The 115,343-nt window shown below is 64.5% G+C and carries 107 protein-coding genes and 1 pseudogene (2 of these 108 cut by a window edge); 68 read left to right on the forward strand and 40 right to left on the reverse strand.

What is annotated here, in order from left to right; genetic code table 11:
• The 3 genes from Y900_RS28935 to Y900_RS28945 form a co-directional block, all read right to left on the reverse strand.
• Positions 1-4,324 carry the 5' portion of a helicase-like domain-containing protein gene (locus Y900_RS28935; RefSeq protein ID WP_051660582.1) on the reverse strand. Its footprint begins 1,094 nt before the window's first position, so only the first 4,324 of its 5,418 coding nucleotides appear in the window; it begins with the start codon at positions 4,322-4,324; the stop codon falls past the left edge of the window.
• A gap of 230 nt (positions 4,325-4,554) precedes the next feature.
• Positions 4,555-5,157: a hypothetical protein gene (locus Y900_RS28940; protein WP_237752804.1), complete on the reverse strand. Its 603-nt coding sequence runs from the start codon at positions 5,155-5,157 to the stop codon at positions 4,555-4,557.
• A gap of 205 nt (positions 5,158-5,362) precedes the next feature.
• Positions 5,363-6,313 (reverse strand): hypothetical protein, encoded by a 951-nt coding sequence (locus Y900_RS28945; protein WP_192827628.1) that lies wholly within the window; start codon positions 6,311-6,313, stop codon positions 5,363-5,365.
• Between the two features lie 340 nt (positions 6,314-6,653).
• On the opposite strand from Y900_RS28945, the gene Y900_RS31455 reads away from it, so the two are divergent.
• A complete protein-coding gene (locus Y900_RS31455) occupies positions 6,654-7,490 on the forward strand; it encodes an MPT63 family protein (RefSeq protein ID WP_081845467.1) in 837 nt (278 codons plus the stop codon).
• Positions 7,491-8,562: 1,072 nt separating this feature from the next.
• Here the strand turns inward: Y900_RS31455 and Y900_RS28950 are convergent.
• A complete protein-coding gene (locus Y900_RS28950; RefSeq protein ID WP_036349270.1) occupies positions 8,563-9,468 on the reverse strand; it encodes a ParB/RepB/Spo0J family partition protein in 906 nt (301 codons plus the stop codon).
• Entirely contained in the window at positions 9,465-10,184 is a 720-nt protein-coding gene (locus Y900_RS28955; RefSeq protein ID WP_036349273.1) for a ParA family protein, read from the reverse strand. The genes Y900_RS28950 and Y900_RS28955 overlap by 4 nt, the downstream gene beginning before the upstream one ends.
• 4,004 nt (positions 10,185-14,188) lie before the next feature.
• Here Y900_RS28955 and Y900_RS32595 point away from each other — a divergent pair.
• From Y900_RS32595 to Y900_RS29075, 23 genes are all read left to right on the forward strand, one after another.
• A complete protein-coding gene (locus tag Y900_RS32595; protein WP_051660584.1) occupies positions 14,189-14,503 on the forward strand; it encodes a hypothetical protein in 315 nt (104 codons plus the stop codon).
• A 214-nt stretch (positions 14,504-14,717) separates the two neighbouring features.
• A complete protein-coding gene (locus Y900_RS30645; protein WP_051660585.1) occupies positions 14,718-16,205 on the forward strand; it encodes a PPE domain-containing protein in 1,488 nt (495 codons plus the stop codon).
• 62 nt (positions 16,206-16,267) lie between these two features.
• The gene (locus tag Y900_RS28980; RefSeq protein ID WP_036349285.1) at positions 16,268-16,633 is read left to right on the forward strand and encodes a hypothetical protein; all 366 of its coding nucleotides are present in this window, start codon (positions 16,268-16,270) and stop codon (positions 16,631-16,633) included.
• Positions 16,634-16,711: 78 nt separating this feature from the next.
• The gene (locus tag Y900_RS28985; protein ID WP_036349290.1) at positions 16,712-16,999 is read left to right on the forward strand and encodes a hypothetical protein; all 288 of its coding nucleotides are present in this window, start codon (positions 16,712-16,714) and stop codon (positions 16,997-16,999) included.
• Between the two features lie 5 nt (positions 17,000-17,004).
• Positions 17,005-17,595, forward strand: a complete 591-nt coding sequence (locus Y900_RS30650; RefSeq protein WP_131536374.1) for a hypothetical protein — start codon at positions 17,005-17,007, stop codon at positions 17,593-17,595.
• 1,632 nt (positions 17,596-19,227) lie between these two features.
• The gene (locus Y900_RS28990; RefSeq protein ID WP_036349292.1) at positions 19,228-20,184 is read left to right on the forward strand and encodes an EspK C-terminal domain-containing protein; all 957 of its coding nucleotides are present in this window, start codon (positions 19,228-19,230) and stop codon (positions 20,182-20,184) included.
• Positions 20,185-20,316: 132 nt separating this feature from the next.
• Positions 20,317-20,607, forward strand: coding sequence for a hypothetical protein (locus Y900_RS28995; protein ID WP_237752805.1), 291 nt, complete (start codon positions 20,317-20,319; stop codon positions 20,605-20,607).
• A gap of 49 nt (positions 20,608-20,656) precedes the next feature.
• Positions 20,657-22,174: a DUF4226 domain-containing protein gene (locus Y900_RS29000; RefSeq protein WP_051660589.1), complete on the forward strand. Its 1,518-nt coding sequence runs from the start codon at positions 20,657-20,659 to the stop codon at positions 22,172-22,174.
• 123 nt (positions 22,175-22,297) lie between these two features.
• Positions 22,298-23,452: a transglycosylase SLT domain-containing protein gene (locus Y900_RS33340; protein ID WP_237752806.1), complete on the forward strand. Its 1,155-nt coding sequence runs from the start codon at positions 22,298-22,300 to the stop codon at positions 23,450-23,452.
• Between the two features lie 39 nt (positions 23,453-23,491).
• Positions 23,492-24,556 carry a C40 family peptidase gene (locus Y900_RS30655; RefSeq protein WP_131536376.1) on the forward strand — a complete coding sequence of 355 codons (1,065 nt, stop codon included), beginning with the start codon at positions 23,492-23,494 and terminating at the stop codon, positions 24,554-24,556.
• A gap of 24 nt (positions 24,557-24,580) precedes the next feature.
• The gene (gene eccB / locus Y900_RS29015; RefSeq protein ID WP_036349295.1) at positions 24,581-26,098 is read left to right on the forward strand and encodes a type VII secretion protein EccB; all 1,518 of its coding nucleotides are present in this window, start codon (positions 24,581-24,583) and stop codon (positions 26,096-26,098) included.
• The gene (locus Y900_RS29020; protein WP_036349298.1) at positions 26,095-27,261 is read left to right on the forward strand and encodes a hypothetical protein; all 1,167 of its coding nucleotides are present in this window, start codon (positions 26,095-26,097) and stop codon (positions 27,259-27,261) included. The genes eccB and Y900_RS29020 overlap by 4 nt, the downstream gene beginning before the upstream one ends.
• Positions 27,262-30,216 carry a type VII secretion protein EccCb gene (gene eccCb / locus Y900_RS29025; protein ID WP_036349301.1) on the forward strand — a complete coding sequence of 985 codons (2,955 nt, stop codon included), beginning with the start codon at positions 27,262-27,264 and terminating at the stop codon, positions 30,214-30,216.
• Positions 30,217-30,413: 197 nt separating this feature from the next.
• The gene (locus Y900_RS29030) at positions 30,414-30,722 is read left to right on the forward strand and encodes a PE domain-containing protein (protein WP_051660591.1); all 309 of its coding nucleotides are present in this window, start codon (positions 30,414-30,416) and stop codon (positions 30,720-30,722) included.
• A gap of 39 nt (positions 30,723-30,761) precedes the next feature.
• Entirely contained in the window at positions 30,762-31,799 is a 1,038-nt protein-coding gene (locus Y900_RS29035; protein ID WP_051660592.1) for a PPE family protein, read from the forward strand.
• A 262-nt stretch (positions 31,800-32,061) separates the two neighbouring features.
• The gene (locus tag Y900_RS29040; RefSeq protein ID WP_051660593.1) at positions 32,062-32,373 is read left to right on the forward strand and encodes a WXG100 family type VII secretion target; all 312 of its coding nucleotides are present in this window, start codon (positions 32,062-32,064) and stop codon (positions 32,371-32,373) included.
• Between the two features lie 46 nt (positions 32,374-32,419).
• On the forward strand, positions 32,420-32,707 hold the full coding sequence (locus Y900_RS29045) for a WXG100 family type VII secretion target (protein ID WP_036349304.1): 288 nt from the start codon (positions 32,420-32,422) through the stop codon (positions 32,705-32,707).
• A gap of 141 nt (positions 32,708-32,848) precedes the next feature.
• Positions 32,849-33,742: an ESX secretion-associated protein EspG gene (locus Y900_RS29050; RefSeq protein ID WP_036349306.1), complete on the forward strand. Its 894-nt coding sequence runs from the start codon at positions 32,849-32,851 to the stop codon at positions 33,740-33,742.
• Positions 33,743-33,857: 115 nt separating this feature from the next.
• Entirely contained in the window at positions 33,858-35,534 is a 1,677-nt protein-coding gene (locus Y900_RS33345) for a MinD/ParA family ATP-binding protein (protein WP_237752807.1), read from the forward strand.
• A 5-nt stretch (positions 35,535-35,539) separates the two neighbouring features.
• Complete coding sequence (gene eccD, locus Y900_RS29060) at positions 35,540-37,045, forward strand: type VII secretion integral membrane protein EccD (protein WP_237752817.1); 1,506 nt, start codon at positions 35,540-35,542, stop codon at positions 37,043-37,045.
• Complete coding sequence (gene mycP / locus Y900_RS29065) at positions 37,042-38,478, forward strand: type VII secretion-associated serine protease mycosin (RefSeq protein WP_036349308.1); 1,437 nt, start codon at positions 37,042-37,044, stop codon at positions 38,476-38,478. The genes eccD and mycP overlap by 4 nt, the downstream gene beginning before the upstream one ends.
• A complete protein-coding gene (gene eccE, locus Y900_RS29070; RefSeq protein WP_036349310.1) occupies positions 38,475-40,172 on the forward strand; it encodes a type VII secretion protein EccE in 1,698 nt (565 codons plus the stop codon). Before mycP ends, eccE begins: the two co-directional genes overlap by 4 nt.
• The gene (locus Y900_RS29075) at positions 40,169-41,968 is read left to right on the forward strand and encodes an AAA family ATPase (RefSeq protein ID WP_051660595.1); all 1,800 of its coding nucleotides are present in this window, start codon (positions 40,169-40,171) and stop codon (positions 41,966-41,968) included. Before eccE ends, Y900_RS29075 begins: the two co-directional genes overlap by 4 nt.
• Positions 41,969-42,076: 108 nt before the next feature.
• Here Y900_RS29075 and Y900_RS29080 read toward each other — a convergent pair whose 3' ends face one another.
• Complete coding sequence (locus Y900_RS29080) at positions 42,077-43,576, reverse strand: DUF3892 domain-containing protein (protein WP_036349312.1); 1,500 nt, start codon at positions 43,574-43,576, stop codon at positions 42,077-42,079.
• 82 nt (positions 43,577-43,658) lie between these two features.
• Complete coding sequence (locus Y900_RS29085; RefSeq protein ID WP_036349314.1) at positions 43,659-44,030, reverse strand: hypothetical protein; 372 nt, start codon at positions 44,028-44,030, stop codon at positions 43,659-43,661.
• 83 nt (positions 44,031-44,113) lie between these two features.
• Here Y900_RS29085 and Y900_RS29090 point away from each other — a divergent pair, with 83 nt between their 5' ends.
• The 4 genes from Y900_RS29090 (at position 44,114) to Y900_RS29105 (ending at position 48,423) form a co-directional block, all read left to right on the forward strand.
• Positions 44,114-44,677 (forward strand): hypothetical protein, encoded by a 564-nt coding sequence (locus Y900_RS29090; protein WP_237752808.1) that lies wholly within the window; start codon positions 44,114-44,116, stop codon positions 44,675-44,677.
• A 61-nt stretch (positions 44,678-44,738) separates the two neighbouring features.
• On the forward strand, positions 44,739-46,130 hold the full coding sequence (locus Y900_RS29095; RefSeq protein ID WP_051660596.1) for a type IV secretory system conjugative DNA transfer family protein: 1,392 nt from the start codon (positions 44,739-44,741) through the stop codon (positions 46,128-46,130).
• A gap of 46 nt (positions 46,131-46,176) precedes the next feature.
• A complete protein-coding gene (locus tag Y900_RS29100) occupies positions 46,177-47,211 on the forward strand; it encodes a phospholipase D-like domain-containing protein (RefSeq protein ID WP_036349316.1) in 1,035 nt (344 codons plus the stop codon).
• 15 nt (positions 47,212-47,226) lie between these two features.
• A complete protein-coding gene (locus Y900_RS29105) occupies positions 47,227-48,423 on the forward strand; it encodes a DUF1173 family protein (RefSeq protein WP_036349318.1) in 1,197 nt (398 codons plus the stop codon).
• Positions 48,424-48,551: 128 nt separating this feature from the next.
• Here Y900_RS29105 and Y900_RS30660 read toward each other — a convergent pair whose 3' ends face one another.
• The gene (locus Y900_RS30660; RefSeq protein WP_192827629.1) at positions 48,552-49,199 is read right to left on the reverse strand and encodes a TetR/AcrR family transcriptional regulator; all 648 of its coding nucleotides are present in this window, start codon (positions 49,197-49,199) and stop codon (positions 48,552-48,554) included.
• Positions 49,200-49,295: 96 nt separating this feature from the next.
• Between Y900_RS30660 and Y900_RS29115 the strand changes: the two genes are divergently transcribed.
• A complete protein-coding gene (locus Y900_RS29115) occupies positions 49,296-50,747 on the forward strand; it encodes an FAD-dependent monooxygenase (RefSeq protein ID WP_036349322.1) in 1,452 nt (483 codons plus the stop codon).
• A 159-nt stretch (positions 50,748-50,906) separates the two neighbouring features.
• Here Y900_RS29115 and Y900_RS29120 read toward each other — a convergent pair whose 3' ends face one another.
• Both Y900_RS29120 and Y900_RS29125 read right to left on the reverse strand, forming a co-directional pair.
• Positions 50,907-51,419, reverse strand: coding sequence for a DinB family protein (locus Y900_RS29120; RefSeq protein WP_036349324.1), 513 nt, complete (start codon positions 51,417-51,419; stop codon positions 50,907-50,909).
• Positions 51,420-51,967: 548 nt separating this feature from the next.
• On the reverse strand, positions 51,968-52,765 hold the full coding sequence (locus tag Y900_RS29125; protein ID WP_131536378.1) for a hypothetical protein: 798 nt from the start codon (positions 52,763-52,765) through the stop codon (positions 51,968-51,970).
• Between the two features lie 466 nt (positions 52,766-53,231).
• Here Y900_RS29125 and Y900_RS29135 point away from each other — a divergent pair, with 466 nt between their 5' ends.
• The 14 genes from Y900_RS29135 to Y900_RS33625 all read left to right on the forward strand — a co-directional run bounded on the left by Y900_RS29135 (position 53,232) and on the right by Y900_RS33625 (position 68,038).
• Entirely contained in the window at positions 53,232-54,221 is a 990-nt protein-coding gene (locus tag Y900_RS29135; RefSeq protein ID WP_051660598.1) for a hypothetical protein, read from the forward strand.
• 5 nt (positions 54,222-54,226) lie between these two features.
• Entirely contained in the window at positions 54,227-54,922 is a 696-nt protein-coding gene (locus Y900_RS29140; RefSeq protein ID WP_131536380.1) for a hypothetical protein, read from the forward strand.
• A complete protein-coding gene (locus Y900_RS29145; protein ID WP_036349333.1) occupies positions 54,919-55,884 on the forward strand; it encodes a conjugal transfer protein in 966 nt (321 codons plus the stop codon). Before Y900_RS29140 ends, Y900_RS29145 begins: the two co-directional genes overlap by 4 nt.
• 35 nt (positions 55,885-55,919) lie before the next feature.
• A complete protein-coding gene (locus tag Y900_RS29150) occupies positions 55,920-56,195 on the forward strand; it encodes a hypothetical protein (protein WP_036349336.1) in 276 nt (91 codons plus the stop codon).
• A gap of 44 nt (positions 56,196-56,239) precedes the next feature.
• Positions 56,240-59,053, forward strand: a complete 2,814-nt coding sequence (locus Y900_RS29155) for an ATP-binding protein (RefSeq protein ID WP_036349590.1) — start codon at positions 56,240-56,242, stop codon at positions 59,051-59,053.
• The gene (locus tag Y900_RS29160) at positions 59,050-61,044 is read left to right on the forward strand and encodes a hypothetical protein (protein WP_036349339.1); all 1,995 of its coding nucleotides are present in this window, start codon (positions 59,050-59,052) and stop codon (positions 61,042-61,044) included. Before Y900_RS29155 ends, Y900_RS29160 begins: the two co-directional genes overlap by 4 nt.
• 48 nt (positions 61,045-61,092) lie before the next feature.
• Positions 61,093-61,890: a DUF4326 domain-containing protein gene (locus tag Y900_RS32065; protein WP_122963552.1), complete on the forward strand. Its 798-nt coding sequence runs from the start codon at positions 61,093-61,095 to the stop codon at positions 61,888-61,890.
• A gap of 2 nt (positions 61,891-61,892) precedes the next feature.
• Positions 61,893-62,693: a glutathione S-transferase family protein gene (locus Y900_RS29170; protein ID WP_051660600.1), complete on the forward strand. Its 801-nt coding sequence runs from the start codon at positions 61,893-61,895 to the stop codon at positions 62,691-62,693.
• Complete coding sequence (locus Y900_RS29175) at positions 62,690-63,145, forward strand: hypothetical protein (protein WP_051660601.1); 456 nt, start codon at positions 62,690-62,692, stop codon at positions 63,143-63,145. Before Y900_RS29170 ends, Y900_RS29175 begins: the two co-directional genes overlap by 4 nt.
• A gap of 72 nt (positions 63,146-63,217) precedes the next feature.
• Positions 63,218-64,072: a DUF2637 domain-containing protein gene (locus Y900_RS30665; protein ID WP_051660602.1), complete on the forward strand. Its 855-nt coding sequence runs from the start codon at positions 63,218-63,220 to the stop codon at positions 64,070-64,072.
• 160 nt (positions 64,073-64,232) lie between these two features.
• Complete coding sequence (locus Y900_RS29185) at positions 64,233-65,588, forward strand: PPE domain-containing protein (RefSeq protein ID WP_081845453.1); 1,356 nt, start codon at positions 64,233-64,235, stop codon at positions 65,586-65,588.
• Between the two features lie 227 nt (positions 65,589-65,815).
• Positions 65,816-66,025 (forward strand): hypothetical protein, encoded by a 210-nt coding sequence (locus tag Y900_RS32600; RefSeq protein ID WP_036349344.1) that lies wholly within the window; start codon positions 65,816-65,818, stop codon positions 66,023-66,025.
• 89 nt (positions 66,026-66,114) lie between these two features.
• Complete coding sequence (locus Y900_RS29195; RefSeq protein ID WP_013472279.1) at positions 66,115-67,434, forward strand: IS256 family transposase; 1,320 nt, start codon at positions 66,115-66,117, stop codon at positions 67,432-67,434.
• A gap of 34 nt (positions 67,435-67,468) precedes the next feature.
• Entirely contained in the window at positions 67,469-68,038 is a 570-nt protein-coding gene (locus Y900_RS33625) for an ANTAR domain-containing protein (RefSeq protein WP_420329856.1), read from the forward strand.
• A gap of 131 nt (positions 68,039-68,169) precedes the next feature.
• Here Y900_RS33625 and Y900_RS29205 read toward each other — a convergent pair whose 3' ends face one another.
• The gene (locus tag Y900_RS29205; protein WP_036349346.1) at positions 68,170-68,361 is read right to left on the reverse strand and encodes a hypothetical protein; all 192 of its coding nucleotides are present in this window, start codon (positions 68,359-68,361) and stop codon (positions 68,170-68,172) included.
• A 145-nt stretch (positions 68,362-68,506) separates the two neighbouring features.
• Between Y900_RS29205 and Y900_RS29210 the strand changes: the two genes are divergently transcribed.
• Positions 68,507-68,908, forward strand: a complete 402-nt coding sequence (locus Y900_RS29210) for a hypothetical protein (protein WP_036349350.1) — start codon at positions 68,507-68,509, stop codon at positions 68,906-68,908.
• 56 nt (positions 68,909-68,964) lie between these two features.
• Complete coding sequence (locus Y900_RS29215) at positions 68,965-69,294, forward strand: hypothetical protein (RefSeq protein ID WP_036349358.1); 330 nt, start codon at positions 68,965-68,967, stop codon at positions 69,292-69,294.
• Positions 69,295-69,394: 100 nt separating this feature from the next.
• Here the strand turns inward: Y900_RS29215 and Y900_RS29220 are convergent.
• Positions 69,395-70,623 (reverse strand): IS3 family transposase gene (locus Y900_RS29220; RefSeq protein ID WP_085977995.1). Its coding sequence is split into 2 segments (ribosomal slippage): positions 69,395-70,311 and positions 70,311-70,623, totalling 1,230 coding nucleotides; the frame shifts between segments, so codons are not numbered across the junction.
• Positions 70,624-70,848: 225 nt separating this feature from the next.
• Between Y900_RS29220 and Y900_RS29230 the strand changes: the two genes are divergently transcribed.
• The 6 genes from Y900_RS29230 to Y900_RS29255 all read left to right on the forward strand — a co-directional run bounded on the left by Y900_RS29230 (position 70,849) and on the right by Y900_RS29255 (position 75,197).
• Positions 70,849-71,439, forward strand: a complete 591-nt coding sequence (locus tag Y900_RS29230) for a GNAT family N-acetyltransferase (protein WP_051660604.1) — start codon at positions 70,849-70,851, stop codon at positions 71,437-71,439.
• A gap of 63 nt (positions 71,440-71,502) precedes the next feature.
• On the forward strand, positions 71,503-72,024 hold the full coding sequence (locus Y900_RS29235) for an ATP-binding protein (RefSeq protein ID WP_272945589.1): 522 nt from the start codon (positions 71,503-71,505) through the stop codon (positions 72,022-72,024).
• Between the two features lie 45 nt (positions 72,025-72,069).
• On the forward strand, positions 72,070-73,053 hold the full coding sequence (pip, locus tag Y900_RS29240) for a prolyl aminopeptidase (protein WP_036349616.1): 984 nt from the start codon (positions 72,070-72,072) through the stop codon (positions 73,051-73,053).
• A 103-nt stretch (positions 73,054-73,156) separates the two neighbouring features.
• A complete protein-coding gene (locus Y900_RS31475) occupies positions 73,157-73,720 on the forward strand; it encodes a chloramphenicol phosphotransferase CPT family protein (RefSeq protein WP_202807798.1) in 564 nt (187 codons plus the stop codon).
• Between the two features lie 429 nt (positions 73,721-74,149).
• Positions 74,150-74,773 (forward strand): hypothetical protein, encoded by a 624-nt coding sequence (locus tag Y900_RS29250; protein ID WP_131536382.1) that lies wholly within the window; start codon positions 74,150-74,152, stop codon positions 74,771-74,773.
• 97 nt (positions 74,774-74,870) lie between these two features.
• Entirely contained in the window at positions 74,871-75,197 is a 327-nt protein-coding gene (locus tag Y900_RS29255; protein ID WP_036349619.1) for a hypothetical protein, read from the forward strand.
• 148 nt (positions 75,198-75,345) lie between these two features.
• Here Y900_RS29255 and Y900_RS33630 read toward each other — a convergent pair whose 3' ends face one another.
• Positions 75,346-76,287 (reverse strand): DUF5710 domain-containing protein, encoded by a 942-nt coding sequence (locus Y900_RS33630; protein ID WP_081845456.1) that lies wholly within the window; start codon positions 76,285-76,287, stop codon positions 75,346-75,348.
• Between the two features lie 90 nt (positions 76,288-76,377).
• The gene (gene mobF, locus Y900_RS29260) at positions 76,378-82,323 is read right to left on the reverse strand and encodes a MobF family relaxase (protein ID WP_036349622.1); all 5,946 of its coding nucleotides are present in this window, start codon (positions 82,321-82,323) and stop codon (positions 76,378-76,380) included.
• 367 nt (positions 82,324-82,690) lie between these two features.
• On the opposite strand from mobF, the gene Y900_RS30675 reads away from it, so the two are divergent.
• Entirely contained in the window at positions 82,691-83,149 is a 459-nt protein-coding gene (locus Y900_RS30675; protein WP_051660607.1) for a hypothetical protein, read from the forward strand.
• A gap of 18 nt (positions 83,150-83,167) precedes the next feature.
• Positions 83,168-83,737, forward strand: a complete 570-nt coding sequence (locus Y900_RS29270) for a hypothetical protein (protein ID WP_237752811.1) — start codon at positions 83,168-83,170, stop codon at positions 83,735-83,737.
• A gap of 75 nt (positions 83,738-83,812) precedes the next feature.
• On the opposite strand, the gene Y900_RS29275 is transcribed toward Y900_RS29270, so the two are convergent.
• From Y900_RS29275 to Y900_RS29335, 13 genes are all read right to left on the reverse strand, one after another.
• On the reverse strand, positions 83,813-84,145 hold the full coding sequence (locus Y900_RS29275; protein ID WP_036349367.1) for a hypothetical protein: 333 nt from the start codon (positions 84,143-84,145) through the stop codon (positions 83,813-83,815).
• Positions 84,142-84,570, reverse strand: a complete 429-nt coding sequence (locus Y900_RS29280; RefSeq protein WP_036349370.1) for a hypothetical protein — start codon at positions 84,568-84,570, stop codon at positions 84,142-84,144. Before Y900_RS29280 ends, Y900_RS29275 begins: the two co-directional genes overlap by 4 nt.
• Positions 84,567-84,959, reverse strand: coding sequence for a hypothetical protein (locus Y900_RS29285; RefSeq protein ID WP_036349380.1), 393 nt, complete (start codon positions 84,957-84,959; stop codon positions 84,567-84,569). The genes Y900_RS29280 and Y900_RS29285 overlap by 4 nt, the downstream gene beginning before the upstream one ends.
• 16 nt (positions 84,960-84,975) lie before the next feature.
• On the reverse strand, positions 84,976-85,836 hold the full coding sequence (locus tag Y900_RS29290) for a phosphoadenosine phosphosulfate reductase domain-containing protein (RefSeq protein WP_036349383.1): 861 nt from the start codon (positions 85,834-85,836) through the stop codon (positions 84,976-84,978).
• Positions 85,837-85,878: 42 nt separating this feature from the next.
• Positions 85,879-86,118 (reverse strand): hypothetical protein, encoded by a 240-nt coding sequence (locus Y900_RS29295; RefSeq protein ID WP_036349386.1) that lies wholly within the window; start codon positions 86,116-86,118, stop codon positions 85,879-85,881.
• Between the two features lie 101 nt (positions 86,119-86,219).
• Positions 86,220-86,888: a hypothetical protein gene (locus Y900_RS29300; protein WP_036339434.1), complete on the reverse strand. Its 669-nt coding sequence runs from the start codon at positions 86,886-86,888 to the stop codon at positions 86,220-86,222.
• Positions 86,881-88,509 (reverse strand): site-specific integrase, encoded by a 1,629-nt coding sequence (locus tag Y900_RS29305; RefSeq protein ID WP_131536084.1) that lies wholly within the window; start codon positions 88,507-88,509, stop codon positions 86,881-86,883. Before Y900_RS29305 ends, Y900_RS29300 begins: the two co-directional genes overlap by 8 nt.
• Positions 88,510-88,760: 251 nt before the next feature.
• Positions 88,761-89,096: a helix-turn-helix domain-containing protein gene (locus Y900_RS29310; RefSeq protein ID WP_036339440.1), complete on the reverse strand. Its 336-nt coding sequence runs from the start codon at positions 89,094-89,096 to the stop codon at positions 88,761-88,763.
• Complete coding sequence (locus Y900_RS29315; RefSeq protein WP_051659878.1) at positions 89,093-90,178, reverse strand: tyrosine-type recombinase/integrase; 1,086 nt, start codon at positions 90,176-90,178, stop codon at positions 89,093-89,095. The genes Y900_RS29310 and Y900_RS29315 overlap by 4 nt, the downstream gene beginning before the upstream one ends.
• A 152-nt stretch (positions 90,179-90,330) precedes the next feature.
• Positions 90,331-90,597: a glutaredoxin-like protein NrdH gene (nrdH, locus tag Y900_RS29320; protein WP_036349390.1), complete on the reverse strand. Its 267-nt coding sequence runs from the start codon at positions 90,595-90,597 to the stop codon at positions 90,331-90,333.
• 534 nt (positions 90,598-91,131) lie between these two features.
• Positions 91,132-92,763 carry a ParB/RepB/Spo0J family partition protein gene (locus Y900_RS29325; protein ID WP_036349392.1) on the reverse strand — a complete coding sequence of 544 codons (1,632 nt, stop codon included), beginning with the start codon at positions 92,761-92,763 and terminating at the stop codon, positions 91,132-91,134.
• A 506-nt stretch (positions 92,764-93,269) separates the two neighbouring features.
• On the reverse strand, positions 93,270-93,836 hold the full coding sequence (locus Y900_RS29330; protein ID WP_081845457.1) for a thermonuclease family protein: 567 nt from the start codon (positions 93,834-93,836) through the stop codon (positions 93,270-93,272).
• Entirely contained in the window at positions 93,833-94,147 is a 315-nt protein-coding gene (locus Y900_RS29335) for a hypothetical protein (protein WP_036349395.1), read from the reverse strand. Before Y900_RS29335 ends, Y900_RS29330 begins: the two co-directional genes overlap by 4 nt.
• Before the next feature lie 250 nt (positions 94,148-94,397).
• On the opposite strand from Y900_RS29335, the gene Y900_RS33355 reads away from it, so the two are divergent.
• A complete protein-coding gene (locus tag Y900_RS33355; RefSeq protein ID WP_262871819.1) occupies positions 94,398-94,835 on the forward strand; it encodes an Imm61 family immunity protein in 438 nt (145 codons plus the stop codon).
• A 432-nt stretch (positions 94,836-95,267) separates the two neighbouring features.
• On the opposite strand, the gene Y900_RS32260 is transcribed toward Y900_RS33355, so the two are convergent.
• Positions 95,268-95,588, reverse strand: a complete 321-nt coding sequence (locus Y900_RS32260; protein ID WP_131536384.1) for a hypothetical protein — start codon at positions 95,586-95,588, stop codon at positions 95,268-95,270.
• Between the two features lie 242 nt (positions 95,589-95,830).
• On the opposite strand from Y900_RS32260, the gene Y900_RS32605 reads away from it, so the two are divergent.
• Positions 95,831-95,977 carry a hypothetical protein gene (locus tag Y900_RS32605; RefSeq protein ID WP_157838303.1) on the forward strand — a complete coding sequence of 49 codons (147 nt, stop codon included), beginning with the start codon at positions 95,831-95,833 and terminating at the stop codon, positions 95,975-95,977.
• A gap of 587 nt (positions 95,978-96,564) precedes the next feature.
• Positions 96,565-97,620, forward strand: coding sequence for an IS110 family RNA-guided transposase (locus tag Y900_RS29345; RefSeq protein WP_051660616.1), 1,056 nt, complete (start codon positions 96,565-96,567; stop codon positions 97,618-97,620).
• A 56-nt stretch (positions 97,621-97,676) separates the two neighbouring features.
• Here Y900_RS29345 and Y900_RS31485 read toward each other — a convergent pair whose 3' ends face one another.
• Positions 97,677-97,829 (reverse strand): Imm61 family immunity protein, encoded by a 153-nt coding sequence (locus tag Y900_RS31485; RefSeq protein ID WP_081845458.1) that lies wholly within the window; start codon positions 97,827-97,829, stop codon positions 97,677-97,679.
• Between the two features lie 264 nt (positions 97,830-98,093).
• On the opposite strand from Y900_RS31485, the gene Y900_RS29350 reads away from it, so the two are divergent.
• From Y900_RS29350 to Y900_RS29360, 3 genes are all read left to right on the forward strand, one after another.
• On the forward strand, positions 98,094-99,323 hold the full coding sequence (locus Y900_RS29350) for a hypothetical protein (protein WP_036349407.1): 1,230 nt from the start codon (positions 98,094-98,096) through the stop codon (positions 99,321-99,323).
• A 176-nt stretch (positions 99,324-99,499) separates the two neighbouring features.
• Positions 99,500-100,030: a DinB family protein gene (locus tag Y900_RS29355; protein WP_036349409.1), complete on the forward strand. Its 531-nt coding sequence runs from the start codon at positions 99,500-99,502 to the stop codon at positions 100,028-100,030.
• 162 nt (positions 100,031-100,192) lie between these two features.
• Positions 100,193-100,483, forward strand: coding sequence for a hypothetical protein (locus tag Y900_RS29360; protein WP_051660609.1), 291 nt, complete (start codon positions 100,193-100,195; stop codon positions 100,481-100,483).
• A gap of 12 nt (positions 100,484-100,495) precedes the next feature.
• Here Y900_RS29360 and Y900_RS29365 read toward each other — a convergent pair whose 3' ends face one another.
• The 4 genes from Y900_RS29365 to Y900_RS29380 form a co-directional block, all read right to left on the reverse strand.
• Positions 100,496-101,920 (reverse strand): FAD-dependent oxidoreductase, encoded by a 1,425-nt coding sequence (locus tag Y900_RS29365; RefSeq protein WP_036349411.1) that lies wholly within the window; start codon positions 101,918-101,920, stop codon positions 100,496-100,498.
• Positions 101,921-101,988: 68 nt separating this feature from the next.
• Positions 101,989-102,738 (reverse strand): aquaporin, encoded by a 750-nt coding sequence (locus Y900_RS29370; protein WP_036349644.1) that lies wholly within the window; start codon positions 102,736-102,738, stop codon positions 101,989-101,991.
• Positions 102,738-103,094, reverse strand: coding sequence for an ArsR/SmtB family transcription factor (locus Y900_RS29375; protein ID WP_036349414.1), 357 nt, complete (start codon positions 103,092-103,094; stop codon positions 102,738-102,740). Before Y900_RS29375 ends, Y900_RS29370 begins: the two co-directional genes overlap by 1 nt.
• Positions 103,095-103,215: 121 nt before the next feature.
• Positions 103,216-103,689, reverse strand: coding sequence for an ArsI/CadI family heavy metal resistance metalloenzyme (locus tag Y900_RS29380; protein ID WP_036349417.1), 474 nt, complete (start codon positions 103,687-103,689; stop codon positions 103,216-103,218).
• A 103-nt stretch (positions 103,690-103,792) separates the two neighbouring features.
• Here Y900_RS29380 and Y900_RS29385 point away from each other — a divergent pair, with 103 nt between their 5' ends.
• A complete protein-coding gene (locus Y900_RS29385) occupies positions 103,793-104,152 on the forward strand; it encodes an Rv2640c family ArsR-like transcriptional regulator (protein WP_036349420.1) in 360 nt (119 codons plus the stop codon).
• Here the strand turns inward: Y900_RS29385 and Y900_RS29390 are convergent.
• The gene (locus tag Y900_RS29390; RefSeq protein WP_036349422.1) at positions 104,149-104,577 is read right to left on the reverse strand and encodes an arsenate reductase ArsC; all 429 of its coding nucleotides are present in this window, start codon (positions 104,575-104,577) and stop codon (positions 104,149-104,151) included. The genes Y900_RS29385 and Y900_RS29390 overlap by 4 nt on opposite strands.
• Positions 104,574-104,963, reverse strand: coding sequence for an ArsR/SmtB family transcription factor (locus Y900_RS29395; RefSeq protein ID WP_081845459.1), 390 nt, complete (start codon positions 104,961-104,963; stop codon positions 104,574-104,576). The genes Y900_RS29390 and Y900_RS29395 overlap by 4 nt, the downstream gene beginning before the upstream one ends.
• Before the next feature lie 54 nt (positions 104,964-105,017).
• On the opposite strand from Y900_RS29395, the gene arsD reads away from it, so the two are divergent.
• Positions 105,018-105,416, forward strand: a complete 399-nt coding sequence (gene arsD, locus Y900_RS29400; protein ID WP_036349426.1) for an arsenite efflux transporter metallochaperone ArsD — start codon at positions 105,018-105,020, stop codon at positions 105,414-105,416.
• A 39-nt stretch (positions 105,417-105,455) separates the two neighbouring features.
• Positions 105,456-107,234: an arsenical pump-driving ATPase gene (gene arsA / locus Y900_RS29405; RefSeq protein WP_036349429.1), complete on the forward strand. Its 1,779-nt coding sequence runs from the start codon at positions 105,456-105,458 to the stop codon at positions 107,232-107,234.
• Positions 107,235-107,248: 14 nt separating this feature from the next.
• On the opposite strand, the gene pstS is transcribed toward arsA, so the two are convergent.
• Together pstS and Y900_RS29415 are read right to left on the reverse strand one after the other, a co-directional pair.
• Positions 107,249-108,352, reverse strand: a complete 1,104-nt coding sequence (gene pstS, locus Y900_RS29410; protein WP_036349646.1) for a phosphate ABC transporter substrate-binding protein PstS — start codon at positions 108,350-108,352, stop codon at positions 107,249-107,251.
• A gap of 82 nt (positions 108,353-108,434) precedes the next feature.
• Positions 108,435-109,127, reverse strand: coding sequence for an arsenate reductase/protein-tyrosine-phosphatase family protein (locus tag Y900_RS29415; RefSeq protein WP_036349432.1), 693 nt, complete (start codon positions 109,125-109,127; stop codon positions 108,435-108,437).
• 196 nt (positions 109,128-109,323) lie between these two features.
• On the opposite strand from Y900_RS29415, the pseudogene Y900_RS31490 reads away from it, so the two are divergent.
• Together Y900_RS31490 and Y900_RS29425 are read left to right on the forward strand one after the other, a co-directional pair.
• A pseudogene (locus tag Y900_RS31490) lies at positions 109,324-109,458 on the forward strand (helix-turn-helix domain-containing protein); the annotation flags it as partial.
• A 57-nt stretch (positions 109,459-109,515) separates the two neighbouring features.
• A complete protein-coding gene (locus Y900_RS29425; RefSeq protein WP_051660610.1) occupies positions 109,516-109,761 on the forward strand; it encodes a three-helix bundle dimerization domain-containing protein in 246 nt (81 codons plus the stop codon).
• Positions 109,762-109,855: 94 nt separating this feature from the next.
• Here Y900_RS29425 and Y900_RS29430 read toward each other — a convergent pair.
• A protein-coding gene (locus tag Y900_RS29430; RefSeq protein ID WP_096311544.1) for an IS3 family transposase occupies positions 109,856-111,117 on the reverse strand; the annotation gives its coding sequence in 2 pieces (ribosomal slippage) (positions 109,856-110,829 and positions 110,829-111,117; 1,263 coding nt in all).
• 666 nt (positions 111,118-111,783) lie between these two features.
• Between Y900_RS29430 and Y900_RS33545 the strand changes: the two genes are divergently transcribed.
• Positions 111,784-111,915 (forward strand): hypothetical protein, encoded by a 132-nt coding sequence (locus Y900_RS33545; protein WP_262871813.1) that lies wholly within the window; start codon positions 111,784-111,786, stop codon positions 111,913-111,915.
• A 15-nt stretch (positions 111,916-111,930) separates the two neighbouring features.
• Here Y900_RS33545 and Y900_RS29445 read toward each other — a convergent pair whose 3' ends face one another.
• Positions 111,931-112,701, reverse strand: a complete 771-nt coding sequence (locus tag Y900_RS29445) for a sulfocyanin-like copper-binding protein (RefSeq protein WP_036349457.1) — start codon at positions 112,699-112,701, stop codon at positions 111,931-111,933.
• Between the two features lie 5 nt (positions 112,702-112,706).
• Positions 112,707-112,982 (reverse strand): SHOCT domain-containing protein, encoded by a 276-nt coding sequence (locus tag Y900_RS29450; RefSeq protein ID WP_036349462.1) that lies wholly within the window; start codon positions 112,980-112,982, stop codon positions 112,707-112,709.
• 120 nt (positions 112,983-113,102) lie between these two features.
• Here Y900_RS29450 and Y900_RS29455 point away from each other — a divergent pair, with 120 nt between their 5' ends.
• The 3 genes from Y900_RS29455 to Y900_RS29465 form a co-directional block, all read left to right on the forward strand.
• A complete protein-coding gene (locus Y900_RS29455; RefSeq protein ID WP_192827630.1) occupies positions 113,103-113,474 on the forward strand; it encodes an ArsR/SmtB family transcription factor in 372 nt (123 codons plus the stop codon).
• On the forward strand, positions 113,471-114,115 hold the full coding sequence (locus Y900_RS29460; RefSeq protein WP_036349152.1) for a cation efflux transmembrane domain-containing protein: 645 nt from the start codon (positions 113,471-113,473) through the stop codon (positions 114,113-114,115). The genes Y900_RS29455 and Y900_RS29460 overlap by 4 nt, the downstream gene beginning before the upstream one ends.
• Positions 114,116-114,318: 203 nt before the next feature.
• Positions 114,319-115,343: the 5' portion of an IS256 family transposase gene (locus Y900_RS29465; RefSeq protein ID WP_036348825.1), read on the forward strand. 256 nt of this gene lie beyond the right edge of the window; only the first 1,025 of its 1,281 coding nucleotides appear in the window; the start codon lies at positions 114,319-114,321; its stop codon lies off the right edge, out of view.

Below are 115,343 nucleotides of genomic sequence, written 5' to 3' on the forward strand. Positions count from 1 at the left end.
CGTAGGACCCTTCGGTGACGTAGTTGACGATGTCGACCTCGGGGTTCTGGTTGCCTTGCCGAATGATGCGCCCCTCGCGTTGTTCTAGGTCGGCGGGCCGCCAGGGAACATCGACGTGGTGCAGCGCGCGCAGCCGGGTTTGGACGTTGGTGCCGGTTCCCATTTTCTCGGTGGACCCGATCAACACCGAGATCTCCCCGGTGCGGCACCGTTGCGCCAAGTTCAGCTTGTCCGCCGGTTTGACCGCGTCATGGATGAACGCGATGGATTCTTTGGGCATGCCACGCGCGACGAGCTCGTCGCGGATCGCGGCGTAGATGGTGAATTGGCGGGGGTCCTTCGACGGGGTGCCGCGGTCGCAGAACACGATCTGGAAGGCCCCGCGGATCGGCATCTCTTGCCCGGTTTCGGGGTCGCGGTAGACGTTGTCGATGTTGGCGCGGTGCAGCGCCATGATGTTGTCAGCGACTTCGGTGGCGCGGGAGACCGCTGGCGCGTCCAGGTGCGCAAGCCGCGGGTCCAGGGAGACGTTGCGGCCGTCGTTGGCGATCTTGAGCTGGTTGTCGACGTCGGGCCGCTTGGGGTCGAGGTGATCGAGGCGCCAGCCCAAGTCGGTGATGAAGTCTTTGACCTCCTGGGACGGGGTGATGCTCACGACTCGTCGGCGATCCCCGGCCAGGTGTGGCAGTTCCACGGGCACTTGGTCGCGGGTGACGACGTCGGTGAAGATCGACGACAGGGCCAGCAGTTCGGGGAGGTTGCAGAACTTTCCGACTCTGGTCACGGTCCGCAGGCTGGTGCCGGTGGCGTTGACTTCCACGGTGCTCACTGGGGCGGTGAAGGTGGCACCCCAGTCGTTGATGTCGGCGACACCGGCGGCGGCGAGTAGGTCCGGGCGCAGGTAGTTCTGCATGACCCAGAGCTCACCGAGGGAGTTGGCTACGGGTGTTCCGGTGGCGAAGGTGGCGACGCGCTCGACGACCTGGTCGGGTCGCAGGCCGGCGGCGCGGCCCTCGTCGTGGCGTCGTCGCCGCAGTACTTCCAGTTTCATGGCGAGGTCTTCGGCGCGCTGCGCGGCCGCCGCGCAGGACAATTCCTCGATGTTGCTCAGGCGCCCTTTGTTTTTGTACATGTGAGCTTCGTCGATAAACAGGTAATCGCCACCGGATTCTTCGAACCTGAGCCCGGTGTCTTTGCGCTCCTGCTTGGTCAGCTCGCTCAGGCGCGTGGCGAGCCGTTTCTTCTGCTGCTCGACGCGCTTTTTGCTCACTGAGGTTTCTGCGCGTTCAGCATGCTTCTCTAGCTCATCGAGCTGGCGTTGCACGTAGTCGATGTGGGTGTCTTCGCTGACACCGATTGCGGTGAACAGGCTTTGGGGCATGATGACCATGTCCCAGTCAGTGGTCGCTGATTGGGCAACGAAGCGGCGACGGCCGTCGGGGTCGGTGCCGGCGTTGCCGAGCAGGATGCGCGCCGCCGGGTACCACTGGGCGGCTTCGCGGCCGACTTGTTCCACGATGTGGTTGGGAACCACGATCCATGGCTGCTTGCACAAGCCTAAACGCTTGAGCTCCATCGCACCCATCAAAGTCGACCCAGTCTTGCCGGCGCCCACGGTGTGGCTTAAAAGCGTTGTGGGCTCAGCGATTATCCTCGCAACGGCATCGCGTTGGTAGTAGTGCGGTTCGAACCGGTCTGACAGTCCCGGCAGGGTGAGCTTGTCGCCGCGGTGTTTCGGGGCGACAAGGCTGTTGAACCGCTTGTTGAACTCGGCGACGAGTTCCTCGCGGCGGGCCTCGTCATCGAAGATCCATTTCTGGAATTCCTCGGTGATCTTGGTGGCTTTGGCTTGGGCGGCGAAGGTGGCCTCGAAGTCGATGCTGGGGCCGCCGGTTTCAGCGACTTCCTCCGCGGGGCGGTGGACGGTGATCGACTTGGAGTTGCACAGCGCATCGAGCAGCTCGATGGCGTCTTTGTGTGCGGTGCCCCAGGTTTCGGTCATCATGACCGATCCCCGTTGATAGCGTGCACATTCCACCGACCAGGTACCGCCGACGTGGTCGGCGACCACGGTGTCGGCGCCGAAGGTTTCGCGGGCGAATTGGGCGACGTATTTGGCGTCGATCCACGGCGCTCCCGGTCGGGTCTTGATCTGGGAGGCTTCTTTGTCGCGCGGAACGACGTCGCGCAGTGCCGTCACGTAGTCCTGGTAGGCGGGATCGCGTTCGGCCGCGGCGGTGGCCGCAGCGAGCTTCTCGCGGACGTTGCCTGACAGCGCGGTGGCTGCTGGGACGAGTTCGTCGGGATCATCAAGGGATGGGTAGGCCAGTCCGCGTAGTTGTTCTGCGGCGGCGGCCTGGTCGGTGCCCAATAGTTCTGCGATGTAGGCGATGTCGATGCGCTGGTACTGGTCGATGCTGATCGCGAGGGCATCTTCGACGGTGGCAGCGGTGTCCGGGACGGCTCGCACGTTGAGGACGTCGACGGAGAAGATCGGCGCTTTGACTGCTTCGCCGGTTTGTTCGTTGAAGATCTCCAGCGCGGCGACGTTGGCCCACCGCGGATCGTATTTCATGCCGCCGTCGAGATGGGGGCGACGCTTGTAGGGGCTGCCGGGTTCCCATGCTTTGTGTGACCACTCCTCGAGCAGGTGCTCGGGGACGGGGCCGCGGTAGGGCACCCCGTCAGTGCCGCGGGATTTGCGCCAGGCTTCTTCGGCCTTGGCCACTTTGCGGTCGTGGGACTCCTGGGTCGGGGGCGTCGGGTAAATCCATTTGAACCGGTTGACGGGGCCGTGTTTGGCGACGTAGCCGTCGTAGAGCTTGTTGAGGTGTGCGCGCAGCTGCTCGCGCACCTCGCGGGGCTGATCATCGCGTTGGGACGCGATGACTGCGGTCGCGGCGTCACGGAGTTCGATCAGCGTACGGGTCTCGCGTAAGCGGCTTTTCGGGGTGCGTTGTTCTTCCCAGCTGTGGCCGCTCCAGCGCTGAACACTGTCGGTGGGTGCGTGGTAGCGCAGGGTGTCCATGGGTGGCTGCTCGGCGCGTTCGGCGGCGGTGAACAGTCCGGCATCGAAGACACTGTCGTCGACCTCGATGAGGGAGTCGGCGGTGGCGGTCAAACCCTTGTCGAGGCTTAGCGCGTTGTCGACGATGTCGGATAAGCGCTGGCGGATCTGTTCGGCCAGCGCTTCACGAGTGGACTGCTCCCCCACCACCTTGAGCGTGGCGGAGCCGTGGATCCCTTGGCCGAGGGCGTAGGCGCCCAGCACGTGGTCGGGGTGGTTGAGGAAGTACTCGTTGACGTGGAAGGCGTCGCCGGACTTCTCCGGGTCGAAGACGTCGCGATCGACGAGGTGCTCGATGCCCTCGAACGGGATGTCTTCGGTGCCGATCCACCGGATCAGGTCCTCGTCGGCGGCCTGGTCGGCGTCTTTGCGGCGTAGCACCACGATGTCGGTGATGACTTCGGTGCCAGCAACCCGCTTGAAGGCGTTCGACGGCAGGCGTACCGCGCCGAGAAGGTCGGCTTTGGCGGCCATGGCTCGGCGGGCCCGGGAGTCGAGGCTGTCGAGGGTGTAGCGGCTGGTCAAGACGGTGACGTAGCCGCCGGGGGCGGTCAGGCTGATGGCCTTATTGATGAAGTGGTTGTGGATGCTGAATCGGCCTGGGTTATGTGCAGGGTCGATCAGGGTGAAGTTGCCGAATGGGACGTTGCCGATCGTGGCTACGAAGGAGTCGGCGGGCACGCGCGTGGTTTCGAAGCCTTCGGCACGGATCTGCGCGTGTGGGTAGAGGGCGGCGGCGATGGCGGCGGTGACGGTGTCGTTGTCGACGCCGACCATGACAGCGTCTTTAGGGGCCAGACCGATGAATGTTCCTGCCCCGCAGCCAGGTTCGAGGACGCGCCCATTGTGCAGGCCGGCCTGACGCAATGCGTCCCACATGGCCGCTGCAATCAGCGGGTCGGTGTAGTGGGCGTTGAGGATGCTGGCCTCGGCGGCGCGGTAGGCATCGGGGCCCACGGTTTGGCGTAGCTGTTCCCGCTCGGTGGCGTAGGTGTCGTTGCGGCGATCGAAGAGTTCGGCGCAGGCCCCCCATCCTGACCAGGTCGACAGCACCTCCTTCTCAGCCGTGGTGGCGGTGCGGCCGCCCTCGCGGTTGAGCCGCTCGAGGATGTCGATCGCGGCGAGGTTGGCGTGGATGCGTGCTTTGGTGCCCGAAGGGACTCGAATGTCGGTGGTCAGGGCGAAGGGCTGTGCCGAGGCCTCGACGACGGGTAATGCGGGAGCAGCGCTGTCCTGCGCGGCCGCTGGGGCGGGCACCGCTACTGCCGGGGTCGGTTCGGCCGGCGAGGAGGGATTGTCGATGCTGGTCTCGGCGGCCTGATCAGCCGAAGCGCTCGGTGGTGGCGGCGCAACGGCAGGCGAGGGCGGCGGCGCCGGGACCGTCGGGGGTCGCGCGGGCGGTAACGGGGTGCCGCCTGGATCGATCGTGGCGGGGTCTGTCGGTTGGTCGAAATCCTCGAACAGCGACAGCTGAGGCTTGGGCTCGGTTACTCCACGGGGTAGCCGTCGAGCCGCAGATCCTCGTACACCAGGGGCGCCAGGTCGCTGGCCAGGGGATGCTGGGGGCCGTCGGGAATTGGGAGGGCGTCCTCCAAGCGGGCGCTGAGCAGGTAGGCCGCCTTGATGCGGAACATCACCGAAAACTGCGGGGCCGGCCACACCATCTCGGTCAGCGCCTCGATCCGCTCCCCCGGCTCGCTCCGATACCGCACGTCGTTCCACCGTTGATTCCACGGCACTTGACTCGGCGGCAGCGGCTGCTGCAGAGGCGGATCGAAGTCGACCGTCTGCTCCGGCGGCTCCGGAATCTGGTCGTAGAGTTCCTGGCGTACCACCGCTTCCCGGGCGTTCTGCAACGCCGTCTGGCGCAGCTTCACGGTCGTGAGGTAGTCCGGGTGCTGCCCCTGGCGTGCGGTCCATTCCTGAATCGACGATGCTGCCAGGTCGTCGGCCATCTGCGCCGCCAGTCGGTCCAGCCGGGCGGTCTCCTCGCGCAGGAACCGATCCCTCTGCTGCGGCGTCCAGTCCTGAGGCAGGTCCAGCCACCGGCTGTACACCTCGTTGACCGCCTGGCCCATCCACTCGGTCACTGGTGTCGTCAGTCTCCTCGAAGCTGAACAGATCTGGCTGGTCGTCGCCGGTGTGGCGGGCCATAGTGTTCTCCCGATGCCGCTCGTCATGAGTAGTTCTCCTGATCTGCGGCATCGGCGGAAGCCGTGCCCGTGCCCGGTGAGCGTGCCGGCAGGACTACCCCGTCGGCTGGCCACCTGAAATGCCCCTTACGGGGCGCCGACGTCATGTTGACGCCGGGAAACTTGCGCGATGTTGCGGTGGAGTCAAGTCTTCGATTACCAGGCGCGCCTGTGCCAGCGCCTGGTCGATGTCCCTCGACTGCTGGTTAAGAGTCTCCTGCTGGCGCTCTACTCGGGTCTTCAGCAGCTTGAGCCGGTCCACGATCGCGTGGATCGGGACAACCGCCGGGTGGGGTTTCACCTCGATGCGCCGATTGACGGGTTTGCCGCCTTTGAGCGCAGCCAGCGCCGATCCGGGCTCCCACATCAGGTGGGTGTCGATGCGTTCCAATGTTTCAGCGTTGGGGCTGTATCCCCGCTTACCCATCGTCGCCAGAGTTGTACGACCCGGCCCTCCGACGGCGGCCAGGCGGCTCTTGCTCATCTGTAGTTCGAGCAGCCGCTTCTCGATCCACATACGGAGGTTGTCGTAGTCGTCCTCGGCGTCGCGGTCAACGACAGGCCCGAGCCGCTTGCCGACGCTGGCCTCACGGGTCTTAGGTTCCGAGCCGTACATCGTGGCGTGGGCCGAACCGGGTAGCCAGGATAAAAGTTCGTCCAGTTTGGACAACGTGCTGCGGCCTGGCACCCGGTCGTCTTTGCCGAGGAGGTTCAGTGTCGAGCGCGACACCAGGCCGAGTTTGCTCGCCTCCAGCTGGCTCATTCCAAGCTCGGCGAGACGCGCGTTCATGTACTTGGCCAGGCGTTTCACGTCAGGTTCCACGGTGCTGCTGGCGAGCATCTCGACGTGGTTTTCCGATAGCCCGGTCTCGGCCACCACGTCGGCAACGGGATGGCCGGCGCTGAGCAAGGACCGTGCCATGTCGGCGGCGGCGTCCTCGTCTAACGGCGCAGCGGTAATGATCGCCCTCCTGGTGTGCCCGTGGCCAAGCCCCCGGTGTCCGGGAATCGTACATCTTCCAGTATGACACTGGTAGAACAACAACGGCATCACCGCAACACAGGAGTGTTTACGTCATTTAAGCAATTATCGGAGGCGTTGGCCTCAAGAATCCTCGTGGCGCGTGTCCCAACATGCCATCGACGCATTCGCCACAAGTCTAACGCGGTCGCAGCTGAATGCACCTGCGATGGGCGCGCCGCGTCGCCCTCGTTAAGCGCGACGCCGGCTGTGGGGACCTCCGGGAGGGCGACGAAACGTCGCCCGTGACGCCAAAGCTGTTAGCTTTTGGTAATAGCTGCATCTGGTGCCGAGCGAAGGAGACGAACCGTTGAGTGCTGCATCTAAAGCTGTGATTGCCGTGGCGGCGTCGGTGTACGTCGGGACGATCTCCATGCCCGTCGCGTTTGCCGACGAACCGGTAATTCACTACTTGGGCAGCCCCGCCCAACTTGTGAACGGCGATGTAGTTCAGGCCTGGACTGTTAGCAGCCTCAAGCCAAGCACGGATTCCATCCCCTATCCGGTGGTCGGAACGCTGTGGGAGGCAGCCGCCACTGATGTTGCCGTGAACGGGACGGTGCAGCCTGTGGTGTCCAATCTCAACGCCCGGGCCCGCAGTGGCCAGACCTACCGAGTGCTATTTGGCGTCGCAACGCCGCAAGGGGTGAACCCGGCTCCGTTAAGCCAAGGACAGCAGACCACCGGAAAAGTGTACTTCGACATCACCGGTGATGTCCCAGACAGCGTGGTGTACAACGCCGGCGGTGCCGATCTCGCCGTCTGGGTCCAGCCGCCGCCTTCGATACCGAAGTCCGGCTCATCACGCTTGGGGGCGCCGTCGGGTACTCCGACCACTGGGGGGCCGGCACCCGCCGCCGCACCTGGGCCCGCAACGCCGGTGCCGGGTGGCACCAGCCCTGCCGCACTACCGGCTGGCAGCGTCGGCACGCCTATGGTTCCGAACGGCCAAGGGACACCTGTGACCCCAGGCAGTACCGGGACCCCCGTCACTCCGGGGAGCGCGGGCACGCCGATCGCTCCGGGTAGCCAAGCGACTCCAGTCCCCGGCAGTAGCACCGGTACTCCGGTCCCGTCGACCGCGGCTAACGCTCCTGCCATACCAGGGTCAACCACAGCCCCCCCGGCAGATGCTCCAGCAACGACGCCAGCCGCGGGACAAGCCCCCGTGGCTGCTGCGTCGGCGTTGACGGTCGCCCCGTCCGCCTGAGCAACGGCGGCGTGGACCTCGTTATTGCCATCGCTTCGCGCGGCGGCCTCCGGGCCGCCGACAAACAGCAAGTAGTCCTGCGGCCGAGTGGGTATGGACCGTTAATCGACTGGGTGAGCCACTCCCCCGGCCGGTCTGCCGGGTTCACTGTGGGGTGGGCTTTGCTACCTGTCCCTGACAGGCGGAGTACCCCCGGCCAAGCGTTCATTCAGTAGCAGGGGTGTCGTGAGTTGGCCGGCCATCAAGTGCGGCAAATCGGCAGTCCGGTTGCGGCACTGGGTCGTACACGGTTATCCCACAGGCGCGGCATGTGTAGCTTCGATGCGGGCCCGCACCGCGACCCGCACACGTCGCACATTGTTGAGTGCCAACCAACACCAGTCCGGGACCGCGCAAAGGGTGGCCCCACGGACAGTAGCGCGGAGGCCCCGGCTCGACCCACCCCCGTCTCGTACGCCGCAGCCGGGCCACGCACACACAATACAACGGACAGAACACGTGTTCGAAATGACTGATGCGCGTCCCGCCCTCCAAGCGACACGTCAACCCACCCTCCGACTGAGACTCGGGCTGCGTCACGCGCGTAGTAACTGGGTGCCCTCAGCTATTCATTCAAGGGCGCATCAACGCCGGCCGGCCCTCGGCCCTGCCGCCGGCCCGACCCCTTGGCAGGGCCCTCGCTCTGGGACGGCTCGTTGAGCATGCGTTCCGACGAGAACGCCTACTGGACGAACTGACCATGACCGGGGTACGGCGCCGCTTGATCAACGCGGGACTGCGAGACCAGCCGTAGATCATTCTGCTCGGCCGCGTTCGACGCGCGCCTGCTGCGTGCTGGGCCCCTCGCGGTGGCCAGTTCCGTTGCCAACTCATCTGCAACTGTTCAGCTGGACACCGAGTAAGTGCTGTGGCCGAAAAGTATTGCTGCACAGGCGCACTCACCACCAATAGGGAGCCAGCAGGCCATCTCCTTTCGTAGTTTTCCGCGGAAAACTACGAATTCTCGACAGTTTTCCGCGGAAAACTCGCGACGCCGGCCGCCGCGCATTTTGGCTCGCTGGCCCCCGGACATCTATTGCTTCACAAGTTTCCTGAGCTGGGCTGCCAATACTCGAGATCCGACATCGCCAAGGTGGCTATGGAGGGCAGCTGCAAGTGCATGCGGATCGGCCTCGAAGCGTCGGAGTGCACGGGTAACGGTGCGTATTTGGCTCGCGGAAGCCTCTCCGCGCTCCTCACGCCGATCCGACTGGTTTTCCTCGCTCGTCAAGGCACCCTCACCTGATTTGTCCGCACTGCCGGACTCGGGCTGGCTACTCCTCCACCGGGCGACCTGCTGCTCCAGAGGTACACGCGCCAAGTCACGGGCTTCGCGTATGGCGAGATCACCGCGCCGAGTAGCCTCCTGCAGTTCAGGGGCCAGTTTGAGGAGGGCGCGGCGTTGAGACACCCATGTCTTGCTCTTGTGTAGGTGATCAGCCGCAGCGTCGGCGCTGCCGTACTCCCCCACGAGGCTCTCCACTGCGCGAGCCTCTTCGATGACGTCGAAGCCTGACCGATCGACGTTCTCGGCGATCACCGCTGTCAGCAGAGTGGCCCGATCCTTGGCGAGTTCGTCCTTGATGACGATATCGAGTTCGGGCCGACCAAATTTGTGCGCGGCGGCTAAGCGCCGATTGCCGATGATGACGACCCAACGCGCATCAACAGCGGTATCGGGGTACAGCTGCTGGTAGGCATTCTTAGTCACTACGACAACTGGCTGCAGCTGGTGCTCCGCGATGGACGCCAGTTCCTGAAGATTGCCCAGGGTGTCTCGCGGGTTGTGCGGATTGCCGACAAGGTCCCGGAGAGGGACTGAGCGCGATTGACCGGCTCTAGGGATGATCGAGGATGCTGCTTTTGCCCCGTCTATCGACGACTTCTCACCGACCGCTTCGGCGAGACCGGCGAAGCTCTTCACTCCCCCGCGACTCATCGGCGGACCTCCGTTGACATCAGTTCATCAGCCAGGTTATAGAAATCAGCAGCCGCGGTAGAAGCCTTGCCGGTCTTCTTGTACTGCGTCACGACCAAGCCCTCATTGGACGCATTGGTGTGGATCTTGTAGTGACGGACAACGGTCTCGGCCAGGGGCCACCCACGGCCGCGGACGAAATCTTTCGTCTCGTTCAGCCAGTAGGTCCCGTCGCGGCTGTCGTGGTTGTTTATGAAGACCCGGTAGGGGAGTTGCCTTGGTTCGAGAATTTTCCGGATTGTCCGCGCTGTCGGGTCGAAGCAGAGCGGCTCGGTCAGGATCGGAACGAGTACCTCGTCAGTGACGTCTAGGACGGTCCTGAGGGCGTCGGCCGAGTGGCCAGAGCCGAGTCCGTCCCCAGAGCCATCAGGGTCCAGGTCGAACCAGCCGGCGGTGTCGACGTAGACCTCGGCGATCGTGGGCAGGTTGTTTAACTGAGCAAGCCAGTCAAGTGGATCGTCGTGTGCCTGAATGAGATGGAAGGGAAGGTCGTCAACTTGGTTGGCCCACCAGGTGGCCGAGCCTTGCGGGTCAATCGAGATTGCGGCGACGGGAGACTCCGCGTCCTCGGGCAGCCCCTGGCTGAGATGTTCAGCTCGAACGGCGGCAAGGTTGACGGCGGCAGTACTTTTCCCGACACCGCCCTTTTGATTCAGAAGTGTCACTACACGTGTCATTGCGTTGGGGTCCCTTGAAATGGATCGAAGCCGCGATTGGCGGAATGACTAGGAACAGACGCCACTGAGGTTACGGCGGGTTAGGGAACGTGGCGCGGCGACACGCCCAACGGGAGACGAATCCAGCCAGTTTTCCGCGGAAAACTGGCAATCTGCGGCCATCCCGGCGGTTCCGGGGAAGAGGCCACCACTTCACACCTGCATCAGTGCAGCGGCGCTGTGACCTGCGCGTTTGCGGCAGTTTTCCGCGGAAAACCGCCGAGTCGGGGATTGTGCTTAAGGGATTACTCAGACATATCGGTCTAGATGCGGTTGGCGGGTAGACGCGAAGCGTGCTCACTATTTGATCCATTCACAGCCGAGCAATGTTGGTCGACGCAATTACCGTTCTTCCCAATTTCCGCTGTCCCGGGTTGACACTTTCGGCTTCAACGGAGTGGGGAGCGCGACTCTGAAAGGCGCTTGAAACCGCGCCCGGTGGCCGTCGCGACGCTCTGCGCGCCAAGCGGTCTTGCCTGACTGCCCGACTGGAGTTGCATCACGGAGGGAGGTGCCGACCCGGACCAGAGAACTGGCGCCCACTGGTCGGGAGGCAACTCTTTGGCCATATGCCGCTCGCAACGAACCAGCTGGGGGAGGTGGGTAGTCTGCCGCCTCATGTCGCCGTGGCCGATGGCGTCCGCGGGGAGACTCGTTGTGCGCGATAACCGGGTGCTGGGCTCACTGCGCGATACCACTGCAAACGAAGGCGCTTAATGCACCGAGTCTTCGGCCGCTTCCTCTACTAGGGCTGTACGCAGGAGCTCCAAAGCCGCATCCCAAATCGGGTGGGGATTCCTGCGGTAGTACACCCGCCCCATCCCGTCTTGGCGAGTGATGAGGCCGGCCTCGGTCAGATCCCTAAGCGGTGTTTGCACAGCGCTTTGCGCCGGGTGGCCTAATTCGAGAGCAAGGTCGGTGGGGTTGACGAGTCCATCGCCCTGGGCGATCGCCGCCATAACGGCGAGTCGGTGTTTCTGCCCGAATACAATCGTAGAGAGCTTCTGAACTCTCGGCGATTGGGCGTACGACACGCCTGACATGCTATTACAGGATTCCTGTTACAGACATCATGTTACTGATATTCTATTACTGGATTCCAATAGTGCCAGGTCAGTGACGGCCGGGCTACAGACGAACTGAGCGGAGCGTCCGGTGGTAGACATCAGTGCGGGCGATGAAGTGACTGGTCGGCGGCGCAACTGGCGACACCGAGAAAAGCGCGCCTCGTCGAAGCTGGTTGCCAAACGCGTCAGCGAAGAAGATCACTCTGCCATCACCCGGTACGCAGAGGCTTGCGGCGTAAAGGTCGCAGAGCTTCTGACTCCGGCGGTCGACGACTTGATCCGTCGCGCCCACCAGTTCTGCGACCAAGCTGACGGCCCGGCGCGGGCTGTAAACGCGTCTTAAAAGTCGGAAAGTCTGCCAGCGCAACGCTTGCGGGTTCTTCGCGATGATACGGCCAAGTCATTGGCGGTCGATAGCTGACCGGGCCATCAACGACGAATTGCTCGTGCATCCAGCGCTTTCCGAATGTTCCGGTTTACTGAAGTCGCGAACGTAGGCGTGCACATGCACCAGGCACATCGTTGTGACCAGTGCAATTCGTGCGCCGACAGCGCCCTCATCGACCGCGCCGTGTCCTGATCGCCGCTAACACGGCAGCGACCTCAGCACGCCCTGGCCCCTGAAGGGCTTGCTGCCCAGCCAGTCGCGCCTGGGCGTATGCCTCGCGCTCCTGGATCCTAAGACGGTGTTGTTCAGCCCGTTCGGCGACCGCGGCGGCCTCTGCTGCCTCGGCATGCGCCATGGGTCGCACGGAGAGGGCGTTGTGCGCCGTATAGGCGGCCAAGATTGCTCCCATGAGACCGATCGGGCGCGGCGGCGCGTCGGAGATCCGATGGCCGCCGATCAGCCACTCCGACACCGCCGCATTCAGATCTTCAGCTGTCCACCCTGCGCGGGCAGGCGCAGCCAGCATCGCAGCCCAGGCACCCGGACCGTACCGTCGTGACCATGGCGGTGCCTTTGGATGCTCGCGCCACGCTCGCGCCAGTCGTTGCCCCTGCCTGTCGATGCTTCGGCGGCGCGTAGCGACGCCTTGCCGGGCGCCCTCGGCGCCCGTTCGGGTAGTAATCAGTCTCTTTAAAGGTGAGTTATGTGTTGTAAGTGGGGACCGTCCCAGATGGGGTGTCAGTTTGTGGATAACACGGTTGACCTGCTGATCGTCGTGCAGCGCCCACACTGAGGCCCAACCCCGGGACCGGTCGCCCATGCGCCAGGACGCCATCCGCTCCACATACGTACGCTGGCGGCCCCGAACGACCTCGGTCGCGACGCCAAGGAGCCGTAGACATTCACGCGCCCGCTGGACAGTGCGCTCCGAAAACCCAGTCCGCGCCGCGAGTGTCGCTACGCTGGGGCGGCAGTTCCGCCCCGTACTCCGGTCGGCAAAGCGCGCCATGTCCGCGGCGATGGCAACCACGGCGCGCTTGGAGACCGGTGCCGTCATTTGTGGGCGGAGCTGTGGGTAGCGCTGGTCATACGCGGCCGCCACAGTGACTTGTGCCCAGCGGGTGGGGCCACCGCTCCAGCAAGCAATCCCGGCATGCGCGTCCGGCTCGATTTCCAGGTGTACGAACTGTCTAGGGGAGGGCAACTCTCGGCCAGCCAATCGCCGACCACGGCGGATCGCTATGACGTCGGCTACAGGGGTGGTCCGAATGACGCCGCGGCGGCGCACGCTGGTGCTGCAGCCGCGATACGGCGGCCGTGAGATGCCCGCAATCGGGGCGGACGTACGGAGAAACACGGTGCATACGTCTGGACCAGTGCCAGCGCATGCGCTACCGTGAGAGCTGTCCTGCAAGAGACAGTCCCTTCGGGGAGAGTGGCGATTTCGCCGCGACCAGCCCTCCGGTTGCCGCCGGGGGGCACAGTCGTTTTTGACGGCTATTCAAACGCCTATGAAGATGTGTCCGTTGTGCGCTAAGGCCCTCCTGTCACGAACATCTTTTGGGCTCGAAGCGCTGTGTCTAGTCACATGGCCAGTGGCAGGCCCTCCTGTCCGATCGCGGTAGTAACCGTGGCGGCTGACTCGAGAAGCTCAGCGATGACTCGCGCGTTGAAGACCGCCCGGGGGAGTGCTTGGGTACAAGCACGCGTTACGAGTTCAGCCGCGACGGCAGGATGTACTCGCACGGTGCAGCCTCCGGGAGCGGTATCGACCCGCCGCTGCAGACCGGGCCAGAGCGCTGCGGTGACCACTGTCCGTGGTCCGAGATGCGGACGGCCACGCGGACTCGCCGCTATGGCCCCGCCTGATGCGGTCATCGCACTCACTCCTGTCGCTAGATCGCGCCGGCAGCAGACGGCGTCGCTGTACGCGAATGTCGAGCAGCTGGGGCTCCTGCGCCTCTTGGTGCTGGTGTTTCCAGGCGAAGTTTCGCACGCAGTCGGCGGATTAACCGCCACGACACGCTGGTCACGTGGCGACCGGGCGGACCGTTCGAGCCTGCTGATCTTTATGTACGCCTTTCCAGAGAATTCGCCGACACGCCGAGGGTCGGTGACCCCGGCGCGGTCTTGAACTGTCGGCATCCAGATTGACGGTGGTTGTGGCTGTTGCGGTGACCCCTTCACCGTCGCACTCTGATCGTCCGACGAAAGAACATACTGGGGGCGTGTCTGCCAGCAGCAGCACTCGGTGACGGAGCGAATAAGCCGTCGGGAACCCCGTCGGCAGCGCGCCTGTCCGTCGCGCAACGGCCGAGGTCGTCCTCTGCCGCGTTGAAAGACGTTTTGGTTGACGGCTGGAACGCTCCGTGACAAGCGGCGGCGCTCCGGCGGTGAATGCCCAGCACACCTTGCGCACACACCGGGCGATGCTACACACTAGGCAGTGAGTAAACGCAAGCAACGCAACAGTGCGTGTTGCTGACACCGCTACCGAGAATGGACTGACGATGGCTGATTCGATTTCTTTGGACACCGATGCCGCAGCTCAGGCGGCGGCCGAGTGGGCCGCCTACGGTGATGCGGTGGAGGCTCACGGGCGACAACACCATATGACCCTCGAGCAGCTGCAGGCCACGGTTGGTGACACCTATGCGCCGTTCGTGGCGGCCAAGCATGCCGAGATGCAGGCGCGGGAAGCGGCCTACCAGCGCGTGGCAGAGCACGCTCGCGGTCACGCTCGGCGCCTGGGCAATACCCGAACGATTTTCACCACCACCGACGACGATTCCGCAGCGCGGATCACAAGCGTCGTCGACGCGTAGATTCGCCACTATGGACCTGAGGGTCGATCCGCACGGTTTGCGTGCCGACGCCGGGGCGCTTGATGCTTCCGGGCATCAGAACGCCCCGGCCTCGGCATGTCAGGCCGCTACGGGTGACTCTGTCTCTGCTCACCTGGCCGGCGCGCTGTCGGCGTGGTCGCATTCCCTTCATTTACTGCATCACCATGCAGGACAACAGCGGGCTGTCGGTGGGATGGCCCTCTCTGGGACCGCAGCCGATCTCGCCGGCGCCGACGACGCGAATGCCGCTGCGATCGGCGCCATCATGGATGGGTCCGCGCCGACCGCTGGCGGCGCGCCGACAGCCCCTTCATCTGGGAACTTACCCACGATCCCGACGCCCTCGCTGCCCGCGATTCCCACCATGGTGACACTGCCCCCGGTGTCCCCGGAGCAGATTGCCGCGCAAGTGCATTCCGGGCCAGGTCCCCAGAGTTTGCGCACATTCGCAGCACATATCCGCAACACTCTCGCCCCGAGCGTTCTCAGTGCCGCGGACGAGGCGCGCCGCACCGGCACATCGGTTGCCGAGAATTGGGTCGACGGTCAACAGCAGGCGGCCACCAACATCGCCGGACATGCCGATTGGCTGGAGTCGAGTCTTCACCCGCAGGTCCTCGCGCTGGCCAGCGCCGCTGACGACGTCGCTGCGCACACCGAGACTCTGATCCAGAACACGCCGCGCCCGGAAGAGTTCACCGATCTGCGTCAGCGCCTCCACGTGGCCCTGGCCAACTACAACGCCAGCGGTGGAGCCAACGCTGCGCAGGTAGAGACACTGTCAGCGGAGTTGACCAAGAAACGTGCCGCCGCGATGAGCGCCATGCAGGATTTTGCTACCGCCGCGCCGCCCACCATTAGCGGGGCAGCTAAGCCCCCGCAGCCCGCACCGCCCATCGTGCACAACCCGGGCGAGCCTGCCCACACCCTGAACCCACATGGCCAGCCCCAACGAGACGGCGAACACGACGGCACCGGCCAAGGACGCGGGCACCACGGCGGGGGCGACCACAACGCTGATGACCCCGCAGCGTCCGATCAGCCGCCGGTCGGTGCACCTGCGGCGCCGGGCAACCCCGCTCAGGGGCCGCCGTTGGCCGGTGCGGACTCGAATTCGGCGAGCATGCTGGCCAATGTGGCGGGGATGATCATGGGAGCGGGCACGGGTATGGTCGGACAGGTCACCCATGGCCTGGGCGGCGGCTCGCCGCTCTCGGCGCTGTCGAGCCTGTCCTCGCTGCCTGGCATGGGCGGCGGAATGCCTCAACTGAGCACCCCGGAAATGCCAACGCCTGACGCCGGCGGCGACCCCGGTTCACCGTCCGAGGGGGCCAGCGACTTCGGCAGTGGCGGTACCAGCCCCGCCGGGGGAGCCGGGGACGGCGGGGGAGGCGGTGGCGCTCCGATGTCGAGTTCCAGCCCGGCCGTCGGGCCGTCGGTGGGCACCGGTCTCAGTGTCGGCTCGCCCGCCAGTCCGGGACCCGCCGGGGCAGGGCCCAGCGGGGGCGGGATGGGCATGATCCCGCCGATGATGGGCGGCATGGGCGGCAAACAGGATCAAGACCGCAAATCCGAGGATCGGCGCCGCGTCGTCGAGCGGCCGATGCCCAACACCGAACCCGTCTTCGGTGAAGTCCGCCGCGAGACGCGCCGACGTCGCGACCCAGAGAAGAAGACGTAACCGAATACCCAGGGGAAGGCGTTGCACGGCAACGCATATCGCAGTCAAGGGAGAGAGCACGAATGGCAACGCGAGCTGAGAAGTCCTCAGAGATGATCGACAAATTGCTAGACGCTGTCTACCGGTGGGAGAACAAGGTGGCCGCGTTCACCGCCACCGGCGACCCCGACGATGACATCGTCTTAACCCATGACGGCCGAGGCCGGCTCATCGGCTGCGATATCCGGGCTGGTCTGCAAGAAGAGCTCACCGTCGGTGAGCTCGAGGACGCCATGAACGATGCCATCGCAAAGAATGCGGAACGGACCTACGCGGGAATTCAAGCGATGGCAGCCGAATTCCGCAAGGAATTCGCCCAGATCCCCGAGGAGTTTGCCCAACACCCGGTGGCCGCAGAGTTCGCAGCAGCGCTGCGCGGCGTGGGTTGACGGCCGAGAAATTGGTGCGCTACGCGTCGGCGCAGGCAGTTACCATTTTTCTAGAGCAACAGAGAGGGGCTGAGTCAGATGGCCGCGATCCATAACGACGTCCCCGAACTCGGGTCGACCACCGGGGGGTGGTTTTCTGCCGCACCCACCCAGCCGTCGGTGCACCCGATCTGCACCCCTGGCACTGACCCGCTATCGGTGGCGCTGAGTGCGACAGTCGCCGACTGGCCCGCGGCACATGAAGCCCTGACCGCCAAGAGGGTCACCGACGTCACCGGCGTAGCCACTGCCAACGGCGGTACTGCGGCAATCATGACCGGCAGCGACGAAACCAACGCCGCGCAAATCAGCGGAATCGAGGTCTAGCCACCATGACCGACCAGTACACCTACCCGCCTCCCGTGTCGACCTACCCCGGCCCTGGTGCCACGCCACTCCCACCGCCGACCCCGTCGATGCCGCAGTTCTACCCCGCGCCAGCGCCTCGCAAGCGCAAGGGCGGCCTCATCGCGGCGGTCGTCGGAGGCGCGGCGATAGTTGCGCTCACCGCGGGCGTAGTGGGTGGTCTGATCGGCAACCACATGGCTGGCAATACCGCCGCGTCGGCGCCGCCTGCAGCTACACCGTCAGCACCCACCGCTGAGCAGGTCAACGCCGCAACCGTCGACCTCTGCACCCGCTTCGCCGCCGGTTACCGAGCCATGCCATCACCGCAGAAGAGCAGCGGGGACATCCTTCCGAGCTACAACTATATTTCGGAAGCTTTGAACGCTAATCCTAACGCTGACAACGCTATTCGTGACGCGGTGGCTCAGAGCCTGAAGATGGCTCGCGATCAGATTTCCAACTTTAGCGATCAGCCCAGGGTCGGCGCGATCGAGCCGAGCAAGACGTGGACAGCAGAGGCGGCAAACGCTGTAGACCAACACGCATGGGACTTGTGCAAGGCGTACGGGGGGTAATCCGTGGCTTCTGTAGCAGGGGGAGCTAGCGAGGGAGCGTCTGCGGCAGCGCGGGCAGGTACTCATATCGCGCACCAGCTCTACACCAACGGCGTCGGTGCCATGGCGCAAGCCGGTGCGGCAGCCAAAGAGACGGCCACGGAGCTGGGGAGCGGTGAATTCGGGCAGGCATTGAAGCGGGCCTGGCGACCCGCTGTACATCTACGCGAGTCGTTCGAAAGCATTCACCAATTCCACCAAAGCATGGCTCAAACCCTCGGCGAGGCCGTCGAAACGTCATACGACCACTACCGCCCGCGCTTCGCCGCGGCGCTCACCGGTCAGGCCGGGGATGCCCTTCTAGCCGCTCACGACGCGACCGTCCAGACCTGGAGCGACCACCAGGACAAGCACACCGCGGCGGCCACCGCCGCCGCACAAGCTCTGGGCCACATCAAGGGGCTACAGGGACGGATCGACAACCTCGCCGAAGCTGGCGAGGAAGAATTCAACAAAGCGATCCGCAACCGCGATCCCCTTGCAGCAATGGATGTTTGGACGCGATACAACGGACTCGCTGAAACCTCCACCTCAGACGCCACCACCAAGGCAACAAACGCCATCCAAGCCGCCAACTTCACATTCCCGCTAGACGTGCCAAAGACTCCAGGAACAAAAGACGGCGCCAAAGACGGCAAGGACGGGACGGGACCCGAAGCTAAGCGGACGCCGAAGGATGGGGAAGCATCGCGCACCCCGAAGGACGGTGCCGATCCCGCGTCGGCGGGGACCCCCGCGGATGGAACAACGCCGGAGGCTTCGAGAACGCCCAAAGACCCGGCGGGCACTTCGGGTGCCGAACCGCCAGCAGCCACCTCCGGGACTGCAGGCGATGCCAGCCGGACCTATCGACCGGGCACCGAGGGAACGCCCCCGATGCTCAGCCAGTTGCCGCAGGCGATGAGTGGTGCTGCTAGCGGTGGGGGTGGCGGCAGCGGTGTGGGCGGCGGTGGCTCGGGAATGTCGGGGCTGGGTTCGGCGTTCAAGCCGCCGTCGAGCATGGGGTCGTCGATGCCGACTTCTCCCGCGTCTTCGATGCCCTCGGCGCCTTCTGCACCTTCGATGCCAGCGTCGTCGTCTGCGGCGGCGTCTCCGATGTCGAATGCGGGGTCGAGTTTTCAGTCGGGTTTGGCGTCTGGGATGAGCGCTACCGGTGGTGGAAATGCCTTGTCTAACTTGGCTTCTCCGGTGTCTCAGCAGTCGGTGACGCAGCAGGGACTGCCCGTTCATCAGGTTGGGGGGGTTCCTGCGTTTGGCAGTGGCCCGGCCGGGGTTCCGCTGTCGGCTCCCGGGGGTGATGCTGGCGTTGGGGGATCTGCGGGAGGCTCCTCGACGAGCGGTGGTGGGGCAGCTCCGGGCGGTGGTGGTGCACCGATGATGCCGCCGGCCGCGATGGGTGGTGCGGCGCCGATGGCTCCATATAGTGCCCCGGGGGCCGGTGCGGGCGGGGCCCCTGCTGGTGGTGCTGGTGGTGGCGCCGGGACTGCTCCGGCGACGGCGTCGGGACAGTCCGCGACTGGCGGCTCGGCGGCGCCAGGACCTGTGGTCGCGGGCGGGGCAGGGTCGACGGTGTCGGCTCCCGGAGTCGCTGCGATGACCAATGAGGTCAACCCGGACATGCTGTTGGCGCAGCGCGTGTTGGGCGGTTTGGTTCGCGGATGTGAGGATTGGCCGGCTCCGATCGCGTGGGCTGTTGGCGTGGTGAAGACGCCTGTGGGTTCCCAGGTTGTGATTGCCAGCAGTCTCGGCGGCGGCGCGTATGTGCCCTCGACCGTCTTTCTACCTGCTACGGCGCGTTTGGCTGTCGCAGATCCGGCCTTGCCGTTTGGAATGTCCCAGCGGTGGATGGGTTGCCAGAAGCCGTCGAAGATTCTGTTAGATCACTTCGAGCAACTGAGTAAACGTGTTGCGGGCGTGATGATTTCGGCCATGGTCACGACAGAGTTGTGGCCTCAGGAGCCGGCGGGCGTTGGCGACTTCTTGGGCGTACAGCATCGGCAGGCTCTTAGCATGGTGAGCGTGGCGCCGACGCTCGACGGTGCCCATCAGCACAGGTTGACTGCCCTTGATCCTGGTCTGGCGCAACGTGTCTCGGCCCTCTATCAGGGTGGTCGCGAGGTGGCTTTGTACGCTGCTGCCCAGTTGACGGCGGCCGTCATCCAGGCCGCGGCGCAACCGGATGCGACCGGCGACAAACTGGTTACCGACGATGAGGTCAACATCTTGCAGTCGGTGCAGCGTGGGAGCGCTAATGCCATGTCGTGGAAGCTTTATGACGAGTTGGCCGACCGTCGCTTCGACGGCGCCTTGGTGTCGCCGGATTCACATGCTCCGATCGATCATGATGGCTCGGAACTGACTGAGGCGCTCACCCTGTGGTATCGGCATTACTACCACGCGGGGCGGGTTGTGGAGATGGTTCGGGCGTGGAAGGTGAGCCCGCCGTCGTTAGCCGATATCGCCTATTGCGGTGTTCAGGCAGGTTTCGGGTCTGTGGTGACGTCTATGGTCGGCGCGATCGAGCAGCAGGTTCGCAGCATGCCTGCCTAGCTGCCCCATCGGCGGTTGTTACGAGCCGGTGGCGCAGCCGAACACGCAAGTTGCAGCATTACTGTTCACCGCTGCTTATTTGTGTGTAGACTGCGTGATATTGATTCGTTTGGGCGTTTGGAAGGGGCTGTGGTGGAAGACCTTGCTGAGGGCGAAGCGGCGGTCCCGGATGTTCGCGTGGTCGCCTCGGCAGTGTCGGCGAAGCGCACTGTGGCCGTGGAGGTGGGCGACAACGGGTGTGTTGTGGGCGTTCGTCTGCTCTCCGATGCAGTTCGGCGCTGGGACTCCTACACCCTGGGTGATCGGGTAGTGGCGGTGGCCGATGTGGCACATGACCGCTACTTGTCCAATCAGCCCAACGTCGATGGCCACTATCCAGATGCCAAAGACGTCGCCGCCGCCGAACTCAAGCTGAATTTCTAGAAGGGACGCCACCACAATGTCTAGTGACGACTGGAATCCGATTGGCACCGTGATCGGATCTGTGTTGGGCGGCGCCATCGCCGGGCCAATCTTGGGTCCACTTGCCCCGGTGATCGGCGGCATCATTGGCGGCAACACTGGCGGACACGGAGATGCCCCGCAGGCGCCCCCGCCTCATCCGCCGACGCCGACACCAGGCGGGTCGCAGCTCCCCCCGCCACCGCCTGCACCGGGGCCGCTGCCTCCACCGCCGCAGGGGCCGGCGCCCGGCTCGGGCCAGGCCGCAGAACAGGGCAACGTCGATGCCAACACCGTCGCCGACGTGATCACGCAGCTGCATGAGTTGGACAAAAGCGCGGCCGCAACGATCGATGCGATTCATGCCGCGGGAACGGCTGGTCAACAGCAGCTCGACAACATCGGCAAGGACGTCAACGACAAGATCACCGAGCTCGGCCCGCGACTGGACACACCAACCGGTCAGCAGGAGCTGCGGGACTTCCTGAAGGAGAAGCTGACAGCGGCCAAGAAGGTTCTCGATCAGCAGATCGCTGATGCCGAGGCCAAGGCGCGGCAGACACGCGAGTTGACCGAGAAGTACGGCGGGATCGGCGGTGACGACAGCGGCAAAGGCGGTACCGAGCCAGCCGGCAACAGCGCCGGTGGTGGTGGCGGGGACTCTGGTGGTGGCAGCAGCGCTGCCGATCAGGGCACCGCACCTGCGGCCACGCCAGCGGCCGCGGCGCCTGCTGCAGGGACCTCTCCGCTGGGCCAGGGCATGATGCCGGGGGCCGGGATGATGCCTGCCGGAATGGGGATGCCGCAGATGCCGCAGATGCCATCTTTCGGCGGCGGGATGCCGGGTATGGGCAGCGATCCGCTGAGTGCCTTGAGCGGACTGGGCGGCGGCCAAGGCGGTGCGCGCGACGCCGGGTTCCGCGATGATCAGGGCGCCGGGAACGAGCCGAAGTCTGACTCCCCGGAGTCAAAGTTTCACGACGAGACGAGTTCGGGCGGCGACCAGCCTAAGTCCGGCGCCGAGGGTGCCCAGCAGACCAGTCCGGCCGCGGCCGACACCCCTGCTGCGGTGGGTGCGGCTGGGGATGCGGCGGGCAATCACACTCCCACCGATCCGGCCGCTGCCGAGCCGCCGGCGTCCACGCACGTTGCGCTGCCTGATGGTGGGTCAGCGGAAGCCCGCACGGTGCAGGGCGCTAACGCTGTGAAGGCTGCTCTCGGCGGTGCGCCGGTGGCCGATGCGTGGCACCAGGCTGGTGTGAACGTGCCCCCGCCCGGGACGCCGGTCATTAATCCGATCCCTCCCACCAAGCTGCAGGCCGGCGACGTCGGTGTCTGGCAGGACCATTTAGTGATGGCTTTGGGCAATGGCAAGGTCTTGGTCTCCGGGCAGGTTCAGCCGTTGACGAGTGTGGGGTCGAGCCCAGACTTCCTGGGTTGGATGGATCCCAGTGCCCAATCCGGGAAGCCTGCGCAGCCCGCCCCTGCGGCTACTCCGGTTCCGCCGACACCCCCGGTCACGCCCCCGACGCCACCATCGTCGTCGTAGCGCATCTCAGCGAGGAGCCGAGGTGAGATCCGTGTCGGGCGAAGTGGCGATGACCAGTGGTGATGGCGCTCGCCGTCGGAACGTGTTGTCGACCAACGACGTTCGGGCATATGGGTGGCTGCGGTGAGTGTTGAGGGGTTCGTGCGGGCTGCCGGTGCCGCGATGGGGATGGCTCGGGAAAGTTTTGGCACTGGTGGCGGGGTGGCGTTGGCCCCACCGCCGAGCCTGGGCCCGGTGCCGGATCAAACCGGTGACGGCTCAGGTCAAGCAGCCGATGGGTTCTCCGGCGAGTCGGCTGCGATCGTCAATCACGTTGAGGCACTTGCTGATCACGACGCAGCCGGTCATGGCGACCTACAAGCGGCGGTGGCCTCGGCGGGCGCTTCCCGTGGCCGGATGGATGCGGTGATCGCCGCCGCAGTGGCCGACGTTCAATCAAAAGGCCTGGCGGTCAACACCCCGGCCGGTCAGCAAGCGTTGGTCTCGGCGATCAAACGCCACCTCGAAGACACCAAGTCCACCCTCGATCAGGGCAGCAGCGACGCCGCGACACACGCCGCGGCCGCCGACACGACCGCCGCGGGCTACCAAAGCATCGGACACCCCCCGAACGGGGCCGCGCCGATGATGCCCCAGATGCCGATGATGCCGCAGATGCCCATGGGTGGCGGGATGCCGATGGGCGGCGGAATGCCCATGGGCGCACTCTCGCCTCTGCAGGGTCTGACGAATCTGCTGGGACAGCCGGTATCACCTAGTACGGGGTCGGTGACCGGCTCGGAGGCCGGCGGTCGCAGCGGCTTGGGGGTGGAGAACGGCACCGAGGCTGCCGCGATCCCGGTCGGGGAGGTGAACCTGGCCAAGCAGGGCTTTCCTGGCGGTCCCGACGCCTACCGTCAGTATCTTGGCAAGGCTCTCGACACGATGGGCATCACTGATCCCGTGGCGCGCGCTAACTGGACGCGTGGGCTGATGACGGGGCTAGCTCGAGAATCCGGCTACCACCCCGACGCGGTGAATCTGAGCGACTCAAACGCCCACGGGGCCCGGATGGCCGACGGTGCCCCGGCAGGGGCTTCACGTGGCGGGTTGCAAACGATTCCTGCGACGTTCGCCTCGAACCATCAGCCGGGTACCTCGCGCAACATCTATGACCCGGTCGCCAACATCACCGCGGCGATGAATTATCTGATGCGTCGCTATCACGTGCAGCGCGACGGCTCCAACTTGTCGGTGGTGGGTCAGTTCAATCCCCACCACGCTCCGGGTGGTTACTGATGTGGCTCACAGAAGGTCAGGCGATGGGGGGTGGCTGCGGTGAGTGTTGAGGGGTTCGTGCGGGCTGCCGGTGCCGCGATGGGGATGGCTCGGGAGAGTTTTGGCACTGGTGGCGGGGTGGCGTTGGCCCCACCGCCGGGCCTGGGTCCGGTGCCGGATCAGACCGGTGATGGCTCAGGTCAGGCAGCCGATGGGTTCTCCGGCGAGTCGGCTGCGATCGTCAATCACGTTGAGGCACTTGCTGATCACGACGCGGCAGGTCATGGTGACCTGCAAGCGGCGGTGGCCTCGGCGGGCGCTTCCCGTGGCCGGATGGATGCGGTGATCGCCGCCGCAGTGGCCGATGTTCAGTCAAAAGGCCTGGCGGTCAACACCCCGGCCGGTCAGCAAGCGTTGGTCTCGGCGATCAAACGCCACCTCGAAGACACCAAGTCCACTCTCGATCAGGGCAGCAGCGACGCCGCGACGCACGCCGCGGCCGCCGACACGACCGCCGCGGGCTACCAAAGCATCGGACACCCCCCGAACGGGGCCGCGCCGATGATGCCCCAGATGCCGATGATGCCGCAGATGCCCATGGGTGGCGGGATGCCGATGGGCGGCGGAATGCCCATGGGCGCGATGCCCTTGGCCCCCTTGGGCATGCTCGGCAACTTGCTTGGCGGCGGCGGGTCGGGCCGACCTCAGCAGGGGGTCGGTGCGCAGGCGGGTGGCGGTGCTGGCGTCGACTTCGGTGGGGGCGGTGGCCCGCAGGGTGACCGCATCGTCAAAGCTGCTCTGACGCAGCTGGGCGTTCCGTATGTCTGGGGTGGTACCAAACCGAACGTGGGTTTGGACTGCTCTGGTCTGGTGCAGTACGCCTACAAGCAGGCTGGGATTGCCATTCCGCGCACCACCTATGAGATGACCGACTGGGGTGTACGCGTGAGGCCAGAAGACGCCCGGCCTGGCGATATTTTGTTGTGCAACAAGCAAAACGGCGAATACCAGCATGTGCAGCTGGTCATGAACGATCACCAGACGATCGAGTCACCGAGCCGGGGACAAACGGTGCGGATCGGCAAGTGGCCCTCCGGGGGATTCGAGATCAGACGCGCGGCATAGGCAATTCAAAGGGGATAGGGAGAAATGGCACGACGTGGCGGATTGAATTACGCCTCGCTGGAGCAGGTTTCAGCGTGGCGCTTTCTACGGCATCGCATTTCAGTGGGGATCGGCCGGCGCAACGTGCGTCTGGTACACGATCCATCGAAGAACTCCGCGGCGTCGCTGCTGGTGGGATTTGTGGCGTCGGTGGCCATCGTGGGTGTGTGCGCGATCGTGGCGTTCATCAAGCCGATCGGGCAGATCGGCAAGTCGCAGTTCGTCGAGGCGCGCGGCGGCGGCGGCTTGTACGTCGAGGTGGGGGGAGTGATGCACCCGGTGCTGAATAAGGCATCTGCGCGGCTGATCACCGGCCAGCCCAACGACCCGACGCTGGTGCCGATGAGTGAAATCCTCAAGGCGCCGGTCGGGCCGATTCTCGGTATCCAAGGCGCGCCGGACGATCTGACGGTACGGACTCCGGGGGACACCGGGTGGGCATTGTGCGACCGGCTGGGTTCCCAAGGGTCGCAAGTGGTGCCGAAGGTGACGGTGATCGACGGGTTGGCCGATCTCGGCGATTGGGCGCACCCAATCGATTCTCCTCGGGTGGCGCTGATGACCTACGGTGGCGCAACGTTTCTGGTGACTGATGGGCACCGCTCCGAAATCGATTTGGCCGACAAACCGGTCACGCTGGCGTTGGGGTTGCCGGTCGGTGACCTGCATCCGGCGGCGATGTCGCGGGCGTTGTACGAGGCACTGACGCCGACCGCGCCGGTTCGAGTGCCCACTATCCCAACCCCGGGCGGCCCGGTCAGCTACAGCACCCCCACGCTGCCCCTGGTGTCGGGCAGCGTGATGCGCGTCTCTGATGTCACCGGTGATCCGCAGTTCTTCGTCGCGCTCCCGGCCGGTGTGCAGCGCGTCCCCCAGACGGTGGCCACCATGATCATCAACGCCGCGGTGGTCCCGGGGGGCCAGGTCATCCAGGCCAAGTCGGCAGCTCTGACGGGGATGCCCCAAGCGGTCGGTTTTGATATCTCGGTCTACCCAAAAGACCTGGTGCAGTTGTTGGACAAGGCTGCCGAGCCCGTGACATGTGTGATGTGGCGCAAAACCAACGGCGAACCGCAGGCGCAAGTCAGCACGATCTCGGGGCGGCGACTGCCGATCCCCGTGGGCGACGAGCGGCGCGTGGTGCCGTTCATCAGCGCCGGTGTCAACACCGCCGACGAGGTCTATGTCAGCCCGGACTCGGCCAACTTCGTTCAGGTGACCGGCGTGCAGCCGGATTCCGTGCGAGGCGAGAGCTTGTGGTTCATCGGAAACAATGGCGTGCGCTTTGGGGTGCCGACGATGGGAGGTGGCGGTAACGACCAGAGCCGACAAGCCCTGGGCTTCAATGCCGACACACCCACTCCGGCGCCGTGGTCGGTGATCAAGTGGCTTCCGGCAGGCCCTGCTCTGTCTAAACCTGCCGCGATGGCCCAACACGACAGCTTGATGCCGGATCCGAATGTCGCCGCCTTGCAGGCACCAACGAAGGGACCGGGCCAGTGAGTCGTATCGGATTCATCCGCCAACAAGTCGGCAAACCAGAAGTTCCAGAGTCCGCGGTCGAGCTTCCTGACCCGTGCGAGATCAGCAGGCCGGCACCCAGCAAGCCACCGATGTGGGTGTGGGTGTTGATCTTCGTCGCCGCTGCGGTCGCGCTAATGGTGATGCTGTATCTCTCCGGTGCACGTCAGCTCTCGGGCGGTTCCTTCTTTCTGTTCCCGGTGATGCTGATCTCCATGCTGGGCATTCTGCGAAACCGCATGGGCGGCACGGGAAAGAAGGCGCACGGCAGCGCCATCAACCAGGACCGCGCCGACCATTTGCGTACCCTCGACGAGCAGCGAGCCAAGATCCACGCCGCCGGTCGTGCACAGGCACGCGAGATTTGCTACCACCATCCCGATCCGACTAACGGCTCGTTGGCGACGCTGATCGGCACTGGTCGCATGTGGGAACGCACCCCCAGTGAACGCAATTTCGGGCATGCCCGGCTGGGGTTAGGCGTGACTCGACTCAAAACGAAACTCCAACCGCCGACGAAGGTTCCGCCACCAGAATTTCGAGAGACGGTGACCACCGTCGCGGTGCGGGATCTGCTCATCGCCCAGAACGTCGTCCACGACGTACCTCGGCCCCTTCACTTGTTCGACCAGATGGGGTGGGCGTTCTTCAGTGAGCCGTCGATGCGCTCGACGGTCCAAGGACTGTTGCGGTCGTTGATCTGTCAGGTGTGCGTGTTCCACGGCCCTGATGACGTCAAAATCGCGATCATCTCCGATGATGAGGCGTCATGGGACTGGGCGAAGTGGTTGCCGCACAACGGCGATGATGAGTTGGTCGACGCCTGCGGAGCGGTCCGGCTGATTTTCCCCGACGTGTCGTCCTTCATGGAGCGCTTCGGCGAGTCGTTGACCCATCGTGGTCCTTTCCAACCGCGGCAGGAAGGCAGTCCGATGCCTGACAGCTTCTTGGTCGTGGTAGTTGATCTGCCTGAGGCGGACTGCTCGCCAATACTGGGTGTGCAAGGGCGACTGGGAATTTCGGTCTTGGAGGCGACCAACAACGACCAGAGTGTGCTCGCCAACGGCACCACCGCGTTCTTCATGGCCGCCGACGACAACGGCACCATCAATCTACTCAAGGCCGCTGGTCAGGAGGTTTACTAAATGGTTGCAGTCACCCGGTCGATGCCCACAGGGCTGCGGTTCGCCGCCGAGCCCGACATCATGCCGATCTATGAGGCCGAGGCGCTGGCACGCGCGCTGGCGGCATTCACTCCCACCGACGAGGCCGAATCACTGCTGGCCAAGACGGCTGAGGAGGCCCGGGCCGGACAAGATTTCACCGACGCGCTCGGCATCTACGATCTGCGCATCTGGGACCCTCGGTTGAACTGGAACACCCTCTCACCGGCCAACCGGTTGCGGGTACCCATCGGCAAGGCCCTCGACGGCCGCCTCGTGCACCTGGACATCAAGGAAGGAGCCGAGGATGGTTTCGGACCTCACGGCTCGATGGTTGGACAGACCGGCTCAGGTAAGTCCGAACACCTGATCTCTACGGTGCTCGCCTTGTGCGCGACGCACTCCCCGGAGCAACTTCGTATTCTGTTGGGAGACTTCAAAGGAGAGTCTGCGTTCGGCCCCCTGGAGGATCTCCCGCACTGCGACGGCATCATCTCGAACCTGCAGAAATCGCAGCACAAGCTCGACCGGTTTAAGTTGGTGCTCCGCGGTGAGTTGAAGCGCCGCCAAGAGCTGCTCAACCGCACCGGGTTCGCCAGCGTGCGGCTCTACGAGAAGGCCCGGGCCTCGGGCCGCACTGATCTGGAACCGCTTCCGGCCTTGCTGCTGGTTCTCGACGAATTCTCCCAAATGCTGGACCTGGTGCCGGAAATGGCCAAGGTGATGGACGAGGTGGCCCGTCTGGGTCGGTCGCTGTGGATTCACATCCTCAACGCCAGCCAGCGCATGGAGGTCGGCAAGATGGCCGGCATGATCGCCCAACAGACGTTCGCGATCGGCCTGAAAGTCAAAGACGCCGGCGAGTCCCGTGCCGCGATTGGCTCCACTCGAGCGTGGGAGGAACTGAAAACCGCCCCGCAGGGGTCAGCGTTCCTCGTTGTCGACGGCGAGCACACTCGTTACCGCAGCTTCTATGCCAGCGGACAGTTCATCGCACCGAAGATGAACGCCACAGAACGTGACCGCAGTGAGGGGCACTACCTTCCGGTCACCAAGTTCAGCACCACCGTGGCGCCGTTGCCCGACATCGTGGCCGGCGACAGCAACATCGACCTCGACGAGGATGCGCTCGACACTTCTCCGGACGAGGACGCCCCCACCGTGGCCGAACTGATGGTCGACCGGCTGCGCGAGGCCGCCAGGACACTGCCGCGCGGCCATCGCATGTGGCGTCCCGCGCTCGACGACACCACCACGCTGACACTCGACGTCATCTTGGGGGAGTACTGGGATCGTCCCTGGGACGAGTTCAGCGAGGACTCCGGCCTTGTTGCCGTCTACGGACGAGAAGATGATCCGTTCGAGCACTCCCAAGACGTAGTGGCGCTCTCTCTCATCGACAGCAACGGTGGTGTGGCCGGCGCACCGCAGGCCGGTAAGACAACCGCATTGCGCACCCTGATCATGTCGTTGGCGATGACCAACTCCCCGCAACGGGTGCAGTTCTACGGCATCGACTTCGGTGGCCTCAAACTGCAAAGTGTGGCCGGGCTGCCGCATGTGTGCGGTATCGCGGGCGCTGGCGATGAAGAAAAGATCCAGCGGGTGGTCGCCGAAGTCGAGCGCATCCTGCGCAACCGCAAGCGCGACTGGACGCGGTGGGTCGACCCGGACTCCTCCGACGGCCAGCCGACCGGTCTGGATCTGTCACGCTTCCGGGCCAACAAATTCGGCCCACTCCGACGTCCCGTGCCCGAGGACGGCCACGGTGACGTGTTCCTGGTTGTCGACAACATCACCGCGATCAGGAACGAGCTGCCGCTGATCCATGACCGGATCAACGCACTCTCCGATGGCGCCCTGAACTTCGGCGTGCACGTCATCGTCAGCAACGACAGCTGGCTGGGCATGAAGGCCGAACCGAAGTTAAGTTCCAAGCTGGAGCTGCGCATGGCTAACCACAACGAATCGTTGATGGACCGACCCACAGCTAAGAACGTCCCCGAGGATCAAAAGGGGCGAGGGGTAGTCAAACCCGGCAAGCACATGCTAGTGGCCGTACCCTTCGTTGCCCAGGTCGCCCACGTCGGCGGAGAGGTGGCGGCCACCGAGGCAACGGCTACCGTGGTGGCGGAAAAGTGGGCCCAGCGAGGCTTCGGACCTGCACCGAAGTTGCAGCAACTGCCTGGCGAAGTGGCTTTCACCGACCTGGATCCACTGCCCGACACAGCGCCACGGCACGCGTTGCCGATCGGCATCGGCGAGCGCGACATGTCCACGGCCTGGCTGGATCTCGCGTTGTATCCGCACGCGTTCTGCACCGGCACCACTAAGGCCGGCCGCACCGTGTTCCTACGCACGGTGTGCGCCGCCATCATGGAGAGGTACCGACCGGACGAAGTCCAGGTGATGATGTTCGATCCCGACTTCTCGATCGGCGACGCGTTGGCCGACGAGTACCGCACCGTATGGGAGACCGACCACAGCAGGATCGGTGAGGCGGCCACGCAAATCGCGGCTTTGCTGGAGCGGCGGCGCCCCCCGGCGAACCTAGACCCTCGTCAGCTTCGAGACTGGAAGCCCGTGCGCCCCAAGTGGTTCATCCTCATCGACGATCTCACGATGCTGAGCCCCAATGGACCGTCGACCACAGTGTTGCAGCCGTTGCTGCCAGCGGTCGAGGCAGCCGCACGCCTGGATCTGCACGTCATCGCCTCGGTGACCAGTGAAGGCTGGTATGCCCGCGGCGGTTCGAACAAGCTGATCCAGGCGATGCAGCGCGGCGGTACCTCAGTGCTGGTGCTCGACGGTGACAAAAAAGAGGTCATCATCGACCAGGTCCGGCCCGCCGCCCGGATACCCGGCCGTGGTGAGCTCTACCTCCGCAAGTCCGGCGGCCAGCTCGTCCAAGTCGCCCTCCCTCCTGCGCTGGACTGATCGTGGCCCGAAAATTGGTGTCAGCGGCCCCTCCGGTATCGGCATATTGTGTAGGTAGCAAACGGGGGCACCCGTCCCTAACCGCCCGGCGCTGCATGATTCGTGAACAAGAGACCGTTTACGTGTTCCGTTATCTGCTTCGTCGTGTATAGACTGTCGGCAAAGCAGTGCACGTCCATCGCTAGTGAGGAGTTGACATGAACCCATTCATCCTGATCGAGCCCGAGGCAGTCACCGGAGCCTCGGGCACAGCGGCCGCGTTGTCCGGTGAAGCCGCAGCGCACGGCGGCCAAGCGGCAGCATCGGCGGCCGTGGTGCCTCCGGGGCTGGAAGAAATCAGTGCCGCCAACGCCGCCAAGATCGCTGAGCTGGCCACCCAGGCCTCGGCGGTCATTGAAGCCGGGGCAGCCTTCCATGCCGCCCACGGCGTGGCGATGGGCACGTCGGCGGCCATTGTCAACCTGGCAGATGCGGTGAACTACGCCGCCATCGGCCAGATCATCTGAGTCGGTTCCTGACGGATCACGGGGGATTAAGGCCACACGATGCCGGGTGAATGGGGCGCACTCCCACCAGAGGAGAACAGCGCGGGCTTCTGGTTCGGGCCCGGCGCGTCCAGCTTCGTGGCCGCCGCCGAAAATCTGGTCAGCGTGGCCGCCGGGCTGATCGCAAACCTGGGCGGTCAAGAAGCGATCAACGCCGCCCTGGCGATGTCCTGGCCGGACCCGACGGGGGAACTGGCAGTGCTGGCCAAGGTGCCGTTGATGCTCTGGCAGGCCGCTGCAGCCGGTCAGATCGAAGCGCAGGCCGCCGTGATTCACCAGGTGGCCTTGGCCTTCGAGTCCCTCAAGGCTGCTACCCCCACACCGGGGGAAATTGGGGAGAACCAAGTCGAGCACGGCGTCCTGCAGGCCAATAACTTCATGGGCTTTTTGACACCATTGATCACGGCCAACCGCGCTAACTACAGCCGGATGTGGGTCACCTCGGCGTCGAACAAATACGCCTACGCCTCGGCATCGATGCCGATCCAGGCCCTTCCTCCGTTACCACCGCCACCGCCAGCAACGGCTGGTGCGGGCGCCACACCGTCGATGCCTGCACCGCAGGAGAAGTCCACTGACCTGCTCAGTGGTGGTGGCGAGCAGGCCATGAATGCGTTCATGGGGCCTCTTGGCCAGGTCAGCAGCATGGCCGGTCAGCTGGGGCAGGGTGGTCCGTTCGGTAACTTGGCCCAGCTGCCGCAGCAGGGCATGCAACCACTGATGCAGCTGCTGCAAGCAGGTGGCATGGGCGGAAACCCGGCCGATGCGTTGTCGGCGGCCACCTCTGCGGACTGGCTGACGGCCACCCCCGCGGCCGGGGGGCCGGTGGCAGCGAACCTCGTCGGTGCAGGCGGCGGCGGGGCGGGGGCGGTATCGGTGGCTTGGGGGCGCTTCGCGGGCCGGCCAGTTTCGGCTCTACCCCGGCGATCAATGCGGCGTCCTCCACACCGGAGTCCGCTTTATCGCGTGTCAACGAAGCTCGTTTGGCCTCCGGCGCTCAAGTCAGCGGCGCCGGCATGGGCAGCAGCGGAGCCATGATGGGTCCGATGGCTCATGCCGCCGGCGAGCAGAACAAAGAGGAAGGCAAGCGCAAGAGCACGCCACTGACCTCGCTAGCGACGCTCTACCGGGCGCCGTCGGCGGTGCCGGTGATCACCGGTGGTGGGGGGCGGTCTTCCGACCGGGGGAGGGGGGCGTCGACCGAACCACGTGACCCTGACCGTTACGCCCGCTGCGGCACACCCGCCGACCGTGGGCTCACCAAAATTCGAAACATCCATTGTCTGAAAGGACCCTTTCCATGTCACAACCCATTCACGGCGACCTCGAGGCCATCGGTCGGGATGCCGGGAGCCTGCAGGAGATCTCCGACCAGCAGGCCGCCATCATGAAAACCCTCGGCGCCACGATGGAGGCGCTCGCCCCGGCCATGAAGGGTGGGGCCGGAACGGCGATGCAGAACGTCGGCGAGCAGCTGCAGCACCAGGGCCAGCAGTTCGCCACGGCTTTCGCTGATCACTCGCACAAGATGAACAACAACGCGTCCATCCTGTCCAACGCGGACGAGTCGAACACCTCGATGATCAACGGCATCAGCAGCTTGATCGTCTAAGCCACCCACCCCAACCCAGCCAGAAATCACTCGAAAGGACTTTGCAATGTCAGGAGTCATTCACTACGCGACCCCACAGATCGCGGAAGCGGCAGAACAGATCGCGCAGGCTGCCACGCAGACCGAGCAGAACCATCAGCATTCGCTGCAGACGGTGAACGCCAACGCCGACAACTTCGGTGGCCGCGGCTCGGATGCCTTCCAGCACGTCATCGCCACGCTCAACCAGCAGTACGCCCAGAGCAAGGAGACCATCGCTCGGGCTGGCATCGTGCTGACGCACTGCAACGACGGTATGACCGACGCCGACGGTACTTCGGCGGCCCAGTACTGAGCTGCGCCGGCTAGAACCCTTAGCCAACCCCTGCGGCCCGGCGAAGGGCTGGACACGCCATAGCGTGAACCAGCCTGCTGCCGGGCCGCAGTGGCGAGAACGAGCTCTCGACAACAACACTCAAGCAGAGGCTGGCCCACCGTGACCCGACCACCGTCGTTCATCAAGCGCCCTCCACCGCCCGCGCCGGGCCCCCAAACGATCAGCGCGATCGACACCACCCGGGAGGGCGTGTGGCTGCTCCAGGCGCTATGCGGCATCGAACAGCTACCCGCCGCGATGCTCTTGCGGCCCTATGTGTCGGCTGGCGGCCGACCTAGCGGCCACCCTGGCATCGACATCCTGCGGGAGGCCGGCGCCATTGTCGACGACGGCGACACCGTGCACCCAACGGTCGCGCGCTGGCTCGAAACGCTGGCCTCTCCTGACATTGCGCTCACTGTTGACGTCAAGCGTCCCGGAGTCGAGTTCATGCGGATGGTGATCGCCCGCCGCGGCAAGTCCCACGCAGCAATCTCGCGCAGCGGCCCAGACGTCGCCGAAGACATCACCATCGAAGAGGTAGCCGCCCCGCCATCGTTGCGCGCCCTGTTCGAGCGGATCATGGCGCTGTGCGATCGAGGACGAGGCCCGGTCGAACCGGCGCCGCTGACGCCGGTGACGGTGCGCACCGCCGACCTCGTCGACAGTTTCGCCAAGATCGTGGCCGGCGACCACACCCCGGCCACGGCGCTGGCCGCGCTAAGCCTCAACGCCGATCAACGCCGTATCTTGACCTTGGCGGCCGACCAGCCGCTGATGGAAGTCAGCTTCGCGTTGACCATTCACGACGCCCGAGGAGAGCACGTGGCGTTGGCCTCGGCTGCGGTCACCGACACCGTCGAGGGGCGCATCGTGACAGGTCCGATCCTCGGTGAGGACCGCACATGGTGGACGCAGATCGTCCCGGGCACCCCCGACGCGGGCGGCAGTGCCCTACGAGGACTAGTGGCCACCGTGGGCACTACCTGGGAAGGACACTCCCGATTCAAATAAAAACACAATTCATGTGTTCACGTACTGCGTTGATTGCCTTAGTTGTGTTATTTTCGGAGAAGGACCTTTTTGGGGGCGTCGGGGCTAGGCCCCGACACGACGTTTGGGAGAACAAATGACCGAGTCCAGCAACGAGAACGACTTCTACAGTCAATATGTGGGCGAGGGGTCGAGCCCGACGCCGCCCCCATGGCACAGCGAGGCTGCCGACGAGGATGCACCGGCCACCTCCTCGCCGCTTGATCCACTGGGCGGGCCACCCCCGCCAGCAACCAGCACCTCGCCATCGCTGGAACCGCCCTCCTACACGCCGCCCCCGCCGGCGACGGAAACTGTTGCGCCCCTTGACTCTGAGGGTCATACGCAGATCGTTGATCGCGACCAGATGCGCCGCGAGATGGAGGCGTTGCGCAACGCCGATTCGCCACGCAGCGCCGAGCCCGCGGCCCCAGAAGAGACCACGACGGCGTACTACGGTGCGCCGGCTCCGCGGGTATGGGATCGAGCCACCCAAGACCCTGAGGGGGGACGCCACAACGCACCCCCGCCGCCCCAACGCAACTTCAGCGCCCCGCCCCCGCCGGCGGCACCGTACGGGCCACCACCTCAAGAAGGCTTGTTCGGTGGTCCGCAAGCCGGGATTCCGCGCCAGGCCGCGCCCCCGCCGCCCGGGTACCGGCCTCCGGCAGGGGACGACGGTCGCCACGTCGCCCGGGTGGAGAACGATCCGTTCGCCTCGGTCGGCGCCATGCGAGCCCAAATCCACGAGGGCCAGGTGGCCGCACCCTACAAGCCAGTGCCCGAAACTGGTTGGCGCCACGGCGTTTACAAGATGACCCGCATCAACCTGGGGTTGTCGGCCAAGGAAGCCCATTGGAACGACCTGCGCCGACGACTCAAGGTCAACTTGCGGGGCAAATACGTCATCGCCGTGATGCAGTCCAAGGGAGGGGTCAACAAGACCAGCACCACCGTGCTGCTCGGCGCGGCGTTGTCGAAGTATCGCGACGAGAAGATCGTCGCCATCGATGCCAACCCAGCCAACGGCAACCTCGCCCGCCGCATCGACGAACCATCTACCATGTCGTGGCGCGGACTCAACAGTGACCGTAACTTGCGTGATTACAGCGACTTTCGTGAATATCTCGGCAAAGACAACCATTCCGGGCTGGAAGTCTTGGGCAGCGACAAGGGCCGCACGCCCATGACCGGGGCTGACCTGATCACCGCGTGGTCCAAACTGCAGGTGCAGTACCCCATCGCCATCGTGGACTGCGGCAACCAGCTCGACGACGACCTCACCCATGCTCTGCTCGAGCACATTCGGGTCGACGCGATCGTCGTGCCGTCCACCACGCGCCTTGACGGCGCCCAGGGCGCGGCCGACACGTTGAACTGGCTGCTGGAAAGCGGCTACCCGCACCTGGTGCGCGAAGCGGTGGTGATCGTCAGCAACATCAATAAGGTCAACGCCAGCGCCCAGGTCAAGCAGCTTCATGCCGACTTCGAACGCACGGTTCGCTCGGTGCACACGGTCGACTTCGACCCACACCTGAGCGACGCCGTACCGATCGAGTTTGACCGGCTCCAGCCCGAAACCGCCCTGCGCTACATCGAGGCCGCCGCGTCGCTGGCCGACGGTTTCGCCCGCGCCACCGACCGCGACCCTGGTGCCCGCCAGCAGCGCATCACCGGAGTACCCGAGGGGCAACCCCGCCCTCCACAGGGCGGTGGTTACCCCGGGGCGTGGCCGGCGGCTAACAACAGTCAAGGGTGGAGCCCCCGCCCGTGACCACGATGTCAGAGCGCACCGGCGTCGCGCCGGCCGCCCAGGCCCGGATCCGCGAGCAAGTCCGGGTAGCGGTGCTGTTTGGGGATCGACAGACCGATCTCGTACTGCCAGCCACCGAGGCGGTGGCCACCGTCGTCAACGAGGTTCTGGCCCAAGTGGTCACCACCGATGGCGAGGTTCGGGGTCCCGATGACAACGATCTGATCGTCCCCGGCACGGTGACCCTCAAACGCGTGGGCGGTGCTGCCCTGACCCGGGGTCAGTCGCTGCGTGAACAGGGCATCACCGACGGCAGTCTGCTCATCTTGGAGGCTGACGACGCCGAGGTGTCGTTCACCGAGGTGATCGAAAACGCCTCTTCGGCCATCGCTCATTTCAACGCCCAGCGCTTCAAATCAGTCACGCCGCAAACAGCGCTGAACGTCGCCGCGGTGACCGCCGCGGCCGCGGCGGTGATTGTCTGCGGACTACTGCTGCGCGTGTGGCAGCTCAACCACGCTGCCGGCGCCTACTGGCCGGTGGTTGCCCCGGCGACGGCCGGGGGGCTGGCGGTGATCCTGTTTTTTGGTGGCGCCGCCGCATGGTGGCGTCAGCACATCGCCGCGATGGCCTACGGCCTGTGGGCGGGAGCGTTGGCGGCCACCGCCGTCGCGGGCTACACCGCCGTCCCGGGACCAGCGAACTCCTGGCACGTCGTGCTCGCCGCGGCGCTGACCATGGTGGCTGCGGTCGCACTGTGGGCGCTGTCCCCAGCCCCGCCGCGAGTGTTGGCTTGGCTGACCTTGGTCTGCCTGGGTGCCGCCCTGCTGGGTGTCCTGCACGCCGTGGGAATACAGATGCACTATCTATGGATCGGCACCATGGTGGTGGCGCTGGTCGTGCTCAAAAAAGTCGAGTCGCTGTCGGGCCTACTCGCCCGCGTGCCCATGCCCAGCTTCCCGACCGTCACCGGCAAGCTGGTCTTCGACGACGCCGAAGGAATCGCCGCCGAAGCGCTGGTGGCCGCCGAAACCGAAGGCACACCCAGCGTCGAGGAACTCAAACGCGCCGCCGAAGCCGCCAACGGCTACCTGCAAGCCATCGTTGCCGCGGTGGCACCGTTCTTCATCGCCGGTGCTGCCGGGATCGTGACACCCGGACAGGGACGCTGGATTCTGGGTACCGCCTTCGTGTTGGGCGTCGCCGCGATCCTCGTCCTCGGCGGGCGCGCCCTGGAAGACCGGGCGGCAGCGGTCACCGTCGTAGCAACGGCGCTGGCGATGACGGCCGCCCTGGGCTTGAGATATGCGCTGTCGAGCCATAATCCGACCATCAGCCTGATCATCGGCGCGCTCATCATTGCCCTGGGCCTGGCGGCGCTGGTCATCGCGGCCGTCGTCCCGCAGCGCCCGTTCTCCGCGCCGTTCCGCAAGTTGGTGGAGTGGCTGGAATACCTCTTGCAATTCTTGGTGTTCCCGCTGAGCTTGTGGCTGCTCAACATTTACTTCCTGGCCAGGACGGCGTTGTCATGACCAGCGTGTGGACCCAGCGCGGGGTGTGCGCTGCCGCGGTGAGCATGTTGGTGATGATGGCTCCGCTCAGCACGGGCGTCGCCGGAGCGATCTCACCGCCGGTGATCGACCCGGGCGCGGTCCCTAACCCGCTTCCGCTGGGCCCGGGTGAACCGCTGCGCCAGGAGCATCAGTGCATTCCCTCAGGTCTGATGCCCGACACTGATCTCGGTGCCCCGACCGCAGCACAAGCATTCATGGACCTGCCCGCCCTGTGGCAATCCGCTGGGCGCGGAGCGGGCCAGACCATCGCCATGGTCGACACCGGAGTCAATGTGTCACCACGGCTGGCACACATTCACGGCGGCGGCGACTACGTGGACGAAGCGGCAAATGGGCTGCAGGACTGCGACTCTCACGGCACGGTAGTAGCGAGCATCCTGGGTGCGCAGCCCTCGCAGACCGACGGCTTGGTCGGCGTCGTTCCTGACGCCGACATTATCTCCATCCGTCAATCCTCAGAAGCGTGGGTGCCGGCCAACCCGAGCTCGGCTGACGTGGAGGCCGACCGGCGCGCCGGAACGGTCGCCTCCTTGGCCAAAGCCATTGTGCTGGCTGCCAATACCGGCGCCAGGGTGATGAACATTTCCATCGTCAGCTGTATCCCGGTCCTCAAGCCGGTCGATCAGACCACCCTGGGGGCGGCAGTGCGTTACGCCGCGGTGGACAAAGACATCGTCATCGTCGCCGCGGGCGGCAACCTCGGCGGGGCGGGCTGCGCCCAGAACCCCGACATCGACGCCACCAGCGCCAAAGACCCCCGCAACTGGAACGGTGTCGTCACCATCTCCACCCCGGCATGGTTCTCCCAGTATGTGCTCTCGGTCAGCGCCACCGACGGCAGCGGCCAGCCTGCCGTGGACACCAACCACCGAGAGATCAGTCTGTCCGGGCCATGGATCGGTGTTGCAGCCCCGGGAGTGTTCATCGAAGGACTCGATGACAAAGGCGGGGTCATCAACGCCACCTTCGACGCAAACGCCGGCGTGCTACGACCGATCAACGGCACCTCATTCGCCGCGCCCTACGTGACCGGCCTGGCAGCGCTAGTCCGCGCCAAATACCCCAATCTCACTGCGGCGCAAGTCATCCAGCGCATCGAGGCGACTGCCCACTCGCCGGCCGCGTCACCACAGGACATCGCCGGGGGCGCGGTGGTCGACAACCGCATGGGATACGGGGCCATCGACCCGGTGGCCGCACTCAACGACGACGTGCCCCTCGGTCCGGCTCTCCCGGCCGAACACCTCACCCGGCCTCTGCACCCGCCGCCACCACCCCCGCCCCCGGACCATCGGCCCATGATCGTCGCCCTCGCGGGCGCCGGCGGCGCGATCGGAATCCTGGTGGCCCTGTTCTTCATCGCCAAAGTCTCTCGGAGGCGGCAGGTATGACACTAGTTGAGCTCACCGACCCGGCGGCCTACGCCGATCACGAGCCACAACGCACGCCGGGGGAGCGGCTGCCCCGCTGGCAATTTCACCTGCCTCTGCGCCGAGCGATCATCGCCGAAGTCGCGGCGGCGATAGCGGTGGCGCCCTTCGCCGCCCGGATGCCGTGGTGGGCGCTGATACCAATCGCGGTACTGGTGTTTGCGGCAGTGGGTCTGATGTATCGCGGGGCGACCGGCTGGACCTGGCTCACCCGTGCGCGCAACGTGCGGCGAGCTCGCCGCCGCACGTCGGTCCAGCAGGCGCGCGCGGCACTGCCCGTGCCGTTCGAGGCTGAATTGCCCGGCGTGGGCCCCGGTGGGCTGCTGTGGGACGGCGAGTACGCGATCACCATGATCGCGCTGCACGGACGCCAGTACGCACCCACGGTGCTGGTCTCCGAAGGCGCCGAGTCGATCGACACGGTGCCGCTGGCTGTATGCGGCGCACTACTGCAACAATTCGGCGGCCTGGAACTGCATTCGATCGACATCCTGAGCATCGGTACCCGCACCGCTCAAGACGGCCGATTCACGCACCGCTACGAGGAAACCGTCGCCGATCGGGCGGCGGTCGGTGAGCGTCGCACCTGGCTGGTACTACGGCTGCGGCCGACCGCGTGCCTGGACGCCATGCTCTACCGGCGCAGCGTCGGAGAAGCCATCGAAGCGGCCACCGAACGGATCCGCCAAGCCGCTGCCCGCGCCGGGTGCCGCGCGGTCACCTGTAGCCCCGAGCAGCTCCGTGCTGCCACGGCCACTCTGCTGGTCGGCCATGACCTCGCCGACTACCAGGAACGGTGGACCGACCTGCGCGTCGGTGACGACTACGTGACCCCTTACCGGATGTCAGGCGTTGATCTGAGCACTCGTGTCCTCAACGATGTGTGGACCATCCGGGCCACCAAAGCCGTTGTGCTGGTCCGCATGACACGACACGTTGAGACCGGTGAACTGATGGTCGGGGCGCTAGTGCGGGTGCACACTCCGGCACACCTGACCCACCCACCGCTGTCGACCCTGCAGACCGTGCCCGGTGAGGCCTTTGAGTCCCTCGCAGCAACCCTGCCGCTGGGTGATCGCTCGTTGAGCGTGCCGCTGTCGATGCGCCCCCTGCAGAGCGCACCGCTTCCGGTGCAGGTAGGACCGACCGGGTTCTTGCACGGGATGGCCGAGTTGTCAGGCGTACCGCTGCTGCTCAATTGGACCGACCCACTCAAATTCGTGCGCGTGGCCATCGCCGCGGATCTCGATGTCGTCCAAGCCTTGGTGCTGCGCGCGACCTCGGCCGGGGCAACCGCGGAAATTCACACCGTGCGCCCCAACCGGTGGCTGCCGATCTGCGACGACATTCGCATCAGTATGGCCCGCAATCAGGAACGGTCCAAGGCTGCGACAGTCATCGTGGCCGACGGTCCGCAACCTCAGCAGGTGTTGCGTGAGAGCGGGGAACGCGGACACGCGTTGCTGTCAGTCATGCGCCCTGACGAAGCGCTCCCTGAGGACGCCGACATCCGCATCCGCCAAGTCGGACCCAACCACATCACCGTGGAGACCCCGGCACGGCCGCGACCCATGACCCTGGCAATCATCCGCCCGCGCAACGAGGCGCACACCCTGACCCACCTTCTGCAACCGTCCAGGAGTCGACGCCGATGAGTCAGCGCAGTACCGAAGCCCTGCGGGCGGGCATGAAGACCCTGAAAACCAACCCGCGCCGTGCACTAGAGGTTTTGAAGCTGGCGACCGACGACGACCCGGGCATGGCCGATGCCTGGCTGGGACGCATGGCTGCCGGTGACCGCTCACCAGCGACGATCGCTCGACTGGCCGATGCCCGCGAGCGCCTTGGCATGGACTTGCGTACCTGCGGTTCTGAGCTTCGCGTGATCGACCTGGACGTCACCTTCGACATCGAATATTTGCGCTGGCGAATCGAGGACGCCACCACCGCGCAGCTGGCCTACATCGGCATCCTGCTCGCCGACCGTAACTACGCCGAGGCCAACACGCGTCTGGCTGGGCTAGGAACCGACCCCAAGGTCCAATACACCCGTGGCGTCTTGATGCAGATGACCGAGCGGTGGCCCGATGTCCTGGCCGCCGTCGCCGGTCGGGAGGCCTGGTTCACCGATGCCCTTCTCAGCAGGGGCGCCGCCCTGCTCGAAGCGAAGGCCGCCGCGCACCTGGGTATGTGGGAGCGTGCCGGCGCCGCGCTGGAGGTTGCCTGCGACAACACGTATGGCCCCGACCTGATTACCCGCGACGCCACATTCCAGCGAGCCCTCATCGCTCGAGCCCAAGGAGACGACGACACCGCGCGCCAGACACTCGGAGATGTCGCCATGCGGTGGCCCGACTTCGAGCTGACCCGGAAAGCGTTGGCGGATCCGACGTTCGGAATCAAAGTGGTCGACCACGCCACCATCGACACCCGCGTCGACCCGTGGGACCCGACGACCGGGCGCACCCCAGAGCAACGCCAGGACGACCAACACGCCTCCGAGGCCCGCAAAGACCTCGCCGACGCCGAAGCAACCCTCAAAGCGATGATCGGCCTCGACGAAGTCAAGCAGCAGGTCCGCCAACTCAAGGCAACGACCGTCGCTCGGATCCTGCGAGAGCGCAAGGGACACACCAGCACCGCAGTCACCAACCATCTGCTGATGATGGGCCCTCCCGGGGTCGGCAAGACCGAAGTCGCCCGGGTGATCGCGAAAACCTTTTGCGGACTGGGCATTCTGCCCGACCGGGACGTGCTGGAAACCAGCAAGGAAGCCTTGGCGGGTCAGTTCGTTGGCTCGGTCGAAACCCAGACGCGTGAATTCCTCGCCAGCGCAATCGGAAAGACCGTCTTCTTCGATGAGTTCGGCGAGCTCCTGCACGGCGGCTACGCGGGCGGCGACCCCATCGGCCAAGCCATCGTCGCGGCGATCGTCCCGTGGATGGAAAACAACCGCGATAAGGCGGTGTTCATCGCCGCAGGCTATCCACGTGGATGTCAGAAGGTCATCGACTCCAACGCCGGCTTACAAGGCCGCTTCGCCACCACCATCCAATTCAGCTCCTACCCCCCGGACAAACTGATCGCCATCGCGCGCGCCATCCTGGCCCGGGGCAGCAACATCGTAGAGCCCGGCGCCCTGGAAGACGTCCTCCTGGAACCATTTACACGGTTCTACAACGAGACAAAAGTCAACGCCGACGGCGACACCGTCCGCGCGATCGACGACCTCAACAACGGGCGATTTGTGCGCAACATCCTGGAGAAAGCGCAGATCGTGCGCGACGTCCGCGTCCTAGACACAGTGGGGCTCGATGAACTCGACCTCAGCGACACCACACTCGGCGATTCCATCGCCGAAAACGACCTGCTTTTGATCACTCGGGAGGATCTGTGGAACGGGCTGCAGCAGGCCACCCCGCCCGCCTTCCGCACTCGCGCCGCGCCGTAACCGCCTGTCGGCGCACGCAATCGATTTTTGCTGCGTGGTTTTCGTGCGGCGGCAGGGGCTGCGGCACCCGTCGCCGGTGAGGGCGGCGGACGTGTCGGGATCAGTCGTTCACGGGCAAGCAGGGAGATGCAGAAGGTTGTTTTGGAGCTTGTTGTCGGCCGCGGTCGTCAGGTAAAGGCCCCGGTAGCCGGTTCGGGCATTTGGGTTAAAGGGCACCGCCGCTGGGTCGGTTCGGTTGTGCCAGTCACCGACGCGGACTGCCGCGGTGCTGCCGTCGGGTGCGACGGTGCGGAATTCATGAGTTCCGTTGAGAATCATCGAGATAACCTGTGCGGTAGATAGGGTCCATGGCTGTCCATTGCGGACCCCGCCGACGGCATAGACATACCGCGGCTTATTGAACTGGCGTCCGTAACGTGCGCACGTGATGTCCCACCGTTCGGGCGCAGGCCGTGGGATGACGCGCTGTCCGACAGTCGTAGGCCCCACCCAACGCATACCGCCGTCCCAGTCATATTGGATGAACTCGTGAAACCACTTCGCACCTCGTTGCCATGCGAAGACATGGAGGGCGCCGGTGCGATCTCCGACGCGCTCCCCGTTGTCCTGGAGAAGCGCAACCTCGTCATAGACCTCGGTTCCCACAGCGCCCTGGTAGTTCCATGTCAAGCCGGTGTTGTTATTGCGGACGTAATAGGCGAATCCGCCTGCAGCGAGTGGCGCCACGAGTTCGTAGTTGCCATGCTTTGCGGGCGCGAAGATGAAGAACCCTCGACGGTAATTGCGATCACTCTGGATAACAGCGGGACGACCCCTGACCCCGTTTCCGATGACGTCCTCGCGCTCCCACACCCGCATTGTCGAGCCGGCTGTCGCGCCCGCCTGACCGCCGCCACCGACGAAATAGCTGGGAGTCGTCTGCCTCACGGTCAGCGACCCGTCTACCTTGCACGCTGCAAGGACGGCCTGCGCGTTGCCCGCTTCATCAAAGTCGTTTCGGGTGTCGCCGACTGTACCGAGTGCCCACCCCAAACCGTCGTAATCTCCAGTCACGGGATCTCCTCCATAGACGTTGATCCCGGTCTCGTTCGGGCGCAGCTGCAGTAGCTTGTCGCCGTTATCCCACTGATGCGTTGTCGTGGAATTGCGCTGGTAGATCCGTAAGCCCTCACCCCCATAGCTCGACGCCAGGATGTAATCCGGCTCAGGAGTGTCTTCATCAAGGATGTGGTGTCGGCCGAAAGCAATGCCGCGGAACCGCTCGACCGCATGACCGCGGTCACTGCGCGGTCGGGATAAGTCAGTTCCGAAAGTCCATTTCAAGCTTTTACTATCGCGCCACCAAATCTCGATGTCGCCGGCCGCTGTCACCGCGGCCAGTTCGAAATTTCCGTGGCTACCACCCTTTGACTTGAAGCGACTCTGGTAGGCCGCCACGCTGGTGAGCGGCCTACCAGCGATGACTACCGGACCGTTCCACTTCACACCGTCATGCCAGAACTGAGCAAAACCACCGTCAGGCCATGGCAAGTAGACTTCGAAATTGCTGTGCCAGGTGCCATAGGTGCTCTGAAACCCGAAACCCGAGCTGTAACCGATCTGCCCCATTCTGACCCCCCGTCAGTGTTTTCAGGACAGACGAATTTTACAGAAAGTACGCCCCCGGAGTAGCTCTCCGAGAGGTGCTTGGTTACCGCCCGCAGCTGATGTCATAGCTGGCGCGCACAGGCTGACGCTCTCGTTGGGTCCGCAGGTAATCACGCAGCCACGCTTGTTGGTCGTCCGACAACGCTTTCAGCTCCTCATCAGTGTGAATGCTGTCCGCCCCACAGCTATTCGGTCGCCCGTCGAGGGCCAATCCCTCGTGAAGGAAGAAGCGCGCCGCCACCACCTCAGGTTGGCTGGCCGATGGGTCCAGCAGCGTGGTGGCGGCGCTGTCGATCGCTGATCGAGCGTATTGGCTTCGGCGCTCCTGATCTCCGTGCTCAGCGGCGTCGCGGGCGGCGAGAATCTCACGGCGCGCGTCGTCGAGAGCATCGCGGGCTGTCGGTTCGGTACGCATAGCCAGCCTCCCAATGAATCAATACGTGTACAGTAGCACGTTCACGTATTGATTTTACTGCGCTTCTATGCAACGGTGCATAGATGGCGTCACGGGTGCCGGTGCAGCGGGAGGAGGTCATCGCGATGAGCGCCGAAGTCAGCACGCCAGAACCTGGCTCGTGGTTTCAGAAACTGCGCAGCCGGCGCCCGCATCAGGTGATTCGCTGCGCACGCGGTGAATACCTGCGTCGGTGGTTCCTGGTGCCCCAAAACCGGTTCGTGAACGTGTATTTGCATAAATTCGTCGGGTCCGATGACCCGACGGCACTCCACAATCATCCCTGGCGCTTTCTGAGCCTCGTGCTTTCAGGTGCCTACGTCGAAGTCACCGAGCACGGCACGCAACGTCGTAGCCCATTCAGCGTTGCCTACAGACCGGCACATCACCGTCACCGAATCCAGCTGATCCGCGACCAGGACGGCGAACGCCCCTGTCTGAGTGTCGTCATCACTGGTGCGCATCAACAGGGCTGGGGGTTCTTCTGCCCCCGCCCCGACGGGCGCTGGCGCTTCATCCCCTGGGGCGACTTCACCGCTGGTGGATGCGGCGACAACGCCACAGCATCCGACCACCGCAGCGACGCGGTAAGGCGACGGTCATCGTGACCATTTGGAGAGAGGACCCCCAGTGACGTATGTGCCGCCAGAGACACCGTATTGCGGTTTCATGCGTCGGTTCGTCAAAGGCCGTGAGCAGCTGTTCGTTCCGCGTACCGCCGCGCATTGTCTGATCAGTGCCCCCACCGAGTCGGGCAAATCTCGCCGGCTGCTGGCGCCGGCGAGCGCGCTGTGGGGCGGCCCGGTCGTGCAGGTGTCGTCCAAGGACGACGTGATGCAGCTGACGATGGAGCGCCGGTTCGGGCCGAAAGCGGTCATCGATTTCCGGCCGATCATCGACCCGTTCTACCCGCTCGGAGTCGAGCCGATGGTGTACGACCCGACCACCACCATTGAAACCCCGTACGAGGCGCTGACCGTCGCTGAGACCATCATGCAGATGGCGACCGTCGGCATCGGCTCTGGCGCAGATCAGGTCTCCGACGGTGGCGTGTGGGAGTCGCAAGCCGCGGGTCCGCTGGCGGCCTTCCTGTATGCGGCGTCCCCCAACGGCAACGGGAAGGGGATGGAGTGGGTCCTCAAAGCCGTCGACAATCTCGAAGTCACCGAAGACGCTGCACGGCAACCGAGCTGGGTTCAAGCCGCCGCCCTCTGCAGCAGGTTTGAGGTGCTGGCGATCGGCATGACGCGCATACTGGGAATGGAACCGCGGCAACGCGACTCGGTGGCCATCACGATGCGCAAAGCCATTACCCCCTGGCTGCGGACCTCGCTGATGATGGCCGGCGGCGCTGACTTCGTCCGGGTGTTCGACGCGTCGTTCCTGGATGATCCCAGCGCGACCCTATTCGTCTTGGCACCGGCTGACGGCACCGTCGCCGGCGCGGCCGTGACGTTGATCGACTCCCTGATTCGGCGCTGGCGCGAGAAGACGTCACGGCGCGAGCAGATGCATCGCCTGTTGTTGGCGATCGACGAATTGCCCAACACTGCACCCTTGCCCGACCTGCGTCGCATCGTGGGGGAGGGCCGCGGCCTGGGAATCAACCTGCTCGCCGTGGTGCAGGCATCGGCCCAAAACGACACGGTCTACGGCCAGGTCTATGCCCAAGAACTCCGCGAGATATTCCCGGCCAACATCATCATGTTCAGCGCACACGAAGAGGCTTTGCTCGCACGCACTGAAGACTGGTCGGGGCTAACATTCCGACGCACCGAAAGCTACGGCCAGGCCGACGGACACAAGTCACTGAGCACCGATTTCGGGCCGGTGCTGAGGTGGCAGGAATTACTGCCCCCCGACCCAGAGCATGCGCGACTTCTGTTGCGCGGTGGGCTCGGCCACTGTGTTGAGATTCCAGACTGGACCCGCTTCAAGGCCTACTACGACCAAGCCAGCGCAGCGCTGGTCGCACGCGCGGGATATCCAGCGCTCACCGCGGGCACGGCACCCAAAGTGGGAGCTGGCAAACGCTGGCTTCAGCGCCTATCTGGTAGCTGATCCTACGCCACCTCCGGTCACACCGCCAGCCCTGACAGGACAGCGCATGAGCATCATCTGCAAGCTTGGCACCGCCGCCGTCGTAGTGGCCATCGCTGCCACCGGTTGCAACCATCCACCCCAAATCGGAGCACCGCACACACCTGACCGTGCCGCAGTGGTCGACCCGCAGTACACGCTCATTCAGGAACCCGAGGCGGGATACGCGCCGATCACCTCGCTGATCGACGGGGCAAGCAAGTCGGTGCGGATGACCATGTATGCGCTCAACGACCCCGCCATCGAGCAGGCGCTGATCAATGCTCACACCCGGCGCGGCGTGGCAACGACGGTGGTACTGGATCGCGCCTATCACGGACAGCGCACCAACCAATCGGCCTACGATTACTTGACGTCCGCTGGCGTTGACGTCATCTGGGCGCCAGCTGCGACGATCGTCCACGAAAAGGCCATCGTCATCGACGACGCCACGGCGATCGTGAGCACCGCCAATCTCACCGCGCAGTACTACGCCACAGGCCGTGATGCCCTGGTCGTCACCAGCAATCCCGCACAGGTGTCGGCTATTGCCGCAACTATCGACGGGGACTATCAAGCCGCACCCGATGGACGGCTCTCGGAGGCTGTCGATGCTCCCGGGCTGATCTGGTCGCCGGCAGCACGGTCAGCATTTGTGCAGACCATCGAAGATGCCACCACCAGTCTCGAGGTCACCAGTGAAGAGTTCACCGACCGGGCGGTGCTCACCGCGCTAACCCATGCCGCGGCCCGACACGTTCAGTGCCGCATCCTGCTCAACGCCGACAACCAGCCCAGCGCCTCCGTCCAGGCGGTACAACACGCCGGGTGCGCTGTTCACGTCGTGCCCCAGTCCGCGAACGGGTTGTACCTGCACGAGAAAATCGTTCTCGCAGACCGCAAGTCGCTGCTCATCGGCAGCCACAACCTGGCCACCCGAAGCCTGACCGAAAACCGCGAGCTGTCGCTGCAACTCGATGCCGACGCCGCACCGAAGATCATCGAGGCAGTGTCGACCGTATTCGAAACCGACTTCGCCCACGCCTCGGACACCGAGAGATGAGGTAAGGAGCCAGCCATGATCCGATCGACCACGTTTGACGTTGACGGCAGCATCGTCGAGGACGTGCACGCTCCAGCGGCCCAGGAAGCGCTGTGGCGGGCCAAGGCTGCACGCGTCCGTCCGCTGTGCCTGTGCCAATCTGCTGGCGTAGAGATGTACATCGCCGCCGCTGGAGAAGACCTCGTTGTCAAAAGGATGCCCGGCTCGGCGGCCGCGCATGACCATCAATGCCGTTCGTGGCTGCCACCGCATGAACTGTCCGGCTACGGCGCCGTGGCTGAGCACTCGATCGTAGACAACCCGGTTGACGGCACAACGGCACTGCGACTGGGCTTTTCCTTGTCGAAGCTCGCCAATCGCGCCGCCCCCGAACCAAGCGGCTCCGCGGCGGACACGGTTCAGTCGGAGGGCAACAAACTGTCACTGCGTGCTGTGCTGCACTACCTGTGGGATGAGGCGGAACTAACGAGTTGGCACCCCGGATTCGCAGGACACCGCTCCTGGGCGGTCGTCCACCGCCGCCTGCGCGACGCAGTGGACGGCAAGCTCGTGCGCAAGAACCCCCTCGCTCCATTCCTGTATGTGCCCGAGCCGTTCTCAGCCGATCGCAAGACCGAGATCGAACAGCGACGCATCAAGGCCTGGGCCCCAGCACGACGGGAGCCAGGCAAACCCACCAAGCTGATGATCGGCGTCGGTGAGGTCAAGGCGATCGAGCCAGCCAACCACGGCGTCAAAATGCAAGTCCGACACCAGCCGGGACACCCGTGGTTTCTTGACGACGACCTCTACCGCAAGCTCGCTAAACGGTTCGCCATCGAGTTGGAACTGTGGCAGATGGCCGAGCATGGCGAAGTGCGGCTGATGGCGATCTCAACCTTCTCGGTGTCACGAGCGGGATACGCGCACGTCGAGCAGCTCTCGTTGATGACAACCGATCGCAACTGGTTGCCCTTCACCGGCGACACCGATCGCACCCTGCTCAGGACGGTTGTCGACCAGGAACGGGTATTTCGAAAAGTGTTGTCATATAACGGCGGATCGGCGGCGTTGGCCTCGCTGGTCTTCACCGACACCGCTCCGGCCATCGCCGCTTTCATCGACCGACCAGCCGGTGAGCTCGACGGCCAACCGTCGTCGATAGCCGGACTTCCAGTATGGACCTGGCGCACGGACGAGGACATGCCGGACTTGCCGTCCCCAGCCTCCTGAGGGTGCATCAGTGCGCGGCGGTTCCCCGGAGCCGAGACAGGGTTGCGCTCGGCGCGCAACCCTGGAAGGCGTCGCAGCAGCGTGTCGCGCTCGGCGTAGGCGCAGGAGGTGCATTGAGGATGGCCTCGTTAGGTAGGCGGGGCCAGGCTGGCTTGAACGAGTCCAGTGAGGATCATGTCGAGTCCGGTGTCGAATCGACGGTTGCGGTCGCCGGTGAGTATTGCGATGAGGTCGTCGGCCTCGGTGGGTCGATGGTGGCCGTTAGCGGCTATCTGCTGCACGAGCGAGTCCCACTCGTCTGTGCCGCTGAGCTCGAGGTAGGCCTGTTCGTCGATAACAAATCCTGTTGTGTAAGAGCGCAATACGGCTGCTAGCTGGCCGGGACTGTGTTCGGGGGCGGTGACGGCGTGCAGCAGTGTCATCAGCGTTGCCGACAGGTTGAGCGTCGCGGACAGGGGTGCGTAGGAGCCGGCGACGATGCGCCCGCCGTCGCGGAACGCCAGCATCGCGCGTCGCATTCGCTCGCAGCAGGTTTTCACGTTGTCGATCGATGGGTTGGCGGTGTCGATGTCGGAGAGGTCGATGGTGGCGTAGATCGCGTCGGACATCGCGCGCTGGAGGTCTTTGCGATCCCGAAAGTGCTTGTATAGCGCTCCTGGAGTGACGTCAGCCGCTACGGCAAGTCGCCGCATCGTCAGTGCGTCTAGCCCGTTGGAGCGCACGTAGTCGTGTGCGAGCGCCACCAACGCCTCCCGAGTTAATCCACGCTTGACCATCGCACGCCAGCGTAGAGCGGATGCTGTTGACATAGCGGGTACGCCACCCCACACTCTCGTGGTGAACAATGTTCACTTGAGGATGGTGGGTGGGAGATGGCAGAGCACCAGGTAGTGGTCGCAGGTGCAGGTCCGACGGGGCTCACGTTGGCCGGCGAACTGGCCTTGGGGGGAGTCGACGTCGCTGTCATCGAGCGCCGAACCGATCGGGACCTGGTGGGCTCGCGCGCGGGCGGCATGACACCGCGCACGATCGAGGTGCTCGATCAGCGCGGCATTGCCGATCGGTTCCTCGCCGAGGGCATCCTCGGCCAAAACGGCCACTACGCAGGGCTGTTCTTCGACGTGTCCGATCTGGCGACCCGCCACAACTACGGGCTTGCACTGCTGCAGTACCGCGTCGAGACGGTCCTGGCGGATTGGATCACCGAACTGGGCGTGCCCATTCACTACGGCCGTGAAGTCACCGGGTTCACCCAAGATGAGGCTGGTGTCGATGCCGCGATGTCGGATGGGTCAGCGCTGCGTGGCGACTACCTGGTGGGGTGCGACGGGGGTCGCAGCGTCGTCCGGAAACAGGCCGGTATCGACTTCCCTGGGTGGGAGCCATCGATCAGTTGCCTAGTCGCCGACGTCCATATGACCCGGGAGCCGCCGTGGGGTCTGCATCGACGTGGTGGGTTCCACTCGTTTTTCGCCTTCGATGGCGAAGACACCGTGCGTGTGATGGTGGCCGAGCCATACGTCGGAATCGCCGCTGAACCGACCCTGGCCGATCTCCGCGCAGCGCTTGTTGCTGTCTGCGGAACAGACTACGGAATACGTAGTGCCACATGGATTTCACGGTTCACCGACGCAACTCGCCAAGCCGCGACCTACCGAACCGGCCGCGTACTGTTGGCCGGCGACGCCGCGCACATCCATTTCCCGATCGGTGGGCAAGGCCTCAACACCGGGATCCAGGACGCGGTCAACCTGGGCTGGAAGTTGGCGCAAGTCGTGCGCGGGTTATCCGGTGAGGAACTCCTCGACAGCTATCACGCTGAGCGGCATCCCGTCGGCGCCCGAGTGCTGCACAACACCATGGCCCAAACCGCGCTCAATGGGCCCGGGGAACGCACCGATGCCCTTCGGGACACCGTTGCCGAGCTGCTCGCCCTGCACGAAACCCGCACCCGGATAGCCGCCATGATGTGCGGCCTGGACATCCACTACAACCTCGGCGATGGACACCCGCTGCTCGGCCGCCGCATCCCAGACCTCGACCTGCAGACTCCCTCCGGCCCGACTCGCTTGTTCACCTTCCTACACCAGGCCCGCGGTGTACTCCTGAAATTTGGTGGCCTGCCATGGGATTTTGACATCACGCCCTGGTCGGACCGGGTGTCAATGTTCGATGTGTACTACAACGGCACGTGGCAGCTCCCAGTCTTCGGCAACGTGGCCGCACCGACTGCAGTACTGGTCCGACCCGATGGCTACGTCGCCTGGGTGGCAGAAGGCTCGACCGCGGGATTATCGAATGCACTTGACACGTGGTTCACCTAACTGACCTGCGTCCACAGCGCCGGCTACGAGACGCCCCAACCTGATCGGCTTGTCCTGCTGATCCATCGGCAAAGTTCAGGTTCCCAATGGCCTGCGGCGGCGCCCACATCATCCGCGATCGAAAGCGCGGTTCAGCGTCCGCCCCTTTTGACCGGAATTTCACCAGGGCAAAGGATGTTGGATTTGTTCCCGCAGAATGTCGCCGTGGCCGGCGTGACGCGCGAGGTCTTCGATCGCGAGAAGGTAGATAAATCGCAGATTGATGTTGCCGAGGTGGGGGTGTGTTCGGACCTCATCGAGATCAAATTTGGCAGCGATGACGCGGGAACGCTCGCTGGCAGTCTCAAATTCTGCGATCACGTCGGCCACGGTTTCTCCGTCCTCGACGAGGAAGCTGGTATCCCCGGCTGTCGTACCTCCGCCGCATTCGTGTTTGGGCACCCCACCCAAGATGTGCTGAAACCAGATCCGTTCAGCGACGGCAGCGTGCTTGAGCAATCCGATCGGGGTGGTCATCGACGCGACGCAGCGCCGTCGGGCGTCAGCATTTGAGAGTCCCCGCACCGTGTTGACTAGTTCGGCCCGATTCCGGTCGAGGGCGCTCTCCACTAGCCGGCGTTCAGCCCCGGTGGTGGTTTGGGGTATCGACCATGTTGTCACTGTGGGCTCCATTTCTGTTGGGGTGAAACATCTAAAATGTCTGCGGTACCTGATATCTGAGGATTCGAGTTGCACGGCATACAGCCCATAAGTCGAAGACTTTCAACCCACGGAGCGCCGAAAGAGTCGGCAGTCCGGCGAGAACGTGTGAGAGAGCCGGAAGCGGGCTAGTTGCGCTGCGCTAGCTGACCGGCAATTTGGGCGACGACTCAATAGTCGGAACAACGGACGATGGCGTGCTTGGCCCAAGCTATGTAGCCCAAGCTACCAGTTCGCGACCTGTTGGCGGGTCTTGTGTTGCGAACGCGCTCATCTGGCGTTCTCTTCATCACCGACGCCGACGACCCTGGACACAGCGTCACATGAGGTCGAAACGGTCATTCTGTGCGCCCGCGAAGGACTCCGTCCCATGACGAAGGCATCCGGGTAGATTTTCTTTGCGATTCAAGGACGTTGCAACGCTCGGGTATTCGGACGGGCGCGGTCTAAGCCCTCGCCATTTCCTTTCTGCGAAGCCGTATTCGGCGTGTTGTCCAGAAGAATTGCTTCGGGTCGGAGCATTAGTAGTCACTGGTGATGGGTACGGGTGTCACAGCGATATCGAAGATTGCATCGCGGATGCCCACTGCTACAGCGCCACTCATCCAGGCAACACCGATCAAGCACAGCGCCAAGGTGATGCGCACCAGGTGCAGGGATTGTTGGGACTGGGAAATCTGAGTCGTCGGACTCAGATCGACCACCTCGGCCGGCTCCAACGTCTCGAACACCGATGGCGCGGTGAGGTCGTCGGGCCCCAGTGGCAATGTGAGATCTACCGGCAGCGGCGGCGGGGTCAGGGGCCACCAACTGGCCGATCCGTCAACGGCCAACCAGCCGTTAAGAATTCCGTAGATGCCTGCGGCGGCGAAGGTCGCTGGGATTTGGGCCAGCACATACGGTGCGATGACGGTGGCGGCCAGAGTGTCGTCGGGGCTGTAGAGCAGTGCTGTGATGGTTCCGATGCCCACCGCTGTGCTCAGCAGCGCCGGAATCGGGTAGGCGCGCAGACGCTCGGGAATGAATCGCAGCGTGTACTCGTACAGCAGCCGGCCGGCCAGCCAGCCAATGGGGGTGAGCACCGCGCAGACCCCAATCACGATGCGCTCGAGAATGATCTCCACCGTCGAGCCTCGACGGGCCCAGTGCGGGTGCATCACGTTGTCGTCGTAGGGACTTGGCCGTGCACCCGCCGCCAAGCGGATGCGCTTGCGGATCTGGCGGTTGAGCAGCTCGGCGCGGCGTTTCTGGACGTTCCAGATGCCGGCGTGCTCGGCGATCCATTCGCGACGAAGCTCGTCGTACCGATCAGGCATCACGTGACCCATTGCATGTTCCCCTGTTGTTGATTTTGTTTTTTTCTGCCAAACTCGACAGGCATAGGCCGAGCGTAGCCGCTGGTACACAAAATGTCGCCAGTCAGTTGAGGGGAGAGGTCCACACCATGGCTCTACTCGCGTTGAGCGGCATATCCGTGCTGTTCATAGCGCTTTTAGCGGCGGGACTGTGCCTGGGCGGCACGAGCTCCGCGGTCGCACCGACGCGGACCGCACGAGCGCCCATCGGCATGCCGGTCGCCAGCGAAAATAAGCAGTACGCGAACATCCCCCTTTTAGTTACCGGTGTTCACCCGGTGATGTCCTCGGCAGCTTGCTGGCCCGGGGTATGGGTGGGTCCCGCGCCCGTCGTCCACGCCCATCCCGCAGCCTCGCCTGCACCCGCACTAATGCAGCGCCGCCACCCGAGCACCGTCGCGGCCCGCGTGATCTCGCATCGGGTCCTGCGATGAGTGCCGACGAGCTGATGTCTGACGAGGAGTGGGTCCGTGGACTGCACGGCTCCGGCACCGACACCGCCTACGACACCGGGGGCGACTCCGACCTAGCTGAGGTCGATGTGGCCGCGCTGATGGCCGACGACGACGATCCCTCGACCGGTCCGGTCGATCTGGATTCTGACCGCGATGAGGCTGACGGGGATCAGAAGCCCGCGCGTTTCGACCACAAGCTTTTGTGGGGCTTTGGCGGCGTAGTGGCTGCGGCTGTAGTCGCCGCGCTGGTGGGTGCCGTCGCGTTCTACTCCACCGACGCACCCGAGCCGACCCGCCCGGGCGGATCGCTGAGTGAGCCGCAGGCGGTAGCGGTCGCGAAGGCACCACCGTCGCCTGCCCCTGCGGCGGGTCCCGGTGTGGACCGGCCGTTGCCCTATACCGCCGACGCCCAGAACAGCTGCGCCGAAGGCTCCACGCCTGCGCAGACGATGTCGGGGATGGATCCCCATAACGCGTTCGTGTGCGTGCGGGCAGGCGGCGACGGGCAGGTCATCACCATCGACCTGGGGCGAACCTACGTGCTGACGGCCTTCTCATTGACCCCCGGTTGGGTGGGCCAAGACGCCAGTGGCGTCTCGCAGTGGTCGCAGCACCGGGTGGTGACCATCGTCCAGTGGAGCTTTCCCGATGATCCGAGCCTCCCACCGGTGATGCAGAACACCCAGAACGTTCACGGCGAGGCGGTGCAACCGATCAAACGTGTTCTCGCATCGCGGATTCAGATGTTAATTCGGTATACCTCGCGCCCTCCGGCCAATCCGGTCGCGACGCCGACACCGGCCCCCGGCGGGGGATTGACCAGCGTGTTCGGTGATTCGGCTCCCAGCGTCGCCCCACCGCCGGCGACGGACCCGGTTACGGGGTCGAGCAGCGACGGGTCCGATCCGGTCGACGCCACCTTCGCCATCAGCGCATTGAAGATAATCGGACACGAGGCGGTGTGACGCAGATGAACGACCACTCTGACGAGTACCTCATCCCTCCGACCATGCGGTCCGACCCCGATACTCGGCGGCGGCAGATCAGCCAACTCCTCCATGTCCTCGCCCCAACGGCGGCGTTGTGTGTCGTGCTCACCGCAGGCCCAGACATGATGGCTGCATCCCCCGCCGCATGGGCCAAAGGCCCGTGGAATCTCGTGCTGGCCATAGGGTTTGGCGTCCTCGTCTGGGATATGCGAGCACTGTGGCTCCGTCGTCGCGCCCGGCGCGCCCCGGCGACCCTCCCTGTTCATTCAATCGGGCACGCGTTCCGCTTCGCCGAGGACGCCTTGGGCGTCCGCGCTTGGCCTTCGGGTCGCGGCGACTACGTCGGCCACCGGAGCGCCGCGGAGATCGACCGCGACACCAGCGGAGTGTGGGCGTCCTACGCCGTGCAGCCGCTCGCGGCGTTGGCGTGCGCAGCATCTCAGCCACGAAAGGACGGCGCGATGGAATGGCTGGTGCACACGGTCACCCGCCTGTCCTGCGCCGACTCCGACGACGCCTGGCGGGACGCCGCGCACGCCGTCGCCGCCACTACAGACCCGACGATGCGCGCATCGTTCTTTCGGACCATGAATATGGAGCACCGTCAACGGCAGTCCGTCGCTCTGGTGATGCGTGACGCCGTGCTCGGTGTGAACGAGCTGGTGGTCCAGCGATGAAGCTCAATCGGACCTGGACCGGGCGGGTGTCGACGACGTCATCGGCGCTGCGACGCTACGGGACGATCGCGCTGATCGTGCTGGCAGCTCTGAGCGGTGTGCACACCGTGTGGGACTTCCTGTTCGGTGAGCCCACCGACGTTGTCACACCGGCCCGCACGGTGGTGAACAAGTCCGCTGTGGTGTCCTCGTTCGCCGAGGATTACGTGACAACCTGGCTGACCGCGACCGCAGCCACCGCGGCCTCCCTGAACCAATTCGTCTCGGTCAACCCCGCCGACTTGAACCTGCCCACGACTCCCGCCGTGGTCCTGGGATCGCCGTCAGTGGTCGCCGTGACCTACGAAGGAAACGCCGGCAAAGACGCTGAGGCCGAGGTTTTTTCAGTTGTCGTCGGTATCAACGAACGCCCGTACGAATCAGCCTCACCGACCCGCTACCTGTACCGGGTGCCGGTGCTGTGGTCGCGTTTCGGGCCCCGGGCCACGGGACTGCCTTTTCAGGTCAGCGGGCCCGGCCCGGGCGCCAACCTGGGCGTGGCATATCCGAGCACACTCGCGAGCACCGACAACGCCTACCAGGTGGTGTCGGGATTCATCACCGCCTACCTCACCGGCACCGGCGATGTCGCCCGCTATGTGACCACCGACTCCCTGCTGGTCGGCATCGGCGCGCCCTATCTGGCGCGCAAGGACGACAAGGGCAACCCGCTGCCATTGGTCACCTCGGTCACCGCGACCGGACCGGTGCCGGCCCAACCCGCCGAGGGCCAAACCGTTCAAGTCTTGGCGCAGGTGACCGCCCTGACCTCGCAGTACGCCAACGTCGCCATGACCTACCCGTTGACGTTGCGGGGCGTGGGCGGCCACTGGTCAGTGGCCGGGATCGACCGCGCACCGCTGCTCTCCAGTGACGACAACATCACCCCGGTGGCGCCACCGAGCGCCACGCCGACGAATTAGACAGTGCAACAACACCTCTGAGAAAGGCCCCTGACATGATCACGACTACACTCGCCGCTGGTGACCTCTTCACCGCGATCCCGAACCTGTTCAATGACGCCCTGATGCCGGGCGCCCTCTGCTTGATTGCGGCGGGCATTGTCGGCGCAATCGTTGGCCTGCACAAAGGTTTTGGAACCGCAGCAGGCAAGCTAATCGGCGGTATCACATTGGCCGCCATCGCGCTCGGTTCTGTCGGGCTGACCGTGTCAATCGATCACACCCTCAATAAGCACGGCGGCAACGTCCTCACCGGTCAGTACGGACAGTAATCACAGCACCCGCCGCCACACACCTGTAGATGGGGGAAACCACGATGGCAGAAGAGTCCGTGCAGACAGCGAAATCGTTCGCTGATGTGCTGAACTTCCCGAAACGGCTGGGCTTTCTCGACGAGCACACCCGGCTGTGGCTCGGACCATGGGGTCTGTGGGACGGTGCTGTATTCCTTATTGGCCTGGCCGTCACCGGCGGGGGGATGTACGTCTGGTTCGACGACGGATATGCGCGCTGGATCTGCATGTTCGGCCTGATGTTCACTGCCATAGCGACCTATGCAGCGCGTCAGGTCCCCATCTCGCGACCCTCCCCGCGATATCGACTGTGGTGGGCGTTGAACTGCTTCATCGGCAGCCAGTCCCGCGCTGCGCTCTCAGGCAAACGTGACGTGTGGAAGTCACCCCCCAAAGCGGTCATCGACAATCTGGTGTTCACCAGGGGCGGCGTGTACGCCGATTTCATCCTCGCCGAACAACCCAGCGGGATGCAGCGTTTCGACGCGCGGCGCGCTGTCGCCGCCGATCACCGGCCGCTGGTGCGCCAATTGCCGTCAGGGATCGTGTTCTGGGGCATCTCACCCCGCGTCGACGCCAAGCGGCTGCAGCAGCGCATGATCGCCGGCCGCGAAGATCAACCGCGCTGGATCCGCGAAGTGCGCGAGTGGGAGCCCTTCCTGACCGAGAACCCCTTCTACGAGCAGGTGTTCGGCGTGCGTGTTCCGGTGGACGCGGGGATGGCGGGTCGCACAGCGACCGGTTCGCTGGCCAAGCTGACCAGCGCGGTTATCGGCCGTGACGAAGATGCCCCCGAGAGCCTGGACGCGCTGCGCGAAATGGTCGCCGAAATCCTGGGCAAGATCCCGGCAACCTTCGCACCGCGTCCGGCCACCCCACAACAGATCATGTGGCTCTACCAGCGGCACTGGACCCGCGGCGCGCACACCCAGCCCTTTCCCCATGAAGCTGGGGGGCCGCGTCGGCTGGCGGGAAAGGACTTCGCCTGGATGATGCCGGTTGACTTCGACGAGGGCGACCAGCAGCGGCGTAAACAGCACCGCTCCTGGTGGCGGCGACTGTTCCCGTCGTTTCGTCCACTGCTGGTGCTGCGCGGACCATCCGGGGAGAGCTACCAGAGCATGCTCGCCGTGGCCGAGTTGCCGCGTGGCGGCCTGAGCTTCCCGGGCGCAGAGATTTTGCAGGCGGCCTACGACGTCGACATCACCGCTGACGTCGACTGGTACCAACACGTCAGCATCACTACCCGAGAACAAGAACTGAGTGCCGTCGACCGCGCACAACGCAACCTCGACGACCAGTCCTTCCAGATGTCAGGCACTCGCGACGCCGACCTGGCCCGACGCTACGCCGCCGGTGAGGAATACGAACAAGCGCTCAACGCCAGCCAACTGGAACGCGGCGTACACGCTACGACGGTTCTCGCCGTCGGCGCGGCGACCGCAGCGCACCTCACCGACGCCGTCCAGCAGCTCAAGACCCATTTCGCGGAGGAACTAGGCACCGCGCTGTCGGCGCGCCACGGCGCACAGGCGTCTTTATGGCAGCTTGGCCAGCCAGGCAGCGAAGGCAACGCCCCACGAAGCCAATTCAAGCAACCCACCACGACCGAGCAGTGGGCCCGGTACGCCCCGCTGGTCGGCTCCCCGCTGGGCCACGACACGGGCATTCTGTTCGCCGCCAACCTAGCCACCCAACGTCCCCGGCCGGTCCTGCTGGACTTCGAGGGCTTCAAGGACCGCCGTGGCGCGCCCGGCATGTTGTGGATCGGACCTCCCGGCGGGGGAAAGTCGCTGTCCTGCAAGCGCGTTGTCGACGCGCTTATCAAGCGAGGTCATCAAGCGTCGATCATCGATCCGGGCACGCTGGGGGAGTGGATCCCCGCACTGGCGCACCACGGCGACCGTGTCCTCACCATCAACCCCTACACCAGCCGGTGGTCGCTAGACGGGTTACGGATCTTTCCGCGGGAGCACGCCGTCGAGCACACCCTCGATCACCTGCTGCCCATGATGGGCATGGACGCCGTGTCGGCGCCGGCGCGCCAGTTGGGACGGCTCCTTCGGCCCGATGAGCGGGTGGCCGATTCACTCGGCGAGCTGGTGCGCTACTTCAAGAGTCTCGACCGCGCCGCCTACGCCGAGTACGAGGAACTGGCCGACAGCCTGATCTATTTCTCCGAAAAAGACTATCTGCGTGCGATGTTCGACGAATCGTTGCCGGTACCACCGATCGCCGATATGGACGCGGTGATCTGGCAGATGGCCGGCCAGGAGTTACCGACGACCTCCGAAACCGATCAGGTACACCTCTACAAGCGCCAATCACCGCGCGCCCGCGCTGGTTTGGCGATCTACGGCATGATCGCCTCTTTGACGCGACTGTCCTACACCGGAGCTGGCCGCCGCCCGGGCGCGTTCGGTTTCCTGGTCACCGAGGAGGCCCGCGAGTACTTCGCGTCCCCGGTCGGCCGTAAGGACGCCGAGCGCATGGGCAATCAGGGCCGCAAGGAACGCTACGGCCTGCTCGGCATCTCGCAATACCTCGAGCACTTTGACGGCATCGGCATCCAGAACCTGCCGATGCGGGTGATCACCCCGTTCAAGCCCACGGACCTCGACTATGCGAAGGCGACCTTCAAACGGCTGGGAATCGACCCGGGCGAGTACCCCGAAGTGCTGCGAACGCAGGTCCAACCCGGTCGCGGGTGGGCCTACCTGTTCGACGATCTCGGGCGGATTGGGCTAGTGGACATGCTGCCGCCGGTTCAAACGAACCTCCTGGATGCCTTCGACACCCGCGACATGGAAGTCCAAGGGCAGGAGCGGGCCGCATGACCGAGCTGCTAGCCGCGTGGCTATACACGCGACCCCGGATCCGCCGCGTCTGGTTTGTGGTGCAGGCGATCTGGTGTGCTTCCCTGTTGGCTGTTGCGACCGCACCGACGGCCACCGCCGACACCCTGGGCTCGGCCTGGTCGTTCACCGGGCTGCACGACAGCTACGGCGTTCCGATCGGCCAGCACTTCGTGTCACTGCCGCCGCTGATGGAAATGATCGGCTCCAACGGCCCGGAATTTGGCGTCGACCCAACCACCTGGGGACCGGCCATCATGTCGTCGCTCAACACCTCCATGACCTACGCCCAACTCAACATGGTCCTGGCCTGGGAAACCGCGTTTCTGATCGGAGTGTGCTCGGTGGGCATCTGGCTCATCAAGTTCGCGCTAGGCGTGCTGTGGCTGGCCTGGTTGGGCGCGATCGCCTCCCCGATCGTGGACACCATGAAAGCGATGATCGAACGGATGCACCTGTTCGAAGGTGGCATCTTATTCTCCATCGTCGTCGGCGGAATCCTCTGCCTCACCACAGGTTTCAGCACCGGAATCGGCATCATCTTGGGCGGCTTCGTAGCCTTGCTGCTGTTCTGGCTGCTGCTGCGGGACCCCACCGGCGAGCTGATCAGCGACAACGGACTGCTCGGCATCGGCCGATCACTGGGCTTCTCCCTGGCCCAGGGGGTTGTCCACAACGGCCCTGTCGCCGCAGGCGGCACCAGCGCCCAGCTCGACACCCTCACCTCCTGGATGGTCGACGTGCTCGTCCGAGACATGGTGGAGCTGGTCAACTTCGGTCAACTCATCGACGACATCCCGGGGTGTGCGAGCGCCTACAACGGTGCGCTCCTCAATGGCAGCGGCGCCGCTCAAGCGGTGAAGTCCTGCGCTCCCAACGCCTACGCCCACGCCCTACACCTCGACGCCACCACCGCCGGGTTGTTCTTCATCATCAATTGCCTCGTCCTACTGATTCTGTGGGCGCTCGACTACATGGGCATCGAGGCGTTCCGGGTCGGCTTTAAGGCCTTCTGGAATCTGTTCATCGTCGTCCCCGCCGTAGCTATTGCAGCGTTCCCCGGCCCGCCCCGACAATTCGCCAAAAAAGCCGCCGGCCGGATGCTGTTGCACGGCGCGGAAATGATGGCCGCCACCGCCGGTCTGGGCATCCTCGTCTTGGTCATGGCCAGCGTCACCCGCGGAACACTGCCGGGAACGATCGGCATGACCGCGCCACTGGCCAAGGTGCTGGTGATGGTGCTTCTTGCCGTCGTGGGTTCTTTGGCCTTCCGCTTCGCCCTACTGCGGGCCTTCGGCGATCACGGGATTCCGGGCCCTGTGCGGGTAGCCAGGGGCGGATACCGTGCGGTCACCGGAACCGCCCGCACCGTCAACGAGGTCGAGTACAGCGGCCGGGTGCTCAACACGTGGCGTGGACGTCTCAAAGACCGCCGCAACCAGTCGGTATCCGGTCAGGGGCAGGGTGAGCACGGCGGCCCAGGCGCACAGCCGCCAGGCCGCAAGGCACACCCCCCGACCAGCGGGCCCGGACGACGCAACGGGCCAGACCCACGCTTCGGTAGCGCCCCGACCCCCTCACGCCCGGGCGGCGGTCCAGGAAGCGGAAGCGGGGGCGGCGTCCCAGCGCGCGGGCCCGCAGCACCCACGTCGGGAGCATCGGCTACTGGTGGCCAGGCGGCCACCCGAGCCGCCGCCACACGCGGTGCCGCCGAAGTGGCAGCCCCCGAGGTCGCAATCCCCGTCGCCGCGGCCGCGTCGCTGCGTTCCCGCGCCCGTGCCCACCACCACGACAGCCGCGAGGCACATGCACCGGCCCGGTCACAGGGTGGATCGCCGCCGCAGAACACCGCAGTCAACTCCTATCGAAACCGCGACGCACACAACGACGTACCGATGACGCGGCCACCGAGGCCGGATCAACCAGATCCCGGTGATCAACCACCACCAGGGCGCTCAACGCCCAACCCGTAGCCGGGTAGCACCCCTAACCGTCTTTTGCCTCAACCGAGGAGGACCACCATGACTTTGGCCATCTCTGACCATCACGCTGACCTGTGGACACCCCCTACGTCAGCACCGCAGCCGCGCATGCAGCGCGCAGACCTACCGGTGCCCCGTGGGGCGATATCAATCGCGCCCGGTTCAGCGTTCGCCAACCCCTACGACACCCCGGCACTGACCGATGATCAGCGTCTCGGAGCGCTCGTGCGCTACGCGGTGACTCTCGCCGGCCAAGCAGACCGACTCCCTGAGATCGCCGCCCTGCGGGGGCGGGACCTATCGTGCACCTGCGCGTTGGGCGATCCAGGATGTCATCGCAGCGTGTTGCTGGACCTGGCCAACCCGCCGAGCTCGCTCTACGCCGCGACCGGTAGCGCAATGGGCCTCACCTTGCGCCGCCCCTGGGCCTCCCTGCTGCTTGTCCCGGAACGACTGAGTGGCAAGACAATCGAGAACCGAACATGGTCAACCGACTACCGCGGACCGGTGCTCATCTACGGCGGCACCCGCATCGACAACGCGGGGGTGAGGGCAGCCAGCAACGCCGGCATGAACGCCGAGTGGCACACCCGCCAGCAGGGGTGGCTGGGCGCGGCGGTCCTGGTCGACGTGCACCGCTCTCGCGGGTGCTGCCGACCGTGGGGCCAGCCGAAAGGCCGTCCCGACGTGCCGGTCTATCACTGGGTGTTCATCCATCCCCACCGCCTCGCTGACCGCACCTGGGGCCGCGGTTTCGTCGGTTTGCGACCCACCCCGTGGTCGGTTCTGGTCCGACGCAGCCTGCTCAACCCCACCACCAAGAAAGGAGGGCACTAGCGATGACTGCCCTGTTCGATCACGACATCTACAGCGACGACCACAGCGACCGAGCAGCGCAGGACCGCGAAGCGCTGCGGGTGGAGGCGGAAAAGAAAGCCCAGGAGCGGGCACGGGAGCGCCGCAATAAGCTTGTCCGTCGAGTCGATGTACTCGACGAACTGCTCGACGGTGAGGTGGAGTTCCTGGCCGGTTCGCCGTCGATCGCTGACGTTGCGGCCTTCTTCGACATCGGCGCTAGCGCCTTGAACCGGCTGCTGCGCATGTTTCCCGACGAGTTCGCCTTGGACGGGTGGAGCGCACCGCAGGTCCGCGGCGGCAAGGATCGGTGGACCGATCGGGCGATCGTGCGAGCCGCGCTGCTGCTGGATGAAGTGCCGTCAGCGCCTGCCGCCGAGATTCGCTACCGTCTCGACGTAGCCGCACTTCCGGTGGCTTTTTCGAGCCGCGAGTGGCGAATCGGACAGTGCGAGAGGCTTTTTGCTCAGGCAATGGCGGTGGTTGAGGATGTACACGGGGAATCGTCGCCGGTGGATATCTGGCGCCGGTTTCAAGAGATGCCGCGCTATGAACTTCAGGCACTCACCGTTGCGCTGGCCGCGTTGGTACCTGACCAAGTCCCCGGCACCGGGGCGTTCTTGCGGACGATCGGGGGGCGGCAGGGACGAGTCGCCGAAGGGCTGGCCCAGCTGATTCCGGTGCGGTCGAACCTCCATGAGCGCCGTCGCCGCGCCGGCCGCGAACCGCGCTCATCCGAGCCGGGCGGCGTCGCGGTCATCGCGCGGCGTGGGCGGCGGCGTTGACCACCGCCGACACCATCGCACTGCGGGACGGCCTGCTCGCAGAGCTTCGCCGCAGTCCTGTCCCGCTGTCCACAGCCGAACTGGCACAACGAATGCCGTGGAAAACGGAGCGGACCCACGCTCAGTGCGCTCAACTGTGTGACCTCAAACGGCTCGGGCCAGGAATCAGAGTCGTTGAGTGCCACACGGACTGGCACATCGTCGCCTACCGCCGGACCACTCACGGCTATACCGGCATCTATCGGCACCTGCGCAGCCTGGAGGGCCACGGCCTGATTTGCAGGACGATTCGAGATGGCCGCAAACGGGTCTGCTGGACCGTGGTGGAGCCGCCTGTGCTGCCCGTGTCGACGGTTCACGACACGGGCCTACTCGACGAGGACGGCTCTGACGACGATGACCGCCCACCCGAGGACCTCGATCCCAACACCGCACACCAGGTGGCCTGCTGAACCGCCAGCATGCCTCCAGACCCGGCCGCAGACGACGTCTCCACCCATTACTTGCGAGAGGACCAACTGACGATGGAAGCGAGCATTCAGCGCTACCCCTGGGCGGTGCTGGCTATCCGCGCCGCCGCCGTGAGCCTGGCCGTCTGCGTCGGCGCGGCCAGCTTCCGTTTGAGCTTTACCGCGCTCGCCGACGTCGCGGTACGGTCGCACGTCCCGCCCGATCAAGCCTGGCTGTGGCCGTGCACAGTCGATGGAGCGACCCTGCTGGCCACACTCGGCGTCGTGGTGTGCATGTCCGACCGGGGCGCTCGACGATTCTTTTGGGCCGTCCTAATTGGTGGATTGCTGGTCAGTATCGGCGGAAACGACCTGCACGCAGTCTTGCCGCCTGAACAAGAACTGCCCTGGATGCTGCGCGCCGCTATCGGCGCGGTCGCCCCGATCGCGGTTGTCGTCAGTATCCACGGCCTGACCATCCTGATGCGGGTGCGTCGACCAGCCGCGGCCGCCGACCAACGCGCCACCACGGCGGGCCAGCACGAGACGGTGCGTCCGCGCAACGTCGCTGCACCCGCACCTCCACACGCCGAGTTGTCCCCTGCCACGACCGATGCGGACAACGACGGCCGCGGCCCCGACACGACCCAGGCCACCGAGGCGATTCCCGACCACACTGACAATGAGCCCGCTGACCGAGGAGGGCCGGTGCTGCCCTACGTCGACATAGCCGACAAAGTGCTGGGGATCATCACGGTCAAGGACATCGACCGGGAGGAGGTCGCAGAGGTTTTGCGGATGAGCTACGAGCACAATCTGCCCAACCGGGACATCGGGCGCCGCCTGGCACTGCGGCACCACACGGTCGGCAAGATCATCGACGCGAGTGCACAGGTCCTCCGCAATGAGCCGTTGGCCAAAGTGTCCTAGTGCGCCGGGTGTGCGTGGCTGGTGCCCGCGGCACCACCGGTCGCCAGCTAACAAAACTGGTGCGCTGCTGCCACGGGCGCGCCACCTATCATCAGAGTCAATGGACTGGGCCTGGGTGGACCCATCCGACCACGACGAGCCAGTTTGGAGGGGGTAACCGATGCCGATTCGTTTCGATGCCGCCGCGCTGACCACGGCGGCATCACAGCTGACCGCAGACGCCCAGCCACATACTCCCGCAGTTGCTGAACCTCCCGGGGTCGACATGACCTCTGTCTCGGCAGTAGCCCAGCTCAATGGCGCATCAGCGGCCCTAGCCGCGTTGTTGACCCACGGCTCAGCGGTGCGCGAGGTCGGCGCCCTGGCGGTGTCGGGTACCGCAGCCACGCTCACCGCCCAGGACGACGCCAATGCCGCGGGCATCAGCAGCGGCACCGCGCCCACCCTCGCGGCAGCCCCGACGCAGATTCCGACGATCCCGACACCGAGCGTGCCGAGCATTCCCACCGTTCCCGCCGCGTTGACTCCGCTGCCCGGGGAGGCCCATTCACACGCCCTCTACGGCGGTCCTGGATCGTCGAGCCTGCATTCCTTCGCCGACCAATGGACGCAGTCGGCGGCGCAGCTACGTCAAACGGCGGCAACCACCACGCAGGCCGCCGACGCGATCGACGCGAACTGGGAAGACGGCGACCAGCGTGCCGGCGCGAACACTCGCCGCCACGGTGAATGGTTGTCGCAGATGAGTGAGCACGCAGAGACCCTCGCTAGCCACGCACGCTCGCTCGCGCAGAATTTCGAGACCGCAAAGCACAGCACGCCAAGTCCACAGGAATTCACCCACGCCCGCCAAGAGCTCAAGCAAGCGATGGAACGCTTTCAAAGGACTCGCGGGGCCAATGCTGTTGAGGTGCAACAGAAGACCCAGACTCTGGCCCGCATGCAAGCCGAGGCCACCGCCTCAGCCGCGGACTACCACACCTCCGTCAGCAGCAGCACGCTCTCAGCGATGGGTGACCAGATTAAGACCGCACCACCGATCGCCGGCGGTGGAGGCGACTTCGCCGGGCGTGACGGCCACGGCGAGGTTGATGCCGCGTCGTGGAAACCGGGCGATAAGCGGCACTACCCAATCGTCCGCGGACCCAATGGATTGGGGCCAGCCCAACCCGCCGATGGCCCTGGTTGGGTCGAAATCGGGCCGCGCTCAGGCAATTTCGTGCGGTCCGATGAACTGCCCGACCTGAAGATCCACAATCCAGGCGAGCTGGGGCCGGCGCCGTTCTACGACCGGGGCGGCGGCGAACATGGCTGGATGGAACTGGTGCCGGGCAGCGGCGCATGGGTGCCGGACAATGAATTCCCCGACGCGGTAATCAAGAATCCCGGTGCACTGGGACCCTACGGGTACGAGGAATACCTACCCGGATCCGGCATCTGGCTGCCCCGAGAAGACCTCCTGCCAGACCCCAGCGATCCAGCCCCACCCCACCTCGGTCAGACCATGCCCGCGTAAATGGCACCCAGACGCTCAGCCGTACGGCTAGATGGTCTAACCAGTGCGCGACTAGGAACGTCGATTCGAGACACGCGGTGTGAGACGGGAAACGAGACGGCACGACCAGCGGTTATGGGCCGGGGAGTGGCGGCCGATAGGGTGTCTCAATTCTCTAGTAACGAGACACTCCCCATTGGTCGTTACTCTCCTGGGCATCGCTTTGGAGGGTCAGGGAAACTTAGGTCATGCCAAACATCGAAGGCGCTGGGCAGACGCCGTGGCCGGGCCGCTCGGTGGAACGTCGGCACATTCTCGCCGCGCTCAAACAAATCGAGAGTGTGCAACGTGAGGGCGCCACCGAGGTGGAACCAGCGCTTCTAGCCCTCAACCGCACCAGCGTGCTGTCGGTGAGCAATGATCAGAACCTGTGGATGAGCCTCGGTGAGGGGGCGTGAAAGTGGGCGCACCTTCCCGAGGATGATCTGAATATCCGAAGGTCCGATCATGAGCCGGCGTTGGCGCGCTGGTTCGGGAAGGTACGCCCATGCTCACCGTAGTTCACGATGCCATCGAGGCCAACGAAAGCACTGGCGGTGCTGGTCGGTCGTTGTTGGACGAGATCGTCCGCGACGGCGCCCGTCAGATGCTGGCCGCCGCGTTGAAGGCTGAGGTCGCCGCCTACGTGGCCCAGTTCGCCGATCAGCTCGATGAGAAGGGGCATCGGCTGGTGGTCCGCAACGGCTATCACCAGGCCCGCGAGGTGCTGACGGCAGCCGGGGCAGTTGAGGTGAAAGCACCGCGAGTCAACGACAAACGCGTCGACCCCGACACCGGTGAACGGAAACGGTTCTCCTCGGCGATCCTGCCGGCCTGGGCACGCAAGTCACCGCAGATGAGCGAAGTGCTGCCGCTGCTGTACCTGCACGGGCTGTCCACCAGCGACTTCACCCCCGCTCTGGAGCAGTTCCTGGGCTCGGGTGCCGGGCTCTCGGCCACCACGATCACCCGGCTGACCAGCCAGTGGCAGGACGAGGCCCGCGCGTTTGCCGCCCGGGACCTGTCGGGCACCGACTACGTCTACCTGTGGGTCGACGGCATCCACCTCAAGGTCCGCCTGGACCAGGAAAAGCTGTGTCTGCTGGTGATGCTCGGCGTGCGCGCGGACGGCCGCAAAGAGCTCGTGGCGATCACCGACGGCTACCGGGAATCGACCGAGTCGTGGGCTGATCTGCTGCGCGACTGTAAACGACGCGGCATGACCGCACCCGTGCTCGCCGTCGGCGATGGCGCACTCGGCTTCTGGAAAGCGGTACGCGAGGTGTTCCCGGCCACCAAAGAACAGCGGTGCTGGTTTCATAAGCAAGCCAATGTGCTTGCCGCCCTGCCGAAATCAGCGCACGCGTCGGCGTTGTCGGCGCTCAAGGAGATCTACAACGCCGAGGATATCGACAAGGCCCAGTTCGCGGTCAAGGCCTTCACGGTCGACTTCGGGGCCAAGTACCCCAAGGCGGTCGCCAAGATCACCGACGATCTGGACACCCTACTGGAGTTCTACCACTATCCCGCCGAGCACTGGATCCACCTACGCACGACAAATCCGATCGAAAGCACCTTTGCCACAGTACGTTTGAGAACCAAGGTCACCAAGGGGCCGGGATCACGTGCGGCTGGTCTGGCCATGGCCTACAAGCTCATCGACGCCGCCGCGGCCCGCTGGCGTGCCGTCAACGCACCACACCTGGTCGCCCTGGTCCGCGCCGGCGCGGTCTTCCACAAGGGCAAACTGCTCGAACGCCCCACCGAAATCACCCCACCGACACCGCCCTCAGACGGCGATCAGCAAGCCGGAACGGAGGTCGCCTGAAACACGCCGATCCACAGGTATTGACAATTCCTCGCTGTCGGTCAATGGCGCCCAGTACGCCGGCATCACCCTTATCGACGAAGGCGGGATCCGGACACTAGCCGCGACCCACGATTACCCCCGCCTACTCGACGATGTTCAACGAGACGTCGGCCAAGGACCGTGCCTATCTGCGGCCTGGATTCAACACATCATTCGTATCGACGACCTCCCCGAAGAGATGCGCTGGCCCCGGTATCGAGACGCTGTCGTGGCGCAAACCCCAATTCGATCGGTGTTGTCCATCCGTCTCGCCGACCGGGGGAAAGCCATCTCCGCACTGAACTTCTACGCCGACGCCGCTGGAGCATTCGACGACGACTCGGTTGAACAGGGCTTGATCTTCGCTTCCCACACGGTGCTGACCTGGACCGCATTGGACCGCGAGCAGCGATTTCAGAGCGCCCTGGCCAGCCGCGACGTCATCGGTCAGGCCAAAGGAATGCTGATGGAACGTTTCGACATCGACGCCGTAGCCGCCTTCGAACTCCTCCGCAAACTATCCCAGGAACGCAACGTCAAACTCGTCGAGATCGCCCAGCGACTAATCGATGCCGACCACTAGCAAAAGCTGACGACATCCCCGCACGGAGACTCCTCCCGGACAGGCGATATGAGGTCAGCCTGCCGCCTTCCTCGCTCACCTAGAGAACCCAGGCTAGACAGCTGCATCGCCCGGGGGTACCGATGACGGATTTAGGGCTTTGACGCCCTCTGTTGCTTGGTTGATGATGCGCCGGGCGCTGCGAAGAAGCTCGTCGGTCTGCTGGCACAGCCGCGCGTCGACGTGCTGAGCGTGGGCGTGTAGGCGGTGGCTTGCGCGGCGCGCTCCTCGATCATCACTTCGGCGGCAGTGATGGAATGGCTGCGCGGCGGGCTGCCGTCCATGGTTCCAACGCTAGGGCATCATGCCCGGTCATTTCCCGCCGTCGAAGCGGTCCGCCACGCGAGACAAGATGTGATCGGTCTCGATTCTCTACATTCGAGACACCCGGCATTGAGCCAAAGCGTGCAATGCGTGTCAGCATGAGCTGTGGCAGTCGACGCCTTCCTTGCGCCAATCGCGGTGTGGCACGACCTCGGCTTTTCGGGTTACCTCGTCAGCGATCTCGGGCGAGTAGACGGGACACCCAATGCTGATCTGCGCCACCATCACTGTGTCGGCCGTAAATCCTGCTCGGTCATCGATGAGCCACTCGGCCGCTGCATGCTATTCAGCACCACCCTGCTGCAGGAGCTCGGAGCTGGCATCGGCACCTATCAGAACCTGCACGCCTCTCGCCGCCGAGACCTGATCGACCTTTCTGTTGATCACGCCGGCAGCAGCCACGCAGCGACGCGTTGGACATATCGACTACTACCGCTTCGTTGGCGGACTATCGACCCACCGGAATACGTCGACCCCCACCTGCAGCTCGGCATCTGGCCCGATTAACCATGACCCCTTATCCGTCGCCTCCACCTGCGCGGATGTCAGGGAGAATCGCAGGTATGGACGAAGGCGGTTTAGTACACGACTCGCTGGGCGGAGCTTCGGCTTGGTGGTGCGATCCGCAAGAGGTCATTCGCTTCGCACACGTTCTTGTCGACGCCGATCAACTCGGCGGTTGCCAGCACCAAGTCATCACATTCTTCGAGACACCCTGGGAGTGGGACACCGAGTACCGAATGTGGTGTGAGGCCGCCCGCCCCACCAACGACGGATCATCCGCAGTCGCCTTCGCCGCGCTCTGCACCCGCTTTGGAAGCGGCATCGACGAAGAACACCCCTCGGAATACTCATCACCACGGCGCTGGCGGTCCTGGTCCACCCAGATCTGACACAGGGCAGGAGATCCAGCCCCGTACCGCGAGATTCGAGACGGGAACTGATCAATCTCGAATGGGCCTTGCCCCCATGTAGTGGACACGGGATTTGTGGTTATGCGGCTTCGGGCAGCGTAGCCGGTGTCAGGTTCCTTTCGTAGGTCGCGGGGCTGGAATGACGGCAGTAGGAGTGCCGTCGTGTGGTGTTGTAGCGGGCCAGCCACCGAAAGACCTCACGGCGGCAGATCGCCGCGTCCGGCCAGCAGGCACGGTCTTGCAGAATCTCGCGCTTGAGGGCGGCGTTGAACGATTCGGCCAACGCGTTATCGGCACTTGACCCCACCGCACCCATCGACTGGACGACCCCCAGATCGCGGCAGAGATTCGCGAAATCCCGTGAGGTGTACTGACTTCCATGATCTGCATGGAATATTGCACCAGCCAGTGAACCCCGCAGTGCAGCAGCGGCTTTGAGCGCATCGATGACCAGTTCGGTGCGCATGTGATCGGCGATCGCCCACCCGGCGACCCGCCGTGAACAGCAGTCGATCACGGTGGCCAGGTACAGGTTGGCGCCGGTCGCCAATGGCAAGTAGGTGATGTCGCCGACGTAACGGGTGTTGACCTGCGCGGCGGTGAAATCGCGTTTGAGCAGGTCGGGGACCTTCTGGTTCGCCGGGTCCGCCACGGTCGTCTTGACCCGACGTCGGCGTCGATAACCGGCGATCCCGGCGCCGCGCATCACCCGAGCCACCCGCTTGTGGTTGACCCGCTGCCCCTCGGGCGCACCGTCGTTGAGCTCGGCGGTGATCCGCGGCGCCCCGTAGGTGTTGTCCTCGTCGTGGACGGCGCGGATACGCTCGGCCAGCGCCTCGTCAGCAGCCCGACGGGCCGCTCGTCCGTCAGCACCGGCCAACCACGCGTAGAACGACGAACGCGCAACCTCGACGACTGCGCAGAGCCACTTCACCTCGAAGGCGTGCAGGTGGTCGGCGACAAACTGAAAGCGGCTCACCAGTTCGTCTCCCCGGCGAAATATTTGGCCGCCGACCGCAAGATGTCACGCTCGGTGGACAACCGCGCCTCGGTGGCGCGTAACGCCTTGACCTCACTGCGGAGGCGGGCCAGCTCCTGCTCAGGGCTCTCGGCCCCTAGCACAGGCTCGGCCACTACGACACCGCGGCGGTGCCGAATCGGCACCCCGGCCGACTTGCACCACGCCGAGAGCGTGGCCTCGCTGACACCGAGCTCGGCAGCGATCTGGGCGATCGTCGCGCCCTCGGTGTCCCGGTAGAGCGCGACCGCGTCACGCTTGAACTCATCGGGGTAATTTTTCCTTGCCATCGGGTTGGATCATCTCGCTTCCCCCAGCACATTCCTGGGATTGAGCGTGTCCAACACACGGGGTCAAGTCCCAATCTCTCATGTGAGACTTTCAATGATGGTGTCAAGCTTTCGACGGGTCGCAGAGCATCGGCCTTGGTTCAAATTTATTCGTGCTGTCTGACGGTGGCATCGGACCGCTTTGGGCGCGATGATGCTCGGGTGCCGAGTTTGGTTCCGCCCGCGATGGCTGCTGGGTCGTTGTGCCGGTCGCCTCAACCGTCGGTGCCGGTGGGTACGACAGCCGTACTGCGGGCGTGGCAGCTGTCCGACGCTGAGGCTGTGGTGCAGGCTTTTGGCGATCCCGAGATTCAGCGTTGGCACGTGCGGCGCTTCGATTCCGTGAATGAGGCGCAGCACTGGATCACGGGCTGCAACGCCGGCTGGGCCGAGGAGTCGGAGTTGAATTGGGCGTTGGTCGACCGCGCCAGTGACTCCTTGATGGGTCGTGTGTCGCTCAAGAGCGTGAAGCTTCATGACGGGTCTGCGGATGTGGCGTACTGGATGGTTCCTGCGTGGCGCGGACGGGGTTACTGCTCGCAAGCCGTAATTGCCTTGTGCCAGTGGGCATTCACTGACGCGGGTTTCCATCGGCTCGGACTAGAGCATTCCGTGGCGAACGTGGCGTCGTGTCGAGTCGCGACGAAAGCCGGATTCCACGCGGAGGGCATTCGACAAGAAGCGGCGTTGCACGCCGACGGCTGGCACGACATGCACGAGCACGCCTTGCTAGCCCATCACCTGCCCGACACCTGGGCGGTCTCACAAACTTGGTGACCGCGATTCAGGCCCCCAAACACTGGTGATGGGAGGAAGCGGACGGTTGAATTTCAGTTCGTGGTGGGTCACTCAGCGATCTTGATAACGGGCATGTCGGGAGTCGGGAAGTCGACGGCCTTGATCGAGCTGTCGCGACGTGGGTTCGCCACTGTCGACACCGACGATGACGGCTGGATTGACGTCGTAGATGGGGAACCGATGTGGCGCGAACCGTTGATCAACGAGCTGCTCAACCGGCGGCGCGACAAGCCACTATTTGTTCAAGGCACCGTTATCAACCAAGGACGTTTCTATGACAAGTTCGATGCGATCGTGTTGCTAAGTGCGCCAATAGATATCGTGCTTGACCGCTTGGCTCGACGCACAAATAACCCGTTCGGTAAGACACGGGCGGAACGCGAGCGAATTGCCGACGACATTGCTCACGTCGAACCGCTACTGCGTCAGGCGGCCACCCACGAGATCGACACAACCCGTTCGCCCGCTGACGTGGCCGACGCATTGATCGATATCGCACGCACTTCTCAACTGGCAAAATGTGCACCGATCGCCCCGCATGAACCGAAGGAAACCGCCCGGTAGGGGAGTTGAGGGACGGGGGTGACGCTGTGTGGATACGGTGAAGTGATGGGGCAGCTGTACCCGCCGATCGAACCGTACGACTCGGGCATGCTCGACGTTGGCGACGGTAACCACATCTACTGGGAGAACTGCGGAAACCCCGACGGCATCCCAGCGTTGACCATCCACGGCGGCCCCGGGTCGGGCAGCGTGCCCGGGATGCGCCGACCGTTCAACCCCAAGCGTTACCGCATTGTGGCGTTCGATCAACGAGGGTGCGGCCGCAGTACACCGCACGCCGGTGACCCCACTGTGGATCTGAGCACCAACACCGCCGATCACCTGATCGCCGATATGGAACGGCTGCGCAACCACCTCGATATCCACCGATGGATGCTGGTTGGCTGGTCATGGGGCACCACGCTGGCCCTGGCCTACGCCCAAGCCCACCCGACCAGCATCACCGGACTGGTTCTCACGGCGGTCACGACGACCAGCCCGAGCGACGTCGCATGGATCACCCACGACGTCGGTCGCCTGTTTCCTGCCGAATGGACACGGTTCCGCGATGGCGTACCCGATGGCGAGCGTCACGGTTCCCTGGTCGACCAATACGCTCGGCTGCTGGCCAGCCCCGATCCGGGAATTCGGGAAAAGGCGGCTCGGGACTGGTGCGACTGGGAGGAAAGCCATATCAATCTTGGCCCCGAGCCTAAGCCGAACCCGCGATATGCCGATCCGCGATTCCGAATGTGCTTCGCCCGCTTGGTCACGCATTACTGGCGGCACGCAGCTTGGCGAGCAGAGGGCGAACTCCTCGACGGCGTCAGCCGGATCAAGCACCTCCCGGCGGTCCTCATCCACGGCCGCCTCGACCTGAGCTCCCCGCCCGATGTGGCTTGGAAGTTGTCGCAGGAATGGCCAAGTGCCCAACTGCACATCGTGGCCGACGCCGGCCACTCCGCAGGAGGAACGATCTCCGACCACGTTATTGATGCCCTCGACCACCTGGCGACCGTTGCTTCCGGAGACGAGGGAGACTCTCAATGATGGCGTCAAGATTCGACGCCCTCGCGTGGGACGCAGGGCGAGCACGACCTCGACGATGCGCCGAGCGCAGACTGCAAATATGGCTGTTACCCGACTGGGGCAAGTGGTGCTGCTCAACGGGGCGTCGAGCTCAGGCAAGACCACGATCGCTCGTCAACTCCTGGGCGACTTCGCCACCCCCTGGTTCCATATGGGAGTTGACATGTTCGGGGCGATGCGCGCCGAGGAGCGAACTCATCAACTGGAACCGTCGGAGCTTCGGGAGGTTCTACGCCGCACCCGTGCCGGGTTCCACCGTGCGGTGGCCGGTATGGCCCAGGCAGGCAACGACATCGTGATGGACCATGTTCTTAGCGAGCGATGGCGGCTGCATGATCTGTTGATCGTAATGCAGGGAGTCGATGTCATCTTCGTCGGTGTTCACTGCTCGGCCGCCGACCTCACTGAACGCGAACGACGTCGACACGACCGAGTGAGCGGCACCGCCGTCGGTCAGAGCGCGCAGGTTCATACACACGGCCTCTATGACGTCGAAGTTGATACGAGCACCGCGACGGTCGAACAGTGTTCCGCGCAGATCCGAAAATACTTGCGACTCAACCCCAGCCCGACGACCCGCGCTTTCGATCGCCTCCGTGATCTCGATGCTGCGGATAGCGCGCCGTGAAGGACGGTGTCATGGTTCAGCGACGCGGCGAAGTGCCGCCCCTGTTAGCGGCTCGACGAACCGCCACCAATCGCCGACGTGACCGCTGGAGCGACCGGCCATGACTGCCTCACCCCCTGAGCCCGAAGGGAATGATGCACAACCAGTTTGGGCCGATGAACGCGTCACGGTGGTCGACTACGACCGCCGTTGGCCTGAGCTGGGGGCACGCGAATGCCACCACCTCCACCGGTTGCTGACTGCTTGGCTAGCAGGCAACGGTCTGGCTGGCCAGTGACGTACAATACAAGCTGGCCGGCTCGGAGTGGTTGCAATGGCCGATTGCAAGACAACGCATGTTGGATCCCCGCATTGTGGATGATCACGCGGTGTGGGTGCAGCCCCGCACGAACGCTGTCGCTGCACCCATCAGTGGACTCTGCACCGCTAGTGCAGACGCGCCGTCTTTCACTGGCCGACACTTCTTCTGATATGACCGTCTGCCACAGGACGTTGCGTTCGCTGGCCGTGGTGATGGCGGTTGCCGCTACGGTGGCGGCGTGCTCGACGAACGGTCCGCCACGGGGGACAGCATCCTCGTCGCCGGTTGCTCCGCCGCCCGCCGTCTCAGGCGTCGACCACACCGTGGCCGTGAAGTGGTCGATGGCGGACTCGTTTGACATCCTGCCCGACGGCACGTGTGCCGGACGAGGCGACAACCGCGGAATGAACAACGGCGCACGTCTTCAATTACAAGGCGACACAACGGGATTCACCGACGAGACCAGAGTTACCGCGCGCTTCCGCCGCGCAACACTTAGCAAGAAAGAAGCCCTTATGGATGACGGCCAGTACTGCGTCGTCGAAGGTGTCTTCGCGCCGTCGATGCCGGATCCCGGCGGGTACTCCATCAAGTTCTCCGGCACACGCATCCACATTGACCACCTGGGGAAGCCAGGCAGCGGCACACCGTTTGGACGACCAGATCCCCCGCCCGGCTATGGCGTGTACAACATCAGTACCCAGAGATGCCCGAGCCTGCTCGACCCGCCCGATAAGGACTGCTCCGACTAAGCCAACTGAGACTGTCCTGCAGAGATAGCGGTGCTCCCGCGCTCATCGGCTATCGGGACGTCCCCGGCACACCAATCGATGACGCTAGATTTGAGACGTGCAGTCGGTAGGAACAATCCGGGAGTGGCACACCGAAGAGGGGTGGGGAGTAATCGACTGTCCCGACACCCCCGGCGGCTGCTTCGCCCACTTCAGTCACCTCTTCCATGAAGACTTACCCCCGCTAGGGCCGGGTGAAGTGAGGGAAGTCTCCGGCGGATTCCTTGAGGCCTTCGAGGGCGAGACCGTGGACTTCGACTGGCAACCAACTGCCTACCCTGGCAGCCAAGACGGTTACTCCTTTGTCGCCATCACCGTGTGGCCCCGCGGGCGCCCAGCACCACACCGCACCATCCGCTACTACAAGGCCGGCGAAAGCCCCTAGTTCTCACGGTATTCAGGCCCTGATCCCCGATAGTGCCTAGGGGTGACGGTGCGCCGGTTAATCGGCGGCAAGCGCCAGCGCGGGAACTTCAATGAGCACAATTGTTTTTGCTCCTGAAGCTACAGCTACGAGCGAGCATCAGCGAGCCCTAAGGGTCAGCGGCACGATCGCCGCGGGCTTCATGGCCTCTCTCATGCTGGCCGTAGGGTGCGACCGCTTCAGCAACGAACGCCTGTCCACCGACTGCAACCACGTAAGTCCACTGGGCACCATCCCACCATCGATGCGTGAAACGTGCCGAGGGGTCTGGATACCAGCCTGCGGCTGGCAGAGCGACTTGTGGGGGCAGGCGGGTATGGCTGCTCTGCCTGCAAAGAGTGTCGTCGGCAACGCTTCGACGCTCCTCTCCCTCGGGAGGTCGTTGTAGTTGCACGTCGACGTCTTGCAAAATGTTCAAGTTGAGCGTCCAATCGACGCGCGAACGTCGTTGCCACTCAACGAAAGCATGCCGTACATGGCGCTCTGCGTAGTCTGCCGTCCAACCGTTCACGGCCACAAGTTGCATCAAGGCGCGCTCTCGATGACCGCGAACCTCGGCGAGGCCGAAATGCGTAGCCTCATGACACCACGTGCACAGGCAGACCAACCGCATCAGCCGCTGAATTCTTGTTGCTGCGTCGTAATGCCAGCGTTCATGCGCTTCTAGATGGGTGCCGACGGCGGGTTCCCTTCCGACACCACATGCCTCACACTTCTGGCCCGCGCGGCGATAGATCATTCTGCGCAGCCGATCCCAATCGCTAGGGGCAACGCAACTGCGCACATTGGTGAACCAGCACGACGAAGGAATGAGATCAACGAATAGTCCGCTGCCGAATGACCGGTCCTCACCCGGCAGAAGCTCGGGTAGCGGCGGCCGACCTGCCCAACGCTGCAGCTCCAACATGTTCGGCCTGGGCGCGTACCACGCCCGCTGGCTTGCGTCCCAGCGGGCCCCGCCAGCCTTTGCGGCGCCGTTCTCATCGAACGGCACATCCAGCCACTGCCGAAACTGGGGGCCTGGATCTTGTCTCACAACGCCATTGAACATGACACGGCGGACATGTGGATGGCCTCGATGGACCTCCGGGACCTGGAGTGTCCGCGACCTTGTACCGACGGATGTGCTGAGGCCATCAAACTACAGTTCGCGACCAGTCTCGCGGTCGCGCGCCTGGTCGGACGACGCGTCGATGCGGTCCCACAGATGGGCGTGTACCCGGTAGTCGGTGCTGTGTTGTTGGCGAAGTTGCCGACGGCGGTAGAGGGAGTCGGTGACTTCGGTGGCAAGTAGTGCCGGGTCGCAGCGTTCGGCTTGTTCGAGGACCGGGTCGCGGTCGGGCCGGGCCGCTCTGCGTGCAGGGGTGGCGCTGTCGACGGTCAGGGTTACCGACCAGGGGAGGTCCCTGTGCAGCAGATCCAGGAGGGGCCCCGATGGCGCCGGCGGCCAGCCTCGATCATCACCATCGACGAGCAGCAGCCGAGCGCCGGTGTCGGCGGCGTGTTCGGCCAAGTCGGTGAGCACTTCGGGCTCAGCGTGGCTGGCTCGGTCGACGACGATGGTTGTTTGGCTATCGAGCTGTTCACCTTCGGTGGCGATCAGCCGGTGCAGCTCGGCGACGGTATGCACGGCGTCGGCCGGATCAGGTTTGGCGAGGCGCGCGGCGCGGTCGCCATCGGTGCTGCACCACAGGATGCGGTGCTCGTCGGTGCGAGCTGCCTCCCGCAGCACCCGTAGCGCGTCCAGGGCCGCGTCACTGTCGCCGGCGTGCACGGGGGTGACGGTGAAACCGCTACGGGTCATGGCGTCGAGGCCGCGGGCGGTTTGTTCGGACAGAGTGGCGGCTAGTTCAGATGGCACACGGAATCCGCGCTCGATCTTGTAGTCGCCGGCGGCGGTGAGCATGTCGAGTTCGGTGTGCAGCGCCGCGATGTTCTGGTGGATGTGTTCAGCGTTGCGCGTCTCGGCTTGCGCGAACGCGACGGCGGTGGCCGTTTCGGCGTGCTCGAGCGCCGCGGCGAGGCGATCGCGTTCGGCGCGGGCGGCGCTGAGTGCGGCCAGATCCTCATCCTGGGCTCGGCCGCGGGCGGCTTCGACGTCCTCGGCGGTGACGATGCGGTCGTTGCCGCCCGCTGCCTGCGCGCGGCGGGCCATGGCGTCGGTCAGTTCGGCGTGGAATTGGGCCGCCGGCGGGGTCTCGGGCAGCGCCATGAGGGCCAGGCGCACCGCGGCACGGGCACTGGCCAGGTCGAGTTCGTCTGCGTTGGGGTCATTTTCGAGTGCGGCGAGCCGATCGCGCTCGTGTTGTACATAGGTGGTGATGGCGTCGTAGTGTTCCTCGGCATCAGCCCAGCGGGCCATCACGTCCTGCACAGCGAGCATGTAGGGGCGGTCCTGTTCGGCCCGCTCGCGCAACGCCAGCAGCGTGGGGGTGGCCGCGCGCATCGCCGGGCCTTGGTCGGCCATCACGAGGCCATGTTGGCGATAGCAGGCTTCGGCTGCGGCGTGATATTGCCGGCGCAGGGAGACGACGTCGGCTACTACGTCGGAGACGGGGCGTGGAAGTGGCCGCTCGGTCAGCAGATCCTCGAATGCCAGCTCCTCGCCGGCGTCGAGCATCAACCCGTAGGGGTCCGGTGGGAGTTCTTCGTCTAGGGCTGGTGCGATGAGGCTGCCGCCGTAGCCCAGCCCGAGTTTGGCCAGCAGGGCGTCATCGGATAGGCCGACGGTGTGGGCGTTCTCGCCGGTGACGTATTCGGGGTCGGGGTAGAGCAGTTGAAGTTCTTCGTGCTCTTCGTCAGTGAGTGGAGGCTGGTCCGGGAACGGGATCTCGTCGCGGTCGTAGGGATGCTCGCCGGTGAACAGGTCGATCGAGTAGGTGAGCAGGCGAGCGTATTCGTCGGGCCGGCTCGGTGGGCGGTGGTCCTCGGCGTCGTCAGCATCACGCAGGTGTTCGTAGGCGACCTGGAGTAGCTCGCGGGGCTGCCAGCGGGTGGGGTCGGCGTTGTCGATCGCGGCGACCAGACGCGCGAATGCGGGGTCAGCGGCGATGGTTTCAGCCACAGCGCTGCCGAACACGGTGGTCAGCTCGGGCAACCACGCCGGGCGCAAATGTTGATGGGTTGCCTCCAGGACAGCGGGTTGCAGACGCCCGGCCAGACGCCACCACAGCGCGGCGCCGGGCATCTCGTCGGGCAGCGGTCCCTCGGCGGCGACGTCGCCGAGCAGCTGCGACAGATTGATGTCGGTGCGGGCGACCTCGGCCAAATGTGCTGCCAGTTGCGGCCAGTAGGGGTCGCGGCGTACCCGTGGGTCCACAGCGTCAACGAGGGGCTCGAACCGGGCGGTGTCGGGGGTGCTTCGCCCGATCATCTCGGCGGCGGTGTCTTCGAGCATCGTCTGGATGTGGCGGTCGCGCACCGCATACTGGTCGGGGCCGGTGAGACGGGTATCGACCGGCGAGACGTCGTGGGCGGCGCGGAAGACTGCGATTTCGGCGCGAAGTTGCGGGTTGGCTGCGAGCAGTGGCCGTGCCCATGGCGGGGCGCTGCTGGCGTCCCAGTTCGCGGCGGTGTCGCGGATGGCGGCGGCCAGACCGGTCACCAGGTCGTGGCGGGCGTGCAGATAAGCGGCCTGATCGTCGTCGTGGACGAGTCCTGTTGGCAGATCAGGCAACCAGCGCAACGGCCCAGTGCGCGCCGAGTGCGCAGCGCTGCTGTCCAGGCGCCAGTCAAGCACGGCGGCGGGATCAGCGGCCGTGCTCAGCTCGCGTTGTGCGACGGCCTCGCGCAGTCGGGTGATCGGGTTTTCCCCGGACACCGCGATGGTGGCCAGGTGCATCCGCAGCACCGGCCAGGCCGGCATCCGGGTCAGTCCGGTGTAGACCTGGTCGGCGGCGGCGTCGATGGCGGCCATTCGGGTGGGGCCGAGGGAGTTTTCGGCCAATGCCCCCACCGAGTGGGTGTACATCCGCGAGGCCATGCCCAGGCGGGTGAACGGGTCTTCGGCGGTGTTGGCTTCGGTGGTGGCCGATACTTGGGCACCGTCGTGGGCCAGCACCCGTTGCAGGACGTCGATGGCGGTGTTGGGGTGGGTGGCTTTGGGAGTTAAGACGTTGTGGGCGTCGGTTTCGGCGGTTTCGAGGTAGACGTGGCTTTCGTCGGTAGCTCGGGTCATCGCGACGTAGAGCTGCTGGCGGGTAAGGCTTTCGGAGCCGATGACGTGACACGTTCCGGTGGTCGTGCGCGATCCGATGGTCATGCCTTGGGAGGCGTCGATAGTGGAGGCGTAGCCCAAGGTGGTGTAGGCGTTGACGTACCACGCCGGGAGGGTGACTTTCTGCCCCGTATCGATGCGTGAAACCGCGAGGGAGCCATCCTTTTTCACCGTCTCGACGCGCCAGCGCTGCCCGTTGCGGACGAAGTCGCGCCCGCCGGCCAGGCGCAGCGTGCGTTTGTTGCGGCGGGTGGCCACGATGTCACCGGCTGACGCGCGCAGGCCGTCGGCCAGGGTGGTTTCGCGCAGCTGCGCCGCTGTGGCGGTGTGTGCCGGGTCGGTGGCCATCGCGTCGAGGCGGTCGGCGCGGGCCCGTTCGTTGAGCTCAGCGACGATGTCGTTGGTCGGGGCCAGCATTGCCGAGTCACGGCCGGCGGCGGTGTCGGTGGCCCATTGGCGGTAGGCCGTGTCGATGATGGTGTCCCCGGAGCCGACATGGATGCGACCCGCGTCGGCGTAAAAGGCGAGCCCGGCTGGGTCGCCCTCGCGCAGCGCTAGGCCGGCTTGGGCTTCGGCGCGGGATTTGAACCGGACGACCTCGGTCAGATTCAGCGCGCCATAGGTCTGGTCGATGTCGCGCAGGATGCCGCCCGCGGAGATCGCGGCGAGCTGTCTGTCGTCACCGATCAGTCGCACGCTGGCCCCACGGGCCATGGCGATGGTAATTACTTCATCGAGCTGTAGGGTTCCGGCTTTTCCGGCTTCGTCGACGATGATCAAGGTGCCGGCGTCGATGGCGTCGAACCATTTGCGCGCTGGATCATTGGCGGCCTTGTCGGGATTGCGGCGCAGCCAAATAAATTTGTCGATGGTGTCGGTGGTCGCCTTGATGTCGTCGCAGAGAACTTGGGCGGCGTTGGCGCTGGGGGACAGGCCCAGCACGGTGCCGCCGGATTCTTCCCAGGCGCGCGAGAGCACCGACATGGCGGTGGTCTTGCCGGTTCCAGCGGGCGCCAACGCCAGTTGCACTCGGGCGCCGGAGGCGGCCATCTCTCGGACCATGGTTTCTTGGCCAGCGTTCAGTGTGCGTCCGCGCTCGGCCTTTTCGGCCAGCAAGGCCATCTCGACCAGGGCGGCGTCGAGGCGGCGACCGTCGGTCTGTCCGGCAGCGTGCAACACCCGTTTTTCCGCCGACAGGATGGCCTGGCTGGTGAACAGTTGAGTGCCATGGGTGCTGTACACGCTGGCGCCGTCGCGCCGGCGCAGCACGGAGGGTTCGGCCAGGTCGGTGTCGGAGACCCGCGCATGTTCCACGCTGTTGGGTTGTGCCAAGGCGGCGGCGGTGATTGCCTCGACGACGTCGTGATCGGTGGCCCAGCCCGCCGCGCGCGCCACCCGTAGCGCTTCGGCGTAGATGTGATTGCGCTGCCAGCTCGACCGCGATTCAGCAACGGTTTCCACGACTGCGCAGGCCTGTTCGGCAATCCATTCGTCGGTGATGTCGGCGGCCTCACGTCGCCGTGGTCTGCGAACGTCGGCCAGCATTTCTGACACTGCGTAGGGGCTGCCGAGGATTTCAATGGCCTGGGTGCGCCACTGCTGGCGTTGCTCGGCCAAGGACCGTGGTTCGTGCTTAGCGGTACGGGTGTCGAGGGTGGCTCGCTGATGCAGGGCGATCGCTTCGACGGTGGTGGGTTCGCGGCCGTGGTCAGCTTGAAATGCCTTCGCCAATTCGGTGTAACGCGCCTTGATCATCACCCGACGCGAGGAGAAGCCCTCGTTGACTTCAGCCGGGACACCGACGATCTCGCGTACCGGCCGCTTGCCGCGTTCGGTCGGTGGTCTCTGTGCGAAATGCAGCCCGACACGCTCGACCGAGAGGGCCTCGATGCGCGAGTTGTAGAACTCCGAGGCCGCGACTGTGCCCTTAAACAGCGGCCGGCCGTCCAGAGCCAGCCACCGGTAAATCCCGTCGTGCCCGCGGGCACGGACCTTGTTGCTGACCGCCAGGTGGGTGTGAAGATCGGGGTCCCCGGCACGGCTGTCACGGTGGGTGAAGGCCGTAGCGATGACACCCTCTACGTCGAGCTGGGCTACCCCTTGGGCGCCCATGCGAGTGAAAACCATGTTGTTTTCGATGTACTCCAGAGTGTCCGCGACGGCCTGATCATGGATCTCCTCAAGGGTTTTCGCCATCTCTTTCGGGGCTAACGCCCACAGCACCGAGAAGCTCTTGACGGGGCTGAACGTGAAGTCGTATCCGGCGGTGGAGGTGGTCTGGTCGCGGGTCTGGGTAGCGATGAAACCGGTCAATTCCCGATCATCGAGCGGGGGCCGGTCATAGGTTTCCGCGAACAATTCGCGGGCGATCCGGGTGCGCATCTGGGCGCGCAACGCCTCGTCGATTGGGGCGTTCCACGACAGGCTCTCGCTGAGGTTGTGGTCGCGGTAGGCCACCGCCAGGCGGCGCTGCAATTCGGTGGATGCGTCGTTGATGACGAACGGGCGCCCAAGGCTCACAGCCACTTTGGCAGCCGCCTTGCCGACGCCCATGTTGGCGATCAGGTGTTCGGCGATCTGGCCGGCATTTGGATGCAGGCCCAGACCGAATAGCGCCTTCATTTGATCTTCGGTGACCGCCGACCCGGGCTCAATGCGCCACATCTGATCTTCGAGGTCGGTGACCCAGGTACGCGAGGCGGGATCGGCCAAACCGGCCAGCCCTTTACCGACCCACTGTCCGGGTGACTCACCCTTTTCGGTGTAGTAATCGCCAAGGGATCCGCGGCCCCGTTGATCGGCGTCATGCGCGGCGGTCTGGCGGATCAGGTAGAGGTACCCGTCGCCCGCTGTGAGCTTGTGAATGCCCATCATGACCGCGTCACGAATCAACGGTAAGGGCCGGTCTGGACACTTCCGGCGAATCTCGCAGCAGCTACCACCAAAGTGGCCGTTACCGTTTCGTGACCTTAGTGCAAGAGGTGTGTGGTTCGAGGGGAGGGCAAAACAGGAGGGTGCAGGTAGAGGGCATGCGGTGGGAAAAGGAGAGACGAAGTGTGAGAGACGGAGGGTGGTTGAGCGAGAGGCAGGATGGATGGTGAAAATGGTCAGCAGCAAAGCGGAATGTGATGGTTCGAAAGCGAAGGGTGAAGGGCTGGGTGGTCGGGCCGGCCGGTGCAGGCTCAGGGGTGTTGCGAGATTCGCCGGAAGTGTCCTGGGTCGCCCCTACGATTGCCCCATGGAGAAGACCACGAGTCGCAAGTTGGCCCGTCGGCGGTTGTTGGAGGCCCAGCAGCAGGCGGCGGCAGCGCGTGAACAGCGTGAGCGCGCCAATCTCGCTGATATGACTGAGTTCACGGTGCGCATGGCGCAGGTGGACGAGGTCGACGCCTGGTACGCGGGACGGGTCGACAAGTTGAAGGAAGAGGCTGAGCGCAAGCGTCATGCTCACCGCGCTGCTGCAGGAAAGGCGTTGCACGCCATGCGGTTGCGTGGCGAGACGATGGCGACCATCAGTGGCACCACCGGCCTGAGCGTCAGTCGGCTGCGCGAGCTGTTGAAGTTCGCATCCGAGGACCACACCGAGAATGCCTCCCACGCGGACACCCCACAGGCTCAGGTGGTGGCGTTGCCCAACCGTATGTCGCCAGAGGCTGGTGACCACACACCGCCGGAAGCTGCGTTGGGCGCCCACTAGGCAACACCATCAACTATGTTGGGCGACAGCATGATCACCGAAGGTGGGCGCACCCACCGGGGTTCGCGACCGCTACCGCTGCGTGTTGATCCTGTCGAGCATGCCGACGAGATTGTGCGGTTCCAACGCCGCATCGTGGTGGGACCACTCGACACCGATTGCCATGTCTGGAGCGGTGGGCTCAGTGACGACGGGTACGGCGTCTTTCGCATCACCCGCGGCGGCGTCCGGCATGTGGTGAGGACATCGCGGTACGCGCTGGCGTTGTCGCTCAACGGTTCTGTGCTGGAGCCACACATCCACGCGCTCCATGAATGCGACAACCCGATCTGTGTGCGTATCACCAGTGCCGAGGACTTCGTGCGCGGCTCCGGTGTTCACCTGGTGGGTGGCGATCGGCGCGACAACATGCGGCGCATGGCGCGCATGCGGCGTGGCGGCGGTCGCCGTGCGATCCTCACCCGTGACGCCGGTGCGGTGTCACGGGCCGAGCGTTCACGTGCCCTCCGCGCCGCCGTTGTCGACGGGTGGGATGCGGAGCTGGTCGCCGCTGCCTTATTGGGAGCAGGACAGCCGACGTTGTGGTGACGGAGTGCGGTCGCGTGCCCGGGGGATGCGCCGGCGGCCGATGTCGCCACGCGTGGGCGGCGCCGCGCCCGAGGGCTACATCGCGTTGCGGTAGTGGGCGTCGGCGAGTTGGCTGAGCTTCCAGGTGGACATGTTGGGGTCGGTGGGATCGGTCGTGAGGGGCAGGTATCCGCGCAGCCACCCATCGACGATGTATTCCTGTCGGATCCACTCGTCGATGTCGGCCGGCGCGAGTTTCAACAGGGTGTGGGCCGCGCGGTCAAGGGTGGCGCGGTCGACGCCGTTACGTTCGGCGTTGGCGTACTGGAGGTCTATGCCGTTGAGGTGCTGTTCGGTGGCGGCGTCGTGGTCTAGGGCAGTGAGGAGCTGGCGGGCCAGTTCGAACACGTAGGGCCGGTTGACGCTCATGGAAGAACCTTTCGGGTGTCGGTGAGGAGTGCGTTGGCTTGTTGGCAGATCGTTGTTAGGAACGTCCAGGCGATGGTGCGCGGGTCATCATCGGCGGGCGGGTAGGTGAGGTTGGTCCATCCGTAGGTCAACCCTGGCGATGTCTGTTGGTCTCGCGGTCGGACGATGAGCACATAGCCCGGGCCTGGGGGGTCGTCGGCGGTGATGAGGGCAAGTTCGACGCGATCGTCACCGACGATCGTCCCGAACACGACTGCCTCCTCGACTAGTGCGTCGAGCGCGGCGGCCGGGCCGGGAGTCGCAGGCGTGGGGAGGTCGTTTTCGATTGTGTCGGACCGAAGTTCGATCCAATCGTCAAACGCGTTCGGGTCGACGCGGAACGGGGCGAAGTCGACGCGCGAGTGGGGGTTAGCCGCTGTGGTCATGGGGTGCTCCAGGTCTGGCCGTCTTGGGACTGGTGATCGCCGCGGTGGTGGTCCTCGCGCCAGCACAGTTGGGATCCCAGGGTGCCGGGGCGCACTTCCAGACATACGGGTGCTCCGGCGTCGAGCCGATCGAGTTCGGCGGCGAGGACGCGTCCCGGGTGGTGGGAGGTGGTGTGCGTCGGTTCGATGGTGGCGGTGGCTGTCACGCGCTGCTGGGCCAGGCAGAGCAGGTCGTAACTTTCGTGGGCGGTCGTGATCTGGTTGGCGATCGGGTCACAATCGCCAGCGGTGACATAGATCGCCAGGGCGGCGGCGGCCGCTGCGCGGTCCACGTGATCGCTGACGATCGGCGGTTCGGGACTGTCCATGGCGATGATGAGGGTGTGCACGTCGACTCCGTAGTGTTCAGGCTGTCGCAGGAAGGTCAAGCAAGCTCAGTTGCGCGCTGCCGTGACGCGCCTCGGCGATGATGTCGGCCATGGACAGGTCAGCGCGGAACGAGTGACCGACCGCGGCCTCGACCGCGGCGTAGCGGGCGGCCAGGTCGGGATTGAGACGCGCCGAGCAGAGCAGGTCGGCGCGCGAGGACAGCACACAGAAGCGGCAGGAAAGCCGTGACATGCCCTCGCTATAAGCGCGATGGGGGCGGGTGCCGGCCGCCGCGATGCGCTGCCACACGTCGGCGACGGTGTAGTGGTGGATCGGATACCAGTCGTCCACCTGGCGCCTGCCGTTGCTGGCCGCTTGATTGGGCGCGTAGGGGATTCGGCGGGCGCGTGCGGTGCTTTCGGCCGCCCGTAAACCCATCACGTTGCACACGCGCACTGGGCGGTCCACGACGGTCCCGCTGTCACGCAGCTCGGCAACGAGTGCGGTCATGATCTTGCGGATGGGACCGCGCTTGTGGTCACTGGTGCACCACCGCCGTGCGGCGTCTGGCCACATGCCGCGCGCGGCGACGCGCTCGAGGATGGTTTCGGTGGTGTGAGCGTCGGCGGCGGCGCGCCGCGCGAGTTCGAAGCGCAGCCCGTAGTGGGCGGCGTGTTCGGCGGCCAGCTCGGCCACGCCATCCCACTCGGCGTCACCGAGGTCGGCGTGAACGACGACCACTCGGCCTAGAGCATCTGCGGCACGGGCGTGTTCGACGACAACATCAAGGCAGGCCTGAGAGTCCTTGCCGGCGCTGCTGTTGACCAGCACGACGTCGTAGGCGGCAAGGTCCGGCGCTGGGCCTGCGGTCACGGTGGTGTGGTCGGTGGCGGTCATGGTGTCCTCGGTGGTGGGGTGTGTCGGTGGGGTTCACCGGCGCTACGCGGTGCGCGTTGCTTGGGAATGGTCGTCGGTGGCGATGACGAGGGGGGCCACTCGTGTCGTATGGGTCGGTCCGGCGAGGATCGGGTGGATGCCATGTCCGTCGTCGGGCCGCGATGCGATCGTTGGGGTGCGCACCGCTCGCAGGGCGGCCTGGGCATCGGCGTGGTCGAAGGCTTCCCACCAGGAGGCTGCGTCAGGGTCGTATGGATCGACGATGGTTGCCGTGTAGCTCATCGACGGGTGGCGGTCTCAGGCGGCCTGGTTGACTGGCGGAGTGTCGATATTCGTATGTGTTGTATTCATGGATTTCCTCCTCTGTTGTGTGCATTTTTGTTTCAGTGACCTGTTACTAGCGCTACTAATTCCGCAGCGGGTAGGGCGGCCATCATGTTGACGGCGAAGGGCCAGACGATGTTGTTGACTGCGCTCTTCCATTTGCTTTTGTCGGTGCTGTTGGCGGCGCCGCGTACGACGGCGCCTGCGAGACGTTCGAGTGCGTCTTGAAGGCTGAAATCACCGACTGTGGCGTAATTCTGGGTGCACCAGCGGACGTGAGCGATGACGTCGTTGATGTGAGCACGCAGTGGTGCTGGGATAGAGGGGTCGCTTTTCAAAGTTTCAGCGACGCTCTCAATGTAGCCGTTGATCCTGTCGATGCCGTCGGCTTCAAGGGTCGGTACTACGTCTTCCAGGCGCTCAGCAAGCATTTCGAGAGTGTTCAGGCTGGTTTGGTCGATCGTGGCGGTTCCCTGACCCTGCCAGCCCCCGCTGAATGAGAAAACGACCTGATACCACGTTGGGACGGCCTCTCGGGCGACTCGCATGTTGCGGCCCTGGCTTTCCAGGAGCCCGATAAGTTCTTCGATCTCTCTGAGATGACTGATCGCCAACGTGTGGTCGTCCCAATTTTGACCGTTCAGTCCGCGAGCCGAGGCAGCATTGACGTTCTGTGGGCCGCGCCAGCTGAGGAACTTGGCATGTAATAGTTGGGCGGGGTTAGACATAGCTGTGGTGCTCTCTGAAGGACTGTGTCGGTTCTGTTTCTGATTTGCGCCGCGCGAGTAGGTATTCAGTTCTGTCTCGTTGGCCGAACTTGGCCCACTGAGTTGTCGCGGAGGCGCTGAGGCCGAGCTGTGCGGCGACAATGGCTGCCGGGAGGTCGCTGGTGAGAGCAACCATGGCGTAATTGCGGCCTAGTCGACTCGGGACGCCGGCTTCCGCGAGTTTCACGCTGAGAGTGCGGGTATGGATGGGTTCGTGTGCGCGGGCGCCGGGAAAGAGGAAGTGGGCGTCGCTGTCAGGCGTTTGTGCGCGTGGGTTCTGGGATGCCTGTTGTGTGAGTCGGTTGACGAGCGTTGCGACAGACTCGGGCAATTCAATTGGATGGTTGACGAGTGTGAGCTGTGTGCACGGGCCCGTCGAGGTGACGTGTGCGGTGGTCAGACGCTGAATGTTGACCAGTTTCGCTCCGTAGAGCAGCACGAGCAGTCCAGCGACTCTGGTTTGGAGTTCGATACCGCAGTGCTCGTCAAGCAGCTTGGCGATCTGACCCCGGTGGTCTTGTTCGTCACTGATCTCACTCGGCGGCACCTGTGATCCGCGTGCGAGCGTGACGTTTTCGACGATGCCACGCTTGTTGAGCCACGCGACAAAGCCCTTTATCCGGCGACTGCGGTTGCGGTCTCCTGCTGTCCAGTCGTCGAGCATCGTTTGGGTGAGGTCACCGATTCGATGCCCGGATGATTCCACGTGCTCGATGAGTCGCAGCGCCAGCCGGATCCGCTCGCGGCTCGAATCGGCAGCGTTGGCAGTAAATCCTCGCCGAGCGGCCCGGCGTCGTGCTGTGCGCAAAATGCCCCATCGTGCATAGGGTTCCAGCAGCGCAGCGTGGCGCGGAGCCAGGGAGGCGGTAAATTCGTCAATCCATGTTTCGAGCCGCTCGATCGGCTCGTCGCGCCGCGTCAAGACGTTGGCTTCGACCAGCAGGGCCCGCAGATAGTGGCGGGCTTGGCCGGGCGGGCACGCATCGACGGTCGCGTGGGTGAGGGCACCTTCCGCAGTGGCCAAGAAGCGCAATGCTTCTTGAGTGCGCGCTTTGATTAGCCAACGCAGCGTCGAGGCGGGCCGGCCACGACGAGCAAGCAGGTCGGGCAACATGTCCAGGCCCTCACGAATCGAGCCATCTTCTGCGGTGAGCAGCTCTTCAGTCAGTCGTCGAATCGAGCAGCTCAGGCAGGTGCCTTCGTAGTGCTGCGGGCCGCCTTGATCGCAAGTGGCGCAGACGTAGTCGGTGAGACTGCCCGCGCACGGCCCGCAAGCCAATTCGCCTGCCGGGGTGTGGCCGATAAGGACTTTGGTATGGCCGCAACTCGAGCAGACGTCGGGATGGTTCGTTGAACGCTTATAGCACGAGAAGCACACCGGTCCGAGCGGCCAATGCGCGTGGGTAGGACGTGTTTTCCCGCATAGACCGCACTGCGCGTCCGGAGACTGCACGCAGCTCTTGCAAAGATCAGTGTCCCCGAGCTGAACGCGAGCGGCGATCGGACGCACGTTGCCGCACTTGCCGCAAGCACGCATCGGGGCTTTGTAGCAGCGCTGGCATAGCGGGCCCTTGACGGTCATCGATTTAGCGTGATCAAGACGACCGCAGCCCGAGCAGACATGTTTCGGGCGAGCGCAGCTGCCGCACAATGCTTTACCGTCCGCTTGCCGTGTAGAGGGCACCTTATTTCGCCCGCAGCTGGCGCAAGTTTCCATCCGCTGCGGGTCGTTACGGTAGCAGCGTTTGCAGACTCCGCCATCCGGGGTGCGGGCGGCCCGTTGCGCGAGTCGACCGCAGCGCACACAAGTGTGCTTGGGGGGTGCCACGACGCTCATGAGGCACCGCCTGGTCTGCGGATTGTGGTGCGTCGCGGCTTAATCGGAGTGACCTTGCCGGTGGAGTCTTGACCTCCAACCGCCTTACGTCTCGCAACCTCGTTGATTCGCGGCTCGATCAAGTCGTTTGGAGTGCACTCCAAGATGTCGCACAATGCGACGAGAATGTCCATGCTCAATCGCTGCGGCTGGCCGGTTACTAGGCGATAGGTCTGCTCCCGCGACAAAGACACGCCACGATCGGCTAGGTGCGGTTGCAGATCCGTGGTCGAGAACATTCCACGCTCGGCCATCTTCATGCGCAGATGCCACACGTAATCCATCTGTCTCATCGTGATGACCCCCCGAGCTCGGTGCCGTAGCGGGAGTGCATCGATTGGGACAAAAGGCGATTGCGGTACTCGTTTGACACGCCGACATAGATGGCGGTCGTCGAGGAGAACGAGTGACCAACCTGCTCTTGGATGAATCGTTCCGGGTAGTCGAACTCAACTAGGTGAGTCACGTACGAGTGACGCAACGAATGTAGGTCCAGTGTTGGGTCAATGCCGGCTTCATCGCGCGCGGTGCAAAACGCTTCATTGAGCGTCCGCATGCCGACTCGTGATCCCCGCTCGGTCAACCACAATGCCGGGCGCTTCTCGCTGGGAAACAGCGGTCGCACATCAGTCATGTAGTGATCGAGGATTTCAACGATCCAGCTCATCTCCGGAATCGTCAGTACGGTGCGTCGCTTGGGCGCTCCACCGCGCGAGGCCTTGCCGTACCGAACCGACACCGCGCCAAACCTGCCGAAGTCGTCCATCTTTGAATTACGGCGCAGATCAACAACGTCGATATGGACGACCTCGCGCCGACGTAAACCGAAGGCGTAGCAGAACTTCAACATCGCTGCGTCACGCAAGGCTGTTCGTGCGCCCTTGCGGCCGCGGGCACGGATGGTGCCGACTCGGGCATCAGCGGCATCGAAGAGCGCCTGAACCTCGTCATAGGTCAGCGGACGCCGGGACGGATCACCTTCGTAGTCCCCGACATGGACAATCGAGTTGTCCTCGTGAAAGACCTGCTGGGGAATTTCACCGAACTGCTGCGTGCACTCCGCGATCCAGCCGTACCGCGGATCAAGCAAGTACTCGCAAAACATCCGGATATCGATCTCGTAATTACGTGCGGTCGATAGCCGCAACGGCGTTGAACCAGAACGCAACTCACTAATCCACGCCTCACCCTCAGAAGGCGTCCACTGCCACGGATACAAGCCAGAGAACTCCACAAACCGACGCACCAGCCGACGCCGGGGCACGATCGTGGAGTCCTTCAGGAACCGGGCCCGTTGCTGGTTCTCCCAGCCCTCCAACATCGCTTCAAGCACCGCGCGTTGCGGATCAAGCTGAACAACATTGGGCGCCAACATCCGGCGGGCTACGCCATCGGCATCGCTAGTCACAAGCCCTGTTGTAACAGATGCATCGTTGATGCACCAGACTTTGGACCGGTGTTGACCATCGACTACCAGCGTCGAGGTCTCACCCCCCAACGCCTGAGCTGCTACAACAGACAACATTGCTAGCCAACCAATGTTGCATCAGATGACAATATTGCTCCATTTTTGAGGGCCTTGAGCCGGTCGGGGCGGAAACCCGAGAAGTGCTCGTTGGGCCCGGCGTACACCACGGGCGCCTGCAGGTAGCCGAGGGACATGACGTAATCGCGAGCCTCGTCATCGACGGTCAGATCGATTTTCTCGTACGAAATGCCTTCCTTGTCGAGCATTTTGAAAACCGCGTTGCACTGCACGCAGGCGGGCTTGGTGTAAACGGTAACGGTGCTCATGATCGGCTCCTTTTCAGTGGTGATGATATGTCCATTTTATATTCGGTTTTCGCCCATAGCAACGCTTCTGCAAAAGAATTCGGACCAATTTCGGCGCGTCTTGTACCGCTTTTTACCGATGTTGTGATACAGCCGGTCATCGCAGGTCGAACCGCATACCAAGCAAGTCACGAACAGCCCGAACCGGTCGTTTCGTGTCATTCTGCTGACCATTCTTTTAGCGCTTCTCGACGCATTATCAGCGACCGGAAAAGCGACCGCAGTGCATAGGTCCGGGCGAAAAGTTTCCTTTCCGCAATAGCGGCGATTGAATGCCATTCGGAGGAAACTTTTCGAGCCGTTTACGGCGGTCCCGCGGCCTTGCGCGAAGGTTCTTTCCGGTCAACGCTGGAATGTGCGAGAAGCTCACGCCGGTACCTTCCGTCGTCGGCCCGCCGCGAGCGACCATCTCCAGATCGTGAATGGTGTTGCGCGGGGGTTACATCGGGAGCTGTGGGTGGTGGGGCGGCGGCGCGCCCCCACCACCGCGTGTGGTCAGCTCTCCTGCGTGGCTTCGTCGTAGACGTCATCGGCGGTGCGTTGGCCGACGATGACCTTTTCGATGTCGCTGGGCTGGTAGCCGCTGTCGATGAGGAACTGCAGGTACGCGTCGGAGCCCACGGTGGACGCGATGTAGGACGCGGTGCCGGTGATGCCCGTGCGGGCGTTGCGCCAGACGCTCTTGTCGGTGCGGGCCTCCAGCGCACCGAGGACCACGGCCAGGCTGATCACCTGTGCGCGGGCGTCGATGTTGGTCGAGAAGTCGTTGACCATGGCGCGCACGGCCCGCTCATCCTTGACGCCCAGCAGCTCGGCGGTGAGGCCCGAGCCGTGGTTCTGACTGAGGATGTAGGGATCGCGGGTCAGGCAGTGCGCCACGAAGGTGGCCGCGCCCTTGGGTGCGGTCTTGCGGGCCAGCAGCTTGGTCACGTAGTCGCGTCGAACGCTCTCGGCAGCATCGGCGAGGCGGTTGAGCACCAGCACCTTGCGTCGCTCGCGGCGCTCGGCAGCCTGTTGCGCGGCCTCCCTCTCGGCGATGGCCTCGGGGCTGTCGTCGTCGCTGTCGATCGTTGACCCGGCTTGGCGTGCCGCGACATTCCGCAGGGATGGTGCCAGCGCGAGACCGGCTGCCGCGTAGTCCAGGCAGTACCACTCGGGGACGATGACGGTCTTTTCGGTGATGGTCGAGGCATGGCACAGTCCCTCGGCGGGTTCGGCGTCGTCGTCGTTCTCGGTGTCCCAGTCGATATCGCCCTCTGCGACCTCGTCGCCTGTCGTCTTGTCGACGTAGACGCAGTCGTCGGTCAGGTAGACCGCCCAGTGCTCGGGCTTCTTCTCGACATCATCGGGCAGCTGTTCATCGTCGCTGGTGCGCAGGTACTCGAGCCCCACGGCGGACAGGTCCGACCAGCGCGGGCGGTCTTCCAGAATGGTGTAACCCGGTTCGGTGTATTCCTTTTCCGCAACGGCGATGAGCGCATTGATTTCGCGCGCCGAGCGCAGAGATGACACGGCATGCTCGAAGTGAGAGCCCCCGTAGTGGGCCGCACGCAGCAGCCGCTGGACGGCATCCTCATCGTCTTGGAACTCGGCCAGCACTTCGGCCTGGGTGAAGTCGAGCTGCCCGCCGTCGAGCGCGTCGAGGGCCGTCGCCGATTTCGAGACTGCGCCAGCGGCTTTCACGTCTTCGCGGCGCATCGAGAGCTTCTTGGCGACCTTGGTGGCCGACATTCCGGTGTCGAGCAACTGCTGGATGGCGCGTGCCCGCTGGGACTTTTTCAGGTCATAGCGCCGATCGTTGGCGACTACCTGCTGCACGATCCGCTCGGCGGTGGCGGTGTCGTCGTCGGAGGCCCCGGTGGGCAGGACATACACCGGCACGCTACTCAGGCCGACCTCGCGGGCTCCGAGGGTGCGGCACTGTCCTTCGCGGACCAGCGTGCGGCCCTCGGTGTCGCGCACGGCGATAATGGGGACAATCACGCCGAGCTCGCGAAGGCTGGCCAGGAATTCCTTGTCCAGCTCGACCTGATCGCGGACGTTATCTTCAAACTCCAGGGCCTGGGGGTCGATGTACTCGACCGACCCGGCGACCTGCTCGGTGGTGGTGTCGGTGGTGGTTGACATGGTTGGTGACCTTCCTCGCTAATGTGGGCACCCCGCGTCGGGCCGCCCGTTCTTTTGCCGTCTGGCGAAAACGAATTGGTGGCCAGCGGCGCAGGTGAGCGGGAAGGTCTCGGGCGCAGAAGTTTTCCCGTGAGCGCAGCGAACACGCTTGGGAAAAGTTCTGCGAGCCCGCAGGGCCCGGAGCGCAGCGGAGGCCGACGGCCTTCCGCGGCCAAGACGCGGCCACAAAATGAGTGGGCCAGAAGGCAAAACAACGGCGTTATCAGTCACGCCGAAGGCGTGTCAATCTAGCTGTTGTCTGTTGCCGCCGTCCGGAATACGCCGTCCGGATTCGAGCGCACCTGCGGGAGGCGTCTCCCATAGGTTGGGGTTCGCCCGAAATACCTCGATCTGGACAAAAACATCTTTGGCGAGTTCGTCCAGACAGATGACCAGTCAGACTGCCGCTCAAGCCAATCGGCAAATGCCTGGAGCGACAGCGTAGTCGTGCCGTACCGAGTCCCGGATCATTTCACTGGCACAGACTCGGTGCGCCCGTTGCAAGGCGGCCCCCACAATCCGCGTTCGGCTTGGCGGGCTTCACTTTCGGCGGCTTCGATTTGCGGGGTGCGGGCCGCGGGATGGTGCTCGTAGATGTAGCTACGGGCCGCGCCGGCCCGAGCCGCCTCAATCGAGAAGTCCCAGCCGCCAGGGCGATCCAGGTATGCAAGGGTGCGGGCGTAGCGATCGTGGGCGTCTTGACTTGGATCACTCACGATGGCCACCCGTTGCCCTGTGAGGGTGGTACGGGCGAAGTCGGTGGCCTGCGGACCCCAGCATCCGACGCTGTATCCGGGCTTATGCACCTCGGGGCTGTCGATCCCATTTATTCTGATACGCAGGCGACCTCGGGTGTCGTCCACGACGTCCACGGTATCGCCGTCGACCACACGTAGCACGGTGGCTGTCGTGGCGATGTCGGTGTCAGCGTGCGAGGGCGAACAGGCCGGAGCAAGCAGGGTGATCGCGGACACCGCGCAACCCAGCACGGCCACGGCGCGGGCACGCGACAGTAGCCGCTCGGCGTGGGTCATGACCGCCCGCTGTAGTGCGCTTCGGCGAGCTGGCCCAGGTGCCAGGTATGCAGGGTCGGGTCGTCAGCCTGGACGTTCAGCGGTAGGTAGCCCTGCAACCACCCGTCGAGAATGTATTCATGCAGTACGAAGTCGTCGGGGTCTTCGCCGCCCTGCTGCAGGACCCGCACAATGGCGATCGCTCGGTCCAGGTCGGCGGCGTCGACGCCGTTGGCCTGAGCGGCTTTTCGCACCCCATCGAGATCCTGGCCATTGACGACAAGGGCGGCCAGCTCGAACATGTAGGGCCGGTTGGTGGCCGCCATCGTCATCGTGTCCCTTCGGTTGGTGCTGCGTAGGGTTCACGGTAGTGCGGTCGATGCCTGGTTAGCGCCGCGCCAAGGCGTCATTTTCGAGCAAGGTGAGTAGCTCGTGATCGCCACGACTGCACCGCACCAATATTTTTGGAGGCGTGGTGCGAGCATTATCGTTGGCGACGTGCCGCCAACCCAGTTCGACCTCTCGCCAGAGTGCCTGGGGTGGGCCCAGCTGGCTCGCTACAGGTGGGACGTCGCCGCGGCGGTGCTTCGCCGCCCGGGGGAGCCTGGCTACGGATTTCGGGGCGCCCCGGGCGGTCGGGTGGAGATGATCGAGCTGGTCGATGACGGGCCGGGGGAGCGGATACTGTACGCGGCCGATGCCACGGTGATGGAGTGCTTTGTGTTCACCGTTGTTGGGGATGATGTGCGCGATGATCTGGACTTGCCGTACCTGGAATTTCCGTCTGGGCCGGCGGATATCGCGCCCCACTATCACCTGGGCGAGGGCGTGAACGGCTCGCGGACCCTGTTTCGGCGCGATTCGCCGGTTGCCGCCACACCTGGCGACCATGCCAACCTGTCGGCCCTCGTGCCGTTGTCACACTGCCTCGGTTACAGCCTCGACGAACTCAAGCAGTCGTTCCTTCACCAGGGCGGGGCGCCACTGCTGCGGGGAGGACGATACGCACCGCGTAAGTAGCGACTGCCGTATGCCTGACCGACCGCGGTGTTCGGTTCGTCGTCCAGGCGGCGGTAGACGGTGTGTCCGCATTCCTCGCACGTCCGGCTACATGTCGCCATGGTCCACTGTCTCGTTGGCGGGGTGCTGCGGCCGCTGTAGGACTGGCCGCGAATGGGGGTGAGACCGTCGTCGGACCAGCGGAGTCCACAGCGCGGGCAGTGCATCAGCATGGTGCAGATCCAGCGGCCCTCGGCCAGTCGTACCAACCCGGAGGTGAACCAGGACCACGATGCACCCATATAGCGCAGTATCGCACAGGTGTTCGATATGGCGGACGCCAAAACCGGTGCCCAGACCAATGCCCTCGACTAGGCGACCGGTCGCGACAGCGCTGTCGGCGCCGGCGTGCGTCCAGCCGCTCGAGCTGCGACATGCCGCTTCCCGCGACCGTTATCGTTTCTCGGTCGAGGGTGTTCGATCACTTGTTTGAGCGACGACCCAGGGAATGCCGACGCCGATGCCGCAGACGGTGAGGGTGAAGGCGGTGAAGATTGGTGACCAAAGCCCGAGATTTTCGAGCCATTCAGGCTTGTGTAGTGCGCAGTCGAAAATGGCGCCAATAACCAGAAACTCGGCAAAGAGTGAGGCCAGGCTGGTCAAGGCTGCCGCGCCGGAGGACGCTGGCCATTGCCTCTTCTGGTGAGTTCCTAACAGTGCGGCAGCAGCGACAACTGCCACCAGCGCGACCCATGGTGAGAGTGGCGTATTCATAGACGCGAGCGTATCCGCCAACTACGACACCGCGGGGTAGGCGCCGTCGTTCAGCGGCAGCTCTCGTGCGGCGGGCCGCTTTGTCAGTCGCAGCGGCAAGAATGCGTTCATGATCGATGACGCAGGCGGATTGCCCGTTCGGCAGAGCCCGCGCACGCGCGCCGGCGATGCGCGGACGCCTCTAAACACACCCGCCAACCCGGCCATACCCTGCGAAATACCCTGATGCACATAGTATTTCGATGACCACCATCGGCGCAGGGCGGTCACGCTGCGCCGATCACCAGCCGGAGAGCACCATAGAACCCACCCTAGTGATCTCGACGCTGTTCGCCTACGGCTCGCTGGTCGCCGCCCTCGGACTCCTCCAAACGTCCCATCCCGGCTAAATTGATGCCAGCGGGTTACCGAAATATGTTGGATAGCAGTCAATTTCCTGCGACCTGCCCATCGCAGGGATACATTCGCAGTTACTTGGTTTCATCTCTCCCCGAGGGCCAGGGGGTGAGGGGCTCGGATGGCCTGCTATCCGAGCCCCTCCACCCGTGTGCCGAACCCTCAGTCTGCCTTATCTCGCCTCGTCCAAACACCGGGATCCAATCGGTTGGCGGACCGCGAGGTCCCGTGGGGAACAACAGTGTTCGTCCGTCAGTGTCTAACCATCAGTCCCCTTGTTCACCAAGACCGATTGACAGTCATCACTTACACTCAGTGATGTTCCGTTGAGTTCGTGGCCTGGCTGTTTAGAATTCGTGCCACCTGCTTTTTGGGTTGGCTTTCAGTGGGACTGCCGACCTCGGGCGTTACGGGACAGCACAATACGGCCAGCGTTGCGGCTGGCCCGTCAGACGCACCCGGGCCTGGCTCTATTGCCTTCGTGTCGCTGCGGCGGGATCTCCCTAAACAGTTGACGGCCATGGACGTTGCCGGCCCGGGCGCGCTTGACGATCGCCACTCGACACCGCGGAGAACAACCATGCCCACAGTGACACTGGGCGTTGACGCCCACAAACGAAGCCACACCGTCGTCGCCGTCGACGCCGTCGGCAAGAAACTCGCCGCCAAGACCGTACCCAGCACCAGCATCGGACACGCCGCCGCATTGAGCTGGGCGCGTGTGCAATTCGGAGTGGATCTGGTGTGGGGTATCGAGGATTGCCGCTCCATGACAGCTCGACTTGAGCGTGACTTGATGGCGGCCAATCAGATCGTGGTGCGAGTCCCTCCGCACCTGATGAGCCGCTCACGTGCGTCCTCACGCGAACCGGGGAAATCCGATCCGATCGACGCGTTAGCTGTCGCTCGAGCTGTCCTGCGCGAACCGGACCTACCGCGTGCGGCCCACGACGAAACGTCATTCAGTCTCAAGTTGTTGGTAGACCGACGCGACGACCTGGTCACCATCCGGCGCGGGATGATCAGCCGCCTGCTCGACCGCGTCCACGCCCTAGACCCAACCCACGTCAACCCCACCAACTGGGACCGCGCCAAAGTACGTGCCGACCTGCACACCTGGCTAGCGCAGCACACCGGACTGATCGCCGAGCTGGCGCGCGCCGAGCTCGACGACATCGACCGGCTGACCGCCCAGATCGTGGCCCTAACCGAGCGACTCACCCACCTGATCAATCAGGTGGCGCCGCGGCTGTTGGCCAAGCCCGGGGTAGGGCCGCTGTCTGCGGCCAAGATCGTCGCCGAAACCGCCGGCGTTGAGCGATTCAAAAGCGAAGCCGCTTTCGCCCGTTACGTCGGCGCCGCACCAACACCGAACTGGTCCGGGGGACAAACCCCGACCGGGCGTCGACTTCAACCAAGCCGCCGCGGAAACAGGCAACTCAACAGCGCTCTTCACCGCATTGCGGTCGTTCAAATTCGGTTGAAAGACTGCCCCGGTCGCGACTATGTCGAACGGCGCGTCGCTGAGGGCGACACGAAATCCCAAGCCATCCGCTCGCTCAAACGCCGCCTGGCCCGCGTCGTTTACCAGGCCCTCATCGAAGATCGCGCACTCACCAATCAGGTGGCGGCCTAACCAGATTCAATTCTCGCCGAGCCATAGCCGGCTTTCGCCGATCCTGCATAGGTGCCTCATGCGGGCAGGGGAGCGCCGTTCTCGTCCAGGAACGAGTGTTTGAGGGCGGGCAGGTCGTATCGCATGAAGTGCGAGAGCGGGACGAGCTTCACCAGGCTCAGCGCGGGATCGCGCGCCGCAGCGATCGGGCTGCCGTCGGTCCGGCTCAATGCCGGGGTGCGCCCCGACCAGCCTTTGAGTCAACTGGTCAAGCATCTGCTGCTCGGTCAAGGCGGCCACATTGATTAGGTTGCGGCGAGAGTAGGGGCTCGTCAATAGGACAAAGGACTCAGTCCAGTAGTGCGGCGATGTCGCGATGGGTCCAGACGCGGTCTTCGACGAATCCTGTGAGGGCGCTGTCAAGTAGTCGACTACGGGCGTCTATGGGATGTACCCGCCCGCCTGTTAGCGGCCTTCGGTCGTACTGTTGGCGCGTGGCCAGGAAAAAGCCGACGCCAACCACGTTGTTTGACGACCGCGACCGCGAGGACTACGGCCACAAGAAATGGGCCGAGAGCCAATACGGCTTCCTGAACCGCCGCGCCGGCCCAGAATGGGACAACGTTAGACGCGAAGCGGAGCGTTGGTACGCGGAGTTTGATGACCCTAGCCGCGATCTGCTACGCCGTTTTCGCAGAAAAGAGGACGAGCAGCACCTACCGGCGTGGTGGGAACTATATGTGCACCAGCTCTTTGTCCGCCTCGGCTACGAAGTAGCGGTCCACCCGCAGTTACCACGCCGGGAAGAGCGACCCGACTTCCTTGTCACCCGCGGCACCGAAAGCCTTTACGTCGAAGCCACGACCGTATTCAACGGTGACTACAATATGAACCCGCACGGGCAAGCGTGGGTGCAGGACTTCATAGACAGCGCCCAAAACCCCGACTTTATGGTGGATATCGAATTCCCACGCGTAGCCCCGACAGGCTGGCCACGCCGAAGAGAAATCGTTGACCCACTCGAGCAGTGGCTCGCTCGTTTGGATTGGGCTGAAGCGCGCGCAGACTGGGAATCGAACGGGATTGGCTATATGAGTTCCCCGCGGTGGCGGTGGAACCACGAGTGCGGTGATTGGACCATCGCATACCTGGCGACACCTGTACAAGCGGAGTCTCGGCGAAAGGGCAGGCGCCTGATCGCTATACCCGCGACATCAGCGGCAAATTTCAGTCACGACATTCAAAGAATACGAACCAAGTTAAACGAGAAGGGCGGCAACAAGTACAGCTCGCTGGACGGTCCGCTCGAAAAACCGGTTGTCGTCGCAATGCAACTGTGGAACCAGGTCGACGAAGATGATCTGGTGAACGTGCTTTTTGGCAGCGCACACGTTGAATGGTTCATGGATAATACAACGGGATCTGTTGTGCCCGAATCGATTAGATCAGTACGCGTCCCAGATGGCTATTGGCGTCCTGACTTTGATCCACGTGGCACGCGCATATCCGGGGTACTGTTCGGCAACACCCTAAGCTCCTATCGTGTGGCCTCGAAATTGCCTGAGCTGTGGCTCAATCCGTGGGCATCCGTATTGTTGCCCAACCTTGATCCCTTCCGAACGCGCTACGTTGACGATGAGAACAGACTAGCGACTCGTGAGGCCACAGATACCGCGCCGACTGTCTTCAACCTGCCACGACAGTGGCCCAACGCTACGATCTAGCCGCACACAATTGCGGGCACATCGCGGTGGTCGGTCCAGCGGTCGCCAGCCGCGATTCGGGGCGCTGGGGCGCCTGCCAGACAAGATCGCGGTCGCGATGCCCGAATTCGTCACCGCTACCTTGCCGACCGATCCCTTCACGATGTCCAAGCCAGCTACGCCTCGAGGTGGACTAAATGGCGGAATCCCTCACCGATCGGGCAGCACTTGCCGCAGATCTGGAACGTGCCCGTAGCGACTTCCGGCATCTGTTGGCCGTTGCGGATGATGACTGGAACAGACCCACTCAGGGCACTCGCTGGACCAACGAACAGCTGTTGTTCCACATGGTGTTCGGCTACATGGTCGTGCGGCGGCTCCTGTTTCTCGTGCGCTTATTCGGGCGGCTGCCCGACCGGGTCAGCCGTGGCTTTGCGCGCATGCTCGACGCTGCCACTCGACCGTTTCACGCAATCAACTACTACGGATCCTGCACGGCAGCACTGGTTTACAACCGAAGCCGAATGGGCAAGAAGATGGACCGCGAAATCGGCAAGCTACGGCGGTCGCTCGCCAGCGCGGATGACGGCGCGTTCGGCCGCGGAATGCATTACCCACCCGGTTGGGACCCCTATTTCCGGGGCTACATGACGCTCGCGGACGTCTATGGCTATCCGGGCCAGCACTACGATCACCATCGGAAGCAGCTAACACTCAGCCGAATGTGAGCCTGACTCCAAGACTCCCGCGGGAAACCCGCTGCCAGTCTCGGGTGTGGAGTGAGCTCGTCATGGCGTTCTGTTGCAGGGTTGATACTGGTCTGGTGGGAGCCAGCAAGATGTCGAGGCCGTTGTCGTAGCAACGGCGCCCTCCAATCAGGACTGAGTCTGATGCGGATCGAACTATTCACGGCACCCGGATGCCCGAATGCCGACGCCGCCCGAACGCTCCTCAACGACCGCCTTGCCAAGCTGGGCATCACCGCGCCGATCGTTGACCACATCGGTCGCTATCCGTCGCCGACTGTACTTGTCGAGGGTATTGACGTGATGCGTCAGGAGGCAGACGTGCCGATCGGCGACGCGTGCCGACTCGACCTGCCGACAGCGCAGCGCGTCCTCGATGCGCTGCGCGCCATCGCGGAAACAGATCGAAAGCCACTCAAACGACGCGCTCGATGACTGACTGTTGACCTACCCCGCGAAATTCTCTTGCCGTTGGGCGAGTTGGTGTTCGCGTACCCAGGCTTGGGCGGCCATCTGGGTGGCGTCCCATGGTGAACCGAGAGGCGGGGTGTAGGACAGGTCGAGTTCGCTGAGCGCGTCGACGGTCATGTGGTGGAACAGGGCGGCGGCGTAGGTGTCGACACGTTTGGATACTTCGGCGCTGCGGTGGCCGATGAGTTGTGCGCCGAGCAGCGTGCCGGTGGTGTCGTCGCCGGTGATGCGGATGTGGATGGGTGTTGCTCCGGGGTAGTAGGCCTTGTGGTCGTCGGGAGTGGCGGTGGTGCTGACCGGCTGCCAACCTCGTTGTGCCGCCAGGGCTTCGTGTTCGCGTAGGCCGGTGCGGGCGGCGACGAGGTCGAAAACCTTGACGACTTGAGTGCCGAGGCTCCCGGCGAAGCGCGCCCGCCCGCCGATGGCGTTTTCACCAGCGACGCGGCCCTGTTTGTGCGCGGTGGTGCCAAGGGGTAGCCAGGTGAGGCCCACCATTCGGTGGTGGGTGTGCACGCAGTCTCCGGCCGCGAAAACGTCAGTCAGATTAGTGCGCATGGTGTCATCGACAGCGATGGCGCCTTTGACGCCGAGTTCGGCGCCGGCGTCGGTGGCCAGTTCGGTGTCGGGTCGCACGCCGACCACGACGAGGACGAAATCAACTGTGCGGGTTAATGGTGCGCCGTCATACTGAGCGGCGACGGTCAAGGCGCCGTTGTCGGTCCGCTTAATGGCGGTGACGGCGGTGTTGGTGAGGACCTCGACACCGTGGCGCTCGAGCTCGGCGTGGACCAGGGCGCCGAGTTCGGGGTCGACGGTCGGCAGCACTTCGGGCAGGGCTTCGATCTGGGTGACGGCAACGCCGCGCATGGTGAGTGCTTCCGCCATCTCCAGGCCGATGTAGCCGGCGCCGATGATGACCGCAGTGGCCGGATTGCGTTGCTGTAGTGAGTCCATGACGGCGAAGGTGTCGCCCATGGAGTGCAGAAGGTGCACGCCGTGCTCAGGGCCGAGCGCGTCGGGTCCGCTGAGTCCGGTGATGGGTGGGCGGGCACTGACGGCGCCGGTGCCCACGATCAGGGCGTCGTAGGCGAGCTGGTCGGGGGTGCGGTCTGGGCCGAGCACGTCGAGGGTGTGGGCGTCGACATTGATGCGGGTGGCGCGGGTATCGGTGAGAACGTGCATGCCGGTGGCGGCCAGGTCGGCTGCGGTGCGGTGGGCAAGGTTGGTCCAGTGGGTGACTTCACCGGAGACGAAGTAAGGGATGCCGCAGATGGAGAAGTTGGGGTAGGCGTCGGCGACGACGACGGTGACCGCGGTGGCGGGGTCGAGTTCGCGGATGCGCAGTGCCGCACTGATGCCGGCATCGCTGCCGCCGACCGCGACGATATGGCGAGATGCCATGACGGGGCTCCTCGAAAGGCGTTGGGATTGGGTTTGGGTACCGCCGGTTGGATACCGGTGGTGCTGGGTTAAGCGGGGTCGCTGGGGTGTCTGTCGGCGTGGGGATGGGGGACGACGACGTCATCGGCGTCGGCGGCGATGTCGGGGTACAGGGTGGCGATCAGGGCCAAACCGATTAGAGCACCGACGATTTGGGCCGCGATGAATCCTGGCGCTGAGCTCGGTGCGATGCCGGCGAAAGTGTCGGAGAAGATCCGCCCAATCGTGACAGCGGGATTGGCGAACGAGGTCGAGCTGGTGAACCAGTACGCCGCGCCGATGTAGGCGCCGACGGCCGCAGCTGACATTCCGGCGCGGCCGGTACGGGCCAGCGCGAAGATCAGCGCGATCAATCCTGCGGTGGCCACGACTTCGCCGATGAGATGCCCGGTGGTGATGCGATCTTTGGTCGCGATCTCGAAGACCCGGCGATCGAACATGAGATTGGCCAGCCAGGAGCCACTGATCGCTCCAGCGATTTGGACTCCCGCGTAGGCGAGTGCATCGCGGGTGGTGATGCCGGTGCCGGCCCGGCGGCCCAAGAGCCAGTCGGATGCGGTGACGACCGGATTGAAGTGTGCGCCGGAGATCGGGCCGAATAGCAAGATCAGCACCGCCAGTCCGAACACGGTCGCCGTCGAATTCTCGAGGAGCTGCAGTCCGACGTCGTTGGGGGAGAGCTGGGCAGCGGCGATTCCCGATCCGACAACAACGGTGACCAACAGTGCGCTGCCGACGAATTCAGCCAACAGCCTCCGCGGCAGACCGATGGTGTCCATCACGGGATCCCGGCCAGGCTATCGGCGCCCAGCAGTGTCGAAAGCTGTTGCAGTGCTTCGGGAATCACGCGGTAGTACACCCACGAGCCGCGTCGCTGGCTGTCGATCAGCCCCGCGGTGCGCAGCACCTTGAGATGGTGGGAGATCGTGGGCTGGCCGACATCGATACCTTGCGAGATGTCGCAGACGCACGCCTGGCCACCTCCGTGGCTGGCAATCAGGCTGAGCAGGCGAAGTCGAATCGGATCCGACAACGCCTTCAACATCGCCGCCAACTCCGCCGCGGCCGCAATGCTCAGCGGCTCTCGGACCAGAGGTGCGACCTCGCAGCACCCGCCTTCGGACGACTTCGACACTCATCGATATTGACAGTCATCGAATCAATACACAAGCGAACAACTCGTGAACGAAGCATCCCGGGAGCGGCAGCCGCCACGGAGTCTGGCGGCCGCCGGTTCCCAGGGCTGACATGCCGGACTAGCAACAGCTGGCTTGGGTTGTGGCAGGGGCGTTTTCGTGGGCCGCTGTGCCACAGCAGGCGGCCTCGTCGGACTGCGTGCCGATCTGCGGGCTGGTGCCGAAGCTGTCGGAGTCGGCCAGCTTGGTGTAAACCTCCCAGCGCTCGCCTCCGGGGCCGGTGACCCAAACCTTGTCCTGGGTTGCGAAGCAGCAGGTGGTGCCGATCTCCTCCTCGGTGAACATGCCCGCATTGGTCAGGCGGTCGATTTCGGCGTGCACCTGGTCGCTGGACTCCACCTCGACGCCGAGGTGGTTGAGGCTGCCGCCGTGGCCGGGGTTTTGCAGGAGTACGAGTTTCAGGGGCGGTTCGGCGATGGCGAAGTTGGCGTAGCCCGGCTTGACCTTGGCCGGCTCGGTGTTGAACAGCTTGGAGTAGAAGGTGACGGCTTCGTCGATGTCATCGACGTTGAGCGCCAACTGGATGCGGGACATGGGGAGCCTCCTTGGAACCTGTGCGACATATGTCGAACTATCGGGACGATGCCCAGCATGCCACCTTTTCGATATATGTCAAGCTTTGTGGCATGATTGGGTGATGCCCAAGACGTTGCCCTTGATCGACATGTCGTCGCCGGTGTGTTGTGCGCCGGTGGCGGCGGGTGTGATGAGTGACGAGGACGCGTTGCACGTCGCATTGCGGCTCAAGGCGCTGGCCGACCCGGCACGAGTCAAGATCATGTCGCTGCTGTTCGGGTCGGCTGATGGCGAGGAGAACAGTCGAGACTTGGCCGCCGCGATCGGGGTTGGCGAGTCCACGGCCAGCCACCACCTGACACAGTTACGCAATGCCGGGTTGGTCGAGTCGACCCGGCGAGGGATGAACGTCTATCACCGTCCGCACCGCGACGCGGTCGCCGCGCTGTGCGCCGTACTCGACCCGAATTGCTGTTCCTAAACCCGGTTTTCGGTATCGGCGGTGTCGGTCAGCAGTTCAGTGATGAGGCCTTCGATCCGCGTCTTGATTTGGTCGCGGATGGGACGTACAGCGTCCACACCCTTGCCCGCGGGATCCTCCAGTACCCAGTCGCGGTAGCTCTTGCCCGGGAAAATGGGGCAGGTGTCGCCGCAACCCATGGTGATCACCACGTCGGAGGCTTCCACCGCGTCGGTGGTAAGGATTTTCGGGGTTTGGTCGGAGATGTCGATGCCGACTTCGGCCATGGCCTCTACCGCGGCGGGGTTGACGGCGTTGCCCGGGGCACTGCCGGCCGAGCGGACTTCGATGGCGTCGCCGGCCAGCGCCGAGAGGAATCCTGCGGCCATCTGTGAACGTCCGGCGTTGTGCACGCAGACGAACAACACGGACGGTTTCGTGCTCATCGGCAAGTCCTCTCGAGGGAATCGGGTGTGGTGGCGGAAGGGGTGATGCCAAGGGCCAATACCGCCGACAACTGGGCCATGGCCGCCGGCACCACCCAGTAGTACACCCACGTGCCGCGCCGCTCGCACTCCAGCAGACCTGCCTCGCGCAGCGTTTTGAGGTGATGGGAGATCGTCGGTTGGGACAGTTCGAAATATGGGGCGATCTCGCAGACGCAACACTGGCCGCCTTCGTGGCTGGCGATGAGGCTCAGCATGCGCAATCGCACGGGATCTCCCAAGGCTTTGAACATGCGGGCCAATTCACCGGCCCAGTCTGCGCCCAGCGGTTGGTGCGCCAGGGGAGGGCAGCAGGGCTCGGCCGGGGGTGACGGCGCGACGGGCATTGTTCTATATTGATAGTTATCAATACAGCCGTCAAATGGCGAAGGAGAATCACGGTGCCCGCGATTTCTGTGTTCGAGCCCGCGTTGTGCTGCAATACCGGGGTGTGTGGTGAGGATGTCGATGCCAACCTCGTGACGTTCAGCGCGGATATGGTCTGGTTGCTCGAGCAGGGTGCGGCGATTTCTCGCCACAATCTCGCTAACGACCCCGTGGCATTCGCCCATAGCGCGGTCGCCAAACAGTTCCTGGAAGTCGCCGGTTCAGAAGGTTTGCCGCTGGTCTGCGTCGACGACGTCACCGTGCTGACCGGGCGCTACCCGACCCGTGCGGAGCTATCGCGGTGGGCAGCGCTCGATGCGCCCGTTGAGGGGCTGGCCGGTGTGATCAGCCTCGGCCTTTCAGACGCCAGCTCGACCCAATGCTGCCCGCCAGGGCAGTCGGACTGCTGCTGACCACCGACTGCCCCCGTAATCCGGAATAAATTGTGCCCCATGACTTTTCCTGAGCAACGGTTCCTGACCGACCCGCCGCGGTTCGTTTTCTTCACCGGCAAGGGTGGGGTCGGTAAGACCTCGATCGCGTACGCGTCGGCCGTGGCCTTGGCCCAAGCGGGCAAGAAAGTCCTCTTGGTGTCCACGGACCCGGCGTCCAATGTCGGGCAGGTATTCGGGGTGGCGATCGGTAACACCGTCACCGAGATCCCTGCGGTGCCGGGGCTGTCGGCTTTGGAGATCGACCCCGAACAAGCGGCGACGGCATACCGGGAACGCATCGTGGGACCGGTGCGCTGCTTGTTGCCCGAGTCGGCGATCGCCTCGATCACCGAGCAGTTGTCGGGTTCGTGCACCACCGAGATCGCGTCCTTTGACGAGTTCACCACTCTGCTGACGGACGACACGGGACTCGTGTCCGGATTCGACCACGTGCTGTTCGACACCGCTCCCACCGGGCACACGATCCGGCTGCTGCAACTGCCGGGCAGCTGGACAGAGTTCCTGCAAGCCGGAAAGGGGGACGCCTCCTGCCTGGGTCCCATGGCGGGCCTGGACAAACACAAGACCACCTACGCCGCTGCGGTGGCCGCTCTGGCCGATCCGGACCGCACTCGCCTGGTCCTGGTGGCCCGCCCGACACGGTCGGCGTTGCGCGAAATCGACCGCACCCACCACGAATTGGCGGCCTTGGGTATGAGCCGGCAGTACGTCGTCGTCAACGCCGTCATGCCCCAACCACAAGGCGAGAGCGACCCCTTGGCTGCCGCGATCACCCGCCGGGAACAGTCCGCGCTAGCGGACATATCCGATGCGCTGAGCGCATTGCCTCAAGACCGCGTCAGCCTTAAGACCGCCAACATGGTCGGCCTTGACGCACTCCAAACCCTGTTCGACACCAACACTGCCGCCGACGACGAGATGGCCTCGAGCAGCCTCGCCCCAGTGGTTGATGCCCCGCTAAGCGACCTGGTCGACGACATCGAGCGCAGCGGAAACGGACTGGTGATGTGCATGGGCAAGGGCGGGGTGGGCAAAACCACCGTCGCCGCGGCCATCGCCGTCGCGCTGGCTGAACGCGGCCACGACGTTCACCTGACCACCACCGATCCCGCAGCCCACCTGGTCGAGACCCTGCAAGGCGGCATCGAGCATCTCCGGGTGTCTCGGATCGACCCGATCGAGGCGAGCGACGCCTACCGCGAACGGGTCATGACGACCAAAGGCGCCCATCTCGACGACGCCGGGCGCGCCACCCTGGCCGAGGACCTGCGCTCACCGTGCACCGAGGAAGTCGCAGTCTTCCAAGCCTTTTCCAAAGTCATCCACGAATCCCGCAGCACGTTCGTCGTCCTCGACACCGCACCCACCGGCCACACCCTGCTGTTGCTCGACGCCACGGGTTCCTACCACCGCGAGATCGCACGGCAGATGGGGGACAGCGGGCACTACACCACACCGCTGATGCGCCTCCAAAACCCCGACCTCACCAAAGTTCTGCTCGTGACGCTGGCCGAAACGACGCCGGTGCTCGAAGCCGCCGGCCTTCAACACGACCTCGAACGCGCCGGCATCCACCCGTGGGCGTGGGTGATCAACAACTCCGTTGCCGCCGCCGAGCCCACCCACGGATTGCTCCGGCAGCGCGCCGGCGCCGAACTGGCAGAAATCGACACCGTCCGCACCAAGTACGCGCCCCGCTACGCGGTCATCCCACTCTTGGCGAACGAACCCGTCGGCATTCCCGCTCTGGAAGCTCTTACCGCACAGCAGAATTAACTGATCCGGCGTGATCAAGAGACAGCGTTGGCCGCAGCGACGACCTTCGCCTGAAAGTCCGGCGGCAACGCGAAATAACCATGGTCCTCAAGATGAAGCTGGCCGGGACCCACGGCCGACTGCAGAAACGCCCGCACGGCCTGCCCGGTAGCCGGATCACTGTACTTCGAGCACACCAACTCGTAGGTCGCGAGCACGATCGGGTAGGCCCCGGAACTGCTGGGGGTATAGAACTTCGAGGTGTCGAGCACCAAGTCGTTGCCCTGCCCGATGATGGTCGCCGACGATATCGTCTTGCCCACGGTGTCTGCGCTGATAGGCACCGCGGCAGGTCCCGCGGAGGTCACGATCTGAGCGCTGGCGAGGCGCTCGGTTTTGGCGAACGAGTACTCGTTGTAGGTGACCGCGCCCGGGGTGTCCCTGACCGCGGCGGATGTTCCCTCGTTGCCCTTGGCTGCCAGCCCGACACCACCGTTGAACGTCTTACCGCTTCCCTTGCCCCACGCACCACCCGAGGCGGCATCGAGGTAGCGCTGGAAGTTGTCGGTGGTACCCGAGTCGTCGCTGCGGTACACGACGAGGATGTCGGCCGAGGGTAGTTGCGCTGACGGATTCAGCGCCTTGATCGCCGGATCATCCCAGCGGGTGATCCCTCCGTTGAAAATCTTCGCGACCGTGGGGCCATCGAGCACCAGCGTCGGCACATCGCTGAGGTTGTAGGTGATCGCGATCGGCCCGAACACCACGGGGATGTTCCACGCCGGTGATCCGCAACGTTGTTGAGCGGCTGCATATTCGCCACGCTCTTGGCTCAGTGCCGAGTCGGAGCCGCCGAAATCCGTCTTCTTGGAGAGGAATTCACTGACCCCCGCACCGGAGCCGTTGGAGGTGTAGACCACCGTCTGGCCCGGACAGGCCGCGGTGAAGGCCTGCACGAAGACCGGGATCGCGTTGGCTTGAGCGGTGGAGCCGCTGGCCGTCAACGATTGCTTGCCGCCACACTCGATATGGGCGGACTTCGCGTATCCGGGCTGGGAATTGTCGCTCCCACACGCCGTCAGTGGCAGCGCGGCTGCTCCCATCAAGCACAGCGTCCAACGAAAGCCATTGCGTCTCAACATTGAAACATCCATGGTCCATCCTTCACAGGTGAGCGGAGCAGGGGTGGTCGAGGCCGCTGGGCGGCCAGGGAGTCGGTGTTCAGCTGGCGCGCAACGCCGGCAGTAAGCGGTCAATGCGCTCGGACAGCCTGTCTAAGGCCCGATCAAAGGCGTCGGGATCGTCAGATCCGGCGGGATCGGGTATCGACCAATGAAGCCGACGGGTGTCGGCAACCAGTTCTTCATGGGCGTTGTCGCACACCGCAACCACAAGATCGCCGGGGCGAACGACATCGTCGATGTGTACCGGGGTGTGCGACACAATCGCCAGGCCATTGCGTTTTGCCGCCTTCGTGGCGCCCGGATGCACCTTGGTGGCCGGGTGAGTCCCTGCCGAGACAGCGGGCAGTGTGCTGCGTCGGTTCCAAATCGCCACCGCCAACGGACTGCGGGCGGAGTTGTGGCTGCACACGAAGACGACGCGCTGGGCCTGCCAATTAGCTACGGGGAGTGCGGCTTCCAGTGCCGCGGGAACCAGCTGCAAGTAGGTACGTCGTCGGTCGGCTTCGGAGCGACTGCGCTGCACCACCCCGGCCTCTTCCAGGATCCGCAGATGGTGAGCGACCAGATTCGAGGGCATCGACAACAACCCCTGTAGTTCAGACGGGGATGCGTCGGCCAAGAGGAGTCGATCAACGATCGACAGCCGCGCTGGGTCTCCCAAAGCGGCATGCACCCGTGCCCGTCGCTCGGCATCGTATTCACCACCATGTGGCGATAGGTCAATTCTCATTGACTCAATAATCGTGTAGTAATCGATCGTGGTCAAGTCCCGCGACCGGATTTCCACCAAGCCGCCCCAGTCACCTGACCGCATCAATAGGCCCGTTCACCTCGCGGCACACCATGTCTTCTCGCATCAGCGAGGTCGCATCGTCGTCACTGAGGTCGTCGTCGAGTTGTTGGTCGATGCTGTAGACGTCGGCCTCAAAGCGTTAGATGACGCGAAAGTTGGCTTGGCGCAGCGGATGCACGCAAGTGGCGAGAGCGCACGGACAATAGCGGCCACGCTGGGCGTCAGTCGGGCCACTGTCTACCGGGTGTTGACGATGCCAAGCGACTAGTTGAGTTACTGATGAACGGTCTTCATCAGTGGTAGCAGTGGTGCAGAATTGACCGTAATGATCAAGACGATGGACGAGGAAACGCAGATCGGTCATCTTGTTGCCCGACTTGCGGCACAGTACCCGGGGCTGCCCTCTGCCACGGTCAGTGAGGTCGTCCACGAGTTGTACGGCAGGTTCCACGGCGCGCGGGTTCGAGAGTTTGTGCCGCTGTTTGTGGAGCGCAGGGCGCGAACCGCGCTCGACGAACTCAACGTCTCCTACGTACCGGAAGAGCGCCACGCTGAACCAGCGGCTGTGTAGCTCTTGGGTTAGCTTTGGGGGCGATGAACCGTAGTCCGCGCCATCAGCACTCTGAACCGCCCCGGGGAGTCCGGAGATTTTCTGATTTGAGGACTCAGCCGGCGGCTGGCCTCGCTTGTTGAGCGTAGTAGGCAGCCTCAATCTCGGCTGGCGGGACGTCGCCGCAGTACTCGTAGAGCCGGCGGTGGTTGAACCAGTCGACCCAGCGCGCGGTCGCCAACTCGACGTCCTCGACGGTGCGCCAGGGCTTGCCCAGTTTGATCACCTCGGTCTTGTACAGCCCATTGATGGTCTCGGCGAGCGCGTTGTCATACGAGCTGCCGACCGCACCGACCGACGGTTGGATACCGGCTTCGGCGAGACGTTCCGTGAATCGGATCGACGTATACTGCGAGCCTCTATCCGTATGGTGGACAACATCTTTCAAATCGAGGACACCGTCTTGCTGACGCGTCCAGATGGCCTGCTCGATCGAGTCGAGCACCATCGTGGTCGCCATCGTCGACGCCACCCGCCAGCCCAGGATCCGCCGAGCGTAGGCATCGGTGACAAACGCGACGTAGGCGAACCCCGACCAGGTCGACACATAGGTCAGATCGGCCACCCAGAGCCGATTCGGTGCGACCGGACCGAAGCGCCGACCGACCAGATCGGCCGGACGCACTGCGGCCGGATCAGCGATCGTGGTCGGTTTGGCCTTACCACGTACCGCACCGGACAGGCCGAGTTCAGCCATCAGCCGCTCCACCGTGCAGCGGGCAACCCCGATGCCCTCGCGATTCAGTGCTAGCCACACCTTGCGCGCCCCGTACACGCGATAGTTCGCGGCGTGAACACGATTGACGTGGGCTTTGAGCTCCTCGTCGCGAATCTCGCGACGACTGGGCTCACGCTCGAGATGCTCGTAGTACGTCGACGGGGCGATCTGCACACCGAGCCGGACGAGCTCATCACAGATCGACTGGACACCCCACCGCAGACCATCAGGGCCCTCCCGGCGGCCCTGATGCTCAGCGATGAATCGACAGACTAGTGGTGTGGCCGGTCCAGCTCGGCCGCGAAGAAAGCCGACGCCGTCTTCAAGATCGCGTTGGCCCGCTTGAGCTCGGCGTTCTCCCGGCGCAGCTTCTTAAGCTCGGCGGACTCCTCGGTCGTAGTTCCCGCCCGGGCGCCGGCATCGACCTGGGCCTGGCGCACCCACTTGCGCACCGTCTCAGCCGTACCGATCCCTAGTAGCCGGGCGACTTCGCCCATCGCCGCCCACTCCGACTCGTGCTGATCGCTGATCTCAGCGACCATGCGCACCGCCCGCTCACGAAGCTCCGGCGGATACCGCCTCGACGAACCACCTGACATGACCCCATCCTTCCCAACAAATGGAGTCTCCGGACATGCCGGGGCGGTTCACTCTGTAGCCGCTGCCCGCGAAGCCGACTGCTTCCAGGCAGCGACCTTTCGTGCCGACCTTCACAACGAGATTGACTTGCTCAATGAACAATCCCAGGTGTTGAAGGCTGCTCTCGCGACATATGAGCGGCGCGGCGAACTCATTCAAGTCCGTCGAATCCAACGGGAGCTGCGGTCGGCCCTCAAAACGCGCCGCGAACTGATCGACATGATCAGCGCCCTTGATCAGAGATTCCCACAGACTGCCTCAGCCACGGACACGCGCTCCGCTCAAGGTTAGAGATGTGGTTGAGGCCTGACGGCGTGCTTGCCCGCGCAGACCAATGAGAGCGATTGACTTGGCCTTAGTAGTCCCACTGGCCGGGTCCCATCATGCCCGGCCCCATGCCGGGTCCCCACTGGCCGGGTCCCATCATTCCTGGACCCCACTGTCCAGGGTTGTACTGCCCAGGCCCCCACTGTCCAGCACCGTATTGTCCAGGTCCCCATTGTCCGGGACCCCAGCAGTCGGGATGCCAGATGCCGTCGGCGTCCCAACATCCCGGCGGGTCTAGCGGGTTGGGACCTTGGGCCGGATAGGGGCTCTCAGAGAAGGAGGCCGGCTCAGGTGCCGACATGTCACTTCCGGTGGTGCCCCCACTAGGCGCGGCCCATATCACCGATCCGGTAAGCGCGACGATTGCGGCACTGGTGATCGTCCATGGTGTGGTGTTGACCATGATCTTCACCCCTTCTCGTTCCATTTGAGGGTGTTGCGAGGAGTTACTTGGTTGGGCTGACATCCAGCTCGGCGTACATGCCGGTCCAGTAGTGACCGGCGAGGTTGCAGATCAACTCATAGCGTCCCGGCGTGAGGTTCACCGTGGTCCACCCGCTGGCCCCTGGGGCGATGCCGGGGTTGGTGGCGTTCTCGTCACCTTTGTCAGCACCGCAGGAGCGTGAGGCTTCACCAAGGCTGCCGGCCTCATCGACCTTGCCGTCCGGGCCGATGGCCCGCTGGCCGGGGTACTGGCCTTTCGCGAGAGGCAGGATGACCAATTCGTGGTTCAAGGCACCGGCATTGGTCACTCGAAAGGACACCTGTCCCGGCGGGACCGTGGCCGGATTGATGACGATGCGCATCATCCCGATCATGCCCATCGGCGCGCCTTGATAGCCGGTTTGGCCCGGCCCTATCATGCCGCTGGAACCCATCATCCCCGGCCCCATCATGCCGCCGGGACCCATCATGCCGTGCATATCGGTGAGGGTTACGTCGACAACGGTGCCCGGTAACGCAGGTGCGGAGCATGACGGGATCGCCGGAGAGCGTCCAGGTCCCATCATGCCGGGACCCATCATCATCCCCGTCCCTGGTTGTCCGGTGCCCATCATCCCTGGACCCATTCCGAAGCCGGGCTGATACGGCAGGCCCGCGGCTAGCTGGTTGTGCCGCATGGCTATTCCGATGCTCAGTGCCACTGCACAGCCGATGGCGACGACCAACGCACCGAGGGCGATAGCCAAGTCACGCGATCTGCGAAGAGTCTTCATGGCGGTCAACGGTGTTCGCGCAGCAGAGTCATGCGCTGCCGGAACTCGTCACCGTCGATCTCACCTCGCGCGAAACGGTCGGCTAGTCGGTCTTCGGCACGCATGCCCTCTGGGCCTGCACCGCTTCGATGGTGAAGGCTCGCACTGCCCGACAGGTAACGCGCGGCGAAGGTGATCGCCACCACTACGGCGACGACCAGCAGCACCATCAGCACACTCATCACGACGCCGCCCCAGCCCCAGCCGCTGTGCCAGCCATTGCCCCACCCGTATCCACACATCGTTGCCTCCCGACCGCCACGCCTGACCTACCTGCTTGGTGGGGTCAGCATGCGCGGGTCGCCGCGCTAGGCAGTAGGGCCGATAGTCCCTTTATCTACGGACTGCTATAACATCGCCAAATGGAGATGATGGCAGACCCGGTGGAACTACAGCGGGTCGAGCTGGCCCCGGCGGCGGCACTGTTTCGCTCCCTGGGAGACCCCACCCGCCTGGCCATTGTGCGCAGACTGGCCGCTGGCCCCGCGCGCGTCGTCGAGCTGGTGCAAGCGGTGGGGTTGGCTCAGTCCACCGTCTCCAAACACCTTGCCTGCCTGCGGGAGTGCGGTCTGGTGGACTCCGCGCCGGTCGGGCGGGCCTCGCTGTTTCGGCTCACGCAGCCCGCACTGATCGACGTACTGGCCTCGGCCCAGATCGTGCTGGACGCCACGGGCGAGGCCGTGGCCGTCTGCCCGACCTACGGCATCGACGGCTGCGCCAACGAAACGCCATGACCAACATCAGCGGCGCACCCACGGACGCTGAAATCACGCGGCTCACCCGCAAGGCCCTACGCCTAGCGCGATTCACCATCGCCTACAATGTCGCCGAAGGCGTCATCGCTGTAACAGCCGGACTGGTCGCTGGACTCATATCGGTCATCGGATTCGGATTCGACTCGGCCATCGAGTCCCTCACCGCGATCTTGGTCGCCCTGCGCCTGTCCGCCCGCCTGCGCCACGGGGTCGCTGATGAACGTAAAGAACGTCAAACCCTGCGGCTCGTCGCCATCTCGTTCTTCATCCTCGCCGCCTACGTCACCATGGAAGGCATCCGCAACATCACGACCGGCGAGAGGCCACACAGCTCCCCACTGGCGCTTATCCTGCTTGTGGCATCGCTCATCGTGATGCCCGTCTTGGCGGCAGCGAAAAAGCGCATCGGGCTAGCCCTGCACGACAACCTCGTCCTGGCTGACGCCGCCCAGACCAAAATCTGCGTACTGCTCAGCATTTCCACCCTGCTCGGCGTGGGCCTATTCGAACTCACCGGAGCCGCGTGGCTCGATCCGGCAGCTGGGTTCGTCATCGCTGCCTTCGCCATCCACGAAGGCCGCGAAGCGTGGCACGGCGAACTGGTCTGCGACGACGACTAACCCTGTCACATCGACAACTACCGCAGTGCGCCACTATCGACGATTCACCGCCAGCACAAACGCGAGAGGCGCAGCCAGTGGACTGGACGCTAACTGGAAAGGCTGCGTCGATATTCGCCGTCACCAACATCGACGGGACTGTGGATCTAACGGTGTTTCCGGCACTGACACGCTGAGTGATGCTCGGCGAGAAAGGTGCCGTGATGACGACACTGGACGATGTGGCGAAGAAGAAGGCGGCTGAGCAGTCCGAAGGCCAGAAGGCTGCGGTCGAACTGGTCCGATTGGCCCAGGAGCAGGGCTTGTCGCTGACCGGGCCCGACGGGCTGCTCAAGCAGTTGACCAAGACGGTCCTCGAGACCGCGCTCAATGAGGAGATGACCGAGCACCTCGGCTATGAGAAACACGACCCGCCCGAGACGGGGTCGGGCAACATCCGCAACGGCACCCGCACCAAGACGGTGCTGACCGACACCACCGGCCCGGTCGAACTTGACGTGCCGCGCGATCGGGCATCGACCTTCGAGCCTCAGATCGTCAAGAAACGCCAACGTCGCCTGAACGGCGTGGACGAGGTCGTGCTGTCGCTGTACGCGAAGGGCTTGACCACCGGTGAGATCTCGGCGCACTTCGCCGAGATCTACGGGGCGTCGGTATCCAAAGAGACGATCAGCCGCATCACCGACAAGGTGCTTGAGGAGATGAACGACTGGTCGGTGCGACCGCTGGATGAAACCTACGCCGCGATCTTCATCGACGCGATCGTGGTCAAGGTCCGCGACGGCCAAGTCGCCAACCGGCCGTTCTACGCTGCCATCGGGGTCACCCTGGCCGGGGAACGCGACATCCTCGGCTTGTGGGCCGGCACCGGCGGGGAGGGCGCCAAGTTCTGGATGAGCGTGCTCACCGACCTACGCAACCGCGGCATCAAGGACACCTTCTTCGTCGTCTGCGACGGGCTCAAGGGACTGCCCGAGGTGGTGGGCAATGTGTGGCCGCAGGCGATCGTGCAGACGTGCATCATTCATCTGCTGCGCAACACTTTTCGGCTCACGTCCCGCAAGTACTGGGACGAGATCAAGGGCGACGTCAAGCCGATCTACACTGCGGTCAACGCGACCGCGGCTCGGGCGGCGTTCGACGAGCTGGCCGAGAAATGGGGGCAGCGCTACCCGGCAGTGATCCGGCTCTGGGACAACGCCTGGGCGGAGTTCATTCCGTTCCTGGA

It is taken from the genome of Mycolicibacterium aromaticivorans JS19b1 = JCM 16368 (assembly GCF_000559085.1).
GTDB lineage: Bacteria > Actinomycetota > Actinomycetes > Mycobacteriales > Mycobacteriaceae > Mycobacterium > Mycobacterium aromaticivorans.

Bases quoted from the DNA above. Each gene is read 5' to 3' on its own strand.
- Y900_RS31455 (WP_081845467.1), top strand. From the start codon at position 6,654: ATGCCCGTCGCGTTTGCCGACGAACCGGTAATTCACTACTTGGGCAGC.
- Y900_RS28950 (WP_036349270.1), bottom strand. From the start codon at position 9,468: ATGAGTCGCGGGGGAGTGAAGAGCTTCGCCGGTCTCGCCGAAGCGGTC.
- Y900_RS28955 (WP_036349273.1), bottom strand. From the start codon at position 10,184: ATGACACGTGTAGTGACACTTCTGAATCAAAAGGGCGGTGTCGGGAAA.
- Y900_RS32595 (WP_051660584.1), top strand. From the start codon at position 14,189: ATGGCTGATTCGATTTCTTTGGACACCGATGCCGCAGCTCAGGCGGCG.
- Y900_RS30645 (WP_051660585.1), top strand. From the start codon at position 14,718: ATGGCCCTCTCTGGGACCGCAGCCGATCTCGCCGGCGCCGACGACGCG.
- Y900_RS28980 (WP_036349285.1), top strand. From the start codon at position 16,268: ATGGCAACGCGAGCTGAGAAGTCCTCAGAGATGATCGACAAATTGCTA.
- Y900_RS28985 (WP_036349290.1), top strand. From the start codon at position 16,712: ATGGCCGCGATCCATAACGACGTCCCCGAACTCGGGTCGACCACCGGG.
- Y900_RS30650 (WP_131536374.1), top strand. From the start codon at position 17,005: ATGACCGACCAGTACACCTACCCGCCTCCCGTGTCGACCTACCCCGGC.
- Y900_RS28990 (WP_036349292.1), top strand. From the start codon at position 19,228: ATGACCAATGAGGTCAACCCGGACATGCTGTTGGCGCAGCGCGTGTTG.
- eccB (WP_036349295.1), top strand. From the start codon at position 24,581: ATGGCACGACGTGGCGGATTGAATTACGCCTCGCTGGAGCAGGTTTCA.
- eccCb (WP_036349301.1), top strand. From the start codon at position 27,262: ATGGTTGCAGTCACCCGGTCGATGCCCACAGGGCTGCGGTTCGCCGCC.
- Y900_RS29030 (WP_051660591.1), top strand. From the start codon at position 30,414: ATGAACCCATTCATCCTGATCGAGCCCGAGGCAGTCACCGGAGCCTCG.
- Y900_RS29035 (WP_051660592.1), top strand. From the start codon at position 30,762: ATGCCGGGTGAATGGGGCGCACTCCCACCAGAGGAGAACAGCGCGGGC.
- Y900_RS29040 (WP_051660593.1), top strand. From the start codon at position 32,062: ATGTCACAACCCATTCACGGCGACCTCGAGGCCATCGGTCGGGATGCC.
- Y900_RS29045 (WP_036349304.1), top strand. From the start codon at position 32,420: ATGTCAGGAGTCATTCACTACGCGACCCCACAGATCGCGGAAGCGGCA.
- Y900_RS33345 (WP_237752807.1), top strand. From the start codon at position 33,858: ATGACCGAGTCCAGCAACGAGAACGACTTCTACAGTCAATATGTGGGC.
- eccD (WP_237752817.1), top strand. From the start codon at position 35,540: ATGTCAGAGCGCACCGGCGTCGCGCCGGCCGCCCAGGCCCGGATCCGC.
- mycP (WP_036349308.1), top strand. From the start codon at position 37,042: ATGACCAGCGTGTGGACCCAGCGCGGGGTGTGCGCTGCCGCGGTGAGC.
- eccE (WP_036349310.1), top strand. From the start codon at position 38,475: ATGACACTAGTTGAGCTCACCGACCCGGCGGCCTACGCCGATCACGAG.
- Y900_RS29075 (WP_051660595.1), top strand. From the start codon at position 40,169: ATGAGTCAGCGCAGTACCGAAGCCCTGCGGGCGGGCATGAAGACCCTG.
- Y900_RS29080 (WP_036349312.1), bottom strand. From the start codon at position 43,576: ATGGGGCAGATCGGTTACAGCTCGGGTTTCGGGTTTCAGAGCACCTAT.
- Y900_RS29085 (WP_036349314.1), bottom strand. From the start codon at position 44,030: ATGCGTACCGAACCGACAGCCCGCGATGCTCTCGACGACGCGCGCCGT.
- Y900_RS29090 (WP_237752808.1), top strand. From the start codon at position 44,114: ATGGCGTCACGGGTGCCGGTGCAGCGGGAGGAGGTCATCGCGATGAGC.
- Y900_RS29095 (WP_051660596.1), top strand. From the start codon at position 44,739: ATGCGTCGGTTCGTCAAAGGCCGTGAGCAGCTGTTCGTTCCGCGTACC.
- Y900_RS29100 (WP_036349316.1), top strand. From the start codon at position 46,177: ATGAGCATCATCTGCAAGCTTGGCACCGCCGCCGTCGTAGTGGCCATC.
- Y900_RS29105 (WP_036349318.1), top strand. From the start codon at position 47,227: ATGATCCGATCGACCACGTTTGACGTTGACGGCAGCATCGTCGAGGAC.
- Y900_RS30660 (WP_192827629.1), bottom strand. From the start codon at position 49,199: ATGGTCAAGCGTGGATTAACTCGGGAGGCGTTGGTGGCGCTCGCACAC.
- Y900_RS29115 (WP_036349322.1), top strand. From the start codon at position 49,296: ATGGCAGAGCACCAGGTAGTGGTCGCAGGTGCAGGTCCGACGGGGCTC.
- Y900_RS29120 (WP_036349324.1), bottom strand. From the start codon at position 51,419: ATGGAGCCCACAGTGACAACATGGTCGATACCCCAAACCACCACCGGG.
- Y900_RS29135 (WP_051660598.1), top strand. From the start codon at position 53,232: ATGAGTGCCGACGAGCTGATGTCTGACGAGGAGTGGGTCCGTGGACTG.
- Y900_RS29140 (WP_131536380.1), top strand. From the start codon at position 54,227: ATGAACGACCACTCTGACGAGTACCTCATCCCTCCGACCATGCGGTCC.
- Y900_RS29145 (WP_036349333.1), top strand. From the start codon at position 54,919: ATGAAGCTCAATCGGACCTGGACCGGGCGGGTGTCGACGACGTCATCG.
- Y900_RS29150 (WP_036349336.1), top strand. From the start codon at position 55,920: ATGATCACGACTACACTCGCCGCTGGTGACCTCTTCACCGCGATCCCG.
- Y900_RS29155 (WP_036349590.1), top strand. From the start codon at position 56,240: ATGGCAGAAGAGTCCGTGCAGACAGCGAAATCGTTCGCTGATGTGCTG.
- Y900_RS29160 (WP_036349339.1), top strand. From the start codon at position 59,050: ATGACCGAGCTGCTAGCCGCGTGGCTATACACGCGACCCCGGATCCGC.
- Y900_RS32065 (WP_122963552.1), top strand. From the start codon at position 61,093: ATGACTTTGGCCATCTCTGACCATCACGCTGACCTGTGGACACCCCCT.
- Y900_RS29170 (WP_051660600.1), top strand. From the start codon at position 61,893: ATGACTGCCCTGTTCGATCACGACATCTACAGCGACGACCACAGCGAC.
- Y900_RS30665 (WP_051660602.1), top strand. From the start codon at position 63,218: ATGGAAGCGAGCATTCAGCGCTACCCCTGGGCGGTGCTGGCTATCCGC.
- Y900_RS29185 (WP_081845453.1), top strand. From the start codon at position 64,233: ATGCCGATTCGTTTCGATGCCGCCGCGCTGACCACGGCGGCATCACAG.
- Y900_RS32600 (WP_036349344.1), top strand. From the start codon at position 65,816: ATGCCAAACATCGAAGGCGCTGGGCAGACGCCGTGGCCGGGCCGCTCG.
- Y900_RS29195 (WP_013472279.1), top strand. From the start codon at position 66,115: ATGCTCACCGTAGTTCACGATGCCATCGAGGCCAACGAAAGCACTGGC.
- Y900_RS29205 (WP_036349346.1), bottom strand. From the start codon at position 68,361: ATGGACGGCAGCCCGCCGCGCAGCCATTCCATCACTGCCGCCGAAGTG.
- Y900_RS29215 (WP_036349358.1), top strand. From the start codon at position 68,965: ATGGACGAAGGCGGTTTAGTACACGACTCGCTGGGCGGAGCTTCGGCT.
- Y900_RS29230 (WP_051660604.1), top strand. From the start codon at position 70,849: ATGGCTGCTGGGTCGTTGTGCCGGTCGCCTCAACCGTCGGTGCCGGTG.
- pip (WP_036349616.1), top strand. From the start codon at position 72,070: ATGGGGCAGCTGTACCCGCCGATCGAACCGTACGACTCGGGCATGCTC.
- Y900_RS33630 (WP_081845456.1), bottom strand. From the start codon at position 76,287: ATGTTCAATGGCGTTGTGAGACAAGATCCAGGCCCCCAGTTTCGGCAG.
- mobF (WP_036349622.1), bottom strand. From the start codon at position 82,323: ATGGGCATTCACAAGCTCACAGCGGGCGACGGGTACCTCTACCTGATC.
- Y900_RS30675 (WP_051660607.1), top strand. From the start codon at position 82,691: ATGGAGAAGACCACGAGTCGCAAGTTGGCCCGTCGGCGGTTGTTGGAG.
- Y900_RS29275 (WP_036349367.1), bottom strand. From the start codon at position 84,145: ATGAGCGTCAACCGGCCCTACGTGTTCGAACTGGCCCGCCAGCTCCTC.
- Y900_RS29280 (WP_036349370.1), bottom strand. From the start codon at position 84,570: ATGACCACAGCGGCTAACCCCCACTCGCGCGTCGACTTCGCCCCGTTC.
- Y900_RS29290 (WP_036349383.1), bottom strand. From the start codon at position 85,836: ATGACCGCCACCGACCACACCACCGTGACCGCAGGCCCAGCGCCGGAC.
- Y900_RS29295 (WP_036349386.1), bottom strand. From the start codon at position 86,118: ATGAGCTACACGGCAACCATCGTCGATCCATACGACCCTGACGCAGCC.
- Y900_RS29300 (WP_036339434.1), bottom strand. From the start codon at position 86,888: ATGTCTAACCCCGCCCAACTATTACATGCCAAGTTCCTCAGCTGGCGC.
- Y900_RS29305 (WP_131536084.1), bottom strand. From the start codon at position 88,509: ATGACCGTCAAGGGCCCGCTATGCCAGCGCTGCTACAAAGCCCCGATG.
- Y900_RS29310 (WP_036339440.1), bottom strand. From the start codon at position 89,096: ATGAGACAGATGGATTACGTGTGGCATCTGCGCATGAAGATGGCCGAG.
- Y900_RS29315 (WP_051659878.1), bottom strand. From the start codon at position 90,178: ATGTTGGCGCCCAATGTTGTTCAGCTTGATCCGCAACGCGCGGTGCTT.
- nrdH (WP_036349390.1), bottom strand. From the start codon at position 90,597: ATGAGCACCGTTACCGTTTACACCAAGCCCGCCTGCGTGCAGTGCAAC.
- Y900_RS29325 (WP_036349392.1), bottom strand. From the start codon at position 92,763: ATGTCAACCACCACCGACACCACCACCGAGCAGGTCGCCGGGTCGGTC.
- Y900_RS29330 (WP_081845457.1), bottom strand. From the start codon at position 93,836: ATGACCCACGCCGAGCGGCTACTGTCGCGTGCCCGCGCCGTGGCCGTG.
- Y900_RS29335 (WP_036349395.1), bottom strand. From the start codon at position 94,147: ATGACGATGGCGGCCACCAACCGGCCCTACATGTTCGAGCTGGCCGCC.
- Y900_RS32260 (WP_131536384.1), bottom strand. From the start codon at position 95,588: ATGAATACGCCACTCTCACCATGGGTCGCGCTGGTGGCAGTTGTCGCT.
- Y900_RS32605 (WP_157838303.1), top strand. From the start codon at position 95,831: ATGACCACCATCGGCGCAGGGCGGTCACGCTGCGCCGATCACCAGCCG.
- Y900_RS29345 (WP_051660616.1), top strand. From the start codon at position 96,565: ATGCCCACAGTGACACTGGGCGTTGACGCCCACAAACGAAGCCACACC.
- Y900_RS29355 (WP_036349409.1), top strand. From the start codon at position 99,500: ATGGCGGAATCCCTCACCGATCGGGCAGCACTTGCCGCAGATCTGGAA.
- Y900_RS29360 (WP_051660609.1), top strand. From the start codon at position 100,193: ATGCGGATCGAACTATTCACGGCACCCGGATGCCCGAATGCCGACGCC.
- Y900_RS29365 (WP_036349411.1), bottom strand. From the start codon at position 101,920: ATGGCATCTCGCCATATCGTCGCGGTCGGCGGCAGCGATGCCGGCATC.
- Y900_RS29370 (WP_036349644.1), bottom strand. From the start codon at position 102,738: ATGGACACCATCGGTCTGCCGCGGAGGCTGTTGGCTGAATTCGTCGGC.
- Y900_RS29380 (WP_036349417.1), bottom strand. From the start codon at position 103,689: ATGTCCCGCATCCAGTTGGCGCTCAACGTCGATGACATCGACGAAGCC.
- Y900_RS29385 (WP_036349420.1), top strand. From the start codon at position 103,793: ATGCCCAAGACGTTGCCCTTGATCGACATGTCGTCGCCGGTGTGTTGT.
- Y900_RS29390 (WP_036349422.1), bottom strand. From the start codon at position 104,577: ATGAGCACGAAACCGTCCGTGTTGTTCGTCTGCGTGCACAACGCCGGA.
- Y900_RS29395 (WP_081845459.1), bottom strand. From the start codon at position 104,963: ATGCCCGTCGCGCCGTCACCCCCGGCCGAGCCCTGCTGCCCTCCCCTG.
- arsA (WP_036349429.1), top strand. From the start codon at position 105,456: ATGACTTTTCCTGAGCAACGGTTCCTGACCGACCCGCCGCGGTTCGTT.
- Y900_RS29415 (WP_036349432.1), bottom strand. From the start codon at position 109,127: ATGAGAATTGACCTATCGCCACATGGTGGTGAATACGATGCCGAGCGA.
- Y900_RS29425 (WP_051660610.1), top strand. From the start codon at position 109,516: ATGATCAAGACGATGGACGAGGAAACGCAGATCGGTCATCTTGTTGCC.
- Y900_RS33545 (WP_262871813.1), top strand. From the start codon at position 111,784: ATGTCACTTCCGGTGGTGCCCCCACTAGGCGCGGCCCATATCACCGAT.
- Y900_RS29445 (WP_036349457.1), bottom strand. From the start codon at position 112,701: ATGAAGACTCTTCGCAGATCGCGTGACTTGGCTATCGCCCTCGGTGCG.
- Y900_RS29450 (WP_036349462.1), bottom strand. From the start codon at position 112,982: ATGTGTGGATACGGGTGGGGCAATGGCTGGCACAGCGGCTGGGGCTGG.
- Y900_RS29455 (WP_192827630.1), top strand. From the start codon at position 113,103: ATGGAGATGATGGCAGACCCGGTGGAACTACAGCGGGTCGAGCTGGCC.
- Y900_RS29460 (WP_036349152.1), top strand. From the start codon at position 113,471: ATGACCAACATCAGCGGCGCACCCACGGACGCTGAAATCACGCGGCTC.